This is a genomic window from Sphingobacterium sp. BIGb0116 (assembly GCF_024808035.1).
Classification (GTDB): Bacteria; Bacteroidota; Bacteroidia; order Sphingobacteriales; family Sphingobacteriaceae; genus Sphingobacterium; species Sphingobacterium paramultivorum.
Window position 1 is genome coordinate 1211099 of record NZ_JANUDT010000001.1, and the last position, 115343, is coordinate 1326441.

Sequence of the window (115343 nt, forward strand, 5' to 3'; positions counted from 1 at the left end):
TTCTCCTGCTGCCATAGACATTGCTCCCGCAATCATACCCGCTAACGCTGTCAAGACAATGGTATTGCGTTCAGGGCTTGCCGCTGCAACTCCAATCACAATACTCGTCGTCGATAATAAGCCATCGTTGGCACCTAGCACAGCAGCGCGAAGCCACCCAACCCGGTTGACATAGTGTTTTTCTAATGGATGGTGCATATCAGTATGTGTTTGTGAAAGATACTTAAATTTAGCAATTATATTTATTTAAAGCCACACTGATATCACTGTAAGTCAACAACCTATCAAATTACCTACAGTGCCATCCTGATTTTTTTCAATTGTGGTTATCCCTTTTAACCATTACCTTTCAACATTTCGCAAACTTTATTCTACTCAGGAGCTTAAAGAGAAGGTGTAAAGAATCTTGCTTCTTTAAAATTTATAATTATATCCTAGTCTCAGCACCTGCGTTTCGTAATAATCATGGCTTGTATAATTAAAACCAATACCATCTATTTTTCGCTTAATAACCATCGTATTTAATAAATCCGTAGCATTAAAGAAAAGCTCGCCTTTTCCTTTTTGAACGGATTTTTTTAGTCCTGCATCTATTGAAAACCTCGATTGGATTTTTCCCTGCGGTATAATATCCGGTGCCAAATAGATTGCTGTAATCTGCCCATCCCATCCTTTTGCAAAACGAAACATATTGTTAAACTTCAAGTTACCTGAAAGTGCAGTCTGCCTATCTGCTGAAAAAGTATTGGGTTCGGGATAAAGATTTTCTACTGTAAAGGCATTGATTTGGTTTCGATAGAGATTACCATTAATATTAAAGGAGTAAATTGAAGATACTTTTTGATTCAAGATTGTTTCAATCCCCGTATTGAAGCTCTTTCCTGCATTTTGGAATACAGCATAAATTAATTTACTGTCCGGAAGAGTACTCGATATCCGTGTAATAGTTCCATCAGCGAAACGGTGATACATTGCGGCGTAAAAGTAACCCTTGCTCCAGGTGTTCTTATATCCCAGTTCGACAGAATTGGTGAACTGAGGACGCAAGCCTGGATTTCCAACCTTGATAATTTCAGCATCATCATACTTTGGAAAAATACGAATGTCAACTTCATTAGGTCGGTCCACTCGCCGATTATAAAAAGCCGAAAGCTTGTTATTGTCGTTAAGTTTGTAGGCCAATCTCACATTGGGAAAGGGTTGCGTATAATTGTACCCATCGCTTTTATAGGTGTTATGATTTGGATTTACATCATATTGAATTTTCACATATTCTAGACGCAAGCCTAATTCAGCCTCCCATTTTTCATTTTCGAAAACATAATTCCCATACACTGCTTGTATTAATTCCTTGTAATTTGCCCAGCCGCCAGCATCCATATCAAGAACAGAGTTGGCGCCCGGTTTAAACTCCATATTAGTTGGAATATTCCGGTTTCTCACCTTTATTCCGGTTTCAATACGTCCATATTTCAGCGGTTTGATATAATCTACATTAACATCATAAACCTGTTCGTCAGATAGCAGCTTAAAAGAGTCTGTTCCTTTCGAAGAAGGTAGATAATTGTCATAGAAGTACTTTTCGTCTTCTCGATGAAATGTATAATTAAAACCAACATTGAGCAAATGCCCGGCATCTTTAAATTTGTGCTGATAAGAAGTGGTCGCCATGGCTGTTGTCTTCAATTCATCTTCCAAAAATTGCCAAAGACGCAAGCGTGTTGAAATATCAGCATTGAAAAAAGGTTGATCGCCCCGGTCAATAATCTTCTCACTACCATACATCCCCGAAATAGTCAGATTATTCTGCTCGTCAATATGCCAATCTATCCCCGCTTTCGTCGTTAGAAAATTCGTATTCCGATTTCGTTTCAGCTGTGAGTTAATTATTGTACCATCTTCATATTTACGAGTTACAAATTCATTCTTGTTCAGTGTCTGTGTATAGAGATTATCGGCCTGTATGAAAATGTTGACCTTATCTTTTCTGTAATTTAATGATACACTGGGATTGATTTTAGGTGTTAAAGTATATTGTGGTCTTATGGTTGGTAGATTTTCCTTCCGTATCCATAATGAACCCAATCCGGAACTGAAACCTACTTTACCATTAAATCCATTTTGATTACTTTTCTTCATAATGATATTAATAATACCTGCATTTCCGTTGGCATCATACTTCGAAGAAGGATTATTGATGATCTCTATTTTATCTATCGCTGATGACGGAAGATTATCCAACCCAGATTGGCTACCAAAACCTGTCAAGGCGGTTTGTTTTCCATCGATAAGCACGGTGACTTTGTCATTGCCTCTCAGTTGAACTTTGCCATCCTGAACCGTAATTCCGGGCAAATTTTGCATCGTCTGCAAAACAGAACCGCCGGTCTGACTTATATTATCGGCAACGGAATAGATTTTCTTATCCAGTTTATTACTTACATGACCTGCCTGAGCAGTCACGGTAACCCCTTCTAATGCGATGGAACGCTCCTCCAACTCGATCGTTGGGATATCCAAAAACTCCGAAAGACTACCAACAAACAGGGATTGCTTCTTATCCTCAAACCCTGTAAATGAAATGTTTAATTGGTAATTTCCTGGCTTAATTTTGGAAATGGTAAACCGGCCTTCATCGTTTGTCATCGTTCCGGCGATAAAAGCGTCGTCTTTATCAGATTTGACCACAACATTAACGTATTGAATAGCCAATTTATCCGTCTTATTTTTTATAATACCTGAAAGGCTAACAGACGATACCTGTGCAGAAACAACCGAAGAAAATATGACTAAAATAAAAATAAAAAATAACCGTAATTGAACCATAATCTAATCCCTAACCTCCTTTAGAAATTTACCCTTATCATCAAAAATTAAGTCCCTACCATCGACTTCAGCCTCATAGCTAACATTATTTCTAGCATCAGTAATTTTAGCTGCTTCTTTGATATTTTTATGTGGATAGTTTTTGATTACATAAGCTTTAGCGTCTGCAGGAAGCTCTCCGGCAGGAATTCCAACCTCGGTTTCAATAATATCTCCTGCGGCATTTATAAGGACGGAATAATTAATTTTCCCATCCTTAAATCCAGCTTCATAATTTCCCTTTTCTTTTTCCCATTTAACCGACTTTACATTAGGGTATTTCTGTTGAAACGCCAGCCTAATTACTGATGGAACTTTCTTTTCTGAGACTTCTTGAGCTTTGGCCAATGATACGCTTACCATCAGGGCCAAAATAAAAATTAATCTTTTCATGTTCTTTTTATTAATGATTCCATAAAATTCAAAAACAATTTAGAAGAAATTTAGAACTCAATACCAACCAGGACAATGGAAATTGTGGAGCTAATGAATAGCTATCATCTTCGGAGATTACTCGGTGCTTGTTCGGTGCTTGTTCGGAACTTCTTCGGTGCTTCTTCGGTTGGAAGCGAATAAATAGCGATTAAGTTCCGAGGAAAAAACGTCGATTGTATGAGTGAATATCGAAAACTATATAAGATTAAACTTACCGCGTATGGGATTCGCTTTCCTTACAGTATTTTATTTTTCCAAATAGCCTGATACATCTTAAGGATATGTTAAACTTTTCGTATTAACACTTTTTAACGATGTTAAATGGTAGCTTTAGCAAATATTATAATTTACATCAACCACAAATGCCCTTTTTAGACCATGTTCTGCAAGTTCCTACCTACGGATGGAAAGACAACGATGGAAACCTCGTAAAGCCAAGCAAAAAAGAAATTTTCAGCGAATTCTTCAAACGCCTCAATATTTTTAAAGATAAAAGAAATTGGTTACCCTTTTTTAGCTGGCTAAAAGTAGCTTGCCTCATCCCCTTTTTTATCATCTTTTTGGTGTATCACTTCAGTTGGTGGACTGTCTTGGCAGCATTTGTCTACAGTATGATCGTTATGGGGACTCATGGTACGATATGGCACCATCGATTTGCAACACACGGCGCATTTAAATTCCGGAACGGATTCTGGCGTTTTTTCACACAGAATCTGACTATTAATGTAATTCCAGAAGAAATATATGTGATTTCACATCATGTTCATCACGCAAAATCTGACACCCCTGGTGACCCTTATAATGCACAAGCTGGCTTTCTATACTGTTTTTTAGCCGATGTAAATCATCAGCCTATTGCTAAGGACCTTACGGAAAATTCATATAACCGTGTCAAATTACTGATGCGACACACTGGTGTAACCGCCAATAGTTATGCACAATATCGAAAATGGGGGTCGTACGTAAATCCTTCTCATGCTATCGGATCCTGGATACTAAACTGGGCTTTTTGGTATGCCATTTTCTATTTGATCGGTGGCCACGCACTTGCCTGTACACTCTTTGGTGCGGCCGGTTTCTGGGCAATCGGTGTACGGACATTCAACTATGAAGGCCATGCAAAAGGTGAAGACAAGCAACGTGAAGGTATTGATTTCAATGAGAAAGACAAATCGATAAATCAGTTATGGCCCGGCATTGTAGCAGGTGAATGGCACAACAACCATCATTTATATCCTAAGAGTGCGCGGAGTGGTTTTAAACCTTATCAGATTGATCTCGCTTGGTGTTATATCAAAATGATGCATAAACTCGGCGCAGTCAGTAGTTATCGTGATGACAAGAAAAGATTTGACGAACAATATCGTATCCCCTACCTAAAATCTAAGGAATAATCAATCTCTCTTATTATAATTTTAACCTGTTACCGGCTTCAGCTATATAGCACAGGAACAACTAAGTCAACGTAGCGCGATATTAGATTACCGCATTTTATTTGGAACAAGTCTAAATAGAGTGTATATTTGGGTGCTTTGAAAACCTCCGTACGTAAAATAGAGATCAACAAACAACAATTTGAAGAGTTCTTTCAACTGTATTGGAAGAGAATGTTTTCATTTGCGCTTAAAAGTGTAGAAAATGAAGATGATGCAAAAGAAATTGTTCAAGATGTCTTCAAATCTCTGTGGGAAAGAAGATATCAGCTAGAACTTCAGGATGCGGAGCGTTATCTATTGCGTTCGGTTAAATTAAAATCACTAGAATTTCTTCGGAATAAAGGAAATAAAGAGAGACATCATGAGCTGATCTTAAATAGCAAAGCAGCATCTTACGAAGACAATTATATTTATTACAAAGAACTCAAAAATCACTTGGATCAAGCTGTTGATTCTTTGCCCAAACAATGCAAAAATGTCTATAAACTGAGTCGCGACGAAGGGTTAACTAACAAAGAGATTGCAACAAATCTACTTATTTCAGAGCGAGCAGTTGAATATCATATCAGTAAAGCATTGTCAGTTATCAAAATAAGACTCAAAAAGTATTGCAATATCAATATTGCGAGATTCCTATTAATTACTTTTTTGTACTTTTGAATATACGTGGATTATCAAAAGATGGAAATCAACCAAGAAATACTTAAAAAATATGCTTCAGGTGAATGCTCTGAAGCTGAAAAGCATGCGGTTGAAAAATGGTTGGATAATAATTCATGGGATAGTATTGCGGAAAATAACCATGTCGATGAACTAGTTGGATCTGACATGTGGAATAAAATTAATGCCGATGTATATCAATATAGAAAATTCCATTGGGCCAAAATTACTGCCGCCGCCGCAGTTCTTGTAATCGGTTTTTCTGTTTTCTATCTATCTCCCCCTGCTCTGGATAATCATACCTTTACCAATACATCGATTGAGAATAGCAGGCTCTTTACCGAAGATCATTATGATTTACAGTTAAGTAAAAATAGCACGGCCAATATTGATCTGGTTAATAAAAAACTAACCTTCAGCGGAGACTTTATGATCACGCCCAAACGGGACTTTGAGCTTGTGGATAGTAACCATAATATTCTTGTATTTAAGGCTGGGCGAGAATACTTTGTTTCTGATTCTCCGGATTTTGGTAAAATCGTTGCTTTTCAAAAAAGCGATTTGGCATTCCTCCCGTCCAATATGCAGATTAAAATTAGAGAACAATTTCAAAGCATTTAATAGACAAACATGAAGCGATTAGTATTGTTGTCTTTCCTTGCAACTTTTATTTTTTCCTGTCAACAAATTTCCAAAAAAAACATAGATCCTGATTTTGTTTTTTGCTTGTTTAACAAAGATGAAAGCCCAACCAGTTTGTTTTTCTCCGAAAGTTTGGAGGACACCCGACAACCTACGCTACAAATTCCTTTGTCCAGCTCACGAATTCAGGAACGGGAATATATCTATAAAAATGGCTTCTTTTATCGGTTGTCAAGCCAAACCAGTGTATTTACGAAACACCGATTACAGGGGGCGTCCTTAGTCCTTATTGACAGTATACAATTAAAAAATCGCGACTTTGAAACCATCACCTGGAAAGATGACAACAATTTAATTGCGCTATGCCGAGAGGATCTTATTGCAAAAAAAGCCCAGGCCCGACTCTATCAGATTAATGTTGCAGAGATGAAAATTATTAAGGAAGATACCATCACACTTCCCTTTGCAACAAAAGAATATAACGCACTACACCTCGGACTTGTTGATATTGAAAACAATAACCTTTGGCTGGCCTATTCCTTCTTCAAATCACACGGGAAATATGGACATACCACATCTGATACGACCTATTACGCCACAATAAATTATCCTAGCTTTACACTGCAACAAATTCAGAAAGAAACTCGTTCGACCTATCCCGGTGGCTTCAACATCATACAATCCTATAGTTTTAAAGACGAATTAGGGGACTATTATTTTATGACCAATCCTGGCATAGCGCTGGGCAATAATTTAAAGCTTCCAACAGCAATTTTTAGAAAGAAGAAAGGGCAGCAGCTCGTCGATCAGCACTTTATGATCAATGTTTCCAAGTCAATTGGTAATCATGCTTATGGAATCTGGTATGTGGGCAACGGAAAGGCGATTGTTCGCAATGAACAGAAGAATTTATACACCGATTTTTCCAATTATCACGCAGTTTATCAGTTCGAATATAGACTGGTGGATTTAAAATCTGGTTCCATCGAAAGAATTCCGCTCCCATTGGATAAAGGTACCCAAAAAGAGAATGTCTGGAGCGACAAAAAGGATGTTTATATAGCGATAGATGATGCAAATGATGAGCATCGTGTATGGAAGTATAATTTGCAGACAAAAGAAATCTCCAAGGGGATCCAACTCCCCAATAGTACAAACTTTATTGTACGTATGGATTATTTGAAAAAATAATCTATAGTTTCTTCAAAAAAAACAAAGCTCATAATCAACTATTTGCATATTTTTTAAAAAAATAGCTGAAATCAACATTCGGTAAGCGATCGGTATAGGCAACCTTCTTGTATATACTTAATCTAAATAAAAATGTTGAAGTCAACATCTACTTTTGTACTCTTATTAATTTTTACCGTATTTACACAGGCCCAGACCTCCCGAAAGAACGTTATTTCAGGTTTTGTCAAAGATAATTTTGGAAGACCAATCCCAGGTGCAACAATACTTCTAAAAGATCAGGTCAATGGTACATCATCCGATGTAGACGGATATTATAAACTACATACGAATATCCCAAACAAGGCCATCATACGTGTCACTGCGGTGGGATATAACTACGAAGAGCGACCTCTAAACGGCAAAAATATTCAGGACTTTCAACTTATCGAGGATCGCAATTATATCGACGAGGTAACCGTAACAGCACATAGGAAAACCGAAAATGAACAAAAAGTCGCCGAAATAAAACGATCGGGCTTTAATGTCAGTGTCATTGACATGAATAAACATGCCAACGAAGCTGCCAATTTAACACAGGTTTTAAAGCGTGCCACAGGAGTCACTATTCGTGAAGACGGTGGATTGGGCTCCAACTTTGTATTCCGTATCAACGGGCTCGATGCAAAGATCTACATTGATGGTGTTCCCATGGAAAACTTTGGGTCATCGATGTCTTTAAATAATATTCCTGTCAATCTGATTGATCGCGTCGAAGTTTATAAAGGTGTTGTTCCTGCTTTTTTGGGTTCCGATGCGCTCGGAGGTGCTGTCAATATTATTACAAAGCGGCGAGCAAGACCTTATCTGGATCTGAGTTATTCCTACGGCTCATTCAATACACATCAGGCGGCCGTCGTGGGTACATTTACCAATCCCAAAAACAAACTATCCTTCCGGATGAATGCATTTTACAATCATTCCGACAATGATTATAACATGTATACCAACGAAAAGTACAACGTTATTTTAGAGAAAACTGTCGATAATAGATATGTCACTGTTCCTAAAGTCAAACGCTTTAACGATGCCTATACATCCGCTATGGGACAACTTGAAGTGGGTTACAGAGATGTGTCCTGGGCGGACCAATTTTATATCGGCCTAACCTATTCTCAAAACCACAAAGAAAACCAGCTCGGAGCTAACATCAATAAGGTTTATGGCGGGGCATGGTCGGAGAGCAAATACCTGATGCCAACTTTAAACTACAAAAAGAGCAATTTTCTGGTCAAACGCCTATATGCAGATTTATTCAGCAGTTATAGTTACGATACGAGGTACGTAAGAGATACAGCCTTATACAATTATGACTGGTCGGGAAGCTGGATTTCAAATCAGATTGGCTCAAGCCCGAATCCCCAAAAAGATACAAAGTATAATTTATCAAATTACCTAGCGCGCGTAAATCTAAACTATGACTTTGATGAAGCACGCAATCAAAGTTTAAATTTCAATTACAATTTTAACACCAACAATCAAAAAGAATACGATCTAATCGGCAACTATGACAGATCTGGATTGCCCTCCTATCTAGGGAAACATATTCTTGGCCTGTCGTGGCAAAACCAATGGTTTGACAAGCGCCTATCAAATGTTTTAGCAGTAAAATATTATCGATTAGATGCATCCAAAGATATTGAAGTAGTCAGTTCCGACAATAACACCAATTCAATCAGTAGACAGATCATTCATCAGCAGAAAAAAGGGAATTACTATAGCATGAGCATTGCTTCACGGTATAGAATAATCAAAGATGGTGGTTGGAAACTATCTTATGAAAGGGCATATAATCTACCGACAATGACTGGCCTTTTTGGGGATGGACAAAATATCACACCGAATTGGGAATTAAAACCCGAACGTAGCGATAATATCAACACGGGGTTTTACTACAATACATTTATCAACGACAATCATTTTTTCAATGTCGATGTCTCTGGATTCTACCGATTTGCAGATAACTATATAAATACACGCGCAGTTACACAGAATGGGAACGCCAATTTTCAATATTATAATGTTCCCGGCGTAAAGCTCTATGGCTTCGAAGCTGAAATCAAATATGGATTTAAAGACCTTTTAGCCGTCACCCTCAATGGCTCTTATGATAAAGCTATTGATAATGCAAAATACACGGATGACTCCGGTAACAATCAGATCAGCGTGAATTACGGAAATCAACTTCCTAATCGCCCTTGGATCTATGGAAACGCTGATATAAGCCTGATCCAGAATAACTGGTTTCAGCAAGGAAGCAGAGTGCAACTCTCCTACTTATATCAATACACGCACTGGTTTTATCTGACAGAATCATACTTGGGATCACTTGAATCCAAAGATCTTATCCCTTCCCAAAATATCCATTCTGCGGTACTTAGTTACGCTTGGGACCGCAACAAATACAATATATCCTTTGAGGCTAGAAATCTAACAGATGAACGAGCATACGACAATTTTCGACTGCAACGACCTGGACGTGCATTCTACGTCAAGCTGAGATTATCCATTATGTAAAAAACAAATAAATATATATTTTTATGAAAATCAATAAATTCGCCATCGCAATATTTGCTGCGACTGTGTTATTTTCTTCCTGCAAGAAATCACCTGACACCACTTCACCTGATGAAACTACGCCGACTTCAAACAGCTTATATAGTGTATGGGTAACGACCGCAGCGGGTTCATCTTACCTGCTCACTGCAGATAATTTGATGAAAGATACCCTACTCACTCCGAACAACAATCAAGGAATCGATATTACCTCCCACCTACCAGCAGCATTCTATGCTATTTACGCTTATGCCTATGAGGGTAAATATTACCTGTCAAATGATGGAACAAGATTTAGTCAATTTGAAGTAGTCAATAGTAAATCTTGGAAAGAAACGAACAATTACGCTTTCCCTGGAAATTTCTATCTGGGAAAAGTCCTAAAAGATATTAGCACAAAAGATGAAATGGTCATGACTAAAACAGCTGGTACGACCAATAAAGTGAAAAATGTACTGGAACAACCGATTTATTTTATGAACATCAACAATATGACAATCAATAAAACAATTGGTATAGAAATTCCAATGATCACTTTTAATCCCAAAACTCCGGAAGGAAAAGATCATAATCCATATATCGTACCGACGAGCTTCACACAAAGAGGCGACAAATTATTTGTCGGACACAAATACAGAAGCAATGAAACTCGTAAAGATATCATAGACACGGCCTACATGTATGTGTGTGATTATCCGAGTTTAGCGAATGGGAAAATTATAAAAGATGGCAGAGGAGGCTTTGCTGCGGGACACTGGGAAGTACAGACACTTACTTTTACAGATGATAACAATGATTTATATATCGTAACCAAAAAGACTGATGCTGCTACCTATGGTTTATTGCGTATCAAGGCAGGCCAGACTACGTTCGATCCAGATTACTTCTTCGACTTGAAAGGCTATAACGTTTTCAGCAACAACATTTCACAAGTTCAAAAACTAGGCGATGGCAAGGTTTACATCAGTCCATTTGTGGTCGATCCAGCAAATAAAAAGATTGTTGCAGATCTTCGGATTTTAGTTGGTGGTGGAGAATCTAAAACAACGATGAACTTTATGGAAAATGGCAAATTGTACGATGTATTCAAGACAGATGAGTCTAAATGGTATGTGTATGAATACGATCCAGCAAAAAATTCGGTAAAACGCGGTGCCGAGATCGATCCGGGAATTACACAAGTTTATCACTTGAATAAGCTTAAATAAAACACCTCTAAGTTAAAGAAATACCTATTCGATGACACCTTCAAAACTCGAGTACTCGATGATGAAACGTGTAAAATCGAATCTAGGTATTTCTAATACCTAACTCCTAGTTTAAATCAAATGAAAACAATACTCATTAACCTCTTCACATTTTTTATTGTGCTGTCAGCTTCGGCACATGCTGTCTTTATTGAAACTTCGCTGAAAGGAACCAAAGGAAAGCTCCATACGGTAAAAATCGTTTATGGTGAACCCGATGAACATGAACTTATCTCAAAATGGTGGTGGTATAAAGACGGTACGCAGATTACGTTGACATTGATCAAACCTGATGGAAGCACAGCCGCCTTGATAACAACGGCTCAAGAAGATCACTTATTGGCCTCATTCACTCCTGACCAAGAGGGCGTATACCACATTACCCTAAAAAAAGATACTGATCGCAAAGAAGGAGCCAAAACACAGTATCAGATCAATGCGATAGCGACGATCCAAGTCGGAAATTCCACTATTGGAAATACAGCGACCACTATCGATAATGAATTGTTTGTCTTTACGAACAACATAGTTTCTAAAAATAAAAAAGAGCTGTCGTTGACTTTATTCGAAAAAGGTAAACCTGCAGCAAATACAGCTGTTCAGATCATTGCACCCAGCGGATGGATTAAATGGCTGCAGACAAATGACCAGGGTATAATCAAATTCACGCCAGAATGGACTTGTAAATACTTTGCGGAAGTATCGAAAAGGGAAAAAGCTACAGGACAAGACTTTGAAGAGTATAGCCGCGCAAGCTCAATGAGCTTTGCCGTAAACTAATGTGGACATGGCTGTAAGAAAGAAGAAAAATAATTCGCTGTTCAGGCAGATCAATAATTGGTTGCACCTTTGGCTGGGATTAATTTCAGGTAGTGTTGTATTTGTGATCTGCCTGATGGCCTGCCTTTGGGTTTTCAACCATGAGATTATCGATCTTGTTATCCCGAAAAAAGAAAGGCAATATATCCTTGCTTCCAGCCAGTCCTTGATTTCGCCGTCAAGGATCGTGCGAATAGCGGACTCACTCTATCCGAATGCTGTAGTAAGGGGCATTACCTATACCCGGGATCACCCCATTTCCCTTACCCTCAAAAAAAAGGAGCAAGAGGACAAAGGCAAAGAAGCTAATTCAAAAGCAAACGCACAGGTGCATCTATTACACCCATATACAGGCCAATATCTAGGTTTGCAAACAGAAGACAATTCCAAGGAAGCGCAGCTAAGAGAAAAATTGAACAGCTTTTTTGCATGGACGCTGAGTGGACACCGTTTTCTGTGGCTTCCCAGAGAAATTGGACGCCCCATTGTAAACTATGCGACCTTGGTCTTTAGTATTACCTTAATCACAGGATTGATCTGGTGGTATCCAAAAAAATGGACAAAATCAACTCGGGAAAAAAGCTTTCGGATCAAATGGAAAGCTGGTTGGAAAAGAATTAATTTGGATCTGCATAATGTGGTTGGCTTTTATTCTTTTATTTTGATTCTATTATTGGCTATAACTGGAATGTATTATGGTATCGAGTGGTTTAACAGAGCCTTGTATTGGTCAACAAACTGGGGAACGCCGCTAGCCGAAAGAACTTCTGTCCAATCCGATTCAACAAAAATTGGTCAAATAGCCCTTTTTTCGACAGCTTTTGATCGAGAGATTGAGACGATTTTAACCCAATACAAAGATCCACACTACTTGACAATCACCTATCCAGACAAGGAAAAAAAGGACGCTACAATTTCGGTCTATATTCGCAATGATATGGATCGACAGTATAACAATCGCTATTATTCATTCGATCAGTATAGCGGAGCATTTCTACCCAATAACATTTCCTTATTCAACAAGGATTTTGCCGAATTAAGTGCAGGTGAAAAATTCAGAAGACTCAATTACGATATTCATGTAGGGTCAATTTGGGGATTCCCCACAAAAATGCTGGCTTTTGTACTCACCTTTATTGCAGGTACGCTTCCTATTACAGGCGTCATTATATGGTACAATCGCAAATGGGGAAAGAAAAAAGGCAGCAATAAATTGGGCAGGGAATTGCATAGCGGGGAAGAAATGAACGTATCAAATACGAACATACAAACAACAATACGAAAACCACCGATTCGTTTCCGTCCAAAATCCACAAACCTTTAGGTTTTCGAATCACTACTATTTAATTTATGCTTAAACCGGTTCTTTCTCGAAGAGGACAAGGGACACGATTATTATGACGAAATCTACATTATTATCTATATTACTTTCAGGCGCTGCCACTGGACTTGTCGCGCAAACAAAGTTATCTGGAAAAATATTTGACAAAGACGGGCATCCAATCAAAGGTGCCACAGCCAGTCTTTTACATTTAGCTGATTCTTCCTTGGTCATGCAGGCAGATGCAGCTAAGGATGGCTCATTTCTACTGCATACGCCTAAAAATGGAAATTATCTTATACGCTATAGTTCAATCGGCTACACAACAGTACATAGTCGAGCATACCAGTTAGCTGGAACCGAACACACAGCGCCCCCCATTTTTTTACAACCAGTTGAACATCGGATGGAAACCGTACATGTTATTGGAAAGCAAGCTAGTGTACGTCAGTATGCCGATAAAATGGTAGTTGATGTCGAAGGAAGTGTATTAGCTGAAGGCAACAATGTCCTCGAATTATTGGAGAAAACACCGGGTCTTGTTTCGGATGGGAAAGGAAATTTTTCAATTCAGGGTCGCGCAGGTGCTAACGTACGCATTAATGGTCGTGATATGTATGTTTCCGGGGAACAGCTTGCCAGTATTTTACGCGGACTGCAAGCATCCGAAGTCTCCAAATTGGAACTGATCGGTAATCCTTCGGCACGTGAAGATGCCGCGGGAACTGCCGGCATAATTAATATTGTTACCAAGCGAAATGCAAAGGCCGGCTTTGGGGGTGATGCCTTCATCCGAGCCGGACAGGGCCGACAATTTTATGGTGGTTTGGGCGGTGGACTACACTACAAAGTAAATGGGCTAGATATGTACTTGCAGGGAAATAAGAGCTTTGATCGGAGCAATAGCCATAATCTTACAGAAAGAAGTTTTTTAAACCAGGGTAATTTAACCTCTTTTCAGAGACAACACGAACGTAAGAAACTCGATGATGCCAGTTTTCATAGTGTTCGTGCTGGGGCAAAATATGAATTTTCGGATGGTGGAGTTTTGGATGGAAGTGTACATTGGATGACGGGCAATTATAAACCCTATGCATCTATCGAGATGGATACCTGGGATTATCCAGCCAATATTCAGACAGCGCATGCAATCAGTAACAACCGTTTTGACGAGTCGTTTAAAAACTGGACATTTAATATCAATTATATTAATAAATACGAAGGAGAAGATCACTTTTTAAAATTCAACTTTGACTTTGCTCCACACGGAAACGATTATAATAACCGGTTTGAAACCGATCAGTTTAATTTGCAAACAAACACGCAATCTTCAACAGGGAGGACAAATATTCAGGACTTGAGCAATACGACCTATTCCGGAAGGCTTGACTACAGTAAAGCGTTAACAGATTCAAGCAAAATTGAGCTCGGCTGGAAAGGAACGTATTTCTTTATCAACAACGATGTCATAAATACGCTATTGGATAATGGCAAATGGATACAGGACGATGCAACCTCAAACCGCTTTCAATACACGCAGCATATCGAAGCGTTATATGCCATCTACTCTGGCAAATACAAACGAATAGAATATCAGGCTGGCCTGCGGGGAGAATATACATTTATAAATGCCAATCAGGTCACGTTGAACAAAAAAAATGACCAGCGCTATTTTGATCTGTTTCCAAGTGGATCATTGTTATATCATCTAAATGAGACAAATACACTAAGAACATCCTTTAGCAGCCGTATTGAAAGACCGGGTGATCATGACATCAACGTATTTCGAATTTACGAAGATGCCTATAGCTACAATGAGGGAAATCCTGACCTGAAACCCGAAAAAAGCTATATTACGGAAATTGGTCACGGTTATAGGAACAAATTGTTCACCACAGTAGGTATTTCATATGGACGTGACATGATCAACTGGATTATCCGCCAAGGCGATAAAGTTGGTGAAAACTTGTCGAAACCAGAGAACATTGGGCGTTATATGAACTATAGCGCAAGTGTAATGTATAACCAAACGTTACGATCATGGTGGACAGCAAGTCACTATGTCAATGCATTTTACAACAACTACTCCGGAGAAATTGGAAATGTAAACCTAGATTCTAAAGGCTCAAGCTGGACAGCGAACAGCCGGCATACGCTGCAATTTAAATATGAATTTCGCAGCGAAATTGCATTTTATTATCGATCGGGAATTACTACTGGACCTTCCCGAACGGATAAAAGGTATGGTATAGATGTCGCCACGGAGAAAAAAATGTTTGGAGATCGCGGCATGATCAAGCTGACCGCAAATGGCCTGCTCAGAAATGCGAACCCGCAGTTGGTTAGTGAATATGGAGACCTTAAGGTATTTTATGCTGACTTTCCGGACAACAGAAAAGTCTTATTGTCACTGAGCTACCGATTTGGAGACTAAAGAAGTTGGAACTGCAATTTTGTCATATTAATTAGACTGGCATAAAAAATGTAATACTATAGATTCATAATTTAGGTTTATAATTGGTTAGTTAAAACGCTTGAATTTCCCCGATTCAAGCGTTTTTTGTTCCTAAAAATTAGCTTATAGGGTCTAGGAGACCTTCATCGGTATTCGCCATTGCCACCAGTCTACCTTGTATCTTCCAAGCGGGGAAATAATAAAACCTGAAAAATGGAAACATATTACAAAAATCACATTATATTAAACCTATATCCTGGCGAAAATCATCTGCATTTGTCAAACAATCTTATCTTTAATAGAGATAGGAAAACGGTAAATGATTATTGATTTTCAAGTGCCCAATTGGCCATTGCCTGAATAACAGGAAATAAACCTACCCCTGCCGGACTTAAGCGATAGATCACAAAAGGCGGAACAACGGGTTTTGCCTCCCTTAAGATCAATCCATCCGCTTCCAATTGTTTTAAACTCTGAATGAGCATTTTTTCTGTAATTGCAGGGATACATTTTTTAAGTTCACTATATCTCTTACAATCCGTAGACAGATGATAGATAATAATTGGTTTCCAATATCCGCCGATCTTATCCATTGTGAAAGTTACAGGGCATAATTCCGCTGCAATTTTTTTGTTTTCCTGAATCGTCGATGTCTCCTTAATTGCTGTCATGATTGTCTTGTTTATGCGTTTAGCATACTTACTATAGGGTAAGTACTTCCTTAAAAGAAAGTACAAATGTACTTTTGTATTATCACATATAAAAAATTAAACGATGAAAATTACAATAACAGGTTCTTTAGGAAATATAGGCAGACATTTAGTCGATATTCTTATCAAACAAGGTCATGAGGTAAGTGTAATCAGCAGTTCTCCTGAAAGAGCGAGCGAAATTGAACATTTGGGCGCTAAAGCGCTTATTGGTTCTATCTTTGATGTTCCTTTTTTAACAGCGAGTTTTTCAGGTGCAGATGCTGCTTTTCTGATGACTCCTCCCAATTTAGGTGGCCAACATATTGTTGAGAATACCGCAAATGCAGGAAAAGCCTACGCGACAGCCATAAAGTTGGCTGGCTTAAAAAAAATAGTGATGTTAAGCAGCGTTGGTGCTGATTTTGATGCTGGAACAGGACCAATTCGCGGTTTGCACCAAATTGAAGAGATATACAAAACACTACGCGATGTTCATATCACCTTTTTGCGTGCCGGATATTTCTACACGAATTTTTATAACGATATTCCATTAATCAAAAACGCAGGTATTGAAGGATCAAACTTCCCTTCAGAAATAAAAATTCCATTGGTTGATCCCTTAGATATTGCTACTGCCGCAGCCGATGCGCTCCAAAATTCAGAAGTCGGACATCACGTGCGTTATATTGTTAGCGATTATGTTTCAGGAGCAGAAATTGCCCACACATTGGGAGCTGCTATTGGTAATCCAAACCTGCCATGGATTGAATTTACCGACGAACAAGCTTTGGACGGTATGTTAAAGGCGGGACTTCCAACAGAAATTGCATCACTCTATGTAGAGATGGGGCAGGCAATCCTTGCAGGAAAATTACAACAAGATTTTGAAATTCAGGGTCAGCCTATCTATGGTAAGATCCAATTAAATCATTTTGCCATTGATTTTGCTAAACGATTCCAAAAACTATAGATCAATAAAAAAGGGTATTTTAAGTTGTAATAACTAATAAGATCGGCCCTTTTTTATTAAATTTAATAGAGATGAGCACGATATTCACTCGGACTCATCCCTATTAAATCTATTGAACTAAACATCCTGCGCAGCTCTCTGAATAGGTTATGAAAAGCTTGAACTTCCTTCGTATCATACCATTAAAATTATCCATGTGCCTAAAGTTAAACGGAAATACTCTTTATTAAAACAGAATACAGGTCTTCAGGCTTGACAGGTTTGATTAACCAGCAATTTATAGCCAGAGAATGACAAAGCGGTTCTATGTCTTGCTCTTCAGCACTAAAAATGGGAATTATGTTGTGCTCAAAATTGTTATTAAATTTTTTTTCGCGAATATTCTTTATTGTTTCGATACCACTGATAATAGGCAATTGATTGTCGATCAAGATAGCGTCAAAACAGCGTCCCCCTTTTAACATCTGTAATACTTCAAATCCAGTTTTTGCCTGTACGCTATCAATATTCTTTAAAGATAACATCCGAGCCAAAGCATTTCGTTCAGATTCTTCTTCTGCAACAACGAGTACACCCTTTATTTTTTTCAATCCCTCCCACTCATTTATTTCCCAAATAGAACGCACATGAATGTTGAAAAAGAAACGGCTTCCTACACCAAAAGTACTCTCCAACTTCAATTCACTGTCCATCATTTTAAGCAATTTATTCGATATCGTCAGTCCTAAACCAGTGCCGCCATAACGTTTAGTCATCGAGTTATCTTCTTGCGTAAATGCATCAAATATCCGCTCCAATTTGTCCGCTTTGATACCTATGCCTGTGTCTTTGACACTAAAGCACAGAACAGCCTGGTCTGTATCATGTGATTCTACTGTAATGCTTAGCTCAATGGTTCCTTTCTCGGTAAATTTTGTGGCATTACTTAATAAATTCATCAATACTTGCTTGATGCGAAGAGCGTCAACCCAGATATAATGCGGTACATCGGCAGCGATATTCAGATAAAACGCTAGATTTTTGGTTTTGATCTGCAGATTAAGAAAGTTCGTCAACTGAATAACCAGGTCGTGGAGATCGGTCTGTTCAATTTCCAGTTCTAACTTTCCGGCTTCAATTTTAGAGAAGTCCAAAATGTCATTTACGATGCCAAGCAATAAATTAGCGGATTGATCAACGATCGTAAGGTATTCCCGTTGCGTATCCTCCAATGCTGTTCCAAGCAATAAATCGGTAAAGCCGACGATTCCATTCAGCGGTGTACGAAGTTCGTGGCTCATATTTGCCAAAAATTGTGATTTCGCTGCATTTGCCTGCTCGGCTACTAATTTTGCCTTTTCCAGCTCCTCGCGTTGATGAATAATCCGACTAATATCTGTCGCAATCGCAAGATAACCGATGACATTGTCGTTAATATCCCTAATATGAGTAACTGCTAAGGAAACATATAATTGAGATCCATCTTTTCGACAATAGGTCCACTCTCTCTGCTCAGCACCGTGTAGCTCTGCCATATCTACAAAGAAACGAAGTTTATCTACCGAACGTCCCAATTCGACCTCCAGTTCTTTCGTCCTCAACACGAGCTCCTCTTCTAAATGAAAGTGTGCAAGACCAAATTTACCAATCACTTCTTCACTACGATATCCCAAGAGGTTTTCAGCCCCTGTATTAAACAATGTAATTACACCTGCGTTGTCGGTCGCAATAATACCGACAGCAGAAGTTGCATCCAACACTTCTGCAAGTAGTTTTTTTGAATTTGAAGACTCTGCTTCGATACGTTTACGCTTATCAATATCCTGAAAGGTACCGTATAAACGTACACAATGACCATTTTCAAAATCAGCATTTCCCAATGCACGTATCCACAGTTCATGACCAGGGAAGGTGACAATCTCTAGTTCCAAGTCCCAAGCTTCTCCCGTAGCGAGTGCCTGTTCAATTGCAGTCCGTATTTTATTTCTACTTGCTCCCGCTTTATAGAACCGTAACGCAGTTGTCAGCTCTGGTTCATAGTCTTCGGGTACCTCATGAATTTCTCTCGTAATTTCGGACCAAACAATCTTCCCATCAGCAGGCGTATATTCCCAGCCTCCAATTCTAGCTACCCTTCCAGTCCGCATCAATGTCGCCTGTGCATGCTTAAGCTTCTTTTCTAGAAAATGTTGTTCTGTAATATCTACTGCATTACCAATCACATAAGGTATTTTTTTTTCACTGGCCTGGAGAATATTGTTAAACATCCAGATACGCATGTCACCCGAACGAGTCATGGTACGCATTTCTCCTTTGATTGTTCCATGCCGAACAATCGCATCCAGGTAGTCCTGTAAATTCTTGTGCCCCTCCGATGGAACAATATCAAAAAGAGATAAAGTCTGAATCTCATCTCTCGTATAGCCTAAGATCCTGGCTCCAGCATCATTGACGCTGATGAAATTCCCTTTCAGATCATGGGTACACATAAGCCCCTGAGAATTATCGAAAAATGCTTTCAGCTTTTGTTCACTTTCCTTGTATTTTTCTTTCTCCTTTCTGTTGACAATAAGCGTAACAACTTCATCCCGGAGAAGGGTTAGAATTTCTCTTTGATGCTGGTCGAGTTGCCTTGGAACACGATCGATAACACATAGCGCACCTAAGGCATAGCCATTGGGATCGATTAAAGGTAAACCAGCATAATAACGGATATTTGGTTCTCGGGTAACAAGCTCATTGGATTTGAAACGTTCGTCTTTTTCAGCATCTTCAACTTCCATCAGTTGATCTTCTTTTAGGGTATACTGGCAGAAAGATACATCCCGTCTGGTTTCTTCAGTCTCCAAACCAACGCGCGACTTAAACCACTGCCTGTCTTTATCCACCAACGAGATCAATGAAATAGGTGTACCGCATACAAGCGATGCAATTTTTGTAATGCGATCGAATTCTTCCTCTGTTGCAGTATTTAAAATTTCGTACTCATGCAACACGCGTATTCGATCCGATTCATTTGTAGGCGACAATTTAGCATTCATACAAAAGCCTGTATTCGTTATTAGTTTTATCTTCGAAATCTTTATAGGTTCTAATATCTAGCTTGCTCTAGCGTATAAATAATATTTCACTAATCTTCCAATGATTGATTTAATCATTCCCACGCCCAACTAAAATATATTTTGTATTAACACTCCTGATTCTATGGTAAAACATCGAAAACCAGCGCTAATAGCATGATAAATATAAACATGAACACCGCTACGTTAAAATAGTTTTAAATAAAAAAACAAACTATTAGATTAAAAGTCTACCAACAATAAGTACTCCACTCCCGCCTACCTTTTGCGCTTAAAATTATCCAAAGCCAACTGTTATCCTTTCCTAATAACACGCCATATGAAACGAACATGCAATAAATGTAACGAATAATATATACCTGAGTCGATTGAAAATAGAAATCATCAAAATCTTTTAGGACTGTTCTGTCTTTGGCGCCCATAAAGGAGAAGATTATATCAGTTTTTCAATGCGAAAAAAATATTTTAAAAAAAATTGAACTTGTGAAATCCAAGCTTTCCAAAAAGTCGTAAATGGGTATAAGTACAGAGAAAAAATTATAAACTAAAAGACTTTTGTTATGGAAAAGATAACCTCCCACAACGAAACACTATTGAACTCCAATAGTGACATGGACAAAAGAGATCTCAGACGAAGAGACTTTTTAAAATATGCAGGAGCCAGCGCAGCGACATTAGCCATACTCGGTATGTCGAGCTGTAAAAAAGACCACGACGATGGTATGGATAACGGCGGCAAGGGCATGTATTTTGGCAGCGGCGACATTGCTATCCTAAATTATGCCTATGCACTTGAACAACTTGAAGCCGCATTCTACATCCAGTTAGTCAATAATCCTTATAGCGGTATGACGGATATGGAAAAATCTTTTTTCACCGATATCCGTGATCATGAAATTGCACACCGTGAGTTTTTCAAAGTGGCCTTGGGTGCAAAAGCCATTTCAAGTCTCGAATTTAACCTAGCTGGCGTCAATTTCAGTAGCCGTGAAACAGTACTGGCAACAGCAAAAACATTTGAAGACCTTGGTGTTTCGGCCTACAATGGTGCTGGTTGGCTAATCAAAGATGTCAATTATTTACTATTGGCAGGTAAGATTGTTTCCGTTGAAGCACGACATGCTGCTTGGGTCAGGGATATGATCGACAACGGCAGTTTTGCCAATCAAGAAGTAGTGGATTCAAATGGTCTTGATCTCGCAAAGAGTCCAAGCGTGGTGCTTAGTGCCGCTGCACCATTTATTAAGTCCAAGATTGATGTTAGTGATCTACCAACCTATTAATTCACCCAAAATCTGATTATCATGAATCTCTTAAACGTTTTTGAACAAATAAATGCTGTAGATCCTGAATTCAGCGATCGCATCAGCCCTCGCCGTGAAGCAATCAAAAGTTTGGCTTCCATGAGTAAAAAAGTAACCTTGGCTGCCCTGCCCTTTATGATAGGTGAACTCTTTAAAAAAGCCTACGGTGCCACTGCGCCCACAGATGTAAATGGAGTACTCAACTATGCCTTGACATTGGAATATCTCGAAGCAGAATATTATACAATGGGTGTTGCCAAAGCAGGTCTTATCCCCACAGGTAAACCACTTGGTGCGATAACCACCATTCGTGACCATGAAGTTGCACATGTGAATTTTCTTAAACAGGTACTGGGAAGTAAAGCTGTTTCAAAACCAACCTTTGATTTTACTGCTGGTGGCACTTTTGGCAATGTTTTCAGTGACTATGACACATTTTTAGCTGTCGCACAAGCATTTGAAGATACTGGTGTAAGAGCTTATAAAGGCCAGGCGGGAATTTTACTTGGCAATCGCGTTGTACTGACTGCTGCGCTGCAGATCCATTCGGTTGAGGCAAGACATGCCTCCCATATCCGTCAAATGCGCCGTGCCCGCGGAGGTGGAGCCGCCAATCAAAAACCTTGGATTACGGGAGGCAATGACAGTGGTATAGGAGCAGTTGTCGATCCGGTATATGCAGGCGAAAATAATGTGACACAAGCGGGAGTGGATATTACGACTTTGCCAGGCGCCTCGGGGAAAATTTCGACCAATGCGGCAACCCAGTCATTCGACGAACCTCTAACTGCAGAAGCTGTACTTAATATTGCAGGTTTATTTATAAAATCCTAACAAAAGACGTAGTTTACCTGTTTTTAGCATGTCCTGATCGGTTTATCCCATCAGGGCATTTTTTTTATATACTCCCCATCACACATAATGCACTGAGCGTTGGCGCATCTTTTCCGCCTTCATCTTCCAGTGTAATGGCAAAAGCCTGAGCTTGGGGAATATCGAGCATCTTACTTGCCGTGTCTCCTTTTGAGTCCAATGGAAAAACACCTGCATTAACAGGTTTACCGTCAACCATTGCCCACAACTGATATTGCTTTCCTTTAGGTGCAACAGGCATATGTTCAATACTCAGATAAACTGCCTTTGATGTCTGATCCCAAAATACCAAAGCACGGTAATCGGGTTTACTTTCTACGCCCTTAAGAGGGATTGTTTTGATCGCTGGGTTTTGAACGAGTGCCCATTTGTTCTGTAATGTCGCTACTTTTTCTTGTTCAGCATCAAGTAAGGACGTCGTCTGATTTAACTTATTTGCTGTATCCTGTTTGCGTTGATATAAGAAAATATTAGCACCAATACTAACAGCTAACAATAGACTCGCTGCAACCATCCACGTATACGACCGAGCACCGAGCGTTTTCTTGTCGGCACCGATAGCAATTACTTCGCTATGGCCTGTCGAAGCGGGCGCGAGTACTTCGTTGACTTCCTGATCTTCGCTTGGCACAAGATTTTCCGCTATGAGTTTATTCCATATATCTTGTTTGAACTGCATAGGCATCTCCATCGCTTGGCTATCAGCCAACTCTTCGAGTGCAATTTCTGCTTCGATGATGGCTTGTTCCACTTCGACATTATTTTTTCGAATACAATTCAAGATGCTCACTTCCTCTTCAGAAGCCAGCCCCAAAACGTACGATTCAATAATCCCCGACGATATGTATGCTCTAATATCCAAAATTAACGATACTCCTTTAGTAATTGTTGTAACTGTATAAATGCCGCTCTGGTACGAGTTTTTACCGTTCCCAGCGGGACATCAAGTTGTTCAGCTATTTCTTGTTGTGTATATCCTTCATAGTAGGCCATCTCAATCAAGATACGCCATTCAGGCTTCAATTTATCTAAAATATTTCTGAATCCAATAAAATCTGCTTTCGTATGTAGTTCGTCCTGACTTTGATCTTGTTCTTCCTCCCTATTTACGATATTTGAAAGCGGTTGGTTTTTCTGTTCGTTTACGATCGCTTTTGATTTTCGATGATCGAGGGCTGTATTACGGGCAATGTTGATCATCCAGGTATAAAGACGGCCTTTTTCGGCATCGAAAACATCGATGTGTCTCCAAATTTTGACAAATACGTCTTGTATGACTTCTTCCGCATGCTCAGTTGAAGCCACTATACGACAAACCACACCAAAGAGCGCATTGGCATAGTGATCGTAAAGATAACTAAAAGCCTGCTGATTCTTCTTTTTCAACAAAAGAATCAATGTTTCTTCAGAAAGGTTGTGTAATGGACTCAAATTTCACGTTTATAATGATCTAAAGATGGATATTAAAAATCAGAAAAAAAAGCAACTAAAATAAAATAAGTTAAAGTACCTATAAAAAAGGTTAAAATACCTACTATACCATAGCATATATGCGGATGGCACTTGTTATTCGTGTTTTTACATTGTTCAATTCCTGTTTTGGGTTATTTAATTCTACTAGTTGTCCAATTAGAACGGATCAATTTAACTTAATTAGGCCAGATAATCAGCTTGTAGTTTTCATTTTCGGCTAACCTGGTATACACAGTTAGATTTACTAAAATTCATCTAATAGCTTAATTTACAAGAAGAATTACCCTTGGAAATTGGATTTATCAACAGCATATCACATGTTGCCAGATAAAATTCATCAATTAGCTGGATAATCAAATCATCTCTTTCGTTATTAATAGCTAGTCCCACCCAATTTTTTGAGGGAAGATATTTACTTCGGGTCCATTGAACAGGCTGTTCTATTTGTTTTTCTGAACGCAACCATTCTAATCCACTATCATTGAAATATATCTTTTCATTTGACAAATCCATCACGATGAAAGGTCTTTTCTTAAAATAGAAAATGCTCATATCAAGATCTGCAATTACATTCATTCGAATATGTTTTTTGAGATGCATATATGCATTTATACGGGTTAGTGTTGACATCTATTTATCTTATTGGCTATAATAAAATCGTCATAAATTTCCATGAACATTCAAAGCAGGCGAAGTGTTCATCAGACGAGAATCAAAGATATTCGAACCAGCGGTCTAAGTGGGGGTATATTTTGTTCTAATAGGTGGAAAAAAATGTTAATGTAAGTTGAAAATACGACGGATAAAACCACTAATTTACCAAGCGAAAGGATATGTGTTAGTTTGCCGCCTTACAGGTTTCGGCGAATCGTAAAATGCCTGCACGGATTGTAAATACCACCATTGAACCAATGTTGCAATGGTTTAAATTTGATAAACAACAAAAGATATGCGAAAAGACAGTAAAAGCAGGTCATTTATTAAAAAAATTCTAGGCTTAATTAGTCTTATCCTTATGGTGACAAATAGTAAAGCACAGCAAATCACGCACTACTTTCCAAGCGGAAAAGATAAGGCAAAGACAATCAGTGGACAGTATGGTGATAATAGCGGAATTTGTCTTTTTGAAGATGGCAAATTTCTGTTATATGGTTATGCTACATCTGTTTTCGGGTCCTATATTTTTGAAAAAGATTACCTGCTTTTCTATCCGGATGAAGCCCCTTTATTTCAACTGTATGGGCGTCACAATGCTAACTTCAAAGACAGTACTCGTTTCAATTTGGCAGGTTTTGAAGGCGGGAAAACTTATGTACAATTTGATAATGACAGCACACATCGGGTTTTCAATGACAAGGCAAACTGTTTCAGCCCCCCTTTTGTTCATCAGGAATCCAAACCGGTTCAATCGCTTAAGTTTATTGTACAAAGTCAGTATATGGAAGATGATAGCACTTATCAAGTCTTTCAGTATACCAATGCAGGAAAATTCAATGATTTTATAGCTGCTTATAACAAACCCCAACGTGCGCGTCAAAATTTTAGTGCTTATCTATATTTAGCTGAAGGTAATAAATTAGCGATCAGGCTTTCCAATTATGGTGGAGAAAGAGGTTTTTTAAGAGAAAATCAAGACGGTTCAAATCAAGAGCATTGGAACGAAATATTGGCCATGAGGAAGGATTATGATCAGTCAAACTATACCGACCCCACAGAAATATTTAGCAATGCACATTACACAATATTTTACCCTGACCTCGAACAGTACATTTTAGATCCTGTCACCAAAAGATATATCAGCAAGTTTGCATCAGACAATGAAGCATTTTTTGCGGGAAATCCTGAGCAAGACGATCGGTATTTAAATAAGTACATCCGGCAGGGTCTGTCCTTTCTGCAAGATGAAAGATTCGATAAATCAAAACTAGCTAAGACCAGCTTATTCTTTACGAGCTGTGACGAACCTGAAAAATCATATCATTATGAAAATGGATCACAGCAATAATCGCTCAAAAGCCACAGCAATGATTCAAATAGGATTTTAGCACTAATAAGAGTAACAAACAGTGGCATAAACGGCAATTAATACTAGCGTGACCTCTTAAATATGGCTTAATTTTGGTAGTAATAACCGGATAACATATACACTAGTTTTATTTCGGCAAAGATGATGAATTATATAACGATTATTATTGGACTGGGAATTTGCTCACTGGCAAGTTGTGCAACTCAAAAGGAAAGTATTGCAAATAGAAAAGAGACAGAAAGTGTATCCTTAGCTGAGGGACAAAGAATATCATTGCGAGAATATCCGATCAAGATCAAATTTAAAGGTATTTCAGAAGATAGCCGTTGCCCTGAAGGCGTCAACTGTATTTGGTCTGGAGTTGCGGTAGCAGAAATTGAGATCGCAGAAAAAGCAACCGAACCCACGATTATAAAGCTCGCTACAATAGATTTACAGGATAGAGGCTATCAAAGAACTGCCAATACCAACGGATATACCATTTCATTACAAGATATCGCCCCTTATCCGAACAAGGAACAAGGGACACAAACGCTACGGGGTAACTACAAAATCTCTGTTATCGTACAAAAAACTGTAAAATAAGCCCTTAGCAGTTTGCTAGCAATCGTCCTATGGCAATAGTCATTGAAGAATGACTCAATTTTTTAAAATACCAATACATATATTTTAATTATATGCTTGGATACTTATTGGTTCATTCCTTGAAAAATAATACCTTTGCCAAAACCTCATTTATGAAAAAGTTTTTTAAATTTATTAAGATCACATTTTTTTCTATACTGGCCATTATTGGGCTATTATTCCTCTATTTTTTCATTTCCAATCGGATATTTATAGGAAATACCAATGCGGAAAATATATCGTATCTCAAGCTCCATAAAACGGAGATTAAGGATCGTATTGTAGATTCTCTATTCGACAATAGCTTCTATAATTCGGATATTTTTTTACTTGGGGAAATTCACGGCTACGCAGACAATCAAAAGTTGGACAAAGAGCTGCTATTCTATTTGAACAAAAAACTCGGTGTTAAATATTACATTGCTGAGATGGATAGTACAAATGCCAATAAACTAAACAGCTTTTTATCCAAGCCCCTAAAAGATAACGCCCTACTGAAAGATGTGGTTAGCTCCATTCGCAAACGTATTCCGCAACAGTCTAGTTTAGAGCTATATCAAAAATGGGGTGAAATTTATGATTATAACCGCAACCTTCCCGATTCGGCAAAAATCACTGTTATTGGCATAGACAAGAGCTTTACAGCGGATAAATCTGCCGTGCCCAGGGACTCAGCTATGCTATTAAATTTGGAATTTTATATTAAAAATCACCATATCGATGGTCAAAAATTATATGGATTATTTGGTTTCTTTCATGTTTTACAAAAAGGAAAGGATGCAACCAACGATCCTTTTGCTACACGCCTGAAAAATAAAGGATATAAGGTCTCTAGCTTTGTTAGTTATACCATTGCTAGTGAAATGTATCTCCCAAAGCATCCTCAATTTCCAACCCCTGCAGATGAAAAAGTAGATTGGGTAAATGCAGATGGCCCACTTATGCTCGTAAAAGGCATTCAGGATCTAAAAGAATTAAGTCGACCAAATAGTATATCATTGTTTAAACTCAATGCAGCACATTCACCCTATGCTACTTCTCAAAATTTAATAACTGTAAAATCACGGCTTTTTGGCGAGAATATCATACCCGCTGAGAAAACTCATACAACTGATTTTTTTCAATATGTATTTTTGTTGCGAAATTCAAAGGCCTTAACAAAACTTGATTAGGACAGCAAGCATTTCATCGAAAAATCGGGTAAACAGGCCGTCTGTAGATCATGTGATCAAAGAGACAAGCATCCTAATGAAAAATATTCCATTCATAAACAGGATGATCCGTATTTAAAAGAAGGAATCTAGCTTATCGACTTGCAAGATATCACTTTGGTTTATATATTTGCGACATCATAAGAAATCCTAATGCGGAAGTGGCGTAATTGGTAGCCGCACCAGACTTAGGATCTGGCGCCGCGAGGCGTGGGGGTTCGAGTCCCTTCTTCCGCACAAAAAAACTCCCGAGCTCATAAGTTCGGGAGTTTTTTTTTAGAAATTAGTTCTTAGCTACACGATTTAAACCGACCAGTCAAATGGTTTTGTACAAGGATCACATTCAAATTTTAAAACCTTGCCTAGACTTTTGGCTTTTTTCCCTTTTTTCACAAATACATACGCTAAATCTACATATTCTTCCACTTCCACTCCGCTTTCGTCTCTACCTTTTACGATAACAGAATAATATTTCCCATCAGGATATTGCTTGAAAAATACTTCGTTTACAGTAATCTTTTTCGGTGCTTGATTGTCGCAGCAGCTACACCATAAAATAACAATGGGTTCTTTCTTAAGATATGCAACTGCGGTTTCCGCTTGTTTTTGTGTTAGGGCCTGGAGTTGGTCTGCTTTTGAGAATAAGGCTGTGCATAACAACAAAAGAAGAAAAACGGTCTTTTTCATACAAATAGTTTTAAGTTTAAAAGAATTCATCAGCAAAGACTATGCCTGTAGATGCACGAAAAATAACAGCAGCTTTCCTTAGGAATGAAATAGTCGGTTATTTCTTCGCTAATTCTGGGCAGCGTATTGGATTTACCCTAACAGAAAGGCCTTATAAATTAACAACTTAAAAAACCTGTTCTCAAGATACAAACGGTGTCCCTAATAGATGGCGTTAGTATCTTGAGAACAAATTAATATTTTATTTTTCCCAAACCAATGCACTTGCGCCAAGAATAGCAGCATCAGCTTCTTCCAATTCACTAAAGACAAGTTTCACTTTATTCCTAAACAAAGGAAAAAGATTTCTTTCCATGTGCAGCTTCGCAGGTTTTAAGATAAAATCACCGGCTTTAATTACCCCACCAAATAGGAGAATTGCTTCAGGAGATGAAAACATGACAAAATTGGCCAGGGCCTCACCCAGCTTCTGTCCCGTATATCTAAATACTTCGATGGCAATCGCATCCCCTTTCAAAGCACATTCATGAACAGTCTTCGAATTTATAGCATCTTCTGGATACTGATTTAACATCGACTCAGGAAATTCAGCTCTCATTTTCTTTGCCGTGATCGTTATTCCTGTCGCGGATGCATAAGCTTCTAAACTTCCTTCAGAACCTGTGCTCCAATGCTTCCTTCCTCCAGGTTTAACAATGGTATGGCCTAATTCTCCAGCAAATCCGTCATGACCATAGATAAGCTTTCCGCCGGCGACGATACCGCTGCCGACACCTGTCCCTAGGGTAATCATAATAAAATCTTTCATTCCCCGCGCTGCACCAAAAAGCATTTCACCATAGGCTGCAGCATTGGCATCGTTGGTTATGGTACAGGGAATGTTAAACTTAGCGGTCATTAAATCACTGAATCGAATGACACCCTTCCAAGGAAGATTTGGCGCATGGTCTATGGTTCCAGTATAATAATTCGCATCCGGAGCACCAACGCCAATTCCATCAAAGCTATCTTTACCTCCAAAATTTTCAATTAAAGGAGATGCTTTTTCATACAACGCATCGATAAAATCCTCTACTGTCTCATAATCATCTGTTTTTATGCTTCCCTTTTCAAGTACTTCACCGCGATGATTGACCACGCCAAATTTCGTATTGGTCCCTCCGATATCTATTCCCACCGCTACGCGTCTTGATAAATCTATTAACGACATTTCTATTTCTTGTTTCTTAGTTCTAAAATTACTAAAAGATAATATTTTATGAGCAGTCGACAAAATCTTCTTGCCATTTTATATCTGTAGGGAACGCTATTTATGATCACGAGCAATCCGATCAAAGTTGGATGTGTCCGGCATCGCTACTTTATTTTACCGCCTACGCACAACAAATTACCAAAGGCGGCATAGTTTTAGCACGTTAAGAATAGTTTAGGCCCTATATTTATATTTTTTAGTACAACAATAAATTTATGAATAAAATATTACGATTTTTTGATCTACACCAAGGTGAAGAAAAAAAGGAAGCTGTTCTGGAAAATGTTGTCAGCAATATTTCTTTTCGCGGAGCTAATGCCTGGATTCTAGCCTGCGCGATTGTAGTGACGTCTGTTGGATTGAACGTAAATTCTACTGCCGTCATTATAGGAGCCATGCTGATATCTCCGTTAATGGGGCCAATAGTAGGAGCTGGATTTGCCTTAGGGACTTTTGACTTTCCGTTATTAAAAAAATCGTTAAAAAATCTACTGATCGCCACATTGATCAGTTTAGTCGTGTCGTTTATCTATTTTCTTTTAAGTCCCTTCAAAGAGGCACAATCTGAATTACTAGCACGCACATCACCCAATATTTACGATGTCATGATTGCAATCTTCGGTGGTCTGGTCGGTGTCATTGCTATTACAAGAGTGGATAAGGGCAATCCAATTCCCAGAGTAGCAATTTTGCAACAGCCCTGATGCCTCCGCTCTGTACCGCGGGCTATGGGCTCGCAATAGGCAATTTCAGCTATTTCGCCGGCGCATTATTCCTATATATAATAAACTGTGTTTTTATCTGCATTTCGACCTTTGTGATTGTCAAATATTTACGGTACCCCAAAACACATTATGTCGATCAGCAACGGGAAAAAAGAATTACGCAAAGTATTACCATCATCACAATTATACTTGTATTGCCGAGCGTATATTTTGCCTACAATCTACTGCAAGAAAAAAAATACACAAACAAAGTAAATCAGTTCGTTCAACAGGAATTGAGCAATAAAGGTTATACGGTTATTTATGAAAAACTGGAGATGAATGGTAATCCAAAGAAATTAGAACTGGCTTTCTTATCAAAAAAATTCAGCAAAAAAGAAGTTGAGTCTCTACAACACAGCATGGAAACATTTGGGATTACCAATACCTCGCTGGTTATTCATCAGGACAGTTTAGACCTAAAATCGAGTATTCTTAGCGAAATCGATAGGCGTACCGCTGCTGTAAGTGAAAAAGACCTTACCATAAGAGCTCTCAATAATGAACTTACCAAATACCAATTGGCCAATCCACAGCTCGATCGGGATATCTTGGTATTGTTCCCCGAACTAAGCTCCTATAGCATTGGTATACAACAGCATTACAGCAAAAAGGATAGCTTAGCCAACCTTGTCGCATTTATTTATTCTACCAAAACTCCGCTACCTCAAACACAACAGGAAAAGCTACAACAATGGCTACAAAATCATTTTCCTAAAGATAGTGTGGAAATTATACGTAAATAGACTTGAGTCAGCTCGTTCTATGCCGACGATCCGTCGGTTTAAACAAGCTCTTTCTTCACTTCCTGAAATCCACTACCTTTTAAGACAATTAGCCGTACAACACTTATATCCGCCTTTCTTTCACAATCGACTAGTTTTCCGGAGACAAGTTTTGAACTATTTTTACTACTTGCGGTCGCCGTGCTTATTTATGGAATCATTCTTTGGTGGACCTGGCGGAGTCGTTAGCTTTTGATAATCCCTACTGTTTTAGAAGAGCTGCATCTCTTATAAAGATTTCAACCCTGCTCCGATCTTTCTCATTTAATTTAACATAACCTTTTACAATAACAGGATTCTCTTTTAACCACACTTTATTGTTGTCGCTCAGCGTAACCTCCACCATTGGTGGAATACCATTTTGTCCGCAAAACATACATTGCTGCACTGGCAAAACCGACAAAAGGAACCTATTATGGCGAAGACCGGCCTTTAACGGTACCATATAGCCTTGTAACTCTACACTTGTTCCATCCAGTTTCACCAGCTTACTCGGAAAATAGGGGGTGTAAACCGTCTTGCCATTAACCTTGTTAACTTTATAGAGCATAGTGTCAAAGGTTTTCCAAACCTCATTCATCAAAGGCTTATGATCGACCAAATGTTGTGATTCCGTTACCCCTTGAGAAAAGACTGGATTAGTTTTACTTCCTGCAATAACAAACAAAAAAACTAGAATAAATTGCTTAAACATAACGTATTAAAGATTTGTCTATCAAATATAGTTAAAAAACACAAAAGCAACCATATTGCATTTACTGTTTTTTAACTATATTTATAACACGAATAGCGCTATGAAATGACAACTCCATTTGACAATAGGCAACAGGTATAATCAGCACGATTTGATAAAAATTAATATATGAACACATTATTAAAAAAAGATGCGGCATCCAATCCGGAAGATTTAGGAGACCAACACATGATGACTTCAATGGATACTCCCTTACGCTCCGATGCATTTGATCGAACAGACGAAGAAAAAATCAACAAGATATCTCAACTTTTTAAGGGCATTATGTATGAACTTGGCCTCGACCTCCAAGATGACAGTCTGAGCGGAACGCCCTATCGTGTAGCAAAAATGTATATCAACGAATTGTTTTATGGCCTTAATCCGGTTAACAAGCCCAAGCTGTCCACCTTCGAAAATCGCTATGGCTACAATAAGCTATTGATAGAAAAAGACATACGGGTAAATTCAGCCTGTGAACACCATTTTTTACCAATCGTAGGGCGGGCACATATAGGCTATATCCCCAAAGACCGCGTAATAGGACTATCAAAAATAAACCGCATTGTAGACTATTATGCGCATCGCCCACAGGTGCAGGAACGTCTTACTTTACAGATTTACAATGAGCTCAGATGTACCTTAGCAACAGATGATATTATTGTTGTGATTGATGCCGATCATCTCTGTGTCTCCGCTCGGGGTGTCAAAGACACTAGCAGCAGTACAACAACACTGGAATACAGCGGTATATTCTTATCAGAAAGTAAACGAAACGAATTTTTCAATTTATTGAAATAAGATCTGCCTTTCCCCAACTTTCGTTGGGATAATAACAGAAGCAGATTAAATGTATAATCATCGCAAATGAATACAGCTCATGCTCGTCCAGTAACCATTTTAACTGGCTTTTTAGGTGCAGGAAAGACGACTTTTCTAAATGCCCTAATGAAATCCTATCCGAAAAAACGTTTTGCTATCATTGAAAATGAGATAGGACAACTAAATATAGATAGCTCCTTGCTCAATGAAAACTATGGACAACTGGTAGCACTCCAAGAGGGATGTCTCTGTTGTACGCTGAACGATGAACTTTACACCGCACTCGAATCGCTCTATCAAAAACAGGACAGCTTTGATGAACTCGTTATTGAATGTACAGGTCTTGCTATACCCGATGCTATAACAGAACCCTTTACAATGCATCCAATGTTTAAGAACTACTTCCCATTAAAAAAAATTATTTGTTTGGTTGATGCTGCACTTATTGAAGATCAGATCAAGGAAAGGGATGAAGTGTTACGGCAAATCACGGCCGCCGACGTCATTATCATCAACAAAACGGAAGCGGTACATTCAGCATATTTGAGCTATTTAAGCAACTACTTAGCACATGTAAACCCACTTGCGAAAACTCTCCAGTCAACAGTAACGGAGGGATTTCCTTTCGAAATAATTGAAGGAATAAAGTACACAAAAAAAATAGAAGCTTTTTCTTTTCTGAAGAATGTTAATCTAAGCAGTTCAATGATACTTGGCAAATCAAGTCTGACAAAACAACATCTGAGTGATATTGCAACGCGCGTCTATACTTTTGCTGAAGAATTTAATTTCGTAAACCTTTTTCTCGGCTTGAGCAAACTTGTCGGCAAGTATCCAAACAAAATTTACCGAATGAAGGGAATTGGTTATAAAAAAGATGAAGAAAATAAAATCATTATACAGACAGTCGGTTCACGTGTCGATATGGACTACGGTAACAAGTGGAAACAGGATGAAAGAAAAATGAATACACTGGTATTTATTGGAAAAGAGCTGGATAGTCTCTCCATACAAGATCTCCTGATACGTATGTTGACCATCAAAGCGAAGCAATAAACGATTTATAGAAACAATTGTCTACGTAAAAAGACCTCTCGGACACAAATCCAAGAGGTCTTTCCATGGCTAATTATCCTTGTTTTTTGTTTTATTTAATAAGCCAAATAATGTCATTTTGGGTATCTGATCCATTAAACTGACGTTGCAAAGCTTCTTTCAAGTAAGTTTCGTTGGTACTGTATTCGGTCTTAGGGTATGCCCACCGTTTCGGTATCTGGTTATTATTGGCATTCGAAGGTCCTATATCAAAAACTGGCACTCCTGTCCGGCGCTGCTCAAAAAACGCCTGTTTTCCTGAGTTTTCAAAAAATGCCACATACTTTTGTGTTAAGATCTGCTTTAACCCTTCCGCATTGTTCCCTTTGTAAGGATTTGCCTGTAAGAATAAATTGATCTTGTCTTGAGAAACTCCGTAGAACAGCATCGACTGACTTATCCCCGACTGAAATCTTACCGCAGCATCTCCGCTAGCCCAACCGCGATTGATACCTTCTGCCAGGGCAAATTGCACTTCGGAGGCACCAAGTTGAATAGACGGAACCCCAGACGGCGAAGCGAGCCAATAATCGAAATTGATCATAGACAGCTGTCCATCCGCCGCTTGTTTTAGCAAGGTACTCTGTAGGTCGCCTGTTTTCCCTCCATTGTATGCGTCGAAAGGGCGCGCAGGATCAGAAGGCAACGCCGAAGCCGGTAGTGCCTGAATCGATAATCTTGGATCCTGTAAAGTCTTTAAAATATTCAGATAGGTTGCTCCCAATGTGTTTCGCACATCCTTTTTTATAATCACACCGTCTGTTGGCCACAGCGGATAGGTGTTAATATTATTGTAAAGGAGTTGAAAATTATCCCGATTTTCAAGAATCAGTGGGTATTTGGTTGGATTCGCCAAAACTTCAGCAAAGCGTTCCTTCACCCGCAATGCGGGACTATCATCGGCACGTTTGCTGAGGCTAATTAAAACACGTAGCTTAAATGAGTTGACCAGTTTCTGCCACTGCTCAGGCTTGCCATTGTAAAAGAAATCGCCATCTAATGTATTGCCTTTTTCTTTGAGATTTGCCAGTTCATTATTCGCCTCCTCAAGCCAGCTAAGCACTTGCTGGTATACCTCCAACTGGGTATTGTATTTGGGCGCAAAATTGCCCGCTGATTCACCTTGCAGAGCCTCTGTCAATGGAATATCACCAAACATTTCCGTCGTTCGGGCAAAGAAATAAGCCTTGAAAAATTTGGCCATGGTCATATAAGCAGCACTCAATTCAGGAGTTTTTGCAGCTTCGATTTCCATACGGTACACATCACGCAATATACCATAGGGCGTTTCGAAAGAGCCTGTAGTCCATCCATAAGGCTGCCCCGCATAATAGGCCTCATTTTGTGTCATGTACTGATTATGTCGATGATCTTCACTCCATGGCGCATCATAAGAACGCATGAGTATTCCCGTAAACAAAAGTTTTGGAGCAGGATTATATACAGCCGCAGGGTCTTTTTGTAGATCCGTTATCTTTTTACAGGAACTGAAAGAGCACCCGAACAGGAGAAGAATGAGAGTGGATTTAAAGTACTTCATTTTTAAAAATTTTGACTAAGGTTTTAGAAGGTTGCATTAAGATTTAGACCAAAGCTCTTTACTGATGGTGTCTGGTAGTCTGAGCTAGCACTGGTGAATTGGTCCAAATCCATATTTTGGGTACCTTTTCCAGTGAAATACAGCAAATTCCTACCGACCACTGAAACACTTGCACTGCGGAAGAATCTGGAATTTTTCAGCAAATTGGCAGGTACGTTATAACTGAAAACGATCTCCCGCAATTTGACAAAGGTTCGGCTTTTGGCCGTAATTGGTCCCGACTGATAGTAATTAGTGGCCCAATTTTGCCACAACACAGAAATATCATTTGGGGCAAATTCTCTTGTATCGGAGATTATCTTACCATCCTGATCTGTATTGAGCTGCCCCTTGACTATTTTTAACCCATTGGTCATGACAGTTCCTTTATAATCTTTGACATCCCTATTTTCCCAGTCCTTTAGACGATATTCATTCGCTGATTCGGGATGTGTTCCTGATCCCCATTGTTTGGCATCCTGCACATTTTTTATTAAACCACCAAAGCGGCCATCCACAAGAAAACTAAAACTGAAATCACGGTATCGGAAACTATTGCTGATACTGGCCGTAAATTTATTATCGCTATAACCTATTCTGCTCACATAAGGATTGTAAGCTGGTAAACCGTTTGTACCCACAATTGGCATTCCTTTTTCATCACGCTGAAAATCATTCACGTAATATCCGTCCCATCGCTCACCAACACGAACATTCCCAGAACGCGTTTGATGCCCATCGATGTCATGTAGCCAGGCATGATTTGTTGATGCATTGACCATTACATTCCAGCTAAAATCTTTCTGTTGAATCAAAGTCCCATCGATACTCAGCTCGATACCTTTACGCAATAAAGTCAACCCATTGGTTTGTCTGGCTCTTACACCCGAAGTAACCGACGTAGCCAATTCAATAATCCTGGGACCTTCCAGGTTTCTAAAAAATGCAAAATCGAAACCCAGACGGTTGTTAAATAAACGAGTTTCCAAACCTATTTCCGCCGTCTTCACACGCTCTGCCACGAGATCCGGGTTAGGTAATACATCAGTATATGTTACGCCGGTCATTGAATTGGCCCAACGACCATAATTACTGTATGCCGGCAAAAGTTTATAAATATCGTACTGGGCCGATTCATTGACGAAATCACTCGCAACGTTAGCATATGCTCCACGGATTTTTAATGCGGAAATAACCTTGGGCAAAGTGACCATCTGTGAAATCACAGCGCTTAGTGAAGCCGATGGATAGAAGTAGGTGTTATTCTTTACCGGCATCGTCGAAGATTTATCAAATCGCCCCGTTAGATTTAAGAATAACATACTTTTATAGTTTACATCCATGAATCCATAAACACTTCCGACCTGACGCAGGGCACGATCGTTAGTAGACACCGTGGGCATGATCGAATTGCTTAAGTCATAAACACCGGGCACAGTCAATCCACGATCTGTACGTGCAAACAGCGATTTGACACTGACGGTTCTTAAATTACCAAATACTGAGCCTGAGAAGCCTATGTCCTCGGCGATACGGTTTTGGTATTTTAAGGAGACCTCTGTATTATTTTCCCAAAAAGTATCATAGGTTTCCTGATAACCTCCAACACGGCTTCCACCGATATTATAATTATATAAGTTGGCCGAAATTGGAATTTTAATCGTTCTATTCCTATTCCAGGTACTAGCACTTGTACGTGCATTTAATGACAATTTATCATTAAGCTTGTAATTAGCCGACACGTAACCGTAGATATCATCCTTATCATAAGTCCTCAAATTTTCATAAGCCGTCATCCAAGGATTGTCATAAATGGTGTATTCACGATTGTACTGCTGTACATTTTCTTTCCCAGGCTGCCAATAGTTGCGAAGATCATCAATATCATAATCTGCCGCTCCCCACAATGTAAGAATGTAGATAGGACTATTTGGTCCATAAGCAATATTTGGATAATTTGGTGAATACTGCTTATTGTAATTTATGCTCGCATCGAAACGGAGCTTACTACCAGCGTTAATGCCTCCGGTAAGATTTATATTGGTGCTTCCTAATTTCGTGTTAGGCGTAGTTCCCCGTTGAAACATCTGAGACGCAGATAAGCGTAGATCACCATGATCATTTTTGGTCGATATAGCAATATTGTTTGTACTCAAAAGACCATTCTGAAGAAATTTCTTCAAATTATCTTTTCCTCTGGCCTCCCAAGGTAAGGGAATAAGCTGTCCTGTTTTTGGATCTATCGGGCTGTTATATTGCGGAATAAGCTGTCCTTCAAATCGGGGTCCCCAAATATTGTAATCGTTGTCATTGATTCCACCCCCACGACCATCTTTAAAAGCATATTGATAATTTGAACCCGGGCCATATTCGGTTTGAATTTTTGGTATCGCATTATACCCCGTCTGCAATTGTGTACTTGAGTTAAATTCAACCTGGAAACCTTTATCCTGTGATTTTGCTCGTTTTGTCGTTATCACAATCGCTCCATTTTGACCTCTGTTCCCATATAATGCCGCAGCATTTGCCCCTTTTAAGACAGAATAGGATTCGATATCATCCGGACTAAGATTCCATGAATCGGTATTAATCGGCATGCCATCGACCACAATAAGGATATTGCTCCGACCACGTAACGTGATACCCGGGTCTCCAAATAAGTTTGTACTCGGTGTAATTGTTAAGCCAGACACGCGTCCAGCTAAACCAGAAATAGCATTTGGCTCCCGAGCTTTAACCATGTCTTTGCCTTTTATTTCCTGCACTGAATAGCCAATAGCTTGCTTTTCTTTTTTGATACCAAGCGCAGTTACAACCACCTCATTGAGGGATTGTTGGTTCGGTATAAGCGAAATAACGGATGAAGGTTGATTACCAACAATGAAAACCTTGGGAAGATACCCCATGTAGCCAATTCTTAGCGTATCACCGATATGTGCATCGATCACAAACTTACCGGAATGATCCGATGAAACAAGCTTAGCTAAATGAGAATTACGAATTGTTGCGCCATGAATAGCGCCTTGACTCAATGAATCGACCAGTCTCCCCTGGAACGATCGGGTCTGGCTAAACCCCTGTGTAGCCAGCATGGCCAATGACAATGTTAGGCCAGTAACTTTAGGTGAAATTGAATAGGATAGTTTGAACATAATCGCTTACTTATAGATGAAAATGTAAGCAATATTAAACATCGTTTATTAATACTAAACTAAATTCATATTAAGTTTAGTATTTCCATATTAAGTTTAGTATTTCTTTTTGTCCTAAAATAGCTTAGCTAAGTCAGATAGCGGAGCGTTCAACAACACATCAAAGGACGTTCTTTAAAAAGCATATCCATGTTATTCGTTAGCAAACGAATAACATGCTACTCTACCCGATTAGTTTAATAAAATGACAGATAATGATCAAATTTACTTGCTGCTGAATTAGAATTTTCCGTCATTTGTGTAAATGATTTTTTTAGCTTAAAAAAAATCACCGCTAATTATTGACATGGCTGCTACAAATCGAATTACCCGGAGCAAATAACATAAGCTATTTTGCCCGTAATTTGTGCGTACTCCCAGATTAAATTATTGAAAATCATACAACATTAAAACAACAATGAAAAAATTAACACTCGCCCTAATTTTCTTGGCTGGAGTTTACACACAGCATGCGGAAGCACAGACAGCAGGTACAGGATCCGACAAAGGACTTGATCTGAGCTTAATGGACAAATCTGTACGTCCACAGGATGACTTTTACAACTACGTAAGCGGGACCTGGATGAAAACGGCTAAAATTCCTTCTGACAAACCCACTTGGGGAAGCTTCAATAAATTGGCAGAAGATACGGACAACAATTCGATGAAAATTCTGAACTCACTTTTAAAAGATAAATTTCCTGAAGGAAGTGAGGGCAAAAAAATACAGGACCTGTATGCTTCTTACATGAACTTACAGAAAAGAAATGCAGACGGTATTAAGCCGATTCAGGGAAATTTAAACAAAATCGACGCGATTAAAAACCTAAAAGATCTTCAGAATTATTTAACTTCCGTAACGAAAGAAGGTGAGAATAATTTCTATGGCTGGGGGGTCTACGCTGATTTAAAAGATTCCAAAATGAACGCGGTCTACTTAGGAGATGCCTCCTTAGGACTAGGAAGAGATTATTATCAAAAAGAAAATGAAAAAAATACCGAAGCTATTGCCGAGTATCAAAAATATGTAGCTTCCATGTTAACCGAATTAGGCTATAAAAATGCTGATGCTGCCGCAAAAGGAATCGTTGACTACGAAAAAAGCATTGCGAAGACCTACTTGACCAATGAACAAAGCCGTGATAATACGTTACAGTACAATCCACAGACTATGGCAGAGTTAACCGCCTTGGTTAAAAATGTAAATCTACCTGAGTACCTTAAAAAAGTAGGTGTCAATACAGAAAAAGTAATCATTGGGGAATTAGGTTATTACAAGAACTTCGATAAATTGGTCAGTGCACAAAACCTTCCTGTTATTAAAGATTACTTAAAATTCCATATGATCAACGGTAGTGCCTCTTATTTAAGCGAAAAATTAGGAGACATGCGATTTGCTTTTTATGGTAAGTATTTAAGAGGTCAACAAGAACAAAGAGCATTAAATAAAAGAGGATTTGAACTGATCAATTCCACATTAGGTGAAGCTTTCGGAAAATTATATGTCGAAAAATATTTTCCAGCTGAGGCTAAAGCACAAATGGTCGAATTGATCGACTATTTAAAGAAAAGTTTTGCAGTGCATATCAACGATTTGAGCTGGATGTCTTCGGCTACAAAAGGAAAAGCGCTTGAAAAACTAAACAAATTCACTGTAAAAGTTGCCTATCCGGACAAATGGAAAGATTATTCTAAATTGAATATTCTATCTGAAAATAAAGGCGGTAATCTGTATGCTAACCTCCAAAATATCACCACATGGCGATATGAAAAGGATCTGGCTAAAATTGGTAAGGCTGTTGACAAATCAGAATGGGGAATGACTCCACAAACAGTAAATGCCTATTACAATCCCGTAAACAATGAGATCGTGTTTCCGGCCGCTATTCTTCAACCGCCATTTTTCAACCCACAAGCCGACGCTGCTGTCAATTTCGGTGGTATAGGTGCCGTAATTGGCCACGAAATGAGCCACGGATTTGACGATTCGGGCGCACAATTTGATGCGGACGGAAACTTGGTAGACTGGTGGACACCAGAAGATAAAGCCAATTTTGAAAAAGCAACAAAAACACTCGCAGCTCAATACGATAAATATGAACCTGTAAAAGGCACTTTCGTCAACGGAACATTTACAAACGGTGAAAATATCGCGGATTTAGGAGGTGTAAACATTGCTTACGATGCACTTCAACTATATTTAAAAGATAAGGGAAACCCAGGTGAAATAAGTGGATACACGCAAGATCAACGTTTTTTCCTAAGCTGGGCAACTGTGTGGAGAACCCTATCCAGTGAAAAATATATGGTCAACCAAGTTAAAACTGATCCACACTCTCCAGGATATTTCAGAAGTTTTGGTCCATTGATCAATGTTGACGCTTTTTATAAAGCTTTTGATGTTAAACAAGGAGATAAACTGTATAAATCACCAGAAGAGAGAATCAAAATCTGGTAAGAGGCATTCTACAGGAGCTGTCTCAACAAAGCAGCTCCTGTAATTTTGTTTAATCCAGTATCTATTTCTTTTGTGCACCAACCAACCAACCAACCAACCAACCAACCAACCAACCAACCAACCAACCAACCAACCAACCAACCAACCAACCAACCAACCAACCAACCAACCAAGCCCAATATCGAAAGCCGCACTAGTAACATTTCGTTTATAATTCACTAAATCATTTTAGTATACTTATATTCATATTCTGAAAAACCAAGAAGTATACCATGATAAAAACCAAAACCTCAATTTTTGTGCTGGCACTATCGCTCTTCGGTTGGCTTAATGCTTTGGCACAACAGCCACAGCTTTCAACCCCATGGACAGCAATAGCCAAGCAAACAGAAATTCCACTCTCCGAATATCCACGTCCCCAAATGGAAAGGAATGAATGGCTATGTCTCAACGGTAAATGGGATTATATAGGTGGAAAAGATGCTCCCAATGCACTGAATCCTGCTGTCCCCATTTCCTTTGACCACAGCCGAGAAAGCATTCTTGTCCCCTATTGTCCAGAGTCCTATTTATCCGGAATACAACGCAAACGAGAAATTAATCTGTGGTATCGTAAAAATTTCGAGCTACCTAATCATTGGAAAGGGAAAGATATTATACTCCATTTTGGTGCAGTGGATCACGATGCGACCATATTTGTAAATGGAAGAAAAGCTGGTACTCATTCAGGTGGCTACGACTCCTTCTGGATCAACATCACTGAGTTTTTAAAGGCCGGTCCAAATAACATTGTCGTTGCAGCGCATGACAGAAACGACGGTAAGTATCCTTCGGGCAAAAATGGACCTCGAGGCGACTATACATTTTCTTCTGGCATATGGCAAACTGTATGGATGGAACCAGTAAGCAAAAACCATATACAGGGAATCAAATTGTTACCTCAAGTAGCAGAAAAACAACTAAAAATACAGGTCACTAGCACAGCGAAGGCAAAAGTTACGGCCATCGTTTCTTCCGAGGGAAAAGAAATTTCAAAAACGGTAATTCAGTCGGGCATGGAATTTAATATCCCGGTAGAAAATCCAAAACTTTGGTCTCCTGACTCCCCCTTTTTATACGATTTAAAATTAAGTATACATGGGAATAATGGAGAAATCATCGACGAGGTGAAGAGCTATTTTGGTATGCGTGATATTAAACTTGGTAAGGTAAACGGAATTGTAAGGCCGCTATTGAATGACAAATTTGTGATGCAGCTCGGTCTCCTGGATCAGGGATACTGGCCCGATGGTATTCTAACAGCACCTACGGAAGAAGCTCTCAAATATGACATCGAGTTTACCAAAAAAGCTGGTTATAACCTCATTCGTAAGCATATGAAAACCGAACCCCAACGGTTCTATTATTGGGCAGATAAAATGGGACTGCTCGTGTGGCAAGATATGCCTTGCCTTTGGTATCCCGATGAAGATACTACGATTTATCGAAAAGCATTTCGTGATGAATACAAGGCCATCATTGACGACCACTACAACTCCCCATCCATTATCGCCTGGGTTCCTTTTAACGAAAACTGGGGCGCTTTCGATGTACGCAATATTACCGACTGGACCAAACAATATGACCCTTCACGTTTAGTGAACGGTAATTCGGGATTTAACAACAATCCATCTTACCAAAAAGCTTATGGTGATCCCGGAAATGGAGATTTTGTTGACACCCATATCTATGTTGGCCCCAAGGGTGCCTCAGAACCTGATTCGAAACGGGCAGCTTCCCTTGGAGAGTTTGGTGGCGTAGGCTTATTTGTCCGCGGTCACATGTGGCCTGTCGAAAACAATGCCTATGCATACGAACCCACTATAGAGGCACTCACAGACCGTTATATATTCCTAATGGATAATGTCGAACAATTGCTCCGATACAAAGGACTGAGTGTTGCTATTTATACGCAAACTACCGACGTGGAACACGAAGTCAATGGACTATTGACTTACGACCGTAAAATACAAAAAATGGTTCTTGAAAGAATAAAAGCCGTCAACCAAGCCGTGATTAAAGCTGGAAATGAATTGAATTAGCGGATAAAGATGTTCGCTATTTCGCTCTCAAAGAATTTTCAAACGATTCAACTGAAACAGCTGTTCTTTTTGCAGAAGTGTTTAATAACAGTTCAAGGTGTAACACTATTATGGCAAAATATTCAGAAAAAGCATCTGAGAAAGTTGAAAAGACGATGCACGAAATGAAAGCGGGAAAATTAAAATCTGGTAGCGGAAAAAAGGTAACATCACGAAAACAGGCGATTGCCATTGGCCTCTCCGAAGCCAAAAAAGAAGGTGCCAAAGTACCCAAAAAAAAATCCTAGCAAGTAAACTTGCTAGGATTTTCTCTTTAGCCCAAATTATGCTTTTTCATGCGGCAATCTACAGTATGGATTTTTTCTTATCTGTACCATCATAAGGATCTGACAAAACATTTTGACTATCCTCGACATCTATAAAATTTTGATTTACATCTACGGGTGTATAAATATGAACACTGCTTCCATTTCTCTTTTTGAGATAATATTGAATCTTTGTTGTATCAATATTGGTCACATCTGAAGCTGTCCATATCATTTTATGACCTGCACCATCAATCGTTATTACTGTATCATTGCCACGAGCGATGATACGCTGCAGTCCCAATTCTCCTTTTCGATCACCTTCTCTTGTCAATAAATGTGTGTTCCCATCTTTATCAATCATCCTGATCTGTTGACTATTGTTGCATCCAACTAAAAGGATGAAACTAAATAGAAGAAATGGAAGGGTCGTTCGTATTATTTTCATATCGTTCGCGGTATAACTCAATATAGTTTAACGACGAGATACAAAGATGCTGCCAAAATACAGCTGGCATCAAAGATACCTTCCAAAAGTTAGCTGATTTCCCCTGAGTCGTTATTGCGCCTCCAGCAAACAACCTGCTGCTAATTCAAAAACAAAAACTATCTGTCTTTATTTTATATCCGATTTTTTTATCAGACGGCTGGCACTTTCTGCTGCAATGATCAATGCTGCTGCAAGCATAATTACATCTTTCAGGACTAATCTACCGGCCGCAGATAAATAAGGAAAACCATAATTAGGTGACGGGAAATCCCCATCTAGCTTTGGCACAAACGCTTCTGGTGTTGTTATCAAGAAAGAAAGCGTAACCAATGACATAAGCACTGTAAACAACGCCCCCAAGACTCCGATTTTAGGATACCAGATACCTAAAAATATCATCAGACCAATTGAAACAATTACAAAGCCAAGTATATAAGAGAAAATATAGGTTCCATTTTCTTGGTGCCATGCAATATTTTTCTTTACGACACGGCCCTCTGGGTTTTTAAACAACTGGTATTCCGGTATTAGCTCTCCATTTTTATCCAACACTCGTTTTTCCGTATTATGATAAAAAAAACGCATTGCCGGACTATTAATAACAAAAGGAACGATACCATCAGCTTCATATTGAAATGCTTTTAATCCTCCAATCCATGCCATCACAATAAAAATTGAAATTCTAGCAAAGTTAGTAAAGGTATATTGCGACTTTGCCAATAGCTTTATTATTTTCTCCATAATGTAGTTTGTTTAATACCATGCAAAACTAAACAATGGCTTAAATCCACGACATGGACAAATAGATCTATAACATAGACTTTTCGGCAACAATTGATAAACCGACACGCTTTCGAAATACCTTAGGAGATACGCCTACCATCTTCTTAAAAAATCTACTGAAATAAAACTCGTCTTTGTACTGCAAATCGGCTGCTATTTCTTTAATACTTTTGGCCGTCAAATGGAGTTGTCTTTTACTTTCCAATACGAGGCGTTCCTGGATCAACTTTGAAGGGGATTTTCCCCATTTCAATTTTATTTTTTTCGTAAAAACGGCTGGACTTAAACCATAGTTCGCTGAATAAAAGGTAACTTCTTTATGCGCTTTATAATTCTTTTCCAAAAACTGCTCAAAGTCATCAATAATATCTCTATGAGCCCAATACGGTTTTTGTACGTCGTTAAAAAGTAGCTTTTCTCTACTCGCCAGCGCTAAAATCAGCTGTAGATAGGTTCTGCTCAATGACTGATCATAGGATTCCGACGACATTTTGAGCTGATCTATTTTTTCCATGATCGTTGATATCTCTTGATAAATAGCTGCTGAGAGCAACACATGAGGTTGCTGGTAGATGTTGTTGAATAGAATTCCATTACAGGCAACTTCATCTTTATGATATTCTATACAATAAAAATCGCCGTGAAATTTTAGCACACTGAAAGTACTTTTCAGCACGACATCCATCGTAAACAACTGATAGGGAGACAAAAACAAAATACTTTTAGGATCCGCATGGTATGTCACCAAATCAACCGAAAAACTCGCCGCTTTTTCAAATAAAAGAATGCAGTACAATGGTTCACTAATGTTGAATCTACCGGCAGATAATACTAATTTTTCAAACAGGATATGGGAATAGTTCATGTTATTAAGCTAAAATATGAATTTAATCGAACCTATTCATCCGGTCTTAAGCTTCGCTTCAAATGATAAAACTTAAGTAGAATATGGTCATACCATAAGGCAAACAAAAGCATAGTAGCGGGTAACAACAATGTTTTCAATTTAAAATATTGAAACATAAAACCACCTATAATTCCCCCGATAAAAAAGCCTCCAATAATCATCAACTTAAGAAAAATACTTTTGTGTAATTTCACTTTCTCAGCAATTTCTCTATAAAAAAGCAACTGTGAAAGTTCAATACCAAGATCAGTAAACAATCCGGTCAAATGCGTCGTTCTGACAACTGATTGTGACACCTTCGTTACCAGGGCATTTTGAAGTCCCATAGCAAAAAGAAGGGCAAATGAAATTATTGCTGGAAACGTTGGTCCTGCTTTAACGAAAGCTGGGAGCAGTCCTACATTAATTAAGATAATAGACTCGATACAAATTGGAATGATATAGGCGTTATGTGATTTATTTTTTGAGGCTAATTCTACGATAAAACCTGAAACGGATGCTCCCATTAAAAAGAAAGCAATGTATAACAAATAAATCAAAGCCATCTTGTAATTCATTAAAATCAACTGTTCTGAAAAAAATGCGAAGTGACCTGTGACATTTGTTGTTAAAGTGCCAACGGCAAGAACACCTGTAATATTAACCAGGCCTGCAACACAAGACAAAATAGAGGCTAACTTCAAATTATGAGTATAATTCCTTCCTCTCCCTTGATGCCTAAACATTTGAATTAATCTTTATAAATTAGAGAAAATAAGATTCATTTAAGGTTTCAGTAAATCATATACCCTGACATAATCCACCTCCATCTCTGTAGGAAATGCGCTGGCATCGATGCCTTGCACACCGCCCCAATCTCCACCAACGGCTAGATTCAATAGTAAATGAAATCTTTTATCAAATGGCCACACGCCATTGCCTTTTCCTTCATTCGGAAAACTATAGATCTGTACATCATCCACGAAACCCCGGATATACTCGGGGGTCCAGTCTATCCGATAATCATGAAACTCCGATGTTGCCTGATCAATTCGCTTCATCACTCCTTTTTGAGTTCCAATGGAATGATTATAGTCCTTTGTATGAACGGTAATATGTATTGCATTCTCGGCATAACCGACATGCTCCATGATATCTATTTCTCCCGAATGTGGCCATCCTCCGTAAACCCAATCTGTCGGCAACATCCAAGCGGCTGCCCACGTACCTTTCCCTTTCGGTACCTTGGCTCGGACTATAAATCGACCATACAGAAAATCGCCCTTGTTCTTACTGACCAGCCTAGCAGAAGTATAGTCCAACCCTTCATATTGTTCTTTTATTGCAGTAATACGTAAAACACCATTTGCCACACTTGCATTTTTCCTGTTTGCATCTGTATAGTATTGAAGTTCATGATTTCCCCAACCATTATGCAAGGAGCCTACATCATATCCCCATTTTTTTGCGTCTGGCAGACCATTGTAATCAAACTCATCACTCCAACTGGGCGTTTCAGCAAACTTATATTCTCCTGCATGCGTACTATCGGGACTTGCGGAAAGTATTGTGATCAAAGGAAGTATCCAAAGGCTCATTATGTTTATATTTTATACAACTATGTATAAAGCTAATGAAAAATACGAATACATTACTTCATATCGGAGAGGCGATTTAAATTTCAGTTAGCAATCATAAAATCACGGCTATTAACTTTAGTGCAATCATTTTCTACTTACTAAACCGTGTACAATTAACCAATGGATAGTAATAAAAAGGAGGAGATTACCGACAATTAATATAAATTACGCTTAAAAAAAGTAGGAACCGTCAGATTACGATAAATTGCTTTCGTAAGATTTCTGGAAAATATACTTTTGAAAAAACTTTTAGGACTGTACGACACAAGTAAAAGATCAATAGCTTCGATTTCTACCATGTAGTCGATGCAACGCGGTATAGGCATATTGTAATCTAAGCGATTGACCGCATTTTTTTCCACATAATCAATTTTATTAAACGAAAATTGGACAGATAGCTTTTGTTTCCAGTCTTCAATATCTTCTTGTTTTGGAGAGATATACTTTTGTGTTACGTGCAACAGGCTGAGATTAAATTTCTCCGGTACACGTAAGATGAAACTGTCGAGTAGATCATATTCGGACGCTTTAAAATTGCTCAGTAATCCGATATTTTGTAACCTAAATTTTTGGAAAGTGATCGGTACTGCCAAGACACCAATTGGACTCTTTTTTATCAGGGCGAAGGTATTGCTTCCCAAGACCGCTTTTTGTATCATACCTTTACCCTTAGCTCCCATAACGATAAAGCGATATTCCTTTTCTTGTAGTAAGTTTAGTACCGTTTTTTCCAAGTCGCCGGGCAAACTTACGGTTTTACAGCTGAGATCAGGAAATTCATCGTCGATACGTATCTGCCAGTCCTTGAGCATGCCTTCAGCCTCTTCCTTCTGAGGCGTCAAAAACATATTCTCCATTTTCGCATGGACACTGTCTTTTATTGGGATAGTATAAGTATGCAGAAGCTCTACTGTCCAATTAAATTTTTTAGCCAGATTCGCCGCATATCGAATAGCAGTCCATGAGTTTTCAGAAAAATCGGTGAGTACGAGAATTGTTTTGTCCATAAATATTTTGCAGATAAATCAGCGCGGATTATTAGTATTACAACAGTAAAGAAGGCAGAAGGTTTTTAATAAAAAATCAAAAGAGAGACTTTAAAAAAAAGGTTTTCAAACGGGGAGAATGAAAACCTTAAATAACCAATTATAAACCTAAATTATGATACAACAAAGATAAGCATCAAAAAGATAAAAACCAAAATAAACTACTAAAAAGATAGACTTTTTTTTTACTAAGGAATCAGTACAGCCCTTCCTTTGATCTTACCGTTGCGCATTCGATCATAAACTTCGTTAGCCTGATCAAGCTTAAACTGCTCAATTTCAATATGAATCTTCCTTTGCCTAGCCAAACCTACAACTTCCATAAGCTCAACCCGCGAGCCCCAATATGGGTTTGTCATACTCACACCAAAAGGAAGCACCGACATATTGTACTGGTAGTGTCCCCCACCTAATCCAACAATTGTCAGGTCACCATCCAAACCAACAACCTTTGTTCCTAGATCTATAGTCGATGTTGCGCCGACAAAATCAATCACAACTTTAGCTTTTTTAATTCCAGTAATCTTATTGATTTGTTCGGCTGCATTTGCATCTTTCGAATTAACCGCATAGGCTGCGCCCAGTTCTTTAGCAAAGGCTAGTTTTTCTTCGGTGACATCACAGGCGATAATTGAACTCGCGCTTACTTCATTTAGTATTTGCAAGGCAACATGGCCCAAACCTCCAACTCCGATCACAACCACATACTCATCTGCTGTCAATTTGCCTATCGAACGCTTTATCGCCGAATAAGGAGTAAGTGCCGCATCCGTTAATGGCGCAGCAATGACTGGATCTAAGTCATAAATTGGGACCAGTAAACGGGAAGAAGGGACAAGCATATATTCCGCCATCCCACCATCAAGGCCTAGCCCACCACCATAAGCCATTTCAGACTGGTGATCACAATAATTTTCCTTTGATTGCTGACAGGGTTTACAGTGCCCACAACCCCAAGGGCCATAGACCAGTACCGCGTCTCCTTTTTTATAGTCTTTTACATCCGATCCAACTTCTTCAATCCAGCCCGCATTTTCGTGTCCCAAGGTAAATACCGTACCTACAACGGTCCCCTCATCTATAATGTGGAGATCAGAATGACAAACACCTGCGCCACCAATTTTTAGTAACACTTCATCACCCTTAGGAACGGGCTTGACCATATCATTTACAACGCGGACATCTTTATGCCCAAAAAAACGTACTGCTTTCATATTGAAAAATTTTTGTTGACTAATAGAAAAACAAATAAGAACGATATATGTTTCAACGCATATGAAGACAGCGGCAACTTGTAAGTCTTATTTCAAGAAAAAGTACTGCAATCCCCTGATCGTATTACCTAATGGGCAAGTCAAAAGTATTCATGCAATAAAGGCCGGCAACCCGAGGATATTTATGTATTTTTATCGGGAATCAAATGATAAAATACATGCTAAAAAAAGGTGAACATATTGAAGGCGTCCCTATGGAACTCCAACAATTGTTGGATATGGACGAAAAAGCCAATGCTTTTTTTGAAACACTTTCCAAATCATACAAACAAGGCTATTGTGATTGGGTTGGATCAGCAAAACAGGAACAAACCCGAAAGACAAGAGCTGAAAAAGCAATACAAATGCTACGAAATAATCAGAAAACCCTTAAAACGGTCTAGAACAAGCCAATTGGGCATTACGCTTGCTACCTACTTATCAAAAAGTACCGTAAGCCATTTTTGCCCAATTGTAAGAATAGATCAGGGCCGCCTCAATAAACTAGATCAAGCGATAGCAAAGTACCCTATAAAAGAACAAGTCACTTTTCAATCAAGCAAACTTTTTTTAAAAAACTCATTCACAACAGCATAAAAGTAGGACAAACGCTTTCACCTATTAGAGAATAAAAAAAGTGTAATTTCCACTTCCCCAGCTCATTCGAAAGAACATCAAACTAAAAAACAACGAAAATAAATTCGAAAAACACCTAAAAACATAACCCATTGAAGAAAACTAAAGCTATTTAGGTCATATTTTTTAAAAATATCACCTAAACACAATTTCAAAAACGGAATTTGAGCAATTTTTACACAATTAATCACTAAAACACCGTCAGTTTAAACACTTTGTAACAATATTACATAAACTTTAAAATTTCCATACCTAAATCACTTGTATCATTTTTAAAGTTTAATTACATTTGCTTTCAAGGATGCAAGGAAAATTCCATCAATATCTGTTCGGCGTGGTTTGCGCAATACTTATCAGTTTTGGCTGGTATCATGTGGCAACACCAAATAATATCCCCTCCTGCAATCTTCATGCTGTCAATCACTTCAACAAGCAAGTAAAAAGCGAAGGTTATGAGACCAAAGTTATTCGCAAAACTAAACGTCATCGGCATGAAAAACTAAGGGCTTATTTTTCAGAAAATGATAATGAAAACGACGACACGGGAAGTGATTCCAATAGCCCGAATTTATTCGCACTTACAGGAGATGGTTTTGGAAATCTAGCCGCCTATATCCATCCTCAATTTCACAATACACGCACAGCAGTTTCGCTTGCAAATTCCAACCAGCTTACTTCACGAAAAAACGCCCTATACATCCATTACAGTGTATTCAGGCTGTGATTTTTTAATAATTTCTTAAAAAAACATCAAAATAGCTTTCAAAATCACCTGGAAGCATGTCACACTATTGTTCAATTTTTCGAAAATTATTAAAAAACTATTATCATGGTCATGAGAAGCTTTATGTATATAAGCCTGTGCCTTATTATTCTATCTACAAGCTGTCAGTCAGAAAAAAAAGACAAAAAAGAAGCTGCAGTTTTCAACGTCACTACTCCTTTGGTCAAAGATACAATTGTCAATAAAGATTATGTCGCCCAAATCCGTTCGATCAACCATATTGAATTGCGTGCGCAAGAAAAAGGCTACATTCAATCGATATTTGTCGATGAAGGTCAATTTGTACAAAAAGGACAACCCCTCTTTAAAATCATGCCCAACCTCTATGAGTCCGATGTTAATCGTGCTAAAGCAGAGGTAAAATATGCTGAAATCGAATATCAGAACACCAAAAATCTGTCCGAAAAAGAGATTGTCGCTCCGCAGGAAACTGAAATGGCAAAAGCAAAATATGAAAAAGCCAAAGCTGAGCTAGCCGCTATGAATACGCATCTCAAATTTACTGACATCGTAGCACCGTTTTCCGGCATCGTTGGTAAGCTTCATGTCCGTAAAGGAAGTCTTGTCGATGAAGGCGAGTTGATCACAGAATTGTCCGATAACAGTAAAATGTGGGTTTACTTCAATGTCCCCGAAGTCGAATACCTCAATCAAATGGACGCAAAAAAAGACAATAGCCCGCTGCATGTACGGTTAAACATGGCCAATGGAAAAGAATTCGGTCATGAGGGTATTGTTGAAACAATTGAATCAGACTTCAATAATGAAACTGGAAATATTGCCTACAGAGCGACTTTTCCAAATCCAAAGGGATTATTGCGTTATGGCGAGACAGGTAATATCGTCATTACATCGCCCTATAATAATGCGCTTATGATACCGCAGAAAGCTACATTCGAGGAGCTTGAAAAAAAATATGTTTACGTTATTACAAAAGATAATAAAGTAAAAGCAAGAGAAATAAAAGTTGCTGCCGAACTGCCGCATATCTATGTTGTTTCTTCCGGATTGGGCAAGGACGAAAAGATTCTACTGAATGGACTTCGCATGGTACAGGAAAACCAGACTATTGAATCCAAATATCAGACTCCGGAGAAAGTCATGTCAAACTTAGATTTATATGCAGAGTAATTAAAAAAGCAGCATTATGTTTAAAAAAGTAATACACCGACCGGTATTTGCTATTGTTATATCGGTTGTAATCCTATTTATCGGAGGTTTGGCCATAAAGCAACTTCCTACAGAGCAATTTCCAAAAATCGCACCGACTACAGTTGCGGTCTCCATTGCCTATCCTGGTGCAAGTGCTGATGTACTTGTAAAATCCTCCCTGATTACACTGGAGAATGCAATCAATGGTGTACAGGGAATGCGCTATATCGCAACCGATGCGACCAGTGCCGGTGAAGCGACCGTAAACGTCGTATTTGACCCTGGAACAGACCCCAACGATGCCGTAGTACTGGTGAAAACCCGGGTGGATCAAGTTATGCCACTATTGCCTGAACTTGTTCAAAAGGAAGGAGTCGTCGTCAATCCAATTCAGCCCAGTATGCTGATGTACGTGAATCTTTACAGTACGAATAAAAGCATGGATGAAAAGTTCTTGTACAACTACGCAACTGTAAACATCATTCCTGAAATCAATCGTATTCATGGTATCGCCAAATCGCAAATCTTAGGTAGCCGTAGATATGCCATGCGCGTCTGGTTAAATCCCGACCGTATGCGCGCTTACAGCTTGTCAGTTGACGAAGTGATGAAAGCGATAGGAGAACAAAGTATCATCGGCCGTCCCGGTCGACTGGGGCAAAGCTCGGGTATTGCAGCGCAATCCCTCGAATATGTCCTAACCTATAAAGGGCAATACAATACACCTGAAGAATATGACAATATTATCGTTCGCGCAAACGGCGACGGTGAAAACATCAAGTTAAAAGACGTAGCTAAAGTCGAACTGGGAAGTGAATTCTTTGACATCTATTCCAATTTAGACGGGCATCCCTCGGCTTCGATTGTGTTGAAACAGAATTATGGTAGTAATGCCAATGACGTTATTAAAGATGTGAAGGCAAAGCTTGCGGAGATGAAAGGTAACTTTCCCCCAGGTATAGACTATAAAATCAGTTATGACGTATCCCAATTCTTGGATGCTTCTATCGAACAGGTGATGCATACCCTACGCGATGCTTTTATTTTAGTTGCCATTGTTGTGTTTATTTTCCTTGGCGACTGGCGTTCGACTTTGATTCCGATCATCGCCGTGCCCGTTTCGCTGATAGGTACATTCTTCGTCATCCAATGGTTCGGCATGTCGATCAACTTAGTGACCTTGTTTGCGTTGGTGCTTGCCATCGGGATTGTCGTAGACAATGCCATTGTGGTCATTGAAGCAGTACATGCCAAAATGGAAGAAAGTGCCATATCGCCGTACAGTGCTGTAAAAGAAGTCATGGCCGAAATCGCAGGTGCTATTATCGCTATTACAGCTGTTATGGTTGCCGTTTTTATCCCCATTTCATTTATGACAGGTCCTGTCGGAACATTTTACCGTCAATTTTCAATTACCATGGCCAGTTCCATCGTGATATCTGCAGTAGTCGCATTAACCCTTACTCCTGTGCTGGCTGCGATGCTCCTAAAAAATAACCATGGTAAACCCAAAAAATCAAACGTATTCACTAAATCGCTCGACCTTTTTAACCGTACTTTTGATAAAATAACGGGCAAGTATGCCTCCTTACTTCGTAAAATTGCCAGCCGAAGAGTGATTACATGGGGTATCTTAATAGCATTCTGTGTCGGAATTTTCGTCATTAACAAAACGCTTCCAGGAGGTTTTATACCGAGTGAGGACCAAGGCACAATATATGCCATTATTCAGACTCCTCCAGGATCAACATTGGAACAGACCAATAAGCTTTCTAGAGAGCTCCAGAAGATCTGTCAAGGGGTAGATGGGGTTGAATCTGTCTCATCACTGGCAGGTTATGAAATCATGACCGAAGGTCGTGGATCGAATGCCGGAACCTGTCTTATCAACCTCAAAACCTGGGGTGAACGTGAACACTCCGTTAAAGAGATCATGGAAGAACTTGAAGAAAAATCAAAAAATCTAGGTGCAACGGTTGAATTCTTCGAACCTCCCGCTGTTCCGGGTTTTGGTTCTTCTGGAGGTTTCTCCATGCGCCTGCTGGACCTCAATAGGACCACCGATTACCAAGATTTCGATAAAGTAAATAAAGCGTTTATCGCTAATCTAAAGAAACGTAAGGAACTGACCGGGGTCTTTACATTCTTTGCCGCCAACTACCCACAATACGAATTGGTATTTGACAATAACGCCGCCATGCAAAAAGGCGTTTCCATTGGTAAAGCCATGGACAACCTCAATATCCTTATCGGTAGTACCTATGAGCAGGGTTTTATCCGTTTCGGTCAATTCTTCAAGGTTTATGTACAATCTTCACCAGAATTTAGAAGGTTACCTTCCGATATCATGAACCTTTACGTCAAAAACGATCATGACCAAATGGTTCCTTATTCGGCCTTTATGACCCTAAAAAAAACACAGGGACCAAACGAAATCACGCGCTACAACATGTACAATTCGGCCGCCATCCGTGGACTTCCGGCAAATGGGTATACAACGGCCGACGCTATTCAGGCAATCAACGAAACTGCACTTCAAACATTACCACATGGCTATAAAGTTGCCTGGGAGGGCTTGTCCTATGATGAGGCTCAACGTGGAAACGAAGCCGTTTATGTCTTTTTAGTCGTCTTAGTCTTCGTATATCTTGTACTTGCTGCGCAGTACGAAAGCTTCATCATTCCGTTTGCGGTATTGTTGTCGCTACCAGTTGGTGTATTTGGATCATTCTTCCTATTAAAAGTTATGGGACTTGAAAATGATATCTATGCACAGGTCGGACTGATCATGATTATTGGTTTATTGGGTAAAAATGCGGTGCTTATCGTAGAATTTGCCGTGAAAAGGCGCCAAGCTGGCGATAGCATATTGGAAGCAGCTATTGAGGGCTCACGAGCGCGTTTCAGACCGATCCTCATGACCTCATTTGCATTTATCGCTGGACTTGTACCACTTGTCTTTGCCAGTGGTGCCGGAGCTATCGGTAACCACACCATAGGTGCCTCAGCACTGGGAGGTATGCTCGTCGGAACAATCTTTGGCGTTATTGTCATTCCCGGACTTTACTACATTTTTGCAAAATTGGCTGACGGAAGAAAAATGATCCAAGCCGAAGACGAATCACCATTAAGCGAAGACATGATACATTATGAATAAGAACAGATTATATCACTATACAGGTTTCGCACTTTTCTTGCTTAGTCTTGCAGCCTGCAAACCACTGGAAATAAAACAACGTGCCGAAAATAGAACCGTTCCTGGGAAATATAGCGATGCTGACAGCGACACCGTGAATACAGGAAAAATCAAATGGAACAGCTATTTCAGCGATCCCAATCTACAAGGACTGATCGGTCAAGCACTAGCAAACAACCAGGAGCTACATATTATGCTTCAGGAAATTGAAATAGCCAAAAATGAGGTAAGCGCCAAAAAAGGTGAATATCTACCTTCCGTAGGTGTAAAAGTTGGCGCCGGGGTCGACAAAGTTAGTCGCTACACAAACATTGGAGCGATGGAAAAGAATACGGAAATCGAACCCGGACGCGAAATGCCGGAACCGCTATTTGATTTTGGAGTTGGTGTACAGGCACAATGGGAAACAGATATCTGGGGTAAACTCCACAATGCGACCAAAGCGCAGCTGCAAAGGTATTTTGCCAGCGTGGAAGGCAAAAACTTTATGGTAACTCACCTGATCGCTGAAATTGCAGATTCTTATTATGAACTCCTGGCGCTGGACAACGAACTCTTGGTTATCAATGAGAATGTAAAGATTCAAAACGATGCACTGGTCGTGGTAAATGACTTGAAGAAAAATGCGCGATCCAATAAACTTGCCGTCAAAAGATTTGAAGCCCAAATATTGAAAACCCAAGGTATGCAATATGATATCAAGCAGAAGATCACAGAAACAGAAAATAGAATAAACTACCTTGTTGGAAGATTCCCGCAGCCGGTTCAAAGGGATCAACAATCCTTTGATAAGCTTGTTCCACAAACCGTTTATGCGGGCATCCCGGCCGACCTTCTGGAAAACAGACCGGATATAAAGCAGGCCGAATATGAACTTGCAGCCTCCAAACTGGACATCAAATCGGCCAAAGCCCGCTTTTACCCTTCTTTGGACATTGCGGCGGGAGTAGGTTTTCAAGCTTTTGATCCGACTTATCTCATCAAACCGGAAGCCTTTCTCTCTTCCCTCGTTGGTGAACTTACTGCCCCTTTGATCAACAAACGGGCAATTAAAGCCGCGTATTATAGCGCAAATGCACGACAGGTTCAGGCTGTTTACCATTATGAACAGACCATATTGGCGGCTTATATTGAAGTTGCAAACCAGCTCTCCAAAATTAAAAATCTCGAGAATGGCCTACAAATTAAGACCAAGGAAGTCGATGCATTAAATGAGTCTATCGGTATTTCCAACGACCTCTTTAAATACGCCCGCGCAGATTATATGGAGGTTCTGCTGACACAACGCGATGCCCTGGAATCCAAATTTGAGCTCGTTGAGAAAAAGGTCAACCAACTCAAAGCAAGCGTAGCGATATACAGATCCCTAGGTGGTGGATGGGATCATCAATAGCACAATTTAATTTTAGTTTTTATATGTTGGGGACTTATCATGTGATAAGTCCCTTTTTTTGTAAAAGCATATTTACTCCACCACGATTTCTTTCATTTTCTCGTTTCCATAGTATGTCGGGAAATACATTAATTCAGCCTTCGCGGGGTTGACAGTATAAGTCCCGGTATAACGAGGTAAAAGTTCGATCTCAAAGGTATGCGCACCTTTCCCCAGTTTATTGCAAAAAATGACAACACGATCTTTGAAATGCTCCCGGTGTGCCTCGATTCTATAGTATCCATTGGTTTTGGTTTCATAAGAACATCCCGCCGGTATAGGAACTTCGATCTGCACATACTCAGCTTCACCAGTTAAAGTTACGCTTGCTTCAAGTTTTACAGGCTTTCCTTCCTTGAGCGCCGCTACCGTAGCACCATTGTCCTTAAATCGCGTTGCCACGGCAAGGCCCTTTTCTTTTTCTATGACAGGATCTGGATTCCAAAAATTTTGATAGGCTGTCACAAAAGCCGGCCCCGTCCCTTCTTTCCTCACTTTAATCTGTTCATCCGACTTAAAGCTTTGCGTATACGGAAATGTAGTGACGCGTTTGCCATTGATGACCATAACCGGTGCCTGGAAAGACTCACCCTCTTTCAGTAAATCAGGAAGAATACTTCGTATGATACGCGAAGATTCGTAGATATTATACCATTGGTTTTGCTGCCGCTGCGCGAAAAAGTAATTACGGATATTTTCTAAATCCGAATCATGACCGCCAATTGATTTTAAGACACCATAAGCCAACAGTGTATTCTCGGTATTGGTTTCCGTAGGTCGCATAAAAAATCCGCCTTTCTGATCTGTTGCAGCTCCAGAAGTCCAATATAACCCACCTAAGATAGCCTTTGAGGAGTATTTAAGAACGGTATCTGCAGCATGTGAATCCTTAAGACCCAGTTTTGAAATCAATAGATATTTCAACAGTTTATCCTTAATGGTTTTACTTTTCAGTTTTGTATCAATTTCGAAGAAATAATCTTTGTAATCGGTTTTAGGATCCAAGCGGAGCAGATATACCAGGGAGCCAAACAAATTCTCTTTGGCCCCGTGAAGCTTATCTTTATCCAATAGAAGATCCAGCGAAGCCAAGCTGCTTTTCAACATGGTCTTTTCACGTTCTGCATAGATCTCCGTATCGATCTCAACCTGGTATCCTGCTTCTCGGGCATCCAACAGTACCCCGATCACATAGTTGCTGATCCAGCTCTCGGTTTCACTCTTGTTCCACCAGCCCCAGCCCTGATTGGAATTTTTGTTTTTCTGTAACTCCTTCAAAAGATCCTTTATTTTCTTATCCTCTGTAAAGGGCTTTCCGATCAATTTTGCGAGCTCTTTTTTAGAAAGTAACGCGCTCAATTTGGAAGCCATCTGTTCATTGCATAGAAATTTGTAACGATCGATCGATTCGATTTCCCGTTGTAAAAATTCCAACGAATTTGCTTCGGCATGCAAGGTGATTTCGCCTAGCGCAGGAGAAGTTTTTAGCAAATACTCTGCGGTACTGTTGAGCACTTTAAAATCTCCTTCATGTTGTTCAAGCCCCTTTTCAAAAATCGGAATGCTACGTTTTTCACCATCAAAATATCCATTTGACAATCCGATCGAATAAGCAAGTTGGATGCTGTCCCCCTTATCGGCAATAACCGATATAGGATCCCGATAGGACTTCGCAATTTTCAACTTTGCCTCCTGCGTTGTTAGTCCATTATTGATGGTACGCAAGAGCTGTAAGCTGTCGCTAAGATAATTGACAACCCGTCCCATGGCTGTAAACTGATCACCTCTGATGGCAAATCGGGGACTCGACAAATGTGCCGAAACAGCTTTAAAAGATTTGACATTTAGCTCTTTCATGTCGGCGAAATTTTTATTTCCTTTAGCAATAAAGAATGTTCGCCAATTGGTAATATCATCCGGATAGGTCGCTTCAAAATTAGCTTTTCCCTGAGCATCGGTAGTTAGCTTTGGCTGCCAGAATGCATCATCGCGGAAGTTCACGCGCATCGTATTTCCAGATTCCAAATAGGGCATATCCACAGCACCTGTCGATGCCGCAGAAGCTCCAGCTTTCATCTGAACCATCACCACGCCGTTGGCGGCCCGAGCACCATACAATCCAAGCATAGATTGATCTTTAATCACATTCAATGACGCGATAGTCGATGGATCAAGACTTGAAATATCACCTTCAAAGGGGACTCCGTCTACTAAAATCAATGGTTTTTCATTGGGAGCCGGACTAGCAGCGCCACGAATACGAATCCCTGCTACAGCCCCCTGCAACATAGCCGTAGTCACCCCATCCATCCTAGCATTGATCGATTTCACTGCCGCAGTCAATGATTGCCTTTTTTGGACGCCATACCCCACAACAACAACTTCATCCAATTGATTTTCGCTTGGCTTTAACTCAACGAAATAATCTTTGCCACTGGAGACTTTGACTGTAGCTGTATTGTACCCTAAAGCAGCAATCTCAAGTAGCGTATTTTTGTCATCGGAGAGCTCAAGTTCCAAACTACCGTCAAAGCTTGCGAAATATCGTTTTTTGGTATCCGAAACACTCACCTTAGCCCCAATTAATGGCGTATCACCATCGTAAACCAAAATCCTTGCGACCTTATTATTCTTTCTTTTCGCTCTAAAATCTTCTCGGTCTATTTTTTTGAGCTGCGGATCAATCTCTTGCCCATGTCTTATAGAATCCCGCAATGGATTTTCCACGGTACGCACAATAATTTCATCGCGTACAAGTTTGTAAGCCAATCTCGCCGCTTGGGATGCATTGCTCCATTGAATAGAATCCAGTCTGAGATAATTCATCCCATTGGCCTTGAGTTTGATTGGTAAACTAAAAGAAGTTGAATCATCCTTTACAATATGCAAAGTAACATCGCCGACCGGAAGATCTCCAAAAGTTCGATGCCCACCGTAAAACAGTCGAAAATACATTCTCTCCTCTACATTCGTCGGTTCAATAAAGATCAATGCAGGTCGAATCCCTTTTTGTGCAGCATCATTGCCCAGAGTTAAATTCAATTTAAAAATAGCGTCTTTTTTTCCTTTTTTCACCGTAGCAAATTGTGCAGGTCCCGTGCTATTCTGCATGGTCTCTTGGAAAGTACGTTCTACATTTGCCTTGATATCCTCCAAGGTCCATACCCTCTCCTGAAAATCCAAATTTGGCTTAAAATCATACAGATCAATCCGCAAAGGATTGCCATCCCAGCTTTTTTGCTTTTGGTAATTTTTATAGATGCTATATTGATAGCCTCCCTCAATTTCAAAACGTCCAATTTTCGCTGTGTCAACCATAAGCGTACCTATTTTGGACACACCGTTATACATTTCTGTCCTTGGAAATGGTCCCACCATCAGGGGTACGGGAACCTGTGTCCGCAACCGGTTATCGTAAACAGTTTTTCTTACGGGATTGAGGTAGTAGAGATCTCCCGCTGTCTGGATATATGCAGGCATCACAATCAATGCATTATTATTGGGTAATTGCCAGGCTCCAAAATTGTTGGTTACTGTAATCAACTGGCGCTTCAATTCAGTCAATTCGTTAGTGTAGAGCTTACCACGTTCTTCTTTAGGTAATCGGTAAACCAAAATCTGGCCTTTGCTGAATGCTTTTTCGGGGTAGGTAAAACCAATTGTATCCTGCGAGGCATTAAAGGAAACAATGACCTTTTTCCCTTTTTCAAGATAAAAGCCATTTACACGAATGTCGCGATCCTTGGTCCTAAATCTAAAATCATGCTGCCCCGGAGAAACTTCAAAAATAGTATTGTTATTTTGTTGGTCTTGTTTAGCATAAGTCAGTACACCGTCTATCCAAACTAAATGTATCCCCTGCACTACACCATTTACAACGACATAAGGGGAAATCTGGCTCTTGACAGCATCTAGAGGAAGAGACTCCTGATAATAATCTTTGGGATATAAAAACCGATAAAAAGCCATCGTATCCAACTGCATGTCTTTAGACCATTTTGCCCAATTTTGAAGAGCTCCCTGATGAACCTTCTCATCATCATCCAAACTAAAATTAAGATTTTGTGAGACTCTTGCCCTTCGCATCAGACCACCCATAGTAATATTTGGAGTGGTTGCTGACCTAAATTTTGAGGTAAAACCATAGGCCGTAATATCAACATCCTTCAACGGTTTACCATTCTTATCCGTAACCGAAAGTTCTACATCAGCCTTCTGCCCCGGATAAACTGTCGTCGCCGTGTTGACTGCCAAATTTAAATTTTTCTCCACATAGGGTAATTCTTCCTGGATAACTTTTGATTTTCCTCCGAAAAGATAGGTGATTTCCATGCTATACCCGTCTTTTCCCCGAGCTAAAAATGTACTATTTAATTTGGTATTATAACCCGAAGCAATCGTACGACCAGCACGATAGACACGATACCAAAATGGAATCATAGCGGGATTATTGACATGCAATATCACCGAATCCGTAGTTCGATAAAACCGATAATTCAGTTGTGCCTGCTCTTGATCCTCCAGATAAACGTTTTTACTGAATCCATTCGACTTGACAACAATTTCTTCGGCCTGCCAAGGTATAGAAACCAAATTAGGTAAACTCAAATTTTCAGTCTTCAGCACTTCACGATGTTCACCTAATATCATTAGCTGAGCAGTTGCTGACATCGCAACACCTTTTTCGAAATACTTCAGCTCTGCATGCCCGTCTTTTACAGCAATACGAATTTCTTTTTCGCTGTTGAGTATATTGAGGTCGAGACTTCGTTCAATTCTTTCATTATCCGAACTTAGATAGGTGCCAATAACCCGAAATGTAAGACCTATGTCAGCCGGAAAGATTGAATCAGGTAATACAATTTCCTTTTCCGCGACATCTGCGAGCGAAACGCTCGTTTGCCATAATGTATCTGGAATAAAATTGACCTTATTGGACTTTATATCAAGCGTATAAAGTGGACTTGTCACAACACGCACATCTACTTTCCCATCATATATGGGCATTTCATTTTCATTTAAAGCTTTTAGTTTCAGTCGCACACTGTCTCCTTTAGCATATTTCGTCTTTTCGGACGTCATATTAAAGCTTAGGCTTTTTAACTCATAGTCTTCATATCGGAAAGACTGATGCTGCAAGACGTCTTTGGCTTTTGTAGATTCTAAAGAAATCCCATAATCTTTATCAAGGATAAGGCCAATCCCCTTCAAATCAAATGCAAAGTTGTACATTCCTGGACGATAGGGAGCAAGTCGGGCCAAAACGGTATCTTTGGCATATCCATACCCACCTGTCAGACGTACGGCAATAGAATCACGGTAAGGTTTCCATTTTTCTTCCTCAAGATAAGCTTTAAATTTAACCTGCTCATTTGGCTTATACATTGGCTTGTTAAAAACCATAAAGCTTTCTGTCCGTTCAGTTTCTTGTTTATGAAAGAACCTCTTAATCTTAAACTTTGTTCTAAGCCAGCTATTTTTGATTCCTCTCCATAATGGAACCTTTTCTTTGTAAGGCCAACTCCGTTCTACACTCAGGTAATGATAGACACCCTTATGTTCAATAGTGACGATATCGTCACTATTTGCATTGGCAGCTTTATAATAATGAAACTTCTTATCGAATGACATGCGACGTCCCTTCACTTTTACTTGCGCATCTTTTATAATCGTTCCCAGAGAATCGTATAGACAAATCGCAAAAATTTCTGCCGGAATAATCTTGACATATAGGTTATCACTAATCAACTCCTGATAAATGAGATCAGCTCCACTGGCGCGGACCTGAACATAATTACCAGGGGGCAAAGTCGGCTGCGGACTTCCGGCCTTATACTTAAGAAAAAAATCGCTGAGCATAGCTTCATCGAATTTCTTTTCTCCCAAGTGAATTTTTCTTAAAACTTCTGGGCTCAGTTTATAAATATAATAGTCAACAGATCCACGCGGGCTATTGAATAAGTTCGATTGCCCACAAAGGACCACAGAATACAGAACAGCTAAAAAGCAGACAACAATTGATTTCCATTTCATGTTTAAGATACTGGCTAAATTCTTTTAAAAATAGATAAATTTACCTAAAGCCAAGTACTAGATTCTTTCATCCGGCACTTCAACTTTCGTGCAGGGATGCGAAGAATATCGAAATTCCATAAATGGAGAAAAAAAAATTACAATTTCAACCTACCTTTGATTGAATCTATAACTTCAGTGTCCGAGGGAAAGTCACCTGCTCCCGAACCGGAGGATCGATTGACCAAAGGCGGCTCCTCACCATATAGGGTATCGCGGGCGATGACTACCTTCTTGTCGAGATCTACATAGCTAATAATATAATTGCGCTGATAAGCTTTATCTTTTTGACCGATCTTATTGACGTACTCTCCTTTTTCCTGCATGTCCATCGCTATCATAACAATGCCTTTGACAGCATCACCGGGATAATTATCTACTGTTCCCAATGCCTCGTTCCATTTTTCCTTATAAGTTATTCCCAAATCACCGGGACCGCCATTTTCAAGAATTAGACAGCTCTTCCCCCAGTCTACTGCGGACAATTGTACTGGATATTTATAAATAGCGGTATGATCGCCAAAACCAGCTAAAATTCGGGAAGATAATTGTTCTGTTTTTTCCTGATCCGCCTCCATATTTCCCAAAAGACGGTAAGCCCATATACCAATACCAATTACTGCAACCAATACCAGGCCTACAAAAGTGAATATTGCTTTCTTATTTCCCATAATTCTATTTTATTTAATTAATTACCAATCAAATATACTTAGTCTATATACTCTTTTTCACCCTTTTTACAATTCGCTTGACCTGCTTTATTATTTGCAGCGCTTGCTTAAATAAACGTTATAAAAAACAACTATTCGAGTCTTTGCAGTCCAAGTTTTCAACAACATGAGATAATAAGAACTGCCACTATTTTATTTTTATCATAAATAGATGATTCATCCAATTCATACTGACACATAGCTGTCACATAGTGATTATATCTTTGTTTAACCTTAGAAGGAAAAGAAATACTAAACGAGAAAACAATTCCAGATCAAAGGCTATTAGTAGGATAACTAATCGAATTTTAAATTATTACAGTAAAAAAACATGGAAACATTACCACAATTAAAAGAAGAATTAGCGAATGAGTATCAAATTACAAAAAACTTTATTGCACTTTTCCCTGAAGGCAAGAATGAATATGTCCCACATGAAAAAAGCATGAAAATGATGCGTCTGGCAACCCACTTAGTCGAAGTGTTCGAATGGCCTAGTACCATTTTAAAGACTTCAGAACTTGACTTTGCCAAAAGTGCTTATGTACCCACAAGTCTATTGACCCGGGATGATCTCTTAAAAAAATTGGACGAAGATTACGAAGCAGGAAAAAATGCTTTAGAAACAGCTAAGGAAGAAGACTTGATTCCAAGCTGGACCATCAAAAATGATGGCCATGAACTGGCAAGCTGGAGCAAATACGGTGCTATTCGTCACTCATTAAACCAGATTACACATCACAGGGCACAATTAGGTGTTTATTATAGACTCAATGATATTCCCCTTCCAGCAAGTTATGGCCCCTCTGCCGATTCACAGAATTTCTAAAAAGCTAGCTGCTGGAATGAAAAATACGACATCTATATGTCGTATTTTCATTCTACGCCGGACAATATGTATGTGCGACAACACCACCTGGAAAAACTTGCACATTCACGAGCTTTAGATCGAGAAATCTAGAAAGACCGTCGAATATAGGCAGCCCAGTACCCAATGCAATTGGATGTGTGATCAGATGATATTCGTCAATTAATCCGGTTTCAATTAAACTTCGCATAAATTCAGCTCCTCCATGAGCCAATAGTGGCTTCCCTGACTCCGCTTTTAATTCTTTAATTCCTTCAATGAGACCTGCATCAAAAACCCGGGCATTCATCCAAGAGGAATGCGCAGGAAGCTTAGCATTGTGAGCAAAATCTTCTGTTTTGGGATGATAGCCCTTTTTTGTAAAGACCGCTTTAGGGATTTCATTCATTGCTGCCGCAAAAGGATTTGTTGAAGCAGGCCAATAGGAAGCCATTACTTCAAAGGTCTTTCGACCCATTAGATGAACGCCGGCAGATTCACAAATATTTAAAACCCATGCGCTAGAATGATCATCGCCACTTTTAAACATCCAATCAAGTTCACCGTGGATACCCGCAACAAATCCATCGATGGAAACAGACATTTTCATTATTAATTTCCGCATAACAAAAAGTTTAATATTTAATAAAACAAATCCAATTCAAAACTGGGTTACTGTCTATCAAAAATAAACCATTTCAATCGACGTACAGCGGGGACAAACCGTCAATATACAAGGGCATTTACGACAGTTCTTTTCTCTGTCCTTTACCTTCCTCAAGGGTAAGCATAAAATTCAAATAGTGCTTTTTCTTCGCGAAATGCTGATCATCCAATAACTTTTTATAGGCCGATAGCGCATTAAAAAGAATTTGAAGATTATCCTCGTTATAATGATCTACATTAAAATATATTAAATCCCTGTTGATATACGTGTCCAATGAAGTAAGCAACGTATCGTCCAATTCATCCTTACTACCGGGAAGCGCCATAAGCGTTGCCAGTTTCTTTTTTAATTCTCCTTCCCTACGTTTGACGTCTTGCAACCTTGCCTCAATATCAGCGAAGGGCAAAGTCTGAAATATAAACCGGGTATTCTCCGTCATGTGAGCATAAAGTTCTTGTGCCTCCTCATAATTCTTGTCGAAAAAAGCAAAATCATAATATCTTCGTTCAAACTCTTCACACATCCCTTGCGTATCAGCCAAGTGTGCAAAATAAGAATGGATCTGCTGGTTGTAGTCGCTAATTTTATGCTCCGTATCTACAATAGTGTCTTCAATTTTCTTTAGTAATTCGATGGCATCTGCAGCTCGATATTTTATACCGTCATAGTCAAAGGACTTTAATTTTAATTCGCCTTTACTGATTGCTTCAACGACATATTTATCATTTTTCAGACTATTAAGTTCATACAGTGTATCAACTCTACTATCGGCAAATAACTCATCAAAAGTCGGCTTTGACTGTCCCTGAAAAATTGGAGTTTCACCTTTTCGCACAGGATGATTGTAGTCATAGAAATCATTGAATCTTTGATCAACAGCATACTTGTTCATTCGACTTTCAAAATCATCACTGAAAGACGTTATTTCTAACAGTGATGGAGGCTGTTGATACTGTACCTGCGCAAACAACTTATCCGAAATTTGGTTTGCTACGGCAGCACGATTAGCTAGTAATTCAATAGCAGGTGCGTTGTTGGCTTCTTGCTTGACAATATTAAGTTTCTGTAATGCTTTTACCCGATCTTCATCCGATGGATGAGACGACCACTGATCTTCAAGATTTAACTTCGATTTATCATATTTTTTTAAAGTCGCCAATTCGATCTGGGGAAAGCCATTTCGCACTTGATATCTATTGCGTTCCGCAAACAAGAGCATGACACAACGATGCTCTGGATAAATATTACGACTACGGATATTTTCAGAAAATTTATTATCATAGAAAGTAAGTACATTATTTAGTGCATGGTTTGCAAACCCCAAACGTAAGAGCGAGTCAGCCAAAGCCTGGGAACCAGCAACATGTGCCGCAATTTCATCCGCATGAAATTCCATCTCTCTTGATAACGCCAAATAATTGAGATTTACATATTCATAAAGATGCTTCAAAATATGCTGAATCTGTTGAATAATAAACATCGATATACCAATAAAAATAGCAGAGTACCCACTGATGTTACCCCATTTACCAAACATATTATCCAGCGATTCATTCTTATACAGCATATTGTAGATAATCTGATTAACATGATAAACATAGCTACCCACTTTCATGCTTTTTTGTGAGAAGTGGCCAAACTCGTGTGCAAGAATAGCCTTTAGTTCCTGTTGAGTAACTGCATTCACCATCCCCACACCAATCTGAAGATTTTTCTTAATGGGTAAAAACATGCTCCAAAAACTAGAGTCATAGAATACAGATGCATTGACATCATGTGATAGAAAAATTTTCTTTGGAAAGCTTGTGTCAACTTCCTTTACCACCTCATGAATAAGTGCGAATAACTGTGGTTCGTCGCTCTCATATATCTGTGTAAGATGCCCCGTATCAACTTTTGTTGACGCAAAAACAAATTTTAATAAAAAGAATAGTATAGTCAGACCTGTAGCGAGTAAGCCCAAACATAATACTGCGGTTAAAAACATGGGCTTGGCAGTGAATATCAATAGTCCCAATAAAGTAAAACCAACAGTAATACCTATTGCCAAGAGTAGCAGAATAACATAAGTAACCGCAAAAACAACAATAGATAAAATTGTTTTACGCGCGTGTTTTCTAAAGTTTGTAGATACTTGTACGTTCATAAACCGTTAATAAAGCAAGGATAATTGACTATATAAATCTAAAAAATAAAATCCATTTGCTTATAAGTTTACAAAAAATCAGAAACAAAAAAACACACCCAATTTACACATCAGAGTACATTATCATTAGCCCCTTAAAGGGGATATTATCATTAATAACCTTTTTCCAAAGAAACTTCATTCAGTAAAACCTCCCCCCGAATCATTCGTTTATAATTGTCTACTACCTGTAAAACCGACGAACTGATATTGGTTCGACTTGCGACATGCGGTGTTATAAAAATAGAAGAACAGGACCAAAATGGATGATCTTTTGGCAGCGGTTCCAGGTGAAAGACATCGAGGTAAGCTTGGGCAATCTGCCCCTTATCAATAGCCGCCAGCAGCTCATTTTCAACGAGATGATCACCTCTACCAACGTTTATGAGGACAATTCCATTCGTACACAATTTAAAAAGGTTATGATCTAGAATTCCTCTTGTAGCATCGGTCAGGGGTAAAATATTGACAACAAAACCACTATTTTCCACAACCGCCTTAAGTCCTTCCTGTCCCGAGAAAGAAACTACCCCTGGAAGCGCTTTAGGGGAATTGGACCATCCTTTTACTAGAAACCCCAACTGAACCAGCCTCTCGGCAACATAGCCTCCAATCTCACCTAAGCCTAAAATTGTTACACTGGTTTCACCAATGGATTTATATACTAATGGTTGCCAAAGCTGTTGTTCCTTTGCTGTAGCATACATCGAAAAGTTCTTCATTGCATGCATCAAACAGGTCAAAATATGCTCAAACATATCGCTTTTCAGCATTGGATCTATTATCCTACAGATATGGAGCGTTGAAGGAATCTTATTTGGGAATAAATGATCTATCCCCGCTCCTCCCGACTGAATAACTTTTAAATTAGGAAAATGAGTATAGTAATTAGCATCAGGCTTCCAACAAAGTGCAAATTCTACCGCATCATAATTTTCTATTTCGGGATATATCTCCACCTTAACATCAGGTAAATGTTTAGTGATCTCGACCTTCCATTCTTCTGCCCTAGCAGTATTCAGTAGCAAAGCTATGCTCATAATCTCTTTTTTATACGAAAATAACATTTTAGAATAGACCAGCATTTGATTTCTTCACAGAAATCACCGATCCCCATAGATCCGCAGCAATAGATGATTATTAAAATGACTTAATTTGAATTTATTTTAATCGTAAATTGGCGGAAGACAACCATAATCAAACATTAGATGGCACTTAAACATCGACTTATCCTAATCGGTCTCATCCTGTTAAAATTCATCATTCAATATCAGTTGATTAGTCCGATCTACGAATTACAACGTGACGAATTTCTACATCTCGATCAAGCGAATCACTTGGCCTGGGGCTACCTCTCGGTTCCCCCTCTGACCTCCTGGACCTCCTATCTGATCAAAATAACCGGAAATTCCGAATTCTGGATCAAATTTTTCCCCGCATTGTACGGAGCCTTAACAATTCTAATTGTCTGGAAAACTATAGAAGCGTTGAAAGGAAACCTCTTTGCACTTGTATTTGGCAGTTGCTGCATCATGTTTTCCGTTCTCTTCCGTCTGAATGGCTTATATCAGCCAAATTCTTTAGATGTATTGTGCTGGACTTCCATATACTACCTCATTATACGATATTTGAACAGCCAACAATCGAAATGGCTAATTTATATTGCTGTTGTATTTGCTATCGGTTTTTTGAATAAATATAACGTCGTATTTCTTATTCTAGGTTTAGTTCCAGCTCTTGCACTCGTGCCCGAACGGAAAGTGTTTACGGAACGAAAATTATATGGTAGTTTACTCATCGCTATACTTATCATCTTACCGAATTTAATATGGCAGTATCAAAATAATTTTCCAGTATTCTCTCATTTTAAAGAGCTTCAGGCCACGCAACTCGTCCACGTCAATCGGTGGAGCTTTGTCCGTTCTCAGTTTTTGTTTTTCTTCGGGACTTTCCCTGTTATAATTTTCGGTTTATATGCCTTGTTGAAATATCCCGCATTTAAACCTTATCGCCTATTCTTCTGGTCATTTTTTAGTACCATTGGTATTTTCTTATTGCTAAGAGCCAAGGATTATTATGCTATTGGCATTTATCCAATCTATTTTGCTTTCGGTGCAATCTATATTTCCTCACTGCTGAAAAACAATACTGGTAAAATTCTAAAGCCTATCTTGATCACTTTAACAGTCATCCTGTTTCTTCCCATCTACGACATTGCTTTTCCCAACCGCAATCCAGCGTACTTTGTAGACCATCCGGAAAAATACAGGAAATATGGCATGTTAACCTGGGAAGACGGTGAAGAACACCCTCTTCCACAAGACTTCGCGGATATGCTAGGTTGGAAGGAGCTTGCCCGCAAAGTGGACAGTGTTTATCGTCAGATTCCTGACCGTCAAAATACACTCGTTCTTTGCGACAATTATGGACAGGCAGGTGCTATAAATTACTATTCCAAACTTGGAATTAGAGCTGTTTCATTCAATGCCGATTATATCAATTGGTTTGATCTGAGTAAAAAATACCGCAATTTGATCCGTGTCAAGAACCGTTGGGAGCGTGAAACTGAACTAAAAACAACCAGTCCCTTATTTACGCAGTCAATGGTAGCAGACTCCATCACAAATAGCTACGCCCGGGAACATGGAACAATGATCTTCTCTTTTATCAACGCTAAAATTAATATAAATGAACGGGTTTCAAATGAAGTAGAATCAGAAAAAAAGGAAAAGAATCTTCCTTTATAAATTGGCAACTTTTAAGCCTTTAAGGTTAACTGAGCGCTTTTTTTATATAAAATATTTATTATCTTTAATATACTTAGCCAAAGCTTCCCACCTAGTCATGCTCGCCGTAATACCGCCAGCACCGTAGCGACTACTGGGGCTTAATACCATATTAATAAGATATTTATGCGATTTTTGAATTTTTTGAAGGGACAGGGTAATCTGAAGCAAATTGATGTTAGCGAAGACGATGATTTTGTGGATTTACAATTGACAGTAACAAAATATTGGAAGGACGACGACGAACATCATATCGTTCAGGCAAAGGGGCTTTGGGGTAGAGAGACAGTAGGCCTAGCAATAGCCTTTCGACCCGATATGAAATTGGGAATTGTAGACACTGAGGTTGATAAAAAAAGATTTTACCGTGAAGGAGTTAACTTCTATTCGATAGGTAAAATAAGCGACAATTTTACCAGGGCCCTACATAGCCTATTTCAAATAGATGGTACGCTAGGTAATATGCAAGATAGCGTCGGTTCCACCGCATTTATTGTCAGCGGACGACCAGAGCATTTTGATGAAGATTATATTAAAGCTAAAGTTTTCTTCGACGGTGCAAATGAAAAGAACCTTTACGCGGAATGGTATGTCAATGTGGATTTAAAAAACAAGATCCTGGAACTCCGCGAAAAAGACCCCGAATATAGAAAAAATATACTCACTATCTTGACAAATGTTTAAATTTGACCGTGCTTTCCAATCAACTAACCAGCGTTGAAACACAGGAAGCTTTTTGACAACAATGATCACTTAACAAGGGCGATCCTTTTTGAGACATTCAGTTGTTGGATCATCCAGTACATATCGATCATTAAGAAAAATGCAGCAAAAGAGTCACACTATACCACTAAATTCATTTCCGAATGATTTTAATTTAGGAATATTGATAAAAAAGAATGCTGTTAGAAATTTAGAGCTTGACCAAATAAGTCAAGCACATCGCGATGATTTCTATCTATTTTTTATACTCGAAGAGGGAAATGGAATATTTGAAATAGATTTTCAACAACACAGATTAGGCCCCTCTTCCGTTATGATCATCCAGCCCTATCAGGTACACCGGGGAATAGCAATGGATTACAGTACGTTTAGTGTCCTGATGATCAGTGTAGAAAACCTAAATTCGGATTACATAAATGCATTAAAAGATATCGACACGATCGCTCCGATCAACATTGATCGAGAAACATGCACTATTTTATCGGAAACGGTAGATATCTGTCTCAAGCTCAACGAAAGAAAACACGAAAAACTGTATCCTGCGTTAATGAAAGACAGCTGTAACACGATAGCTGCCCTAATTATTTCACAGTATTTAGTACAATCAAAAAAAAGTGATGCACAGTCCAGAGCAGAGCATATTACAAAACAGTTCAATGCATTGTTGGATAAAGATTTTATCATCAATAAACAGCCAAAAATATATGCCGAGAAATTGAAAATATCAACAGCTTATCTCAATGAATGCATAAAAAAAGCAACTGGAAAGCCCGTTACCTATCATATTCAACAACGTATCGTATTGGAAGCAAAACGGCTGCTATACCATTCAAGTAAATCCGTTAAGGAGATTGCTGCCGTACTTGGCTACGATGATTATCCTTATTTTTCGCGCTTATTTTCAAAAGTAACAGGCATGACGGCCCTTACATTCCGGAACAAAAACATCGAATAGTCCAATACTTACCACCTTTTATCTCTTTTAAACCCCACTGGATTAATATTTCTTTGTAATATAAAATACGGCGAGCTCCCGATCATTGGTTCTTCATTATAAAAAGGCACAAAATCCTTTTTGACGAATTACTGATCTCCGTTGGGATTGAACTCACTGTAATCAATTGAATTCTAAAAGGTAAAGCAATTAAAAGAGAAAACTAATGAGATATTTCATCGCCGAGCCTGCCGGGCAAGTAAAAAACGATTTATTTTTTGAGGTCGCCAATTTTCTTTGGGACAGTGGAAATGAGGTTTCCCTTGGCGAAAATATTATCTGCAATTGCCAAAAGATGCAACATGCAGATTACGACTATACCATCTCCCTCGTTCCGAACAACGAAGCTGTAGAATCACTTTTTAATACACATTATAAAATCATCAGCAAATATTTTGACAAAATTGACAGCGATGGCCCTATGCTTGTTTTAGCAAATACAGGCATCTATACCAATGCCCTCCCCTATCCCCATAAGATTTACAGTTTTGAAAAATTGGACAGACAGGCTTTAGTCAGCTTTTTTGACTGGTGCAAAAGATTTAATTTATTTGTTAGAAAAAAATAAATTAAATCGAATTCTAAATATCGGAATATGCGGTAGGAAACAATAACACCTTTATACTTTTAGATACGTTATTCTGGTATTGAGTTAAATCCTGCATTGGTTTGTATAAAGGTCCAAAATCTTTCCAATGTGTATTCCTGTCTTCTATACTTTCGAATGCCGTCAAATACATCAGGTTGGGCATCGTACTACCGGCAATTACTTGTCCATAGAAAACAGCATTAAAATTTAGCTTATTAAAAATATCGATTTCACCATTGTTGAACATGTCTATCTTATTCATTGACAGTTTCTCCGTCGCAGCCTCATAACTGCGTAGTTCATAAATGCGTTTATTTTTTTCAGCAGATAATTTAGGAAGCGCTGATTTGGGCATTCCTTCAAATGCTTTCATCCATATTGTCTCCAACCTTTTGAAAGGAGGATTGCTATAACCTGCTTCAATATAAACCTTTCCAGCCTCCAGGTATTTTTGATCTTTGGCCAGCCGCTGATCCAAATTAACCAGCAAACTGAGATCAGCAGCACTGATGAACACATAAACCAATCTATCTTGGCCAACTGCATTTTCTAAGGGTTTAAATACACCGATTTCTTTAAATCCCAATTTATGCAATGCCGGTAAATAAGCCGACTCAAGATACTGGTCAATGACTTTCTCCTGCTCATCGTTCTCATAATGATATACTTTCAATTGAAAATACGCTTGTTTCGATTTCTCAAAAGCGAACAGACAATTTCCTGCCATGATAAATAATAGCGGCAATATGAAATGCCAATTGGGAACAAAAATGTATTTTTTCATTATAATTCAGGACAAAATTGGATATTAATTAGAAAATAAAGATAATATTAATTTTGAAAGTTCAAACTCGGACGATTCGTCTCATCACAAAACTATCCTCCATTAAGCCTAAAAATGGGGATTTCTACTTACTAGAATCGGTATTTTACCCATGCTTCCCCTAAGGCTTTTTAGTTAATTTAGCTCCACCTTTTTTTAAAACTACAACATGCCAAATAAAACAATACTGATGTTGGACGATGATAAACATGTCCTTGAAATATGCACAATAATCCTCGAAACAAATGGCTATAATATGGCCGTCTCTGAAACTTCCCATGATATTATCGAAAAAGTAGAAGAGGTACATCCTGATTTAATTTTGATGGACAATTGGATACCCAAAATAGGCGGTGTAGAAGCCACACGATTGCTCAAAAATCATCCCTTATATCGCAATATCCCTGTAATCTATCTATCCGCTAATACCGATATCGAAACACTAGCCCAGCAAGCCGGAGCAGACAGCTATCTCGCTAAGCCTTTTGATCTAGAAGATTTAGAAAATAGAATAGCTGAACTACTGTAGTTCTATTCTTATATTTCAGGACCATTACGGAAATGCTACTCGTGAAACTTATATTTTGCCCCCCTACTTGCGCATAAGGCCACATTGAAACGAATAGGATCATGTGCTGCTTTAATACAATTGTGGCTTACCCAATTGCAGGCATATATCGTTATAGTTGTCGCGGCATAATCATCGGGAATCAGCAATTTGGAATGAATGCAATACCACATTTGAAGTATAAATAATAATACATACTTTCGCATTATAGTATTAGAAATAATCATTAAGACAGCATTAACTACGCTATGTCAGAGTCCGTTTTAACATTTCAATCAGGTTCATTCCACATACGTCAGCTGACAGAGAGCGAGTCCCCACTTTATAAAGCGATGCGTATCGAGTCAATTCAAACCGAACCCACACTTTTTCGACGGAGCACTCCTCCTGAAATAGAACTATCTGATATGGATTGGGCAGAACGCATAAGATACCCACGTATTGTTTTTGGTCTTTTCGAAAATGAAAAAATGATTGGGATAACCAGTATGCTGTTGCTGAATAAAGAAGAAGCCTACTTTGGTCAGTCTTTCATACAGCCACAGTATAGAAAATTAGGTCTATCGAGTCTTTTGTATAAAATAAGAATGGTGTGGGCCATCGAGAATCAATTAAGAAAACTGACTATAAGCCATCGTGAAATAAATATGATTTCAAAAGCCGCTATCCGAAAAGCTGGTTTTCATTATAGCCATAAAGAACTTGTACAATGGCTCGACGGAACAAGTGGTTACTCCATGTATTATAGTCTACTCCTATAATCAGTAAGGCGAACTAACTTGACTGTTAATCAATCCCGAGAAATCAAGATAGGGTAAAATAATAGCTTTTCCATCCTGAATGCGTATATTGAATCGATTTATATTTCATTAAATGCTGTGTTTATACCAAATGAAAAAATTAATCTTGAGCATATTCTTTTTAACTAGTTTAGCCTTATATGGCCAGCAAAAGGCAACAAAAGACAGTTTTACAGCAAAAATTCAAGAACTAGAAGGCGATATAAATCATGATGGTTATCCGGATAAAATTGTTCTTGCCATGGACACTTCAAATACTGCAACACCAATTAAAACGCAGGTATTTCTGTCCAAGCCCAACGGAAAGCTACAGTTGGCCTTATCCTCAACGACGATGATCGAACCCCATTTTCCGCTGCCCAACTTCGCTATCGAAAATGGTCAGCTTCATATATTAGCCGATATCACAGATGGGCATGCCAACTATACATTTCGTTGCAGAAATGGAAATTTTGAATTGATCTACCTAGAAAAAGGAACCTGGGATGGCAAAAACACAACGACTGAAACCCAATTCAACTTATTAACTGGAATAAAAACTGAACAGGTAAAAGCGCTAGGGTCCGAAGAGAATCTACAAGAAAGAAAAACTACGATAAGAATTAATCCCTTACCGTTACTGCAGGAGCTCAATCAATTTGATGCCCCCTCATTTAGGCTCAATAAAACTCCTTAGACCAGCAAAAACAATCGATAGGATTCTAAAAGAGATACCCCACCAGCCATTTTATTGGCTTTCGAGACTTTCCATAAACGCAATGATATCTTTCATTTCCTTTTCGGTCAGATGCAAATTTTCATCTGACAATGTCTGATTGGGTAATTTGATCCCCAATCCTGCCCCTCCCCCATTATTATAAAATTCCATGACCTCATCCAAGGTCTGATAGATCCCATTGTGCATATAGGGAGCAGTTTTCTTTACATTCCGGACAGAAGGTATTTTAAAGGCATATTTATACGAATCAACACCAATGATATCATAGTACCCTAAATCTGAATCCAGCACAGAATCTTTCAGGGATTTTGGTACCCCCAGGACTTCGACTTCGCTCTGAATAAATTTGGGCGGTGTAACACCGTTGAATAAAGGCAGGAAATGACAGGTCGCACATTTTCCCTTGCCCATAAATAAATTAAACCCATCCACTTCCGGTTTGGACAATGCGTTCTTATCCCCACGCATATAATCATCAAATCGGCTATTGATTTTGGTCAGGCCACGAATATAAGAAGCAAGTGCATTGCTTACCTGCTCAGCTGAGATCGGGCCATCCGCTGTATTGAATGCTTTATTAAATAATGATCGATAGATTTTATCCGAAGAAACGTATTGAACGATATCAGTTACCGAGCCGTCCATTTCCTGCTTATTACTAATGACATCGTGTATCTGATCTTCCAGCGTCAACGAACGCATATCATAGAAGTAGTTGGACTGTAAGGCCGCATTGAGCAAAGTAGGCGTATTACGTTTGAGCAAACGTCCCGAACCATGAATGTCCACTTGCAAGTTCAACCCATCCGTAAATGCGAGGTCCGGATGATGGCATGAAGCGCAACTTCTCGTATGTGTCCCTGATAAAGCAACATCATAAAATAATTTCTCGCCCAATACGGCCTTTTCATTACTGAAGTGAAATTTCGGCCCCGGGCTAAAGGCATCTACATTAAATGCATTCAGATCAAACATCGTATTGACGTCTTGCCGAAGCATCCGATTGTATCTTATTTTAGGGCCTGGAAGATTACGCTCCAACTGTGCTATCTCCGTACTGATGTTGTTGGCAAATTGGGTAATGAATTGCGCCCTATCGAACGATTCAAATTCCGCGTGTTGTTGCAAATATTTGATCGCCCCTGTAAGTATCAAAGCTAGCGTTTCTTTTCTACCTTCATATTGCAAAAGAATTTGCTGTAGACTGCCTAACGCAATGGAGGACTCGATCATACTATTTCGAGAAAGCGCATTATCAAAACCAGTAATTCCTAAGGCAATAATCCGAAACACCTCCAATTTTGTTGCATCTAAAATACGCCAGTCTTCCAATTGATGATCTTCAAAATAGGAAATCAAATAATCCGTATTGGTTATCAAATGTTCGATTTCACGAATTAGCTTTTGCCTATTGCTATTATCGTAAGTGGGATAGATAAGCTCTTCAATCACCTGCAATCCAATAGGCTCCACCCCCCTAGCTAAAGAAGGATCCAACAAATCTGCATTTTCAACTTCCTCCACCGGAGGACCATTTAATCTTCTGGATAGATCTGCAGTAAAATATTCGGACGCCCATTCAAACTTTTTAAAAAGGAGCCTCGTCTTCAAAAAGGCTCTTCTGAGCCGTAACGTATCCACTATACCTTTCTGTACTTCGGCATTCAGTGTATCCTTGATATATGTCCTAAAAGAAAGCATCAGACCCAGTACTTCTTTCTGAATCAGATGCTCACGGGCATTGCCCTCTTTTTGTTTTGTATAAACAGGCTGCCCTGTAGTAAATCCAAGGGTAAATACTATTGCAACCAATAAGATAAACACGACAACCTTTTTACACATAGTTCAATTTCCTATCTCTCGATATAAAAACCGTCTATTTGAAAACGAGCGCATTTCTAAAGGGATTTGCTTTTCTATCTCTTTCAGCAAGAGGCTCTATTCCCCAGCGTTTTTCTATAAATGAAAGGATGCTCACTGTTTCATACGGCGTATGATCCACTACACCACGCTTAGCAAATGGTCCAATGACAATTGCCGGGATACGGCTCCCAGGTCCCCATCGGTCAACGACGGGTGGGTTAACGTGGTCAAAAAAACCACCAAATTCATCGTAGGTCAAAATCACCAACGCATCTTTTGCATTCGGTCCCTCCAATACAGCATTGATCAAATTAACGGCAAGTTGTTCTGATGAATAGACCGCCGAACTTCCAGGATGCTCATCATTGCCTCCACCCGGTTTAACAAAAGAGACACTAGGAAGCGTTCCTTCTTTTGCGGCTTTAATAAAATCGTTTTGATCCTTCATGTGTTTTCGCCCTTCCTTACCATCTTCATAATTAGCGAAATATAAAAAAGGCTCATGATTGTAGGCAAAATTATTTTTACGTTCGGCAACAGCGTCATCCCAGCCTTCTGAATACCAAGCCCAACTTACATTTTTCTCTGTCAGGCGATCGCCAATGGTCGGCATAGTCTGAGAAGGTAATAATTTGGAAGTATCAGATTTCGCGGGATAAGGTTTGTTGCGAGAAAGCACATGATTGATCGCATAACCGTCTGGCGTAACTACACCATCTTTAATCATCTTTCCATTTGCATCGAGTTTAGCAACCATTGAGCTTGGTGCATCAGGCCAAACAGGAATAGCTGCGGAAATCATATAAATATGATTTAAATAGGATCCGCCAAATACACTCTGAAAGAAATTATCACACAATGCATATGCTTTGGCAAACGGATACAAAGGTAGCTTCTCTGTATTGTAATAGCCCATCGCTAAACCTTTGGAATCATTATAGAGTGCAAATTTATCCATTTTTCCACCATTGATCTGCAATTGATTATGATAAAAACGGTGTGTAACATCGGGCGTCGCCTTATCCGAAGGTACATACTGGTCTATATTAAAAAATTGATTGGGCAGATTGGTTGGAAAGGAATTATTACGGGGAATTTCGGGGAGGTATTGATAGGCTTTACCATTCTCATCTACCTGTAAAAAATCCCCCTTTTTGACATTCGCTATGCCATTGGCTCCCTTGAATTCGCCATAAAGATTGTCAAAACTATGGTTTTCCATATAAATAACAACCACATGGTTAATTTTTTTGATCCCTTCATCAAAGGAAATCTCTTGGTGTCGGGCGTTTTTGGTAACTCCGCAACTGCTGATACTCAAAACTCCAAGAGACAAATAAAATAAGTGTTGTAACCGCATCCTGTCTTCTTTTAGTAGGTTAGACTGTAATTTCTATAACAAACTTACAATTATTATCGTTTTCATAACCTATAATCAAAGGGATTTGCGGCTAACGTATCAGGTTCTTTACAGGCATCCACCCTCTTATCACTAAAAACAAAGGCGTGTTTACATACTAGGTCGTAGCTTCCACTTCCTCATTCTTGGTATAAAGTTTACTCCTGTAGGTTATACCCCACTTGGTAATCTCATCGATGATTGGACCCAAAGTTTTTCCGCATTCGGTCAACTCATACTCTACCGTCAGGGGTTTGGTATTTAATACTGTTCTCCTAATCAGCTGGTTCATTTCCAAATCCTGCAGTTCTTTAGACAGCATCTTCGCACCTATCCCCTCAACTTCGCGCAGCAGTTCCATAAAACGCAATTTTTCGACCAACAATAAGGTACCTATAATATGAAATTTCCATTTTCCTGCCAAAATCTCCATGGTATCGTTAATGGCCAACACGCGTGTTTTGCATGCACCTGACGACGTTAAAGTTGCTTCCTTTTTCATTTCACTATTTTTTATTCATGTATTGTCCACCCTCACAGACTTCCTTATCCCTATACGATCAACGATAAATGAACACACAAGCAAAGCTTGGACCGCTGACATGATTTCTTTATTCTTACAAAAATAAGCATTTATAAAGTTACAGACCACTATCTTTTTGGAAAGTAGTTTCTTTAAGGAAACTGATACCAAAAATAAACTATCTATCATCTACCTTTGTATCGGCAACACCAGAAGGTGCAAATTGGCACAGTTGATGCTGCAAAATGTAAAGTGTAAATAACATATAAAAAATAAAACGATTAAAAATGAAAAAACAATTAATCTCGGGTTTAGCCCTTATCCTGTTGTTAGCTTCTTGTCAAAATACAAATGGCGACAAAGCAACAACAACAACTGCTCAGGAAGTAACTGAACAAAAAGGACAGACTTACACTGTTGAAGCAGATAAAAGCTCATTAAAATGGACTGGTTACCATAAAGGCGGTTTAAACCCAAGATATGGTGTTTTGAAAAGCGAAGGAACACTTTCAGCTGAAAATAACGCAGTTACTGGTGGTACTTTCACAATCGATGTCAATTCTATTCTGACAGATACAGCTTCTGTAGATCCTGCAACATCCGGTGGTAAAAAATCATCAGATTTGGATGCACATTTAAAAAGTGCTGATTTCTTTGACGTAGCAAAATATCCAACTGCAAAATTCGAAATCACCAAAGTTGGTCCATTCGATGCAGCACAAGGAAAAAGTGTTGTTGCTGATGCGACAAATACGGTCAGTGGTAACTTAACCATCAAAGATAAAACTGTGAATGTAACTTTTCCTGCAAAAATCACGTTCAATGGTGACGAAGTAACATTCTACTCTAAATTTACGATCCAAAGACAAGATTGGGGTCTTACTTACGGTACAGAAGGTAACCCACAAGATTGGATGATCGCACAAAACGTTGACATTGAACTTAATGTCACTGCAAAAAATGCAAAATAGATTTCAATAGCGTTTAGTCGCTCTTAGCAAATAGATTAATCGGGTAGACTCAACTTGATTAATCTATTTGATTTAAATAACCTCCAAATACGAGCTCATCTTCATTCAGGACTTGGGTCAAGTGTGAATCTTTTAGAAGGTATAATCGGTCACTTAAATCCATTACCTGCCTAAAATAATGATCTGATATCAATATTCCTTTTCGATGTTTTACTAGCTTAATATGTTCTTTAATGAGTTCAATATAAATAGGGCTAAGACCGACAAAGGGTTCATCAAGTAAAGTGATGGATTCTTTGGTATAAATGATCAATAGCGTTTCAAACAAACGAATCATTCCCAAAGATAGGCTACTTAATCGCCTATTTAAATTCTCTTGAATCAATGGGAGCTCCAGTAAATTAACATCATCTATTTGAAAAAATTGAAGGGCTTCAGAAAGCAGCAAATTTCTAGGCAAAAAACCTTCCTGAGGGAGATAGGTAATCTCTCCTGTCTGGTAGCCTTTTTCAAATTTGATACCTTTGCAACGCATGAAAGCAAAATCCGCTTTAATACGTCCAAATATGACGTTCATCAGGGTAGATTTCCCACTACCATTTCTACCCAAAATTCCGACTACTTCATGCTGCGCACATGTCAAATAAAGCCCCGAAAGAATGCTTCCGCCACCACGACTAAACGATAAACTATCTATGTATAATAGCTCATTAGATAAATTTTCAGACTCCAACATAAAATTATAAATAACAAAAAGTCTATTACAGTAAGCCTTATCAGCAGACTTATGGGAGATATATGCAAATTTTTTAGAAATACTTCTTTCTTAGGAAGATGAAAAATATATTCGGCAATAAAAGAAATAATAGAACCAATGACTTTAAACCAAAAAATGAACATATAAAATGACATCATACCGATGGAATTCAGCATAAAACGTGGCGATTGCAAAAGAATACAGCCTATCACAAATAAATTAAAGAGGATAATGAATCTAAAAAATTTTATACTCAACCGTATCGTCTTGATGAAATTCAATAGGAAATATATTAGATACTTTATAATCGGCGTTATCGTAATAAACAGGTTTTAAATGCTGAAATGAATATAGCCAAAAAAAATAACCGTTCATCATTTTTAACATTCCTTAACTCCAGCGAATACATCTCAAAGGTTCATAGGATCCCTATTAATCTTCGGTTTGCTCCAATTTTTTCTTCAATCGCTGTTTTGCCTTACGAACTGCTTCTACCGAAACACACAGCAGTTCACTCATACTCGCATTACTCAAATCCAATTTGAGCAGCGCTAGTATCTTGAGGTCATTCTCGGTAACCTTTGGATAAGTTTGCCGCATTTGTGTCAGATAAGCTGGATACACTTTATTAAAAACATGTTTGAACTTTTGCCATCGCTCATCTGTCATAATGTGCTGCTGCAAAAGCGCATTCAAATTATCTGTAACTTGTGTCATGTGTGCCGGATCAGATTCAGAAATCTTGATCACTTCCTGTCTAAGTTGCTGGATGACAACATCATTTTGCCGGATGGTGTCTGTAAATTCAGTCAAGGAGTTTCGTAAAATCACTAGCTCCTGATCTAGCAATTGTTTTTCATAAGCAAGCGCAAGTTGGTCTCTCTCCAACAGTGTATTCCGCATCTTAATTTTAATTTTCGACTTATTGACCAACAGGACAACTATGGCAAAAATCAAAATAAGAATAACACCTATAAACTGATACATCCTTTTTGTCCGAATCCGCTTTTCTTCCGTCGCCTGGATAGTCCGATTGTATTTTTCAGATTCCCTTTGCCAGAGCATTTTCTGGATCTCTTTATCATTCATCCTTTTTTCCAACGAATCTTTCAACGTCAGATATAAATGCAATTGCTTTAGCTCATCCCCTCCACGTCCCAATCCCCGCATGATGTTGGATTTGGTTTTTGCTAATTCCATTTTATATTTTAAAAAATAGGGCTTATCTTCTATTAAACGCTCACTGGCCATCACATACTGCTCAGCCAATTTCCATTCTTTTCGTTCGATATACCAATTTGCTAAATTGAGATTTGCCCGCATTGCATCTCTACGCTCATTATAACGCACAGAGAGCTCAATATTTTTCTTGACCAACGCAATAGCTTTTTCCTTTTCACCTTTTCGCCATGCATGATCCGCTAGATTACCTGAAATGATACCGATCCAAACCGAATCTTTTGCCAATTTAGCCTCATCCATTGCGCGATTCAAATAGGTAAAAGCTTGGTGATTGAGCGAGTCCTTTGCCAGATATACAGCAATTGAATTGATCAGATCGATACGTTCTCGTGAAGCCGGCTTGGTAAAAGGTAGAGCTTCTTCTAAATAAACAACAGCATTTGCCTGATCACCTATATAACTGTAGAAACTCGCCATAAATTGGTAATGCTTGACTACCAAGGGGATTTTTTTGACATTAACTTTAGATTTTAAATCATTCGCTCGTAGAAAGAACGGAAATGCTTCTTTTACCCGTCTATAGATAAAATTGTAATACCCTTCACGCGCACAACCCAACATTTCTAATTCAGCGTCTGGATGTACACGTAGCAACTGCTCAGCCAAACGATAATACCGTTCAGATGATAAATTTATACGATCAAACGCAATAGAGAAACCATCGGCCATACGCATATAATAGACCCATTTTAAAGCAACACTCCTTTTTTTGTCTGCCAATTCCAAAATTGGGGCCAAGGCATTTTTCAACTTTATCGTATCACCGTCAAACCTAATGGGCAACTGAAGGGCAGCTTCTAGTTGGACAACAGGGTTTTCAATAGCAGATATTTCCGCTACAGATTGCCCACATACATGATTAAGGTTGCCTGACAACACCAAAGAAACGAGTACAAAAAAATAAAATAAAATGGTTTTCATGCTTAAAAAAGGTGAATTTCAGCGCTCCGTCTCCCCTATTGGCATAACCGACAAATTAATTTTCAATAATTCTTAAAAATTAACACGAAAAATACTCCAAGAAAATGGTTAATACTGACATATTGCTCACAAATCGATACGTCTACTTGCGGTCATAAATATAATATTTATAACTTTAACATAATTATACGTTTTTATTAAAATTTCGCCTTCTTTTGACAACACTGCAACCCACTAGATTTGGCATATCAGGTCTTTTATTTAACACTTTTTCCAAAAGATGAACAAAATTCAAACAAAAACAATAGGATTAACTCTCCGAAAAGGAATATTGCAAGATCTACAAGAAATATTAATCCTATTTTCTGGAACGGTTGAGACTGTGTGTGCAGATGATTATAATAACGAGCAAATTGTAGCATGGATATCATCCATCAATAATCATGACCGTTGGCATCGGCTAATCGAAGATCAGTATTTTATTGTAGCTGTGCTCAATCAGAAGATTGTTGGTTTTGCCTCCTTAGCTCATGGAGATTATATTGACGTCTTGTATGTGCATAAAGATTTTCAACGACAAGGAATTGCACAAAAGCTTTATAATACACTGGAAACCGAAGCTCATGCACATAAAAACACTATTTTAACCGCAGACGTAAGCAAAACAGCAAAACCTTTTTTTGAAGCCAATGGATTCAAAGTTATCGCTGAGCAGAACCAAATACGAACTGAAGTCGAAATACCAAACTATAACATGAAAAAAGATCTTTAGATTTACTTCCGAATTTTAGAAATGCTCCCCATAGTCGATTACTTCAGTTTTCAAAATCAGCTTACTTTCAGTATCATTCCTTAATGTCGCTGTTGCTATTTTAGTCTTTGTATCAACATTGAACTCCAGCACAGTCCCAATGTTCTTTTTGTCATAAAAAAATGAAGCAAAGTTTTTAAATGTCTCAGTTTCATCAAACAAAAACCGCACAGCACATCGGTTATTATGCTGATCATACCATTTGATATAAACATCTTTGGGAATACCTCGAGATGCCATGTCCATATCCCGAAGACCCTCATCAAAGACAAAACGCTCTGCATTATAAAATTCAAAGTCTGCGTCGAATGTTTTAATATCGGCAGACATAACAAGTTTTGGCTGTAAAGAATACCGTGTGCGCAATTTATCCCAATAACCATAGGGAATAGGTTTATTTGCAATAGCTTGTTGAACATTCGAAGGAATAATCGATGTATCGGACAATACCTGTTCGCGCCATTTCTGATTAAAGATATTACCGTACGCTCCATTATCCTTGGATGTATCCGTAGCATGGATCACTACTTTTTCTGCTTGATAACGACCAATTTCGACCTGACGACGTCCTGTTCCAGTGGCCCATATCACAACTACACCCTCCGGAGCAAAGCCCAAAATAATCTTATTATAATGTTCATCAACAGTTTTCGTCGCCCCTTTTTCTTGGTATGGCGTACTGAATAACGTCCGCAATTTACCATAATCGATCGGACCGTTCATGCGATAAAAAACATTTTCAGCAAATGAATACCAAGTAATGTCCAATGCCTTAGGCAATGACATCACTTGCTCATATGTACCACCCCCAGCTTGCCCCCACACCGCATTATAGTTCACGATATTGCCCTCACTAAATGTAAACTCATAATCCTCATCTTTCGGAAAGATAAAGCGGCCTTTATGCAATTGGACGGGATAAGCTGTAGGATTACTCATCGCACAGAACCATTTATAGCGTCCTTCCCTGATATTATCTTCTTGCGTGAGGCGTTCTTCCCTGAGTTCATTAAACTCACGTATTGTCGTTGAGAACGCGAATATAATCGGTAGTAAAATAAGATATCCTAGGAAAGTCGGAACCAAATATTTCCAGGATTTTACGGCCCATGTAATAATCACGCCGCTAAAAAATGTCAGAAAAATACTGAGTGTTAAAATCAAGGGAAACATTTCCTTAATCACTCCCCCTAGATCTGCATAAAGCCGATGCTCGTATTCATCACCCAAGGTTGATAAAAAAAGAAGTACCGGAAGCAATAAAGAAAATAAGCAATAAAAAAGAAAACCATAGCCAAGTTCAAAAGCAAATTTTGGTTTCTCTAAGACCTTTAACTTTTTCCGAAAGAAATTAAAATGGAAATAAACCAAGGCGATAACAATAAAATAAGGCGAACAACAAAATGCAGCATAAACCAAATTTAAATCTGCATTCTGTACAAGTAGGGTCGCGACTAGGCTGATGATGGCAACCAAAAAAGCAGAAACCGTAGCTCTTAAAATCATTGTAATTTGTTTTTAATCCAAAAAAATCTGTTGATTTCGCCTAACCGACAACAACACACTTCAAAAATAACAAGAAATGTTTTAGGAATATAAAGCGATCGATATTCAAGTACATTGATCAAATATTCGACCCAAAGTAGACAATATATTCTTTTAACAAGAATGTATTTAATTAACTTTTATCGGTTTTCGCCAGGATCGATATCCTGAGCCATTTCAAACACAGTCAGTAAAGGTCCAGCTTTCCCCCCTCTCCAGCAAGAGATCGCTCGTTATCGTAAATTTTCTTCGAAAACACTCCAATCAAAGGTCCCCTAAGGAAAGTCGATCAAGTTTACTAACTTCGTTTTTATTCTTCAAATCATGGATATACATAATAAAATTAGAAAAGCCAAAGAGAGTGATTCGCATGTTGTACCTGAAATTATGCTCCAGGCGATGGGAGACATTATATTTCGTTTTATTCAAAAAGAAGATCCAACTGAGGCAGTACTTTTTCTAACCCAGCTTTTTAGGCAAAAAGGTAATCTCTATAGTTATGAGAATACATTTGTCGCAATTGACGATAATGAACGTATTGTAGGCTCTTTAACTGGCTACGATGCTGATCAGTTTGTTGAATTAAGACAGCCTATTTTGGATCACATGAAGGAGCAGTACAACAATAATTTGATTCCGGAAGCCGAAACAGCTGGCAACGAATTTTATATCGATTCAATTGCTGTTGCTCCCATTGCACGAGGTAAAGGTATCGGAACACAACTTTTACAGTATGCGATTACACATGCCAAGCAACATGGTTTTAAACAAGTTGGTCTGCTCGTTGACCTAAAGAATCCCAATGCGCAAAAGCTCTATGAAAGGATTGGTTTTAAGCTTGGTAAAAAAACGCCTTTCGCAGGAGGCGAATATTACCACATGTATATTTCCCTTGATTAAATACAGTGTTTATCTTATTTATCGCCATTCAGGCCTTATCCCGCTAATCAGTACCTTTTAAGAAGAAATCAAGCAGCTTTGGCGGACAAAACCAATTAGATCAGAAATAACCATTGATCAATTGGCAAGGATTTTGTATTCCAGATACCAACTATGAAAATTTGGGAATAATGAAAAAGCTACTTTCTATTGCGGTAGGCTGTCTAAGCCTAGTTCTGGCAACGCCAGCTTTAACACAAGCACAACACAGAGGACATGACGACCATGGCTGGCATGGCAGCAAGGATCGAGAAAAATATATCAGAAAACGAGAAAAGGAGTACGATAAATATGTCCGTGAACGCGATAAGCAAGATCGCAAATACTGGAAACATGAATATGAACATGATCATGGCCGTCCCAGATGGGCTAGCGCACATCACTACGATATGAGACATCATGTGTACTTTAGCGATTATAAAACATTCTATGATCCCTATCGGGGCGGATATGTCTATATGACCAATGGTCGATGGAACTTTTCTGTGAATGTCCCTTCTTTCCTCATTAATGTCAACTTAGGCAATGCAGCAATCCGTGTGATCAAGGACGTACCTATTGACAGAAGACCTGAAGAGTATTACGCTGATAATGAAGATTGGGACGATTAAAGACACGATCGAACTTTTTGCGTTTATTTAGAATAATTACTGATAATACTGTATTTTTGCGCTGTTCATCCTAATGACAGCGCATCTATGACAAATAAAAGAGCTAAACAAAATATTCTAAAAAATATACTTGGAAAACTCCATCTTTATTTGGGCTTATTATTTGCTGTAATCTTTTTTGCTGTTTGTGTTACAGGAATGTTATTGAGTTTTGAAAAAGAGCTTACCCCACTTTTATGGCCGAAAGAACAGAAGGTAACCGTACAAACCAATCGTCTTTCCCTTGCACATATTTCCCAAAAAGCCGAAGTCATATTTCCGGACAAAAAGTTGTTTCGCATCGAAATTCCAGCAGATCCTTCCCGCAGTGTCCGCATACAGTATGGACAAAAAAAGACCGGATACTGGTATGCATATATGAATCCTTATACTTGAGAACTATTATCCAAAGGTCGGCAGAGTGACCGTTTTTTTCAAAAGACTTTAGATATCCATCGTTTTCTTCTCGTCGAAAAAATCGGAAGTACCCTAACGGGAATCTCAGCTCTAGCGGCTCTCTTTCTTGCCCTAAGTGGTATTTACCTTTGGTGGCCCAAAAATAAATCCATGCTCAAACAACGTGTAACGATGAAAATGGCAGCCTCTCTCAAAAGAAAGGTCTGGGATTTTCACGCAGTCGGGGGGTTCTACGCATCTTTGTTTTTAATTATTTTTACTTTAACAGGATTGACCTGGAGTTTCGATTGGTACAATAAACAATTCTATAAAGTATTGGGTTCAACCCAAAAATCAACAAAAGAGAAGATCGGCAACGCCAACAAACTGGCTTTTTCAGATTACCTTGTGCTGGATACGATCTATCAGCAGTTAAACAGCCTATACCCTACCTCGGGAAATATAATTGTCACATTTCCTGAAAAGAAGGATTTAGCTTTTGCGTTAACCAAGGAAAACTTTTCAAATGCAACTTTACAGATCAACCAGGCATTCTTTGACAGCAAATCCGGACAGTTACTTAAAAATAACCCTTTAGAAAAGTTACCATTGGCGCAGCAGGTTCAACGGATGATGAAATCCATCCATATGGGATCGATATTTGGACTACCCTCTAAAATTATTGCATGCTTAGCCGTTACACTAGCAGCATCTCTCCCCATCACAGGGATATGGATATGGCTGAACAAAAGAAAGAAGAAGAAACTGTCAAAAAGCCAAAAGAAGAAAGCAATTCAACTTCAAACCATAGCATAGTCTACCATGCGTATTATCCTTATTTTAAACTTTTTTAAGTAGTTTCTTATCTCAAACACACAATTAGACACCAATAGAAGAGATGATCGCACTTAGTCTATTATAAGCAATATCTTGGTGACTCTTCACATTTTTTTCGATATTAGCAGCTATGACAGACCGCAAAGAAAATTCGACGAATGCAATCAATGAAAAAACATTACAACAGTTCTGTAACGCCTCAAAAACGTTGGCATTATTCAGTGGTCGATGGAAACTTTCCATTCTATTCAAACTCCTCGAGCAGGACACAAACTATTCGGAATTCAAAATTCTTCTGCCCCAAGTAAGCGATCGTACACTTGCGAAACAATTGAAAGAATTGCAGCTGGATGGACTCATTCAAAAAGACCGAAGTAAAACAGCATCTGTCTATTCACTAACCGACAAAAGTCATCAGCTAAAACCCCTATTGGCAGCCCTTTCTGGGTTTAACAACGACCATCCTTAACTAAAATCAACCCGCTCCAAAAATTCAATCACCTCTCCATTTGGACTATAAACGAGGCTGTTGCGTACAAAAACATCTTTTTTACCTTGACTGAGCCTGAGTTCAAAAACACCGGCACTCAAATCCTCTGCACCATGGGCGAGAGCCTGTATTCGGGCATCTTCGGCATCTTCTACCGTAAAACACAAATGAAGTAGCGCATTCTCGACATACTCCTCCCCTTCTATACGCCTTCTTCCCTGCGTTGGAATAGCAGCATTCTTATCACAAATTTCCAAATAATAGCCAATAGAGGCATTAAAAAGCATGGCGCAGCGTTCTAAATTGAACTCGGGTAACGACCATTCATGCACGACAATAAAACCAAGATTTCCATAAAATCCAATCGTCTTATCAAAATCCTGAGCCTTAATCGACAGGTGATGAAAACCCACAATATTATCTTTCAATTCCATAGCGTATAATTTTTGAACAAAACTAATGTGTTTTTCCGGAGACTGGAACAACTTACAAAATTGTAAGTTGCACTGGTCGGATCGAAAACCAACAGATCCACGTTGCGCGCCGCAATGGAACCAATTTTATCAAACTAACATCCACTTACTTATAGCATAAAATGATCCTGAAAGATCGGACAGAAAACTATCCACCAATCCCATTGGACGAGAAAAGAGTATACGTTAAAACTAGCGGTATCAAAAGGGAGATTTTAAATTACAGGAGATAGATCTTATTATTTTAGTGTACTTTTGCCCGGTAAATTTTTCGATCTGAACAAGAGCCAAAAGCTTTGTAACTACCATGAGTCTATAAAAATGGAGCATTCCTTAGACATCATCTCGATGGACTTTGCTGCCAAAGTATCGTGACATCCAGCATAAGAAATCGAATGTTATAAATTCTTCAAAAATCAAGATAGAATGCGCAAAGTTTAAAGCCCTTGGTCTACATATATTTGCAAATAAAATGAAACAGCATCTTCACAGACAATTACGGATCTATAGATATGTGATCTATAGAGAGACATTAGTCGATCCTTGGGAACATTTTTGGTCATTTATTGGTGCATTTGTTGGGATATTTATTATCGCCTATATCCAATCACTTCATTTACCTTCGCTGGAAAATATCTTTTTGATAGGTTCTTTCGGAGCTTCCTCGGTTTTGGTTTATGGGGCCATACAAAGTCCACTTGCACAGCCACGCAATTTAATCGGCGGCCACGTTGTTTCTGCAATCGCCGGGGTTACCGTTGCACAGCTCCTTCCCGATATTATCTGGCTGACAGCTCCCTTTGCGGTTGCCCTGTCCATTGTTTGTATGCAGCATACTCGCACACTGCATCCTCCTGGTGGAGCAACTGCACTCATTGCAGTCAGCAGCGGAACAAAGATCTCTTCAATGGGATATTGGTACGTATTAAGTCCAGTACTATCAGGTTGCATAATTTTATTCCTGGTAGCTCTAATCTTTAACAATATCACGAAAAAGAGACATTATCCTGTAAAAAAATCACGTTTACGCCGTTCAAGAAGGCAGCATCTAAAAACCCGTTTTGATCGCGCCAAGAGCCCGTCACACTTATAACGTGCTGGAATCCCTCATTCTATCCAAATCTATCGGACAGAATGGGTACTTGATTCATACCCAAGCAAAATTCGCCAAAGAAGAAGCTAGAATGATCTATTTTGAGAATAGCAAACCACTATAATCTATAAAATTACTTTTCCTTTAAATTAAGTAAATTCTCAAATTAAACTTGCATAAATTTTAACAATTACCTAATTTCACCGATAAAATACATATTAATACACAAAAGTATTTCTATAAGAATAATTATTTAACAAATAACCACTTAAATCAAAACCATTATTTAAAAAACACGTTAACTATTTTGTTAATTACATTTAATTATATACTAACAACGTAAACCAATCATGACCAGATTTACTCAAACAGTACTGTTGATTCTGTTAATCTTCACAAGTCAACTTGTAGTTAATTGTTCCTCGGATAAGGATCCAATCGATGATATTGAAAATTCGACCAGTTGGATGGACGACCTCGAAAAATCTTTAGGAACAGGCACCAAAGCCAAATTAAACAATTGGATAGCAAAAGGTTTGGACCAAACCAAACTCAAAGAGACATTTTCTAAGTCCAAGGATAAGGCTGCTCTGCTGAATAACCTAGAAACAGCACAAAGTATTTATCATCAAAGAGTATATATTGAAGACTGGAACAATATCCCTGGAATAGAAAAATCTGATTATGTACCGAATGGCTTAGCCAATGGAAAAAACAGCCCATGGAATAACCCCGATTTAGATTTACCTGCTGTTGAAGCAGCCAACTTTGTGGACGCTACAGCGACAGAACTACCCGCAGGCACCAAAATATATCGTGTCACTGGCGGAAATCCTGCTGGCGGCTACTGGACCAAAGAGATTCCAAAATCCGTTGGCGACGTAATCGGCGGTACTGCCGTTCAACCGGCATGGAACAACTTCAGTAAATTCTACCGCTATGAAGTGCCACAAGCCAAAACACTAAAAGTATGGCAGGGGACCACCGCAAGACAACCCATTGCCGCAGGCGTAATCAACCCCCATCTGCCAGGCAAAGCAATTCAGCTATTTATCCCTGCAGCTGTCAGAGACGATGCCTTTAAACAACTAGTACAAGAAATTCCTTTACCATGGTAACTATTGAATACATAAAAGCGCATTATCTGCAACTTCTGACGCTATTGAAACAGGAAGTTTCACTCAACCAGTCAGCTCAACCGTTTTTAGACTATGTTCTTCTTTATGAGAATAAATTTTCAGGCACATCAACTACAGCGGATGTACAACAGCTTCGGGAGTTTTTGAGAGGAGCAAACCGATTTGCAGATGAGTTTTCATTTTCCGATCGGCATGGCAGCCAAATACGGGCCTTGATCAAAAGTCTCTATGACCTATTGGATACCGCTATTTCATAGCTTATACAGGAGCGTTTTTGACTAGTAAGCCAAAAACGCTCTTTTACAAATTATCCTTCACATCCGCTAAAACGGTTGTCATGGCCCGATAGATCCCATACAATAAGAAGAGTAGACTTGTAATTGTAAGCCCCAGATACTCCACCACCCACGCAATAAGTATAGCTACGAGGTGAATTTTACCATTCTCGGGTTTAAATGCCGCTCCCGAATAAACGTAGTAAGCGATGGAACCAAATAACACCAACCATATCACCGCATAAACATAATGAAGTGGGTTTTTGCTGAGCTTTTTATTTTTAAACATGTGTCAAGTTTTATGATTTGTTGGCCATTCGTTTATCTAATATCTAAACAGCAAACGGATATGTTGTCAAATGTAAGCCCTAGCCGAGCTTTTCGCAAGGCACAACTATAATTCGCATCCGATGGTTTAATATTCGCAGCACCGATAAAAAAATCGGCATCAGCAATGGTCGGCATTCAGCTACTTCGCTACCTTTACAACAAAAGAAAAAGTCCCTTACATTACTGCAAGGGACTTTACGATAACCGATTATTCCGATATGATTTCTATGCCGCTGGAAATTTGCTCATATCCATATAAAATATCTCCCAGGTATGACCGTCAAAATCTTCAATACTTCGCTGTTGCATAAAACCGTAGTCTTTCATTGGCGTTGGTTCAATGCCTCCGGCTTTCAATCCATTATCAACAATTTCGTTCACACGATCCAAACCAGAAACAGAAAGTGAAAGTAGTGCTGCAATCTGTTTTTTTGTATCTGCAAGCGGTTTTTCTGTAAATGTTTTAAATTTATCCGGAGATAAAAGCATCACAAAAATATGCTCACTCCAAACCATACATTTGCCTTGTTCGTCGGAAAACTGAGGATTATTCGTAAAGCCCAATTGTGTATAAAAATCCATTGACTTATTCACATCGGCTACGACGAGATTAATAAATATCTGTTTCATCATTTTAAAGTTTAATTGCTATTGATCATGCAAAGTTGAAAATTTTCACCAAAAAAAAACTTGACCTATGCGAAGATTTTTATGCAGCATCAATGAATAAGCAGCGGAATGACCATACCTTATATGGATAGCTCGTTATATAGATCGCTTGTTACTTAGAGAGCTCATTCAATTCGGCCTGTGAAAACACATGATCACCTTTGAGATAACTATTTGCTTCTTTTAAATACGTATAGATCACTTCTCGCCCCTTAGGATTGGGCAATTTATGTAAGTTGTGCACCAAATATTCCTTGTCCCGCAATCGATCCTTACTATAGCTTAAAAAAGAGGGTGCATGTGTCTGCACACTCCAACGAATAAAACGTAAATCGATATTATCGGGATATTTCATGATCATTTCCTCCAAAAGCTTTTTCCCTTTCTTGAATTGACCTAGTTTTGTAAACGGATTGCCCATATGTTTCGCCCATAATATTTCATAAGCAGCGAGGTATCCCTTCTCCGTTGCGGAATTGGCAGCTCCCTCCAATAATTTCAGATTCGCTTCACAGAGTTTCTTATTTTGAACAGCAGTAGCGTACTCGGCTCGCATTTTATCAACATCAACTTGACCAAAACAACATATCGCACATAATACCAAAGAGACACAGACAAAAAATCGTATAACCATTTTCAATTCAATTAAAGTAAAAAATAGAACGCTGTTCTAGTCATATAACAACATCGACAAGCTTTGAGTTTTCTTATTTTTTAATCCGTTGAGAATGCCGTTTGTTTTGCCATTTTCCCAATACGATCAATAATGCACCAATTGCAACGAAAACCAAGGTTACTCCAAAACTGTTCAAAAGAACCCTGTCCATTCCCAATTCGGAAACATTGACAAAAGGATACGGATAAAACCCAGAAAATGAACCATGCCACAACGTATAAAAAAGATAGACTAATGGGAAGATCAACCAGTAAAAAATATGACTCCAACGGATTGTTCCCTTGTCCAAAAAACGCCACCAAAAAAGAAAAAAACTCAAAGGAGTGACCACATGCAATAATTCGTCAACTACCATTGATAAACCCTGTGGATGCGACAGAAAGCGGAGTATGGTATTATAGATAATTCCGACAATAAGAATGTATAATGTTACGGCAGTAATTGTTTCGGGTTTAGTAAAAAATAGGCCAACTCGACTTTTTGACCAGAAAACAGTAAAAAAACAGCATAGCAGTACCATTACATTACCTAGAATCGTAAAATAACTAAAAAACTGAACAATATAGTCCATGCGGCCAAGCTTTGAGACAAGAGCGCTTAATACAAATTGCCCAACGATTGCAAACAAGGTAATCAAACCAATGCTACCAGCAAAAACCGATTTTAATGAACTTTGAGTCTCCATATTACGAGTGGTCTATACAATACTAAATATAAAAATTTCAATCGCTATTTGGAATTTTAAATGATCAAATCCAATTCACCGCCGTTCGAACCCGGAATCCAGATTGTAAATAATTGCAACGAATTGTAAATGGATTCAGTTTCCTTACTTACAATTATTATTTTTATACGCTATAAAGTATTGATAAATGATTAGAGTAGCCATTATCGAGGATGAACCCGCCGTACGCAAAGAAATCAGCTATTTGGTCCAACAGGAAACTGACGTTGAACTTGTTGGCTGGAGCGATACGGTGACAAATGCTGTAAAATTGATTGAAGAGAAACAACCAGACGTTATACTCATGGATATTCAGCTCCGTGATGGTACAGCATTTGACATCCTAAAAAAGCTAACCGTTATTCCACAGAATATTATTTTCATTACGGCCTACAATCATTTTGCAATCAAAGCCATCAAATACGGTGCTTTGGATTATCTCTTGAAACCGGTCGATCAAACCGAACTAAACGAAGCCTTAGAACGTTACCGGCGTAAAAGCGAAAATAATCCCCAATGGATGAAACGTTTATCAATGGCACAAGAAGCTTTACATGCCAGCGAACTTCCCGAAAGCATTGCCTTGTCTTCCATACACCATGTACGTATCGTCCCTGTTCACAACATCGTATACTGCAAAGGAGACGGTCCCTATACTCTTTTCTTTTTAAATGATGGTACCAAAGAGTTAATCTCTAAACCCCTCAAATATTATGAAGAATTATTGCCACAGCCTTATTTCTTACGCACCCATCAATCGTATCTTGTCAACAGGTCGCATATTTCTGGTGTCAATCGTTCCGAGTATATTGTCTTAAAAAACAAAGAGGAAATTCCAATTTCATCACGCAGAAAAAATTCGATCTTAAATCAGCTTTTCCCAGAAAAATGAGCGCACTGAACCGCATTTTCCCTTGGCTACTACTGCCTTTGTTTTTTATTGCTTGCGCTCAAAAGAAAGACGGATTATCGCCCGACCATGATGCTATTGCTGCACAGATTAAAACGCTCGAAGATCAAAAATTAACTGCAGCAAATGGGGATTCCATCAAACAGGCCTGGTTAACGTTAGACCAGAATTCCACCGTAAAAAAAGACACGGTACTCGCTGCCCGTGTAAAATATTACCTGGCACGACTCTATGCTATGAGCGGTCAAGATTCGGCTCTTTTTTTTGTTCAACAGGCGCTTGAACTCATTGAACCCACCACTGGAAACGCAAAATACAAAGCACTTATTTACAATGGCATAGGGAACATCCGTAGCATAGAAGCAAAACAACGCGAAGCGGGCTATTATTACAACAAAGCCGCCACGATTGTTTTATCGGACACCGCTGCAGGACTGTCAACCGAAGCAAAATCAGCAATATTATTGTCCGCTGCCCAAAACAACTTGAGCTCTTTCCAGTATAACCTTGCAGAAAAAATGAATCGTTCGGTACTCCCCCTAATTGATTCACTTCCTGAAGGACATATTAACCGACAACGCGTATTGGTACAAATGATACAGACGCTGAACACCTTACAACGGCCAGCAGAAGATATCGCCCCCTTCCTTCATCAACTCGAAGAATTACACGCTAAAAATCCAGACAAATACAACATTAGTTTTCTTTACGATTCGAAGATCCAATACTATGAAACGGCTAAAAAACCGGATTCCATTTTACATTACGAGTTGCTAAAAATAGCAATAGATGAACGCTTGCACCAACAAACAGCGTCCTCTATACTGATGAACAATTTATTTGTAGATTACAGTAATGTAGCCGCAATCTATGTTTCATTAAATAAACCGGCATTGGGAGAAAAATTCATCCAAAAAGCCAGCAAACTTAAAGCGCAGTTTCCCAAATTGATCTTTCCCAACAACGAAATTACATTTCAAAACAGTCTCGCAGCCGTCTATCACCTGCAAGGAAAAGATAAAGCAGCTATAGACGTATTAAATCACCTTGTGCAATTACAAAGGGGTATTTACCAATCGGAGAATACACAAGCGATCGCAGAAATGAATGCCCTATATCAACTCCAGGCGAAAGATCAGTCTATTCGTATACTGAACGAAAATATCAAGATCAATAAACTTCAGCTACAACAAAATCGCTTAGGACTGATCATTTCTTCGTTAGCCCTTATTTTATTGATCATCATACTTTTCTTCCTATATTACAGTTTTCGCCAGCGTCGTTCCATACAAGAGAAAGAAAAGGTTTTATTGCAGCAGCAGTTGTTGCGCACACAGATGGAACCGCACTTTATTTTCAATACCCTTTCCGCTGTACAGAGCTTCATGCGCCTGGATAAAAAAGAAAATGCCATCAAATATTTAAACCGTTTCAGCCGACTATTACGTAGTAATCTCGAATTAAGCCGTGAAAACCTCGTTCCATTAAATGAGGAACTTGAAACCTTAGAAAACTATTTGATCTTACAGCAAATGCGTTTTGAAGATGCTTTTGATTACCACATCACACAACCTGAAGATCAAGATTTAAGTGCGGTCATGCTACCGCCAATGCTGATACAACCCTATGTTGAAAATGCAATTCTGCATGGTATAGACCTCGAAACGGGCAATAGCCGTATTGACATCCAATTTGAACTTTCAGCAGATGTACTAAGAGTGAGCATTCAAGATAGCGGCAAAGTCAATCCAGACATTCCTGAAATATCCCATCGTTCACTTTCTGGGACGATCAGTCGTGAACGCATGCAGCTGTTGGGCAAGAAAGCAAGTGTACAGATCACCAAAAACCCAACTGCAGGCACCACGGTCACACTTCTTATACCAATTACCTATTAACGATTTATATTATTTAAACAAACTACAGCGCATTCAACTTGTCATCTAATATTAAGATAGGATATAAATTGTAGCGCAATTTCATTCGTTATCCATGGAAAATCAATTAAATTAATTAAATTCGTTTATAAACCAACGAAATAGCGTTTTGAACACAATTTTCAAATTTATAGTCGCATAATTTAGCCTCACAAACCACAGGCTAATCATTCTTTTATTCGGGTAACTCCTATCCGAACAGGTTTTCATTTCACCCTATTATTCTCGGTATTGTTAGCTCAGGACAGTATTTTATGCTATTTCAGTATTTAAAATACCACATCCCATCCTTTCCAATATCGTCGATAATATCAAAAATCAAATAAAGAATATTAAGCGCGACTACAACTCATGCGAAAAGAATATATCTGGGAGGTCAAAGCACACAATACTCCCCTTCTCAAAAGATCCTGCAGCCATTGCGATAGTGATAGGTTCTACTGCAGTGAAAAGTTCAGAATGAATGCACAGAAAAAAAATATCGACGTTTGGTTGATTTATAGATGTATCAAATGTGATAACACCTACAATATGACCATTATTTCCCGTACCAGCCCCGAATCTATCAACAAGGAACTGTTTCATAGATTTCAGGAAAACAACAGGGAACTAGCATGGCTATATGCTTTTTCAACAGAAATCAGAAAAAAGAACAATCTTGAAGCAGATTTCGATACCATCAAATATGAAATACAGCATGAACAGCGGTTCATTGAAAATTTACACAGCATAAACGACGACACCTTATCCTTCAAAGTCATCTATGCATTCAGCTTTCAGCTCAAACTATCCACCGTCATTCGTAACTGTTTAAAACTATCATCCAAGCAGCTCGACCGACTCATCACTATGCAGGCAATTACTGTACATGGAAAATTTCTAGAAAAAAAACATCGCGTCAAACATGAGGATATTGTGAAAATATCATGTGAAGCATTGAAACGCATAACCCGATAAACAAACGGCGAGCAATCCTATAATTGCCCGCCGTCTTATTAACTAAACACAAACTAAATTTCATTGCAGGTTCTCCCCCTGCTCATTGGCATTATTTATTTTTGTTTCATTATATCCGCTAAAAGTTTCATGTAAAAACCTCCAACAACACTACGCGCCTTAAAGTTTTCACGGATCCCCGTAGTCGAATCATAAAAATCATTTAATGGGACACGGGATTCCGTTTGAATCGCATGATTATAGACTGGTTTCACCAAAGCTTCAAATGCTTCTTTTGATGGAGCAAATGATGCTGTCCAAAGAATCCAGTCATTTTTGGTGTACGCTTTGCGACTATCCAATGGTATGCCGAATCTATTTTGCTTGGTCAGGTAATACTTAATTTCCACATCATACACTTTTTGAGGAAACAGATTCAATCCCAACACTTTGTCCCAGATCAAATTATATTTTTGACTCCAGGTATTTTTATCATCAAATGTCAGCGCGTAATGGTCGCCCGCATCTGCCATTTCCATCCATTTCGGAACCATTTCCTCCGCAATTGCACGGTATTTTTTTGCGATTGCAGTTTCACCAATGGCCTCCGCTAGCTGCGCATAACAGGCAATGCCCACAATAGCTTTAACAGATAAATTGGCATTTCGTGCAAGATGACCAGCAAAATCGTCTGTACAGAGCTGCGTTTTAGGGTCAAAGCCATCTTTAACGAGATAATCTACCCAAGTTGTCAATGTTTTCCAATGCTTCCTTGCATAGTCCCCATTCCCTTGCACTTTCGCGATTGCCGCAGTTAAAATAATCATATTGCCCGATTCCTCCACAGGCATAGGTTCGCCATAGGTTTGACCATTGGCCAATGGATACGTACCCAAATCGTGAGCCGCCCAAGGATATGGATATTTACCGCTCTCGCTAAAATAAAATATTCCAGTTAGCATCCCTTTCAACAGCTCCGGATTATAGATCAAATACAATGGTGCTGAAGGATAAGTGACATCCACCGTATTGATAAAACCACCACTATTATTTTCTTTGGAAAGCCATAGTAGTTCATTTTGTGGACTTTTCACCAAGGTATGTGCTGCTATACTTTGGCGATAAGCTAGCACACTAAGATGTGCATATTCTTTTCCACCCGATTTTAGCGCATCCGCATAAACGGCTTTGTCGAATGCCACACACTTATCGAGCACATTACGATACTCATCTGCAGCCAAAGTCAGCTGATTTTCCATCGTTTCTTTGCCAGAATTGTTCCACCATGGTCGCAGGTTATTTTTGAAATACTGAATCGCATAAATTTCATCGTAGCCTACCTCAACAAAACGTTCCTCCGCTTTCGCGCCCACATTGCCAAATGGAATGACCGTGTTCAGCGCAAGTGAGGTACCCTTAACAGTTTTTGCAGCAGTCGTTGTTCCCTTTCTAAAGGCGTCGACGGCTCCGCCCCTCGGACTAATAAACTGTTGCGTATTATCCCGCTTTGGTGAAGCAACATAAAAATAACCCCAGTCTATCCGCATATCATCGGCACCTTTCTGCAAAATAGGCTGTTCGACCGTTCCCGCTTTTAGCACCGACAATTTTGCCGTTTCATATTTTTCGGCGGTTACTTCCTGTGAAGGCTTATACACCGCAATATTTGTGGATGCACTTAGAAAAACTTTAACAGCATGTTGCTTGCCATCGTTTGCTTTTACGTTATACGTGATATAGCTTACCGGTCGAGCCAATAAATTCAGATCATCCATAAGCAAAGGCGACGTAAAGCTTAGTTTCAGATCCACCTTACCAGCCTGAAAATTATAGACCGTACGCGTCGCTGTTATTTCCACATCTTTTTGCACGGCTTCTTGAATCCGTGGCCCACGCTCTTTAAGCCTGTCGACCAAACCAAAATCCAGGTAACGACCGCCAGCACTATTCTTCAAATGGATGGCAATATGATTTTGCCCAGCCTTCAAATTCGCCTTGTCAATCGGTAAATATTGAAAGCTGTTAGTCCAACCTACCTTTTCGTAAACCTTCTTCCCATTCAAAAATACTTCTATATTATCATCATGATTGAGTTTTAGAAACAGCTCATTGATGCCCTTGGGATCCGCTACGGAAAACTCACGTCTCACCCAGATATCGTCCGATTTCCAAAGCGTCTTTACCTGTTGCGCATCATCACCAATGGGTGCAAGTCCCGATTTCCACGTATTCGTCTTATAAGCGGAAGACTCCCAGCCGCCTTGAGGTTTTGATTCAGTATATTGTACCGTATACGATTTATCTTCCGAAGTCGGTAAAATAACCGCATAACTAGGCTCTTCTTTGCCAAGAAAACGATAAATATTACCATCAACATCAATTAAGCCCAACAGCGAATGATCAGCGTCTGTCCAGTGTTTCGTTGTCGACGCATGAAGCTGATCAGTCATGGACCATATACTAAAATTGGGGTTGTGCGTAATCAATGGATAAGCCGGAGCTTTGCGTTCTTGGGCTTGTCCATCTAAAACAGTAGAAGCACAGGCCAAAACAAAGCAGAGACCTATCTTCCCGAGTTTGTTCATTGCATGAATAGATTTTTGAAAAGGTTTAATCATATTTTTTGGATAAATTAGCTACATAGTTTTCCGCATTGAACTTATGCCCAATCGTTTTAACAAAGAAAGTTGGAATAATTTAAATTCAGCTGTCGCATCGTATCATTTTACCTTCAATTTATATCATATTTGACATGCTGCCATCTAATCAAGATAATTATTATCTTTGAGAACCCGTCCGATAGTTATGTGCAAAATGACCTAATAAACATCGGCATTCAATTTTACCAACAACACAATGAGAAGTATTTACGTTTATTTCTTAATGACCATATCTTGTCTTTTTTCAACGAGCACACAGGTTTATGCACAAGAAACAGATTCGGTCAATAAAAAAGAATTGGATCTGAGTTCCTTACTGAACGGAATTAGACAACAGCAAATTAATGATTCTCTTGAACGGGTAAAGCTTCAGCATGAAATTGCCGATCTTAAAAGTCAAAATAGTCCCAAAAAGGAAAATTTAAAACAGCAGCTGAATGAGTTTGACGAAGAAAATAACCTTCGAAAGCAGCAGCTGAAAGTTAAAGTAGACTCCATCAAAAAAAACACCAAAAGATATGCAGTCGCGCCATTTCAGGATACCCTCTTCTATATCTATAATAAACTTGGATCATCATTAGCCAAAGACCGAGCTTACAATGTGGTCAGCAGAATCCATAATCTATATGAAGACGATTTTGTGAAAGTAGACTCGTTTAAAATCGAAAACAACGAAATCAGTGCCGACATCGTTTATAAAGATCTCGTCATAACTTCCGTCACAGAACTCGATGCTCTTCTTGAAGGAAAAAGCAAAGAAGAGATTGCGGCAAACTACCTAAAAAAAATTCAGGATTCAATCACAACGGAACGTGCAGATAACAGCATTACAAAACTTCTTACCCGTATTGGGCTTGTATTTCTCATTCTCGTCGTTTTTTCAATATTGATTTTATTGATAAACAAATTGAAAAAATATGGTACACAACGTATATTAACGGAAAGAACACAACGGATCAAAGACGTTAAGATCAAAAATTACGTACTTGTCACTTCGGTACAAAAAACACGGATGTTTATTAATGCGATAAATATCTTACGCTGGGGCTTGATCGTCCTCATTGCCTTTATCATGCTGCCGATTGTCTTCAGTGTGTTTCCATTTACACAAAGCTGGGCATCCAATCTCATTGGACTTTTCACAAAGCCCCTGAAGACTGCAGTTTTGGCAATTTGGGATTATATTCCCAATCTGATTACCGTATTTGTCATACTCGTTGTCATGCGTTATGCCGTTCGATTCATAAAGTATATTTTTACCGAAATTGACAAAGGTAAATTAGAGGTTAATGGCTTTCATCGCGATTTTGCCATGCCTACCTTTACGATTGTTCGCTTTCTGCTCCAAGCCTTCATACTGGTACTCATATTCCCGTACCTACCTGGCGCAAATTCAGATATCTTTAAAGGAATATCCGTATTTATTGGTGTCCTATTCTCTTTAGGATCATCTTCTGCGATTTCCAATATCATAGCGGGACTTGTGATCACTTATATGCGTCCTTTCCGTATCGGAGACCGTATCACTATCGCCGACAAAACAGGCGTCGTTATCGAAAAATCACCACTGGTAACAAGACTTCGAACGATAAAAAATGAAGAAATTACTATCCCCAATTCCTCGGTACTTTCCGGAAATACCGTCAATTATTCTACCTTCTCAGAAGATGGAATCTGTTTTCAGGTGGAATTGACAGTCGGTTATGAAGAACCTTGGCAACGTATACACGAATTGCTCCTGAACATCCCACCCCGAATAAAAAGGGTCAACCTTAACCCCGCGCCATTTGTCTTACAAAAAAAATTAGACGACTTCTATGTCCTGTATGAACTGAATGTATACATCGCTAAATCTGGGGAAATTGAACTAGCAAAATCTGAAATTTTTCAATCGATCTTAGATGACTTTCTAGCCGCAGGAATTGAAATGAATGGTCCACACATATTTGCTAAAGTTGACCATGTACAACAATATAATCCAAAAATGCCCAACAGCTCGTACAATAACTGATCTGAAAGCACAATTTTTAGCTGATTACTGCAAAGAATATGTGATGCGTTTTGACCCGGTATGCATATCCTGTTGAATTCATCCATTGTTGTGAGCTTGTTAACTAAAGATGTAAAACATAGATTAGCTCTTCGGCTTCTACTCCGTCAGGCCAAACGACATCCCTGGATTGCGTGGACACCAGTCAGCCCGCGCAATAAATGAACACTGGACCAGCTACATTATTCAAATTGGACTAGCTCATTTGCACCCATTGGCCGTAATTTTGAATTAAATTAAGAAATAGCTATTTGCATGTATGTACCCAAACATTTCCAGTTCGAAGATTACACAGAAAAGGTTGCATTTATGCAACAATATAGTTTTGCGACCTTTGTATCGATTAAAGCGGGGATTCCAATAGCCACACAGCTCCCCTTCCACATCTGTACAGATAAAGATCAGCTGCTTTTAACATCACACTTCGCTCGCGCAAACGAACAAGCCAATTATATCGAAAATACGCCGTCATTGGTTATTTTCTCCGAACCACATGCTTATATCTCACCACAACACTATGACAAGGAAGAAAGTGTGCCAACTTGGGATTACATCGCTGTACATGCCTATGGCCTTGCATCCATCCTTACAGACGAAATAGCAAAAAGTAAAGCCCTAGAACAGATGATCCTGAGTTACGACGAAGCCTATTTAACACAATGGGAAAGCCTTTCCGATCGTTTTAAAAGTGGTATGATGCGAGGTATCGTCGCCTTCGAACTTGTCGTTACGGATTTACAGGGCCAAAAAAAATTAAGTCAAAATAAAAGTGAAACGGAAAGACAGCGTATCCGTGATTTTCTAAAAAATAGCGACAATGAGCTCGAAAGAAATATTGCCGCAGCAATGAAAAATGGATCAATAAGTAACGAAAAAAAATGAACACACACACTGACATAGAAATCACGCAGGTAAAACTAACAGATATTGACCTGCTGCAGCAAATAGGAAAAGCAACATTTATTCAGACCTTTTCAGACACGAACACCGAAGAAAATATGAAGACCTATCTGGCCGAAGGGTTTTCAAAGGAAAAATTATTGTCCGAGCTCTGCGATAACGAATCTGAATTTTACTTCGCTGTCTTGAAAAATGATGTTATTGGCTACCTAAAAGTAAATACCGGCCAGGCCCAGACCGAACAACAGTGCCCCCAGGCATTAGAAATTGAACGCATTTATGTATTACAGGAATTTCAGGGTAGAAAAGTGGGGCAGTTATTGTTTGAAAAAGCGCTAGCCTTAGCCCAAATAAAAGCAGCTTCATTTATCTGGCTTGGTGTTTGGGAAAAAAACTTGCGGGCAATCAATTTCTATCAGAAAAATGGTTTTGTCGCATTCGACCAGCATATTTTTCAACTGGGTGACGATAAACAAATAGATATCATGATGAAAAAAACAGTACAACCACATGCATGAGTTTATAGCAGAAAATATACAGGTCATACAACAACGTATAGACGAAGCCTGCAAAGCAAACCGTCGCGATCCCCGCGAGGTAAAATTATTGCTGGCCACTAAAACCGTACCTGCCGAACGTATCGAAATCGCACTACAAACTGGTCAAACCTTAATTGCTGAAAATAAAGTGCAGGAACTGAAAGACAAATTTGAGTATTTAAACGCTGTTCCCCATGTCAATCATTTTATTGGTCATCTTCAAACCAATAAGATCAAGGATCTGCTCAAATGCAACGTATCCTGCATCCATTCGATCGATCGTATAGATCTCGCCGAAAAATTGCATCAGCGACTTTTAAAAGAAGATAAAACCATGGAAGTGCTCATCCAGGTAAATACTTCCTTCGAAGAGAGCAAGTACGGCGCTGCGCCAGGGGAAGTGATCGGCATGGTTCAGCAAATAGCAACATTAAGCACACTAAAGATTAAAGGACTGATGACTATCGGTATATTGAGTGCCGAGGCCGAACAGGTACGAGCCTGTTTTCAATTGCTCAAACAAATTCAACAACAGCTTATAGCCCTAGCTATTCCCGATGTATCGATGCAAGAATTGTCGATGGGCATGAGCGGAGATTTAGAGATAGCGATAGCGGAAGGCGCTACGATTGTCAGGGTAGGCACGGCAATTTTTGGACAACGCCCAACACCAGATAGTTATTACTGGAATGAGAACCTATAACATAAAAACCAATGCAGATACATTTTATACAACACGAAGTCTTTGAAGCACCCGGAGCCTATTTAACCTGGGCGGAAAAACAGCAACATTCAGTTACTTTCTCCCATGTTTATCAACAGGATCCCCTTCCAAAAGAAATAGATTCCATCGATGTGTTGATCATTATGGGCGGACCTCAAAGCCCAGATTCATCCCCGTCAGAATACCCTTATTTTGACGCTAAGGCCGAAATTGCTTTCATCCGCCGATGTATTGATGCCGGCAAGGCGGTTGTTGGTATATGTCTGGGCGCGCAATTGATTGGCGAAGCGCTGTCGGCAACGTACAGACATAGTCCGCAAAAGGAAATTGGAGTTTTCCCCATCACGCTCACAGAGGAAGGAATAAACGACACCAAAATAGCACATTTTGGCAGCCCATTACCGGTCGGACATTGGCACAACGATATGCCTGGACTTACCCCGGAAAGTAAAATCTTAGCAAGCAGCGTCGGCTGCCCTCGACAAATTGTTCGCTATACAAATCTCGTCTACGGATTTCAATGCCATATGGAACTTACTGCTGAAGTCGTCCGGCTTTTGATAGCTGCAGAAGAAGATCTCTTTCTTCAAAGCCAATCGCTCCAATTTGTCCAATCACCGAACGAAATTCAGGCTTATGATTACAGCGAAATGAACAGTAAACTTCATACATTTTTAGATTTACTTGAATGTACATACACGAGAAGTTTAATAAATAAATGAAGGGTATCTGTCTAAACGGGAGCGTAAAAATTTACAGCAGTAATTCATTCATTGGATAAAAAATAGTAGATTTGGTGTAACACAAAAAAACTATTGATGAACCTAAGACGCAGTCAACTTTTAAAAATGGGCTATATAGCCCTTCTGGCAATTCTCCTACACGCCTGTGTTTCCCAAAAAGAAAACAAAAATCTGACTTGGTATCAACGTCAGGTTATCGAGCAGCTTGTCCCGGAAACTGATTCCAGTTATAGAGTTCAAATTGGTATTATGGCTGCTACCTTCTGGCTAGACAATCAGGATGGTCAACTCGCCAAAAAATTGAACCTCCTGCAACAGAGCTACACGCAACGAAATAAAGTCGATGTCGCTGTTCAGCAAGGTACCAACAAAATCATTCGCGTCACTAAATCAGAATAAAACAAGCTTATTCAAGGCAACACAAATGATTTTGGTACCCACCAATACTTCAATTATAGTTAATATCTTCCGCCTGTACACATCATCCACTACATGATATTCTTTTCTATCTTTTCAATACGGTCCTTACAGGCCACATTGTAAATTAAGCGATTTTATTCATTAATATAATTTGAGGCGCTTCCTGCAATTTTTCACCGGCAACTTTTCCGAATGCGACAATATAAGGTTGTTGATTATGCGCATCCAAGCCCGCCTGATCTTCCCAGATTTCATAAAATATAAACTGGTTTTCATCACTGTTTACCTGATGCAGATCGTACTGTATACAAGCTGCTTCCTTTCTACTTGCTTCGACCATTTCTAACAATAATGCCAATACTTCTTCCCGATGTGCGGGAACTGCCTTTAAAATTGCGGTTAAATATACCTTCATGTTATTGATTTTTATTTTGGTAATTTACTCTTTTCATCGCAATAACGCCATGGATAAAGCGATTTATCGATCAATAAATTTTTAGTTTAACGTAGTTTCCAAATGGAAGATCTCTTCCAAATATTGTTTATATTCCTTTTCGTAATTGTCGACACGTTCTTGAGACGCACCCTTCTCCATATCATGAAAATGGAAGCTTCCCAGATGTTCCAATCCTGCAAACTGATTCATCTTGTGAAAACCGAATAAAACACCGGCATCAACGGAATGCTGATCAAAAAACTCATTTTCCATTGTAAAGGCTGTATCAGGAGCATTCCAGCTCGAAGTCACCATGTATTTTTTACCATGCATCAAACCTCCGGTACCATAATTAATAGCCGGATTCTTACGTGAACGACCATCATTTTTATAGATACCGTTGTTGTGACCCGCCGTAAAAACCTCATCGATATAGAGCTTCAGACGGTTCGGAACCTGAAACCACCATACAGGAAAATGGTAAACGATAATGTCTGCCCATTTAAAATTTTCAACTTCAACCATTGGATCAAAATCATCGTTGATATTGGTTACCCTTGTTTCAAGTCCATTTTCAGCCAATGTTTCAACAGTCCAATTTGTTATTGTGGTATTGAAAGAACCACCCGAGTGTGCGAATTTCTGTCCGCCGTTGATAATAAATATTTTCATTTCTATAATTTTTCTTATTGATAACACAAATTTCTATCATATTTTTAAATCATACAAATAATTTAAATTGTATATTTGTATCATAAAAATAATAACCATGAAATGGAACTTAGAATGGCTTCGTACATTTAAGGCAATCTATGAAACCGGAACATTATCTGCAGCGGCACAGGAATTGTTTATTTCTCAACCTGGTGTCAGCCTACATCTGAATTCCCTGGAAGCCTTTACCGGGCACAAGCTTTTTGATCGATCTGCGCGAAGAATGGTGCCGACCGAAAAGGGGAAAATCTTGTACAACTATGTTATTGACCCACTTAAAAAACTAGAAACCGGTGAACAGCATTTTCACAAACGTGCATTGGACGAACGTGTCACAATCAGTATCGGAATGTGTTTTGAGACCTTTCAATACACATTGGAAGAACATATTGCACAACTCCCCTTTAATTTAATTATCAAATTTGGAGAATATCCTCAAATGCAGCAGGATCTTGATAATGGTTTATTGGATCTTATTATTACACCTCAAAAAGGAAACCAGCAGAATCTACAATACGAAGCTTTCTCAAAAGAGCGCATTGTCTTGATTGCAGGGTGTCAGACCGACACATCCACACTCGAGTCACTACTGAGCGACAATAAAATTAAGGAAGCAGCCCAGCTTCTAAAAAAACAATTGTGGTATAGCACGGCTGCCGATATGGATCATTTAAAAAACTATTGGTCAACACACTTTGGCGAACATCCGGACTTCAGTCCGAATTATATCGTTCCAAATATCAGTTCAATTATACGTTGCTTGAGCAACAATACTGGCTTTTCCATTGTTCCCGACTTCCTTTGTGCCGAAGCACTTGCATCCGGAAAAATAAAACTAATCTGGGAAGGGACTTCTCCCGTGGAGAATATACTTTACTTTGGAACGAGAAAGAAAACCATGTATCAGGAAGAAATCGGTCAATTGGAAACGCTGTTAAAAGAGAAATGGTAGATCACCGGGCAATTTCTTGCCGATAGCCCGATTTCCGCTACTGATGCAGCATTTTGCTTAAAAATTCGGGCGTAACGCCAATATATGCAGCAACTTGTTTCTGCGGAAGACAGTCGATCAATGTAGGATAACGTGTACAGAACTTTTCGTAACGTTCTTTGGCAGCTAGACGGAGATTCTCCATCGATCGACTTTGATAATAAACCAATGCATTTTCGGCAAGTATCCGAAAATAGACATTCAGTTTCGGAATCTCCTGATAGAGCCGATGCAGATCTACTTTGGAAATCATCCATACCTCAGATTCAAATACCGCATCAATGTATAGGTTGCCCGGTTTTCCCGTTACCAAACTATACATATCGCCGATCCACCAGCCTTCGGGAGCAAACTGTTGAATATACTGAAAGCCATTTTCATCCACGCAATAACTTCTTAGACAACCCGAAGCGACAAAAAGAGCATACCTGCTCAGATCGCCCTCCAACAGCAAATATTGTTTCTTCTTCACTTTTTTGGATTTCACAACAGCCAATAGGCGTACGATTTCATCTTCCGTGAGGTCGATCTCTTTCTGAATACTGTCCAACAATAGCTGTTTGTCCATAAATTAAAGCCTGATACACAACAAACATAGATAAATTGATGTTTGTATCCAAAAAAATAGACAAGCAGCGCCTTTTCTACGAAGGGAATACGCTTAGCTCTTCTAAAAGAAATACGTTTTGTTCTTCACCGAAAAGACGCATAGGATACTTATATATTTACGGATGGCCGTCCCGAAGCAATGGTATGCGCTTCCTTCAAGACCTCCGAATAAGTAGGATGTGCATAAGAAACCCTTGACATGCTATCGGCGGTGATTTCATATTCCAAGCCCAAAACACTTTGAGCGATCAGATCGGCCGCACGTGCTCCAATGATATGAACTCCCAATAATTCGCCATATTTTGGATCGGCCAACACCTTCACAAAACCTTGTGTATCCATCCCCGCGCGGGCGCGGGCATTTGCGGAAAATGGGAATTTCCCAATCGTATACGCTATACCCTTTGCTTTGAGCTCCTCTTCTGTTGCGCCAACAGAAGCCACTTCAGGCCAGGTATAAACCACGCTAGGGATCCGATCGTAATGTACCCTTGGTTTTTGGCCTTCCATATGTTCGACAACAAAGATTGCTTCTTCTTCAGCTTTATGAGCCAGCATAGCTCCGCCGATCACATCACCAATAGCATAGATGTGAGGAACGGCCGTCTGTAACTGCTCGTTGGTAACGATCATCCCTCTCGCATCCAATTGAACAGCTGTATTCTCCAAACCAAGCCCCGCTGTAAATGCTTTCCGTCCGACAGCGACCAAAATATAATCCGCCTGTAACTGCTGCTCGTTACCAGCTCGATCCCTAAAGAAAACGTTTGCCGCAGTGCCTACATTTTCTGTTTTGTAAACAGCCTGTTCAAGCAAAATTTTAATGCCATCATGCAGCAGTATCTTTTTCAAGGCATCCCCCAATTCATGATCCATATTGGCAAGGAGGCGATCGGCATATTCGATAATCGTGACCTCACAACCCAATCTATTGAATATGGATGCCATCTCTACCCCAATTACACCGCCGCCGATAATAACGATTTTATCTGGCTTCTCTTGCAAAGACAACGCCTCTGTTGAGCTTATGATACGTTTTTTATCTATGGTTACTCCCGGAACAGTCGCTGGTTTGGAACCAGTAGCGATGATAAATTTCTTTGCTCCAAGGGACAGCGGCTCCCCCGCTGATGTAGCAATCTCCACCGTTGAATTATTGACAAAAGAAGCCGTTCCATGGATCACCGTAACCTTATTCTTTTTCATCAGGAAATTCAGTCCCTGCGTATTTTGCAACACCACTTTATCTTTACGCGCATACAGTCGATCAAAGTCCACCGATAGTCCCGCTACCTGAATCCCGTGTGCAGCAAAATGATGCTGTGCTTCATGATAGTGATGTGTACTATCCAAAATTGCCTTTGTGGGAATACAGCCCACATTGGTACAGGTACCACCCAATGTATCATATTTTTCTACAAGTGCGGTTTTATACCCCAATTGGGCACTGCGAATCGCCGCAACATAGCCGCCTGGGCCAGACCCAATGACAACCAAATCATATTGTTCCATATACGAACTATTTTTAGTTAACAGAATTATTCACGACCAAAAAAGGTCTTACAAGTACGCCCCGCATAGTTGCCATCCAAAAGGCAACGATAAAAATTTCAATATATACGCCAATCATAGCATAAAATAAAATACCAAAAGGTATATTTGAAAACAATAGAAAACACTGCATTATTCATAAATATTGGATTTAATTAAAATCAGCACAAACCTACAAATAAAATACCAATCAGTATATTATAAATAAAAAATTAGATCAAAAAAAATAATATGAAAGTCAATTCTACGCAGAAGAGATTGTGTTTATGTTTAGGATAAAGGCATATTTTTTTAACTTGCTTCCAGATTAGTACCAACAGCGTCAAACGATTATTTTCAAATGAAACAGCATAATTACATCGCCACAATTACGTGGACAGGAAATCGCGGCAGCGGAACCGATCATTATAAAAACTACGAAAGAAGCCATCGCATTAGCATTGACGGCAAAGCCGAGATTGAAGGTTCTTCGGATCCAGCGTTCCTGGGAGACCCCAGCAAACACAATCCTGAAGAACTATTGCTTGCCTCCCTGTCCTCCTGCCATATGTTATGGTACCTGCATTTCTGCTCGGTCAATAAAATTATTGTAGAAGAATATGTAGACCATGCAACAGCGATCATGCTTGAAGAAGAAAGTGGAAAAGGCCGTTTTAAAGAAGTTACGCTAAACCCTTCGGTCCGGGTAAAAGATGCAACGATGATTGCACAGGCCATTGAATTACATCAAAAAGCAAGTGAATATTGTTTTATTGCCAATTCAGTAAACTTTCCGGTCTTGCATAAGCCCAACGTCAGCATCAGCACATCCAGCTAAATGAGTGAACTTTCTTCTTCACATGATATGCTGCGACATAATATGCTGTGAATTGACAAGAACGGCGATACCTGATCCAACGGCTTCATAGCTTAGCACTATTTATTGGCTAGCCGCTCCTGTAACTCCCGACGGAAAGTAATACCGACCGGTAGGGACGTATTATTGATCTGCACCATTCCATGCTCATATTTGATCACCTTATTGATCGAAGCAATGTAGGATTTGTGGATACGGATAAACTTTGATGCCGGCACCTGTGTGAGAATTTGCTGGGTGGTGCTTGCGGTCAAAAATGTCTGACTAGGAGTGACAATTTTCACGTAATTGCCAAAGCTCTGGATAAAATCGATCTGCGATAATTTAACGTCAATAATACGGCCATCCATGCGTATACTAATTGATTTGGGTTCTTCTTCCTGGGGCGACACAGCCGTGTTATAGGATAAAAAACGTTGAACAGCCTTAAAAAAACGGGGAAATGAAATAGGTTTTAACAGATAATCAACAACGCCATAATCATAACTCTCCAATGCGTATTCGGAATATGCTGTTGTCAAAATCGTTTTGGGCGGGTTATCCAGCATCTTCAGAAACTCCATCCCATTAATTTCGGGCATTTCAATATCCAGGAAGATTAAATCTACTTTGTTCTCCCGAAGAAACTCCAATGCCTCAAAAGCATTATAACATTGAGCGACCAACTGCAGATCAGTACTTCTTTCAATATAATTTACCAGTACATAATGCGCCGCAGGTTCGTCATCAACCACAATACAGCTATTTTTATTCATTGTTTAAAGATTTATAACCAATGACACCTCATACTCCTCTTTTTTGGAATTTGTCGTTAATGTATATCGATTAGGATACAAAAGTTTTAATCGCGCCATTGTATTTTCCAGACCTATTTTCGCCGAAAAAACATTCCTTTTCTTGACGGGGACAGAATTCCGTACATGCAAATATAAGTTCCCTTTTTCAATCTTGATCGAAATATGTACAAAACAATCTTCAATACTGCAGGTTCCATGTTTAAAAGCATTTTCTACGAAAGTAATCAATAGCATCGGCGCTATCTGATAATTGATATCTTCTTCTTTTTGATAATCAAATTCAATTTTTGTGCGATAGCCTAACCGTTCACGCTCCAGCTCGATATAACTTGAGATAAAATCAATCTCATCATCCATCGCAACAAATTCCCGATCGCTGCTCTCCATCTGATAACGGAGTAGCTGGGAAACTTTGATGATCAATTCGGAGGTACGTTCCGGGTACTTCAAATTAATACCATAAATGGTATTCAATGTATTGAATAAAAAATGTGGATTGAGCTGTTTTTTTAAATGGGACAATTGCGTCTGATTGGAAAGCAGTTCACGTCGGGTCTTCACACGCTGAAAGCGATAAAATTCAATAAATTGGATACTACCCAATATACAGATCAACGAACCCAATAATACACCAAATTGATAATGGAACGTTTTCTGAACAAGATTCTTGTAAAGAAAACAATTCTTGTAGATCACGTTATCCGTTAGCTCTTTTAATATGAGTGCAAAAACCAGTAGTGTTGCCACCGACGCCAAAATATACAACAGCGGTTTATTCTTCTTAAGTAGCAATGGCAACAGGAAAAAGCGATTCAATTGCGCATGCGCATAAAGGATCAAGAAATAGAACACCCCCATCAAAAATCCCTTCCAGCTCAGGATCAAAATCCAATCGTTCAAAGTAAAGAGGATAAACGAAAAGATCAATAGCACGATCTCCTGTATCACCTTGTTCTCCAAAACCTTTCTCATAATCCTTTTTTTGTTAAAAATCTGTTACAAAGTAAAAGTTTTAAGTTTATAACAGTAGAAAAATAAATGACGAATTAAATTGGTCACTTTTAAACTCTATAGATCATTTTAAAGGGACATCGCAATTCATCTCATCGCTATCTTCGTGTCCATAAAATGATAGATAACCTATGCTGAAATTGAATTTAGTGCTGTCATTGGCTGTATCACTTGCGACCTCCTCTTCCTTCGCTCAGAAGCTTACGCTTCGCGATGCCGTAGAACAGGGTATTGCAAATTATGGAAATATCAAGGCAAAGGAATATTATCTCCAGTCCTCCCTGCAGACCAATGAACAAGTCAAACGCGACTTTTGGCCCAATCTGAACATCGTAGCCCAACAGGACTTTGGAACAGTCAACGGACAAAATGGTCCACTGTATGGATTTGGTGGACTGGGTGTAGCTTCTTCGGGAGCTGCTCTTCCAGAACAAAATTGGAATGCCGCATTTGGTGCGCTTTACTTAGCCAATGTCAATTGGGACATTTACACCTTTGGACGAAAAAAAGAACGTATCGAATTAGCCAAATCCGATACCAAACGACTACAGGCCGATCTCGGTCAGGAACAGTTCCAGCATAAAATAAAGATTGCTGCGGCTTACCTCAATTTATTGGCTAGTCAACGATTGGAAAAAAATCAACAGATGAATCTGGACCGTGCACTGGTATTTTTAAATATTGCTGCCACCAAAGTAAAAAACGGAATATTGCCCGGAGTAGATTCTACACTTGCTTCAGCGGAAGTATCGCGCGCAAAAATCAGTCTCAATCAGGCCCGTGAAAATGTTAAGGAGCAAAACAATAAGTTGACGGTATTGATGGGGATTCCAGCGAAAAACCTCGAAATAGATACTGTTCTGGTTCAGAAAACTCCTGTACAGCTAACTCCGCTTTCAGGCAACTTGATTGAAAGTAATCCTATTCTGCAATTTTATAAAAGTAAAATTGAACTTGGCGAACAACAATTGAAACTATCAACCAAAGAGTATCTTCCCACTGTAAGCGCCTTTGGGGTCTTTCAGACAAGAGGATCTGGTTTTAAGAGCGACTACATTACGGATTTACAAGCATATAGCACAAATTATTGGCAAGGGGTTCGTCCCAGTAGGCAAAATTATCTCTTGGGATTGGGCATAAACTGGAATCTGACTTCGATTGCGCGTATCAATAAAAAAATCAGTGCACAGCGCTTTACGAATGATGCCCTAAGAGAAGAATACCAAACTGCCGAAGCCCAATTGACAGCACAGCTGGATGCCGCTGATGTGAAAATCCAATTGGCCCTAAAAAGTGATCTAGAAGCTCCCCGACAAGTGTCGGCAGCTCAGCAAGCTTACAATCAAAAAATGACGATGTATAAAAACGGCCTAGCGACACTTGTCGACGTGACGCAGACCTTTTACACATTAAATAGAGCCGAAACCGATCGAGAGATCGTCCACATCAATCTTTGGCAGTCGCTTTTACTAAAAGCCGCAGCTGCGGGAGATTTTGATATTTTCAACAAAGAACTATAAATAACATTACATGAATTTAATACGTTTTGCCTTACGCAAGCCGATATCCATCCTCGTACTCGTATTGGGACTTATTGTCTTTGGCATAGGTGCCGTTCGATCGATCAAGGTGGATATCCTGCCAAAAATGAACCTTCCGGTTATTTATATTGCCCATCCATTTGGTGGCTATTCGCCGGATCAAATGGAATCTTATTTTGCCAAAAACTACGTCAATATCCTTCTTTTTGCCAATGGGGTCAAGTCCATTGAGACCAAGAATATTCAAGGTCTGACCTTAATGAAAGTATCGTATTACGAAGACACCAACATGGCCCAGGCTGCAGCCGAGCTAAGTGCCCTGGCCAATCGGATCCAAGCCTCCTTTCCTCCAGGCTCACAACCGCCGTTCATCATTCGCTTTGACGCCTCATCCCTCCCTGTAGGCCAACTGGTATTGAGCAGTAACAAGCGTTCTAACAACGAACTACAAGATCTGGCCAACGTCTATGTCCGGGCATCGTTTACGTCAATCCCCGGTCTATTGTCGCCACCTCCTTTTGGAGGAAGTCCACGTACAATTGAGGTCAACGTTGATCCCGATTTAATGCGGAGTCACAATATGACACCCGATCAGGTCGTAGAAGCGCTAAGACTAAACAATCAAACCGCTCCGGCAGGAAACGTACGTATTCAGGACAAAAACTACATTACACCAACGAACAACACCATCAAGGATGTCAAAGATTTTGAAAAAATCCCGTTATTTAAAGGTGGGGTACAAAATCTTTACTTAGGCGATATTGCTACCGTAAAAGATGGTGCCGACGTTACCGCAGGCTATGCTTTGGTCAACGGCAAACGTTCCGTGTACGTCAGTATCGCCAAAGCCGGCGATGCCTCAACC

The 115343-nt window shown here is 39.1% G+C and carries 101 protein-coding genes, 1 tRNA gene and 2 pseudogenes (2 of these 104 running past the window's edge); 59 read left to right on the forward strand and 45 right to left on the reverse strand.

From position 1 onward, the window contains the following. From M2419_RS05065 to M2419_RS05075, 3 genes are all read right to left on the reverse strand, one after another. On the reverse strand, window positions 1-198 hold the beginning of the coding sequence (locus tag M2419_RS05065; RefSeq protein WP_153846478.1) for a VIT family protein. 498 nt of this gene lie to the left of the window's left edge; only the first 198 of its 696 coding nucleotides appear in the window; the start codon lies at window positions 196-198; its stop codon lies off the left edge, out of view. 216 nt (window positions 199-414) lie between these two features. Then, entirely contained in the window at window positions 415-2826 is a 2412-nt protein-coding gene (locus M2419_RS05070; protein ID WP_259254416.1) for an outer membrane beta-barrel family protein, read from the reverse strand. Between the two features lie 3 nt (window positions 2827-2829). Further along, on the reverse strand, window positions 2830-3258 hold the full coding sequence (locus M2419_RS05075; protein WP_153846480.1) for a PepSY-like domain-containing protein: 429 nt from the start codon (window positions 3256-3258) through the stop codon (window positions 2830-2832). 356 nt (window positions 3259-3614) lie between these two features. Between M2419_RS05075 and M2419_RS05080 the strand changes: the two genes are divergently transcribed. From M2419_RS05080 to M2419_RS05120, 9 genes are all read left to right on the forward strand, one after another. Continuing rightward, on the forward strand, window positions 3615-4694 hold the full coding sequence (locus tag M2419_RS05080) for a fatty acid desaturase (RefSeq protein ID WP_227550209.1): 1080 nt from the start codon (window positions 3615-3617) through the stop codon (window positions 4692-4694). 138 nt (window positions 4695-4832) lie between these two features. Further along, window positions 4833-5396, forward strand: coding sequence for an RNA polymerase sigma-70 factor (locus M2419_RS05085; RefSeq protein WP_228280135.1), 564 nt, complete (start codon window positions 4833-4835; stop codon window positions 5394-5396). A gap of 21 nt (window positions 5397-5417) precedes the next feature. After that, window positions 5418-6017, forward strand: a complete 600-nt coding sequence (locus M2419_RS05090; protein WP_153846481.1) for a hypothetical protein — start codon at window positions 5418-5420, stop codon at window positions 6015-6017. Window positions 6018-6026: 9 nt separating this feature from the next. Then, complete coding sequence (locus M2419_RS05095; protein ID WP_153846482.1) at window positions 6027-7229, forward strand: hypothetical protein; 1203 nt, start codon at window positions 6027-6029, stop codon at window positions 7227-7229. A gap of 132 nt (window positions 7230-7361) precedes the next feature. Then, window positions 7362-9785, forward strand: a complete 2424-nt coding sequence (locus tag M2419_RS05100) for a TonB-dependent receptor (protein ID WP_259254418.1) — start codon at window positions 7362-7364, stop codon at window positions 9783-9785. Between the two features lie 23 nt (window positions 9786-9808). Beyond that, entirely contained in the window at window positions 9809-11032 is a 1224-nt protein-coding gene (locus tag M2419_RS05105) for a DUF4374 domain-containing protein (RefSeq protein WP_153846484.1), read from the forward strand. Between the two features lie 120 nt (window positions 11033-11152). Next, window positions 11153-11851: a DUF4198 domain-containing protein gene (locus tag M2419_RS05110; protein WP_259254419.1), complete on the forward strand. Its 699-nt coding sequence runs from the start codon at window positions 11153-11155 to the stop codon at window positions 11849-11851. A 7-nt stretch (window positions 11852-11858) separates the two neighbouring features. Then, entirely contained in the window at window positions 11859-13214 is a 1356-nt protein-coding gene (locus M2419_RS05115) for a PepSY domain-containing protein (protein WP_259254422.1), read from the forward strand. Between the two features lie 73 nt (window positions 13215-13287). Next, window positions 13288-15645, forward strand: a complete 2358-nt coding sequence (locus M2419_RS05120) for a TonB-dependent receptor domain-containing protein (RefSeq protein ID WP_259254423.1) — start codon at window positions 13288-13290, stop codon at window positions 15643-15645. A 344-nt stretch (window positions 15646-15989) separates the two neighbouring features. Here M2419_RS05120 and M2419_RS05125 read toward each other — a convergent pair whose 3' ends face one another. Further along, on the reverse strand, window positions 15990-16337 hold the full coding sequence (locus tag M2419_RS05125) for a helix-turn-helix domain-containing protein (protein ID WP_075993765.1): 348 nt from the start codon (window positions 16335-16337) through the stop codon (window positions 15990-15992). 103 nt (window positions 16338-16440) lie between these two features. Here M2419_RS05125 and M2419_RS05130 point away from each other — a divergent pair, with 103 nt between their 5' ends. Beyond that, window positions 16441-17328 (forward strand): NmrA family NAD(P)-binding protein, encoded by an 888-nt coding sequence (locus M2419_RS05130; RefSeq protein WP_182330926.1) that lies wholly within the window; start codon window positions 16441-16443, stop codon window positions 17326-17328. 206 nt (window positions 17329-17534) lie between these two features. Here the strand turns inward: M2419_RS05130 and M2419_RS05135 are convergent, their stop codons facing one another. Beyond that, entirely contained in the window at window positions 17535-20348 is a 2814-nt protein-coding gene (locus M2419_RS05135) for a PAS domain S-box protein (RefSeq protein WP_259254426.1), read from the reverse strand. Window positions 20349-20947: 599 nt separating this feature from the next. Between M2419_RS05135 and M2419_RS05140 the strand changes: the two genes are divergently transcribed. Continuing rightward, the gene (locus tag M2419_RS05140; protein ID WP_075993770.1) at window positions 20948-21670 is read left to right on the forward strand and encodes a ferritin-like domain-containing protein; all 723 of its coding nucleotides are present in this window, start codon (window positions 20948-20950) and stop codon (window positions 21668-21670) included. 21 nt (window positions 21671-21691) lie between these two features. Continuing rightward, a complete protein-coding gene (locus tag M2419_RS05145; RefSeq protein WP_075993771.1) occupies window positions 21692-22525 on the forward strand; it encodes a ferritin-like domain-containing protein in 834 nt (277 codons plus the stop codon). Window positions 22526-22589: 64 nt separating this feature from the next. Here the strand turns inward: M2419_RS05145 and M2419_RS05150 are convergent, their stop codons facing one another. The 3 genes from M2419_RS05150 to M2419_RS05160 all read right to left on the reverse strand — a co-directional run bounded on the left by M2419_RS05150 (window position 22590) and on the right by M2419_RS05160 (window position 24613). Beyond that, a complete protein-coding gene (locus tag M2419_RS05150; protein ID WP_182330924.1) occupies window positions 22590-23426 on the reverse strand; it encodes an anti-sigma factor domain-containing protein in 837 nt (278 codons plus the stop codon). Window positions 23427-23428: 2 nt separating this feature from the next. Next, window positions 23429-23995 carry an RNA polymerase sigma factor gene (locus M2419_RS05155; protein ID WP_075993773.1) on the reverse strand — a complete coding sequence of 189 codons (567 nt, stop codon included), beginning with the start codon at window positions 23993-23995 and terminating at the stop codon, window positions 23429-23431. A 297-nt stretch (window positions 23996-24292) separates the two neighbouring features. Further along, on the reverse strand, window positions 24293-24613 hold the full coding sequence (locus M2419_RS05160) for a hypothetical protein (protein WP_259254428.1): 321 nt from the start codon (window positions 24611-24613) through the stop codon (window positions 24293-24295). Window positions 24614-25052: 439 nt separating this feature from the next. On the opposite strand from M2419_RS05160, the gene M2419_RS05165 reads away from it, so the two are divergent. The 4 genes from M2419_RS05165 (at window position 25053) to M2419_RS05180 (ending at window position 28135) form a co-directional block, all read left to right on the forward strand. Beyond that, window positions 25053-26042 (forward strand): preprotein translocase subunit SecD, encoded by a 990-nt coding sequence (locus M2419_RS05165; protein ID WP_182330922.1) that lies wholly within the window; start codon window positions 25053-25055, stop codon window positions 26040-26042. A gap of 162 nt (window positions 26043-26204) precedes the next feature. Further along, the gene (locus M2419_RS05170; protein WP_182330921.1) at window positions 26205-26648 is read left to right on the forward strand and encodes a hypothetical protein; all 444 of its coding nucleotides are present in this window, start codon (window positions 26205-26207) and stop codon (window positions 26646-26648) included. Between the two features lie 152 nt (window positions 26649-26800). Continuing rightward, window positions 26801-27859: a hypothetical protein gene (locus tag M2419_RS05175; RefSeq protein WP_259254429.1), complete on the forward strand. Its 1059-nt coding sequence runs from the start codon at window positions 26801-26803 to the stop codon at window positions 27857-27859. A 194-nt stretch (window positions 27860-28053) separates the two neighbouring features. Next, a tRNA-Leu gene (locus tag M2419_RS05180) sits at window positions 28054-28135 on the forward strand. 66 nt (window positions 28136-28201) lie between these two features. Here the strand turns inward: M2419_RS05180 and M2419_RS05185 are convergent. Further along, window positions 28202-28585, reverse strand: coding sequence for a hypothetical protein (locus M2419_RS05185; RefSeq protein ID WP_145330466.1), 384 nt, complete (start codon window positions 28583-28585; stop codon window positions 28202-28204). Between the two features lie 241 nt (window positions 28586-28826). Beyond that, window positions 28827-29795: an ROK family protein gene (locus M2419_RS05190; protein WP_182330919.1), complete on the reverse strand. Its 969-nt coding sequence runs from the start codon at window positions 29793-29795 to the stop codon at window positions 28827-28829. A gap of 257 nt (window positions 29796-30052) precedes the next feature. Here M2419_RS05190 and M2419_RS05195 point away from each other — a divergent pair, with 257 nt between their 5' ends. From M2419_RS05195 to M2419_RS05205, 3 genes and pseudogenes are all read left to right on the forward strand, one after another. Next, on the forward strand, window positions 30053-30541 hold the full coding sequence (locus M2419_RS05195; RefSeq protein ID WP_259254433.1) for a DUF389 domain-containing protein: 489 nt from the start codon (window positions 30053-30055) through the stop codon (window positions 30539-30541). Then, a pseudogene (locus tag M2419_RS05200) lies at window positions 30541-30591 on the forward strand (hypothetical protein); the annotation flags it as partial. The gene M2419_RS05195 and the pseudogene M2419_RS05200, both read left to right, overlap by 1 nt. Before the next feature lie 63 nt (window positions 30592-30654). Beyond that, window positions 30655-31347 carry a hypothetical protein gene (locus M2419_RS05205; protein WP_228280358.1) on the forward strand — a complete coding sequence of 231 codons (693 nt, stop codon included), beginning with the start codon at window positions 30655-30657 and terminating at the stop codon, window positions 31345-31347. 241 nt (window positions 31348-31588) lie between these two features. Here the strand turns inward: M2419_RS05205 and M2419_RS05210 are convergent, their stop codons facing one another. Further along, window positions 31589-32080, reverse strand: coding sequence for a hypothetical protein (locus M2419_RS05210; RefSeq protein WP_153846500.1), 492 nt, complete (start codon window positions 32078-32080; stop codon window positions 31589-31591). A 168-nt stretch (window positions 32081-32248) separates the two neighbouring features. Between M2419_RS05210 and folE the strand changes: the two genes are divergently transcribed. Continuing rightward, entirely contained in the window at window positions 32249-32920 is a 672-nt protein-coding gene (gene folE, locus M2419_RS05215; protein ID WP_153846501.1) for a GTP cyclohydrolase I FolE, read from the forward strand. A 66-nt stretch (window positions 32921-32986) separates the two neighbouring features. After that, a complete protein-coding gene (locus tag M2419_RS05220; protein ID WP_153846502.1) occupies window positions 32987-33997 on the forward strand; it encodes a GTP-binding protein in 1011 nt (336 codons plus the stop codon). 91 nt (window positions 33998-34088) lie between these two features. On the opposite strand, the gene M2419_RS05225 is transcribed toward M2419_RS05220, so the two are convergent. Next, complete coding sequence (locus tag M2419_RS05225) at window positions 34089-35576, reverse strand: SusD/RagB family nutrient-binding outer membrane lipoprotein (protein WP_153846503.1); 1488 nt, start codon at window positions 35574-35576, stop codon at window positions 34089-34091. Window positions 35577-35599: 23 nt separating this feature from the next. After that, the gene (locus M2419_RS05230; RefSeq protein ID WP_259254434.1) at window positions 35600-38767 is read right to left on the reverse strand and encodes a SusC/RagA family TonB-linked outer membrane protein; all 3168 of its coding nucleotides are present in this window, start codon (window positions 38765-38767) and stop codon (window positions 35600-35602) included. 457 nt (window positions 38768-39224) lie between these two features. Between M2419_RS05230 and M2419_RS05235 the strand changes: the two genes are divergently transcribed. Continuing rightward, window positions 39225-41264 carry a M13 family metallopeptidase gene (locus M2419_RS05235; RefSeq protein ID WP_120336360.1) on the forward strand — a complete coding sequence of 680 codons (2040 nt, stop codon included), beginning with the start codon at window positions 39225-39227 and terminating at the stop codon, window positions 41262-41264. Window positions 41265-41272: 8 nt separating this feature from the next. Here M2419_RS05235 and M2419_RS05240 read toward each other — a convergent pair whose 3' ends face one another. Then, window positions 41273-41467, reverse strand: a complete 195-nt coding sequence (locus tag M2419_RS05240) for a hypothetical protein (RefSeq protein WP_259254435.1) — start codon at window positions 41465-41467, stop codon at window positions 41273-41275. 69 nt (window positions 41468-41536) lie between these two features. Here M2419_RS05240 and M2419_RS05245 point away from each other — a divergent pair, with 69 nt between their 5' ends. Beyond that, entirely contained in the window at window positions 41537-43345 is a 1809-nt protein-coding gene (locus M2419_RS05245; RefSeq protein ID WP_259254436.1) for a glycoside hydrolase family 2 protein, read from the forward strand. A 110-nt stretch (window positions 43346-43455) separates the two neighbouring features. Continuing rightward, window positions 43456-43632, forward strand: coding sequence for a DUF6496 domain-containing protein (locus tag M2419_RS05250; protein WP_182330916.1), 177 nt, complete (start codon window positions 43456-43458; stop codon window positions 43630-43632). Between the two features lie 58 nt (window positions 43633-43690). On the opposite strand, the gene M2419_RS05255 is transcribed toward M2419_RS05250, so the two are convergent. The 7 genes from M2419_RS05255 to M2419_RS05285 form a co-directional block, all read right to left on the reverse strand. Further along, entirely contained in the window at window positions 43691-44098 is a 408-nt protein-coding gene (locus M2419_RS05255) for a hypothetical protein (RefSeq protein ID WP_182330915.1), read from the reverse strand. A 168-nt stretch (window positions 44099-44266) separates the two neighbouring features. Next, window positions 44267-44881, reverse strand: a complete 615-nt coding sequence (locus M2419_RS05260; protein WP_153845266.1) for a DUF417 family protein — start codon at window positions 44879-44881, stop codon at window positions 44267-44269. Between the two features lie 67 nt (window positions 44882-44948). Beyond that, on the reverse strand, window positions 44949-45788 hold the full coding sequence (locus M2419_RS05265) for a helix-turn-helix domain-containing protein (protein ID WP_182330914.1): 840 nt from the start codon (window positions 45786-45788) through the stop codon (window positions 44949-44951). Between the two features lie 32 nt (window positions 45789-45820). Continuing rightward, window positions 45821-46555 carry a YoaK family protein gene (locus M2419_RS05270; protein WP_182330913.1) on the reverse strand — a complete coding sequence of 245 codons (735 nt, stop codon included), beginning with the start codon at window positions 46553-46555 and terminating at the stop codon, window positions 45821-45823. 39 nt (window positions 46556-46594) lie between these two features. After that, window positions 46595-47407 (reverse strand): family 16 glycosylhydrolase, encoded by an 813-nt coding sequence (locus tag M2419_RS05275; protein ID WP_182330912.1) that lies wholly within the window; start codon window positions 47405-47407, stop codon window positions 46595-46597. 197 nt (window positions 47408-47604) lie between these two features. Continuing rightward, a complete protein-coding gene (locus M2419_RS05280; RefSeq protein WP_159731542.1) occupies window positions 47605-48456 on the reverse strand; it encodes a universal stress protein in 852 nt (283 codons plus the stop codon). Between the two features lie 227 nt (window positions 48457-48683). Continuing rightward, on the reverse strand, window positions 48684-49709 hold the full coding sequence (locus tag M2419_RS05285) for an NAD(P)-dependent alcohol dehydrogenase (RefSeq protein WP_259254438.1): 1026 nt from the start codon (window positions 49707-49709) through the stop codon (window positions 48684-48686). A gap of 218 nt (window positions 49710-49927) precedes the next feature. Between M2419_RS05285 and M2419_RS05290 the strand changes: the two genes are divergently transcribed. The 5 genes from M2419_RS05290 (at window position 49928) to M2419_RS05310 (ending at window position 56909) form a co-directional block, all read left to right on the forward strand. Continuing rightward, window positions 49928-50152: a YdeI/OmpD-associated family protein gene (locus M2419_RS05290; protein WP_159731546.1), complete on the forward strand. Its 225-nt coding sequence runs from the start codon at window positions 49928-49930 to the stop codon at window positions 50150-50152. A 533-nt stretch (window positions 50153-50685) separates the two neighbouring features. After that, complete coding sequence (locus tag M2419_RS05295) at window positions 50686-51108, forward strand: hypothetical protein (RefSeq protein WP_159731548.1); 423 nt, start codon at window positions 50686-50688, stop codon at window positions 51106-51108. 111 nt (window positions 51109-51219) lie between these two features. Next, a complete protein-coding gene (locus M2419_RS05300; RefSeq protein ID WP_228280133.1) occupies window positions 51220-52299 on the forward strand; it encodes an efflux RND transporter periplasmic adaptor subunit in 1080 nt (359 codons plus the stop codon). 16 nt (window positions 52300-52315) lie between these two features. After that, window positions 52316-55477, forward strand: coding sequence for an efflux RND transporter permease subunit (locus M2419_RS05305; protein ID WP_182330910.1), 3162 nt, complete (start codon window positions 52316-52318; stop codon window positions 55475-55477). Further along, complete coding sequence (locus M2419_RS05310; protein WP_182330909.1) at window positions 55470-56909, forward strand: TolC family protein; 1440 nt, start codon at window positions 55470-55472, stop codon at window positions 56907-56909. The genes M2419_RS05305 and M2419_RS05310 overlap by 8 nt, the downstream gene beginning before the upstream one ends. 72 nt (window positions 56910-56981) lie before the next feature. Here M2419_RS05310 and M2419_RS05315 read toward each other — a convergent pair whose 3' ends face one another. After that, window positions 56982-62981, reverse strand: a complete 6000-nt coding sequence (locus M2419_RS05315; protein ID WP_259254440.1) for an alpha-2-macroglobulin family protein — start codon at window positions 62979-62981, stop codon at window positions 56982-56984. Window positions 62982-63118: 137 nt separating this feature from the next. Next, window positions 63119-63691 carry a hypothetical protein gene (locus M2419_RS05320; protein ID WP_259254441.1) on the reverse strand — a complete coding sequence of 191 codons (573 nt, stop codon included), beginning with the start codon at window positions 63689-63691 and terminating at the stop codon, window positions 63119-63121. A 370-nt stretch (window positions 63692-64061) separates the two neighbouring features. Between M2419_RS05320 and M2419_RS05325 the strand changes: the two genes are divergently transcribed. Next, window positions 64062-64559, forward strand: coding sequence for a DinB family protein (locus M2419_RS05325; protein WP_075993798.1), 498 nt, complete (start codon window positions 64062-64064; stop codon window positions 64557-64559). Window positions 64560-64611: 52 nt separating this feature from the next. Here the strand turns inward: M2419_RS05325 and M2419_RS05330 are convergent, their stop codons facing one another. From M2419_RS05330 to M2419_RS05340, 3 genes are all read right to left on the reverse strand, one after another. Further along, window positions 64612-65202 (reverse strand): dihydrofolate reductase family protein, encoded by a 591-nt coding sequence (locus tag M2419_RS05330; RefSeq protein WP_088162534.1) that lies wholly within the window; start codon window positions 65200-65202, stop codon window positions 64612-64614. Window positions 65203-65320: 118 nt separating this feature from the next. Continuing rightward, window positions 65321-67390, reverse strand: coding sequence for a M48 family metallopeptidase (locus M2419_RS05335; RefSeq protein WP_182330907.1), 2070 nt, complete (start codon window positions 67388-67390; stop codon window positions 65321-65323). Window positions 67391-67542: 152 nt separating this feature from the next. Continuing rightward, complete coding sequence (locus M2419_RS05340) at window positions 67543-68469, reverse strand: glyoxylate/hydroxypyruvate reductase A (protein WP_182330906.1); 927 nt, start codon at window positions 68467-68469, stop codon at window positions 67543-67545. A gap of 168 nt (window positions 68470-68637) precedes the next feature. Here M2419_RS05340 and M2419_RS05345 point away from each other — a divergent pair, with 168 nt between their 5' ends. The 4 genes from M2419_RS05345 to M2419_RS05360 all read left to right on the forward strand — a co-directional run bounded on the left by M2419_RS05345 (window position 68638) and on the right by M2419_RS05360 (window position 72500). Continuing rightward, window positions 68638-70176: a glycosyltransferase family 39 protein gene (locus tag M2419_RS05345; RefSeq protein ID WP_182330905.1), complete on the forward strand. Its 1539-nt coding sequence runs from the start codon at window positions 68638-68640 to the stop codon at window positions 70174-70176. 165 nt (window positions 70177-70341) lie between these two features. Beyond that, window positions 70342-70899 carry a hypothetical protein gene (locus M2419_RS05350; RefSeq protein ID WP_259254442.1) on the forward strand — a complete coding sequence of 186 codons (558 nt, stop codon included), beginning with the start codon at window positions 70342-70344 and terminating at the stop codon, window positions 70897-70899. A gap of 139 nt (window positions 70900-71038) precedes the next feature. Then, a complete protein-coding gene (locus M2419_RS05355) occupies window positions 71039-71893 on the forward strand; it encodes a helix-turn-helix transcriptional regulator (RefSeq protein ID WP_259254444.1) in 855 nt (284 codons plus the stop codon). Between the two features lie 205 nt (window positions 71894-72098). Then, a complete protein-coding gene (locus M2419_RS05360; protein ID WP_182330902.1) occupies window positions 72099-72500 on the forward strand; it encodes a hypothetical protein in 402 nt (133 codons plus the stop codon). Window positions 72501-72513: 13 nt separating this feature from the next. Here M2419_RS05360 and M2419_RS05365 read toward each other — a convergent pair whose 3' ends face one another. Beyond that, window positions 72514-73305, reverse strand: a complete 792-nt coding sequence (locus M2419_RS05365; protein WP_202883723.1) for an NIPSNAP family protein — start codon at window positions 73303-73305, stop codon at window positions 72514-72516. Window positions 73306-73513: 208 nt separating this feature from the next. Between M2419_RS05365 and M2419_RS05370 the strand changes: the two genes are divergently transcribed. The 3 genes from M2419_RS05370 to M2419_RS05380 all read left to right on the forward strand — a co-directional run bounded on the left by M2419_RS05370 (window position 73514) and on the right by M2419_RS05380 (window position 75388). Next, window positions 73514-73873, forward strand: a complete 360-nt coding sequence (locus tag M2419_RS05370) for a response regulator (protein WP_182330901.1) — start codon at window positions 73514-73516, stop codon at window positions 73871-73873. A gap of 287 nt (window positions 73874-74160) precedes the next feature. Beyond that, window positions 74161-74673, forward strand: coding sequence for a GNAT family N-acetyltransferase (locus M2419_RS05375; protein WP_182330900.1), 513 nt, complete (start codon window positions 74161-74163; stop codon window positions 74671-74673). Between the two features lie 130 nt (window positions 74674-74803). Beyond that, the gene (locus tag M2419_RS05380) at window positions 74804-75388 is read left to right on the forward strand and encodes a hypothetical protein (protein WP_182330899.1); all 585 of its coding nucleotides are present in this window, start codon (window positions 74804-74806) and stop codon (window positions 75386-75388) included. A gap of 51 nt (window positions 75389-75439) precedes the next feature. On the opposite strand, the gene M2419_RS05385 is transcribed toward M2419_RS05380, so the two are convergent. The 3 genes from M2419_RS05385 to M2419_RS05395 form a co-directional block, all read right to left on the reverse strand. After that, the gene (locus M2419_RS05385) at window positions 75440-77272 is read right to left on the reverse strand and encodes a cytochrome-c peroxidase (RefSeq protein ID WP_182330898.1); all 1833 of its coding nucleotides are present in this window, start codon (window positions 77270-77272) and stop codon (window positions 75440-75442) included. A gap of 34 nt (window positions 77273-77306) precedes the next feature. After that, a complete protein-coding gene (acpA, locus tag M2419_RS05390) occupies window positions 77307-78653 on the reverse strand; it encodes an acid phosphatase (protein WP_182330897.1) in 1347 nt (448 codons plus the stop codon). Between the two features lie 157 nt (window positions 78654-78810). Continuing rightward, window positions 78811-79194: a helix-turn-helix domain-containing protein gene (locus tag M2419_RS05395; protein ID WP_182330896.1), complete on the reverse strand. Its 384-nt coding sequence runs from the start codon at window positions 79192-79194 to the stop codon at window positions 78811-78813. Between the two features lie 308 nt (window positions 79195-79502). On the opposite strand from M2419_RS05395, the gene M2419_RS05400 reads away from it, so the two are divergent. Next, the gene (locus M2419_RS05400) at window positions 79503-80186 is read left to right on the forward strand and encodes a YceI family protein (RefSeq protein ID WP_070566941.1); all 684 of its coding nucleotides are present in this window, start codon (window positions 79503-79505) and stop codon (window positions 80184-80186) included. A 58-nt stretch (window positions 80187-80244) separates the two neighbouring features. Here the strand turns inward: M2419_RS05400 and M2419_RS05405 are convergent, their stop codons facing one another. After that, entirely contained in the window at window positions 80245-80922 is a 678-nt protein-coding gene (locus tag M2419_RS05405; protein ID WP_182330895.1) for an ATP-binding cassette domain-containing protein, read from the reverse strand. Window positions 80923-81375: 453 nt separating this feature from the next. Continuing rightward, window positions 81376-83106, reverse strand: a complete 1731-nt coding sequence (locus M2419_RS05410; RefSeq protein WP_182330894.1) for a hypothetical protein — start codon at window positions 83104-83106, stop codon at window positions 81376-81378. Between the two features lie 280 nt (window positions 83107-83386). On the opposite strand from M2419_RS05410, the gene M2419_RS05415 reads away from it, so the two are divergent. After that, a complete protein-coding gene (locus M2419_RS05415) occupies window positions 83387-83878 on the forward strand; it encodes a GNAT family N-acetyltransferase (RefSeq protein ID WP_259254446.1) in 492 nt (163 codons plus the stop codon). Window positions 83879-83893: 15 nt separating this feature from the next. Here M2419_RS05415 and M2419_RS05420 read toward each other — a convergent pair whose 3' ends face one another. After that, entirely contained in the window at window positions 83894-85423 is a 1530-nt protein-coding gene (locus M2419_RS05420; RefSeq protein WP_182330893.1) for a DUF2931 family protein, read from the reverse strand. A gap of 363 nt (window positions 85424-85786) precedes the next feature. Here M2419_RS05420 and M2419_RS05425 point away from each other — a divergent pair, with 363 nt between their 5' ends. The 4 genes and pseudogenes from M2419_RS05425 (at window position 85787) to M2419_RS05440 (ending at window position 88753) form a co-directional block, all read left to right on the forward strand. After that, a complete protein-coding gene (locus M2419_RS05425; RefSeq protein ID WP_202883722.1) occupies window positions 85787-86362 on the forward strand; it encodes a GNAT family N-acetyltransferase in 576 nt (191 codons plus the stop codon). 170 nt (window positions 86363-86532) lie between these two features. Beyond that, complete coding sequence (locus M2419_RS05430) at window positions 86533-87012, forward strand: hypothetical protein (protein ID WP_182330892.1); 480 nt, start codon at window positions 86533-86535, stop codon at window positions 87010-87012. An 87-nt stretch (window positions 87013-87099) separates the two neighbouring features. Then, window positions 87100-88263 (forward strand): annotated as a pseudogene (locus M2419_RS05435) (PepSY-associated TM helix domain-containing protein). Between the two features lie 151 nt (window positions 88264-88414). Beyond that, window positions 88415-88753, forward strand: a complete 339-nt coding sequence (locus M2419_RS05440; RefSeq protein ID WP_115050077.1) for a helix-turn-helix domain-containing protein — start codon at window positions 88415-88417, stop codon at window positions 88751-88753. Here M2419_RS05440 and M2419_RS05445 read toward each other — a convergent pair. Beyond that, on the reverse strand, window positions 88750-89208 hold the full coding sequence (locus M2419_RS05445) for a VOC family protein (protein WP_153845243.1): 459 nt from the start codon (window positions 89206-89208) through the stop codon (window positions 88750-88752). The two genes, M2419_RS05440 and M2419_RS05445, sit on opposite strands and share 4 nt — an antisense overlap. A 511-nt stretch (window positions 89209-89719) precedes the next feature. Here M2419_RS05445 and M2419_RS05450 point away from each other — a divergent pair. From M2419_RS05450 to M2419_RS05460, 3 genes are all read left to right on the forward strand, one after another. Next, entirely contained in the window at window positions 89720-90340 is a 621-nt protein-coding gene (locus M2419_RS05450) for an HPP family protein (RefSeq protein ID WP_153845242.1), read from the forward strand. A 350-nt stretch (window positions 90341-90690) separates the two neighbouring features. After that, window positions 90691-91458: a hypothetical protein gene (locus M2419_RS05455; RefSeq protein ID WP_088162557.1), complete on the forward strand. Its 768-nt coding sequence runs from the start codon at window positions 90691-90693 to the stop codon at window positions 91456-91458. Then, entirely contained in the window at window positions 91452-91736 is a 285-nt protein-coding gene (locus M2419_RS05460; protein ID WP_088162558.1) for a hypothetical protein, read from the forward strand. The genes M2419_RS05455 and M2419_RS05460 overlap by 7 nt, the downstream gene beginning before the upstream one ends. A gap of 43 nt (window positions 91737-91779) precedes the next feature. Here the strand turns inward: M2419_RS05460 and M2419_RS05465 are convergent, their stop codons facing one another. The 4 genes from M2419_RS05465 to M2419_RS05480 all read right to left on the reverse strand — a co-directional run bounded on the left by M2419_RS05465 (window position 91780) and on the right by M2419_RS05480 (window position 94114). After that, window positions 91780-92043, reverse strand: coding sequence for a hypothetical protein (locus M2419_RS05465; RefSeq protein WP_088162559.1), 264 nt, complete (start codon window positions 92041-92043; stop codon window positions 91780-91782). Between the two features lie 266 nt (window positions 92044-92309). Then, window positions 92310-92717 carry a VOC family protein gene (locus M2419_RS05470; protein WP_075993825.1) on the reverse strand — a complete coding sequence of 136 codons (408 nt, stop codon included), beginning with the start codon at window positions 92715-92717 and terminating at the stop codon, window positions 92310-92312. Window positions 92718-92865: 148 nt separating this feature from the next. Beyond that, window positions 92866-93387 (reverse strand): hypothetical protein, encoded by a 522-nt coding sequence (locus M2419_RS05475; RefSeq protein WP_153845241.1) that lies wholly within the window; start codon window positions 93385-93387, stop codon window positions 92866-92868. A 73-nt stretch (window positions 93388-93460) separates the two neighbouring features. Continuing rightward, window positions 93461-94114 (reverse strand): Pr6Pr family membrane protein, encoded by a 654-nt coding sequence (locus tag M2419_RS05480; protein WP_153845240.1) that lies wholly within the window; start codon window positions 94112-94114, stop codon window positions 93461-93463. A gap of 187 nt (window positions 94115-94301) precedes the next feature. Here M2419_RS05480 and M2419_RS05485 point away from each other — a divergent pair, with 187 nt between their 5' ends. The 3 genes from M2419_RS05485 to M2419_RS05495 all read left to right on the forward strand — a co-directional run bounded on the left by M2419_RS05485 (window position 94302) and on the right by M2419_RS05495 (window position 97957). Beyond that, on the forward strand, window positions 94302-95045 hold the full coding sequence (locus tag M2419_RS05485; RefSeq protein WP_153845239.1) for a LytTR family DNA-binding domain-containing protein: 744 nt from the start codon (window positions 94302-94304) through the stop codon (window positions 95043-95045). Next, window positions 95042-96961: a sensor histidine kinase gene (locus tag M2419_RS05490; RefSeq protein ID WP_182330889.1), complete on the forward strand. Its 1920-nt coding sequence runs from the start codon at window positions 95042-95044 to the stop codon at window positions 96959-96961. Before M2419_RS05485 ends, M2419_RS05490 begins: the two co-directional genes overlap by 4 nt. A 498-nt stretch (window positions 96962-97459) precedes the next feature. Then, a complete protein-coding gene (locus M2419_RS05495; RefSeq protein ID WP_202883721.1) occupies window positions 97460-97957 on the forward strand; it encodes a DUF1062 domain-containing protein in 498 nt (165 codons plus the stop codon). Window positions 97958-98052: 95 nt separating this feature from the next. Here M2419_RS05495 and M2419_RS05500 read toward each other — a convergent pair whose 3' ends face one another. Further along, window positions 98053-100521, reverse strand: coding sequence for a glutaminase family protein (locus M2419_RS05500; protein WP_153845278.1), 2469 nt, complete (start codon window positions 100519-100521; stop codon window positions 98053-98055). Between the two features lie 271 nt (window positions 100522-100792). Here M2419_RS05500 and M2419_RS05505 point away from each other — a divergent pair, with 271 nt between their 5' ends. The 6 genes from M2419_RS05505 (at window position 100793) to M2419_RS05530 (ending at window position 105951) form a co-directional block, all read left to right on the forward strand. Further along, window positions 100793-102607, forward strand: coding sequence for a mechanosensitive ion channel family protein (locus M2419_RS05505; protein ID WP_259254449.1), 1815 nt, complete (start codon window positions 100793-100795; stop codon window positions 102605-102607). Between the two features lie 294 nt (window positions 102608-102901). Further along, a complete protein-coding gene (locus M2419_RS05510) occupies window positions 102902-103528 on the forward strand; it encodes an FMN-binding negative transcriptional regulator (RefSeq protein ID WP_153845235.1) in 627 nt (208 codons plus the stop codon). Beyond that, window positions 103525-104064 carry a GNAT family N-acetyltransferase gene (locus M2419_RS05515; RefSeq protein WP_120336308.1) on the forward strand — a complete coding sequence of 180 codons (540 nt, stop codon included), beginning with the start codon at window positions 103525-103527 and terminating at the stop codon, window positions 104062-104064. The genes M2419_RS05510 and M2419_RS05515 overlap by 4 nt, the downstream gene beginning before the upstream one ends. Then, complete coding sequence (locus M2419_RS05520; protein ID WP_153845234.1) at window positions 104057-104788, forward strand: YggS family pyridoxal phosphate-dependent enzyme; 732 nt, start codon at window positions 104057-104059, stop codon at window positions 104786-104788. The genes M2419_RS05515 and M2419_RS05520 overlap by 8 nt, the downstream gene beginning before the upstream one ends. 11 nt (window positions 104789-104799) lie before the next feature. Beyond that, complete coding sequence (locus tag M2419_RS05525; protein WP_153845233.1) at window positions 104800-105531, forward strand: type 1 glutamine amidotransferase; 732 nt, start codon at window positions 104800-104802, stop codon at window positions 105529-105531. 96 nt (window positions 105532-105627) lie between these two features. Further along, a complete protein-coding gene (locus tag M2419_RS05530; RefSeq protein ID WP_153845232.1) occupies window positions 105628-105951 on the forward strand; it encodes a hypothetical protein in 324 nt (107 codons plus the stop codon). Window positions 105952-106096: 145 nt separating this feature from the next. On the opposite strand, the gene M2419_RS05535 is transcribed toward M2419_RS05530, so the two are convergent. Next, window positions 106097-106387: a putative quinol monooxygenase gene (locus M2419_RS05535; RefSeq protein ID WP_075993834.1), complete on the reverse strand. Its 291-nt coding sequence runs from the start codon at window positions 106385-106387 to the stop codon at window positions 106097-106099. Window positions 106388-106468: 81 nt separating this feature from the next. Then, window positions 106469-107080, reverse strand: a complete 612-nt coding sequence (locus tag M2419_RS05540) for an NAD(P)H-dependent oxidoreductase (RefSeq protein WP_153845231.1) — start codon at window positions 107078-107080, stop codon at window positions 106469-106471. 97 nt (window positions 107081-107177) lie between these two features. Between M2419_RS05540 and M2419_RS05545 the strand changes: the two genes are divergently transcribed. After that, complete coding sequence (locus M2419_RS05545) at window positions 107178-108074, forward strand: LysR family transcriptional regulator (protein ID WP_075993836.1); 897 nt, start codon at window positions 107178-107180, stop codon at window positions 108072-108074. Window positions 108075-108111: 37 nt separating this feature from the next. Here the strand turns inward: M2419_RS05545 and M2419_RS05550 are convergent, their stop codons facing one another. Then, window positions 108112-108681 (reverse strand): Crp/Fnr family transcriptional regulator, encoded by a 570-nt coding sequence (locus tag M2419_RS05550; RefSeq protein WP_153845230.1) that lies wholly within the window; start codon window positions 108679-108681, stop codon window positions 108112-108114. 149 nt (window positions 108682-108830) lie between these two features. Further along, window positions 108831-110234, reverse strand: a complete 1404-nt coding sequence (gene lpdA / locus M2419_RS05555) for a dihydrolipoyl dehydrogenase (protein WP_259254452.1) — start codon at window positions 110232-110234, stop codon at window positions 108831-108833. Between the two features lie 379 nt (window positions 110235-110613). Between lpdA and M2419_RS05560 the strand changes: the two genes are divergently transcribed. Continuing rightward, on the forward strand, window positions 110614-111090 hold the full coding sequence (locus tag M2419_RS05560; RefSeq protein WP_153845228.1) for an OsmC family protein: 477 nt from the start codon (window positions 110614-110616) through the stop codon (window positions 111088-111090). 98 nt (window positions 111091-111188) lie between these two features. Here M2419_RS05560 and M2419_RS05565 read toward each other — a convergent pair whose 3' ends face one another. Both M2419_RS05565 and M2419_RS05570 read right to left on the reverse strand, forming a co-directional pair. Next, window positions 111189-111884, reverse strand: coding sequence for a LytTR family DNA-binding domain-containing protein (locus M2419_RS05565; protein WP_201667452.1), 696 nt, complete (start codon window positions 111882-111884; stop codon window positions 111189-111191). A 3-nt stretch (window positions 111885-111887) separates the two neighbouring features. Beyond that, window positions 111888-112898 (reverse strand): sensor histidine kinase, encoded by a 1011-nt coding sequence (locus tag M2419_RS05570; RefSeq protein ID WP_259254455.1) that lies wholly within the window; start codon window positions 112896-112898, stop codon window positions 111888-111890. 170 nt (window positions 112899-113068) lie between these two features. Here M2419_RS05570 and M2419_RS05575 point away from each other — a divergent pair, with 170 nt between their 5' ends. Both M2419_RS05575 and M2419_RS05580 read left to right on the forward strand, forming a co-directional pair. Continuing rightward, the gene (locus M2419_RS05575; protein WP_153845227.1) at window positions 113069-114457 is read left to right on the forward strand and encodes a TolC family protein; all 1389 of its coding nucleotides are present in this window, start codon (window positions 113069-113071) and stop codon (window positions 114455-114457) included. A gap of 10 nt (window positions 114458-114467) precedes the next feature. Further along, on the forward strand, window positions 114468-115343 hold the 5' portion of the coding sequence (locus M2419_RS05580) for an efflux RND transporter permease subunit (protein ID WP_259254457.1). 2415 nt of this gene lie beyond the right edge of the window; only the first 876 of its 3291 coding nucleotides appear in the window; it begins with the start codon at window positions 114468-114470; its stop codon lies beyond the right edge, outside the window.

What these genes read in the sequence shown, in the direction of transcription:
- M2419_RS05070 (WP_259254416.1), bottom strand. Translation starts at nt 2,826, where the DNA reads ATGGTTCAATTACGGTTATTTTTTATTTTTATTTTAGTCATATTTTCT.
- M2419_RS05075 (WP_153846480.1), bottom strand. Translation starts at nt 3,258, where the DNA reads ATGAAAAGATTAATTTTTATTTTGGCCCTGATGGTAAGCGTATCATTG.
- M2419_RS05080 (WP_227550209.1), top strand. Translation starts at nt 3,615, where the DNA reads ATGTTAAATGGTAGCTTTAGCAAATATTATAATTTACATCAACCACAA.
- M2419_RS05090 (WP_153846481.1), top strand. Translation starts at nt 5,418, where the DNA reads ATGGAAATCAACCAAGAAATACTTAAAAAATATGCTTCAGGTGAATGC.
- M2419_RS05095 (WP_153846482.1), top strand. Translation starts at nt 6,027, where the DNA reads ATGAAGCGATTAGTATTGTTGTCTTTCCTTGCAACTTTTATTTTTTCC.
- M2419_RS05100 (WP_259254418.1), top strand. Translation starts at nt 7,362, where the DNA reads ATGTTGAAGTCAACATCTACTTTTGTACTCTTATTAATTTTTACCGTA.
- M2419_RS05105 (WP_153846484.1), top strand. Translation starts at nt 9,809, where the DNA reads ATGAAAATCAATAAATTCGCCATCGCAATATTTGCTGCGACTGTGTTA.
- M2419_RS05110 (WP_259254419.1), top strand. Translation starts at nt 11,153, where the DNA reads ATGAAAACAATACTCATTAACCTCTTCACATTTTTTATTGTGCTGTCA.
- M2419_RS05115 (WP_259254422.1), top strand. Translation starts at nt 11,859, where the DNA reads ATGGCTGTAAGAAAGAAGAAAAATAATTCGCTGTTCAGGCAGATCAAT.
- M2419_RS05120 (WP_259254423.1), top strand. Translation starts at nt 13,288, where the DNA reads ATGACGAAATCTACATTATTATCTATATTACTTTCAGGCGCTGCCACT.
- M2419_RS05125 (WP_075993765.1), bottom strand. Translation starts at nt 16,337, where the DNA reads ATGACAGCAATTAAGGAGACATCGACGATTCAGGAAAACAAAAAAATT.
- M2419_RS05130 (WP_182330926.1), top strand. Translation starts at nt 16,441, where the DNA reads ATGAAAATTACAATAACAGGTTCTTTAGGAAATATAGGCAGACATTTA.
- M2419_RS05135 (WP_259254426.1), bottom strand. Translation starts at nt 20,348, where the DNA reads ATGAATGCTAAATTGTCGCCTACAAATGAATCGGATCGAATACGCGTG.
- M2419_RS05140 (WP_075993770.1), top strand. Translation starts at nt 20,948, where the DNA reads ATGGAAAAGATAACCTCCCACAACGAAACACTATTGAACTCCAATAGT.
- M2419_RS05145 (WP_075993771.1), top strand. Translation starts at nt 21,692, where the DNA reads ATGAATCTCTTAAACGTTTTTGAACAAATAAATGCTGTAGATCCTGAA.
- M2419_RS05160 (WP_259254428.1), bottom strand. Translation starts at nt 24,613, where the DNA reads ATGAATGTAATTGCAGATCTTGATATGAGCATTTTCTATTTTAAGAAA.
- M2419_RS05165 (WP_182330922.1), top strand. Translation starts at nt 25,053, where the DNA reads ATGGTGACAAATAGTAAAGCACAGCAAATCACGCACTACTTTCCAAGC.
- M2419_RS05170 (WP_182330921.1), top strand. Translation starts at nt 26,205, where the DNA reads ATGATGAATTATATAACGATTATTATTGGACTGGGAATTTGCTCACTG.
- M2419_RS05175 (WP_259254429.1), top strand. Translation starts at nt 26,801, where the DNA reads ATGAAAAAGTTTTTTAAATTTATTAAGATCACATTTTTTTCTATACTG.
- M2419_RS05185 (WP_145330466.1), bottom strand. Translation starts at nt 28,585, where the DNA reads ATGAAAAAGACCGTTTTTCTTCTTTTGTTGTTATGCACAGCCTTATTC.
- M2419_RS05190 (WP_182330919.1), bottom strand. Translation starts at nt 29,795, where the DNA reads ATGTCGTTAATAGATTTATCAAGACGCGTAGCGGTGGGAATAGATATC.
- M2419_RS05195 (WP_259254433.1), top strand. Translation starts at nt 30,053, where the DNA reads ATGAATAAAATATTACGATTTTTTGATCTACACCAAGGTGAAGAAAAA.
- M2419_RS05210 (WP_153846500.1), bottom strand. Translation starts at nt 32,080, where the DNA reads ATGTTTAAGCAATTTATTCTAGTTTTTTTGTTTGTTATTGCAGGAAGT.
- folE (WP_153846501.1), top strand. Translation starts at nt 32,249, where the DNA reads ATGAACACATTATTAAAAAAAGATGCGGCATCCAATCCGGAAGATTTA.
- M2419_RS05220 (WP_153846502.1), top strand. Translation starts at nt 32,987, where the DNA reads ATGAATACAGCTCATGCTCGTCCAGTAACCATTTTAACTGGCTTTTTA.
- M2419_RS05225 (WP_153846503.1), bottom strand. Translation starts at nt 35,576, where the DNA reads ATGAAGTACTTTAAATCCACTCTCATTCTTCTCCTGTTCGGGTGCTCT.
- M2419_RS05230 (WP_259254434.1), bottom strand. Translation starts at nt 38,767, where the DNA reads ATGTTCAAACTATCCTATTCAATTTCACCTAAAGTTACTGGCCTAACA.
- M2419_RS05235 (WP_120336360.1), top strand. Translation starts at nt 39,225, where the DNA reads ATGAAAAAATTAACACTCGCCCTAATTTTCTTGGCTGGAGTTTACACA.
- M2419_RS05240 (WP_259254435.1), bottom strand. Translation starts at nt 41,467, where the DNA reads ATGTTACTAGTGCGGCTTTCGATATTGGGCTTGGTTGGTTGGTTGGTT.
- M2419_RS05245 (WP_259254436.1), top strand. Translation starts at nt 41,537, where the DNA reads ATGATAAAAACCAAAACCTCAATTTTTGTGCTGGCACTATCGCTCTTC.
- M2419_RS05250 (WP_182330916.1), top strand. Translation starts at nt 43,456, where the DNA reads ATGGCAAAATATTCAGAAAAAGCATCTGAGAAAGTTGAAAAGACGATG.
- M2419_RS05255 (WP_182330915.1), bottom strand. Translation starts at nt 44,098, where the DNA reads ATGAAAATAATACGAACGACCCTTCCATTTCTTCTATTTAGTTTCATC.
- M2419_RS05260 (WP_153845266.1), bottom strand. Translation starts at nt 44,881, where the DNA reads ATGGAGAAAATAATAAAGCTATTGGCAAAGTCGCAATATACCTTTACT.
- M2419_RS05265 (WP_182330914.1), bottom strand. Translation starts at nt 45,788, where the DNA reads ATGAACTATTCCCATATCCTGTTTGAAAAATTAGTATTATCTGCCGGT.
- M2419_RS05270 (WP_182330913.1), bottom strand. Translation starts at nt 46,555, where the DNA reads ATGTTTAGGCATCAAGGGAGAGGAAGGAATTATACTCATAATTTGAAG.
- M2419_RS05275 (WP_182330912.1), bottom strand. Translation starts at nt 47,407, where the DNA reads ATGAGCCTTTGGATACTTCCTTTGATCACAATACTTTCCGCAAGTCCC.
- M2419_RS05280 (WP_159731542.1), bottom strand. Translation starts at nt 48,456, where the DNA reads ATGGACAAAACAATTCTCGTACTCACCGATTTTTCTGAAAACTCATGG.
- M2419_RS05285 (WP_259254438.1), bottom strand. Translation starts at nt 49,709, where the DNA reads ATGAAAGCAGTACGTTTTTTTGGGCATAAAGATGTCCGCGTTGTAAAT.
- M2419_RS05290 (WP_159731546.1), top strand. Translation starts at nt 49,928, where the DNA reads ATGCTAAAAAAAGGTGAACATATTGAAGGCGTCCCTATGGAACTCCAA.
- M2419_RS05295 (WP_159731548.1), top strand. Translation starts at nt 50,686, where the DNA reads ATGCAAGGAAAATTCCATCAATATCTGTTCGGCGTGGTTTGCGCAATA.
- M2419_RS05300 (WP_228280133.1), top strand. Translation starts at nt 51,220, where the DNA reads ATGAGAAGCTTTATGTATATAAGCCTGTGCCTTATTATTCTATCTACA.
- M2419_RS05305 (WP_182330910.1), top strand. Translation starts at nt 52,316, where the DNA reads ATGTTTAAAAAAGTAATACACCGACCGGTATTTGCTATTGTTATATCG.
- M2419_RS05310 (WP_182330909.1), top strand. Translation starts at nt 55,470, where the DNA reads ATGAATAAGAACAGATTATATCACTATACAGGTTTCGCACTTTTCTTG.
- M2419_RS05315 (WP_259254440.1), bottom strand. Translation starts at nt 62,981, where the DNA reads ATGAAATGGAAATCAATTGTTGTCTGCTTTTTAGCTGTTCTGTATTCT.
- M2419_RS05320 (WP_259254441.1), bottom strand. Translation starts at nt 63,691, where the DNA reads ATGGGAAATAAGAAAGCAATATTCACTTTTGTAGGCCTGGTATTGGTT.
- M2419_RS05325 (WP_075993798.1), top strand. Translation starts at nt 64,062, where the DNA reads ATGGAAACATTACCACAATTAAAAGAAGAATTAGCGAATGAGTATCAA.
- M2419_RS05330 (WP_088162534.1), bottom strand. Translation starts at nt 65,202, where the DNA reads ATGCGGAAATTAATAATGAAAATGTCTGTTTCCATCGATGGATTTGTT.
- M2419_RS05335 (WP_182330907.1), bottom strand. Translation starts at nt 67,390, where the DNA reads ATGAACGTACAAGTATCTACAAACTTTAGAAAACACGCGCGTAAAACA.
- M2419_RS05340 (WP_182330906.1), bottom strand. Translation starts at nt 68,469, where the DNA reads ATGAGCATAGCTTTGCTACTGAATACTGCTAGGGCAGAAGAATGGAAG.
- M2419_RS05345 (WP_182330905.1), top strand. Translation starts at nt 68,638, where the DNA reads ATGGCACTTAAACATCGACTTATCCTAATCGGTCTCATCCTGTTAAAA.
- M2419_RS05350 (WP_259254442.1), top strand. Translation starts at nt 70,342, where the DNA reads ATGCGATTTTTGAATTTTTTGAAGGGACAGGGTAATCTGAAGCAAATT.
- M2419_RS05355 (WP_259254444.1), top strand. Translation starts at nt 71,039, where the DNA reads ATGCAGCAAAAGAGTCACACTATACCACTAAATTCATTTCCGAATGAT.
- M2419_RS05360 (WP_182330902.1), top strand. Translation starts at nt 72,099, where the DNA reads ATGAGATATTTCATCGCCGAGCCTGCCGGGCAAGTAAAAAACGATTTA.
- M2419_RS05365 (WP_202883723.1), bottom strand. Translation starts at nt 73,305, where the DNA reads ATGAAAAAATACATTTTTGTTCCCAATTGGCATTTCATATTGCCGCTA.
- M2419_RS05370 (WP_182330901.1), top strand. Translation starts at nt 73,514, where the DNA reads ATGCCAAATAAAACAATACTGATGTTGGACGATGATAAACATGTCCTT.
- M2419_RS05375 (WP_182330900.1), top strand. Translation starts at nt 74,161, where the DNA reads ATGTCAGAGTCCGTTTTAACATTTCAATCAGGTTCATTCCACATACGT.
- M2419_RS05380 (WP_182330899.1), top strand. Translation starts at nt 74,804, where the DNA reads ATGAAAAAATTAATCTTGAGCATATTCTTTTTAACTAGTTTAGCCTTA.
- M2419_RS05385 (WP_182330898.1), bottom strand. Translation starts at nt 77,272, where the DNA reads ATGTGTAAAAAGGTTGTCGTGTTTATCTTATTGGTTGCAATAGTATTT.
- acpA (WP_182330897.1), bottom strand. Translation starts at nt 78,653, where the DNA reads ATGCGGTTACAACACTTATTTTATTTGTCTCTTGGAGTTTTGAGTATC.
- M2419_RS05395 (WP_182330896.1), bottom strand. Translation starts at nt 79,194, where the DNA reads ATGAAAAAGGAAGCAACTTTAACGTCGTCAGGTGCATGCAAAACACGC.
- M2419_RS05400 (WP_070566941.1), top strand. Translation starts at nt 79,503, where the DNA reads ATGAAAAAACAATTAATCTCGGGTTTAGCCCTTATCCTGTTGTTAGCT.
- M2419_RS05405 (WP_182330895.1), bottom strand. Translation starts at nt 80,922, where the DNA reads ATGTTGGAGTCTGAAAATTTATCTAATGAGCTATTATACATAGATAGT.
- M2419_RS05410 (WP_182330894.1), bottom strand. Translation starts at nt 83,106, where the DNA reads ATGAAAACCATTTTATTTTATTTTTTTGTACTCGTTTCTTTGGTGTTG.
- M2419_RS05415 (WP_259254446.1), top strand. Translation starts at nt 83,387, where the DNA reads ATGAACAAAATTCAAACAAAAACAATAGGATTAACTCTCCGAAAAGGA.
- M2419_RS05420 (WP_182330893.1), bottom strand. Translation starts at nt 85,423, where the DNA reads ATGATTTTAAGAGCTACGGTTTCTGCTTTTTTGGTTGCCATCATCAGC.
- M2419_RS05425 (WP_202883722.1), top strand. Translation starts at nt 85,787, where the DNA reads ATGGATATACATAATAAAATTAGAAAAGCCAAAGAGAGTGATTCGCAT.
- M2419_RS05430 (WP_182330892.1), top strand. Translation starts at nt 86,533, where the DNA reads ATGAAAAAGCTACTTTCTATTGCGGTAGGCTGTCTAAGCCTAGTTCTG.
- M2419_RS05440 (WP_115050077.1), top strand. Translation starts at nt 88,415, where the DNA reads ATGACAGACCGCAAAGAAAATTCGACGAATGCAATCAATGAAAAAACA.
- M2419_RS05445 (WP_153845243.1), bottom strand. Translation starts at nt 89,208, where the DNA reads ATGGAATTGAAAGATAATATTGTGGGTTTTCATCACCTGTCGATTAAG.
- M2419_RS05450 (WP_153845242.1), top strand. Translation starts at nt 89,720, where the DNA reads ATGAAACAGCATCTTCACAGACAATTACGGATCTATAGATATGTGATC.
- M2419_RS05455 (WP_088162557.1), top strand. Translation starts at nt 90,691, where the DNA reads ATGACCAGATTTACTCAAACAGTACTGTTGATTCTGTTAATCTTCACA.
- M2419_RS05460 (WP_088162558.1), top strand. Translation starts at nt 91,452, where the DNA reads ATGGTAACTATTGAATACATAAAAGCGCATTATCTGCAACTTCTGACG.
- M2419_RS05465 (WP_088162559.1), bottom strand. Translation starts at nt 92,043, where the DNA reads ATGTTTAAAAATAAAAAGCTCAGCAAAAACCCACTTCATTATGTTTAT.
- M2419_RS05470 (WP_075993825.1), bottom strand. Translation starts at nt 92,717, where the DNA reads ATGATGAAACAGATATTTATTAATCTCGTCGTAGCCGATGTGAATAAG.
- M2419_RS05475 (WP_153845241.1), bottom strand. Translation starts at nt 93,387, where the DNA reads ATGGTTATACGATTTTTTGTCTGTGTCTCTTTGGTATTATGTGCGATA.
- M2419_RS05480 (WP_153845240.1), bottom strand. Translation starts at nt 94,114, where the DNA reads ATGGAGACTCAAAGTTCATTAAAATCGGTTTTTGCTGGTAGCATTGGT.
- M2419_RS05485 (WP_153845239.1), top strand. Translation starts at nt 94,302, where the DNA reads ATGATTAGAGTAGCCATTATCGAGGATGAACCCGCCGTACGCAAAGAA.
- M2419_RS05490 (WP_182330889.1), top strand. Translation starts at nt 95,042, where the DNA reads ATGAGCGCACTGAACCGCATTTTCCCTTGGCTACTACTGCCTTTGTTT.
- M2419_RS05495 (WP_202883721.1), top strand. Translation starts at nt 97,460, where the DNA reads ATGAATGCACAGAAAAAAAATATCGACGTTTGGTTGATTTATAGATGT.
- M2419_RS05500 (WP_153845278.1), bottom strand. Translation starts at nt 100,521, where the DNA reads ATGAACAAACTCGGGAAGATAGGTCTCTGCTTTGTTTTGGCCTGTGCT.
- M2419_RS05505 (WP_259254449.1), top strand. Translation starts at nt 100,793, where the DNA reads ATGAGAAGTATTTACGTTTATTTCTTAATGACCATATCTTGTCTTTTT.
- M2419_RS05510 (WP_153845235.1), top strand. Translation starts at nt 102,902, where the DNA reads ATGTATGTACCCAAACATTTCCAGTTCGAAGATTACACAGAAAAGGTT.
- M2419_RS05515 (WP_120336308.1), top strand. Translation starts at nt 103,525, where the DNA reads ATGAACACACACACTGACATAGAAATCACGCAGGTAAAACTAACAGAT.
- M2419_RS05520 (WP_153845234.1), top strand. Translation starts at nt 104,057, where the DNA reads ATGCATGAGTTTATAGCAGAAAATATACAGGTCATACAACAACGTATA.
- M2419_RS05525 (WP_153845233.1), top strand. Translation starts at nt 104,800, where the DNA reads ATGCAGATACATTTTATACAACACGAAGTCTTTGAAGCACCCGGAGCC.
- M2419_RS05530 (WP_153845232.1), top strand. Translation starts at nt 105,628, where the DNA reads ATGAACCTAAGACGCAGTCAACTTTTAAAAATGGGCTATATAGCCCTT.
- M2419_RS05535 (WP_075993834.1), bottom strand. Translation starts at nt 106,387, where the DNA reads ATGAAGGTATATTTAACCGCAATTTTAAAGGCAGTTCCCGCACATCGG.
- M2419_RS05540 (WP_153845231.1), bottom strand. Translation starts at nt 107,080, where the DNA reads ATGAAAATATTTATTATCAACGGCGGACAGAAATTCGCACACTCGGGT.
- M2419_RS05545 (WP_075993836.1), top strand. Translation starts at nt 107,178, where the DNA reads ATGAAATGGAACTTAGAATGGCTTCGTACATTTAAGGCAATCTATGAA.
- M2419_RS05550 (WP_153845230.1), bottom strand. Translation starts at nt 108,681, where the DNA reads ATGGACAAACAGCTATTGTTGGACAGTATTCAGAAAGAGATCGACCTC.
- lpdA (WP_259254452.1), bottom strand. Translation starts at nt 110,234, where the DNA reads ATGGAACAATATGATTTGGTTGTCATTGGGTCTGGCCCAGGCGGCTAT.
- M2419_RS05560 (WP_153845228.1), top strand. Translation starts at nt 110,614, where the DNA reads ATGAAACAGCATAATTACATCGCCACAATTACGTGGACAGGAAATCGC.
- M2419_RS05565 (WP_201667452.1), bottom strand. Translation starts at nt 111,884, where the DNA reads ATGAATAAAAATAGCTGTATTGTGGTTGATGACGAACCTGCGGCGCAT.
- M2419_RS05570 (WP_259254455.1), bottom strand. Translation starts at nt 112,898, where the DNA reads ATGAGAAAGGTTTTGGAGAACAAGGTGATACAGGAGATCGTGCTATTG.
- M2419_RS05575 (WP_153845227.1), top strand. Translation starts at nt 113,069, where the DNA reads ATGCTGAAATTGAATTTAGTGCTGTCATTGGCTGTATCACTTGCGACC.